105 protein-coding genes, 1 tRNA gene and 1 other RNA gene (1 of these 107 cut by a window edge) are annotated in these 113,365 nt (G+C 64.1%); 37 read left to right on the plus strand and 70 right to left on the minus strand.

The features are described from left to right. Window positions 1-104 precede the first annotated feature (104 nt). Entirely contained in the window at window positions 105-536 is a 432-nt protein-coding gene (locus AC0L3J_RS29490) for a carboxymuconolactone decarboxylase family protein (RefSeq protein WP_473349351.1), read from the plus strand. Here AC0L3J_RS29490 and AC0L3J_RS29495 read toward each other — a convergent pair. Both AC0L3J_RS29495 and AC0L3J_RS29500 read right to left on the minus strand, forming a co-directional pair. Further along, window positions 473-1,384, minus strand: coding sequence for a sigma-70 family RNA polymerase sigma factor (locus AC0L3J_RS29495; protein WP_473349352.1), 912 nt, complete (start codon window positions 1,382-1,384; stop codon window positions 473-475). The genes AC0L3J_RS29490 and AC0L3J_RS29495 overlap by 64 nt on opposite strands. A gap of 20 nt (window positions 1,385-1,404) precedes the next feature. Beyond that, a complete protein-coding gene (locus AC0L3J_RS29500; RefSeq protein WP_473349430.1) occupies window positions 1,405-1,713 on the minus strand; it encodes a hypothetical protein in 309 nt (102 codons plus the stop codon). Between the two features lie 197 nt (window positions 1,714-1,910). Here AC0L3J_RS29500 and AC0L3J_RS29505 point away from each other — a divergent pair, with 197 nt between their 5' ends. Beyond that, the gene (locus AC0L3J_RS29505; RefSeq protein ID WP_473349353.1) at window positions 1,911-3,317 is read left to right on the plus strand and encodes a DHA2 family efflux MFS transporter permease subunit; all 1,407 of its coding nucleotides are present in this window, start codon (window positions 1,911-1,913) and stop codon (window positions 3,315-3,317) included. A gap of 426 nt (window positions 3,318-3,743) precedes the next feature. Here the strand turns inward: AC0L3J_RS29505 and AC0L3J_RS29510 are convergent, their stop codons facing one another. Genes AC0L3J_RS29510 through AC0L3J_RS29530 form a run of 5 tightly spaced genes read right to left on the minus strand, consistent with a single transcriptional unit; the run spans window position 3,744 to window position 8,079 of the window. Next, entirely contained in the window at window positions 3,744-4,130 is a 387-nt protein-coding gene (locus AC0L3J_RS29510; protein WP_473293664.1) for a RidA family protein, read from the minus strand. A 1-nt stretch (window position 4,131) separates the two neighbouring features. Then, complete coding sequence (locus AC0L3J_RS29515) at window positions 4,132-5,184, minus strand: helix-turn-helix domain-containing protein (RefSeq protein ID WP_473349354.1); 1,053 nt, start codon at window positions 5,182-5,184, stop codon at window positions 4,132-4,134. Between the two features lie 4 nt (window positions 5,185-5,188). Further along, window positions 5,189-5,800, minus strand: a complete 612-nt coding sequence (gene nbaC, locus AC0L3J_RS29520) for a 3-hydroxyanthranilate 3,4-dioxygenase (RefSeq protein ID WP_473293662.1) — start codon at window positions 5,798-5,800, stop codon at window positions 5,189-5,191. Continuing rightward, the gene (locus AC0L3J_RS29525; RefSeq protein WP_473349355.1) at window positions 5,763-6,308 is read right to left on the minus strand and encodes a flavin reductase; all 546 of its coding nucleotides are present in this window, start codon (window positions 6,306-6,308) and stop codon (window positions 5,763-5,765) included. Before AC0L3J_RS29525 ends, nbaC begins: the two co-directional genes overlap by 38 nt. Window positions 6,309-6,312: 4 nt before the next feature. Further along, window positions 6,313-8,079 carry a 4-hydroxyphenylacetate 3-hydroxylase N-terminal domain-containing protein gene (locus tag AC0L3J_RS29530; RefSeq protein WP_473349356.1) on the minus strand — a complete coding sequence of 589 codons (1,767 nt, stop codon included), beginning with the start codon at window positions 8,077-8,079 and terminating at the stop codon, window positions 6,313-6,315. Between the two features lie 373 nt (window positions 8,080-8,452). Here AC0L3J_RS29530 and AC0L3J_RS29535 point away from each other — a divergent pair, with 373 nt between their 5' ends. Together AC0L3J_RS29535 and AC0L3J_RS29540 are read left to right on the plus strand one after the other, a co-directional pair. Next, a complete protein-coding gene (locus AC0L3J_RS29535; RefSeq protein WP_473349431.1) occupies window positions 8,453-8,842 on the plus strand; it encodes an FCD domain-containing protein in 390 nt (129 codons plus the stop codon). Window positions 8,843-8,938: 96 nt separating this feature from the next. Continuing rightward, entirely contained in the window at window positions 8,939-9,271 is a 333-nt protein-coding gene (locus AC0L3J_RS29540; protein WP_473349432.1) for a LysR family transcriptional regulator, read from the plus strand. Between the two features lie 460 nt (window positions 9,272-9,731). Here the strand turns inward: AC0L3J_RS29540 and AC0L3J_RS29545 are convergent. The 6 genes from AC0L3J_RS29545 to AC0L3J_RS29570 all read right to left on the minus strand — a co-directional run bounded on the left by AC0L3J_RS29545 (window position 9,732) and on the right by AC0L3J_RS29570 (window position 15,722). Next, a tRNA-Lys gene (locus tag AC0L3J_RS29545) sits at window positions 9,732-9,807 on the minus strand. 179 nt (window positions 9,808-9,986) lie between these two features. Beyond that, entirely contained in the window at window positions 9,987-10,610 is a 624-nt protein-coding gene (locus AC0L3J_RS29550) for a Spy/CpxP family protein refolding chaperone (protein ID WP_473349357.1), read from the minus strand. Window positions 10,611-10,805: 195 nt separating this feature from the next. Further along, complete coding sequence (locus AC0L3J_RS29555; protein WP_473288727.1) at window positions 10,806-11,810, minus strand: TRAP transporter substrate-binding protein; 1,005 nt, start codon at window positions 11,808-11,810, stop codon at window positions 10,806-10,808. Window positions 11,811-11,980: 170 nt separating this feature from the next. Beyond that, a complete protein-coding gene (locus AC0L3J_RS29560; RefSeq protein ID WP_027519477.1) occupies window positions 11,981-13,543 on the minus strand; it encodes a 2-isopropylmalate synthase in 1,563 nt (520 codons plus the stop codon). A 370-nt stretch (window positions 13,544-13,913) separates the two neighbouring features. Further along, window positions 13,914-15,155, minus strand: a complete 1,242-nt coding sequence (locus tag AC0L3J_RS29565; RefSeq protein WP_473349358.1) for a hypothetical protein — start codon at window positions 15,153-15,155, stop codon at window positions 13,914-13,916. A gap of 303 nt (window positions 15,156-15,458) precedes the next feature. Then, complete coding sequence (locus AC0L3J_RS29570) at window positions 15,459-15,722, minus strand: hypothetical protein (protein ID WP_247288140.1); 264 nt, start codon at window positions 15,720-15,722, stop codon at window positions 15,459-15,461. A gap of 281 nt (window positions 15,723-16,003) precedes the next feature. Between AC0L3J_RS29570 and AC0L3J_RS29575 the strand changes: the two genes are divergently transcribed. The 10 genes from AC0L3J_RS29575 to AC0L3J_RS29620 all read left to right on the plus strand — a co-directional run bounded on the left by AC0L3J_RS29575 (window position 16,004) and on the right by AC0L3J_RS29620 (window position 30,038). Beyond that, a complete protein-coding gene (locus AC0L3J_RS29575) occupies window positions 16,004-17,224 on the plus strand; it encodes an SMP-30/gluconolactonase/LRE family protein (RefSeq protein WP_473349359.1) in 1,221 nt (406 codons plus the stop codon). Window positions 17,225-17,422: 198 nt separating this feature from the next. Then, the gene (locus AC0L3J_RS29580) at window positions 17,423-18,607 is read left to right on the plus strand and encodes a hypothetical protein (RefSeq protein WP_473349360.1); all 1,185 of its coding nucleotides are present in this window, start codon (window positions 17,423-17,425) and stop codon (window positions 18,605-18,607) included. Window positions 18,608-18,619: 12 nt separating this feature from the next. Continuing rightward, entirely contained in the window at window positions 18,620-19,723 is a 1,104-nt protein-coding gene (locus tag AC0L3J_RS29585; RefSeq protein ID WP_473349361.1) for an NAD(P)/FAD-dependent oxidoreductase, read from the plus strand. Window positions 19,724-19,973: 250 nt separating this feature from the next. Continuing rightward, the gene (locus AC0L3J_RS29590) at window positions 19,974-21,215 is read left to right on the plus strand and encodes an ABC transporter substrate-binding protein (RefSeq protein WP_473349362.1); all 1,242 of its coding nucleotides are present in this window, start codon (window positions 19,974-19,976) and stop codon (window positions 21,213-21,215) included. A 101-nt stretch (window positions 21,216-21,316) separates the two neighbouring features. Beyond that, window positions 21,317-22,192 (plus strand): branched-chain amino acid ABC transporter permease, encoded by an 876-nt coding sequence (locus AC0L3J_RS29595; RefSeq protein ID WP_018457493.1) that lies wholly within the window; start codon window positions 21,317-21,319, stop codon window positions 22,190-22,192. A gap of 1 nt (window position 22,193) precedes the next feature. Next, window positions 22,194-23,120, plus strand: coding sequence for a branched-chain amino acid ABC transporter permease (locus AC0L3J_RS29600; RefSeq protein ID WP_027570853.1), 927 nt, complete (start codon window positions 22,194-22,196; stop codon window positions 23,118-23,120). Continuing rightward, window positions 23,120-24,601 carry an ATP-binding cassette domain-containing protein gene (locus AC0L3J_RS29605; RefSeq protein ID WP_473349363.1) on the plus strand — a complete coding sequence of 494 codons (1,482 nt, stop codon included), beginning with the start codon at window positions 23,120-23,122 and terminating at the stop codon, window positions 24,599-24,601. Before AC0L3J_RS29600 ends, AC0L3J_RS29605 begins: the two co-directional genes overlap by 1 nt. A 39-nt stretch (window positions 24,602-24,640) precedes the next feature. Beyond that, window positions 24,641-25,882, plus strand: a complete 1,242-nt coding sequence (locus tag AC0L3J_RS29610; protein ID WP_473349364.1) for an ABC transporter substrate-binding protein — start codon at window positions 24,641-24,643, stop codon at window positions 25,880-25,882. A gap of 174 nt (window positions 25,883-26,056) precedes the next feature. Continuing rightward, window positions 26,057-28,573 (plus strand): excinuclease ABC subunit UvrA, encoded by a 2,517-nt coding sequence (gene uvrA, locus AC0L3J_RS29615; protein ID WP_473349365.1) that lies wholly within the window; start codon window positions 26,057-26,059, stop codon window positions 28,571-28,573. 154 nt (window positions 28,574-28,727) lie between these two features. After that, a complete protein-coding gene (locus AC0L3J_RS29620; RefSeq protein ID WP_473349366.1) occupies window positions 28,728-30,038 on the plus strand; it encodes an ABC transporter substrate-binding protein in 1,311 nt (436 codons plus the stop codon). A gap of 190 nt (window positions 30,039-30,228) precedes the next feature. Here AC0L3J_RS29620 and AC0L3J_RS29625 read toward each other — a convergent pair whose 3' ends face one another. The 9 genes from AC0L3J_RS29625 to AC0L3J_RS29665 form a co-directional block, all read right to left on the minus strand. Further along, a complete protein-coding gene (locus AC0L3J_RS29625) occupies window positions 30,229-31,398 on the minus strand; it encodes a Gfo/Idh/MocA family protein (RefSeq protein WP_473349367.1) in 1,170 nt (389 codons plus the stop codon). Between the two features lie 49 nt (window positions 31,399-31,447). Then, a complete protein-coding gene (locus AC0L3J_RS29630; protein WP_473349368.1) occupies window positions 31,448-31,759 on the minus strand; it encodes a septal ring lytic transglycosylase RlpA family protein in 312 nt (103 codons plus the stop codon). Between the two features lie 103 nt (window positions 31,760-31,862). Continuing rightward, a complete protein-coding gene (locus AC0L3J_RS29635; RefSeq protein ID WP_473349369.1) occupies window positions 31,863-32,708 on the minus strand; it encodes a CmcJ/NvfI family oxidoreductase in 846 nt (281 codons plus the stop codon). A 325-nt stretch (window positions 32,709-33,033) separates the two neighbouring features. Then, window positions 33,034-33,972: an ABC transporter substrate-binding protein gene (locus tag AC0L3J_RS29640; protein ID WP_473349370.1), complete on the minus strand. Its 939-nt coding sequence runs from the start codon at window positions 33,970-33,972 to the stop codon at window positions 33,034-33,036. Continuing rightward, a complete protein-coding gene (locus tag AC0L3J_RS29645; protein ID WP_473349371.1) occupies window positions 33,969-35,069 on the minus strand; it encodes an LLM class flavin-dependent oxidoreductase in 1,101 nt (366 codons plus the stop codon). Before AC0L3J_RS29645 ends, AC0L3J_RS29640 begins: the two co-directional genes overlap by 4 nt. Before the next feature lie 29 nt (window positions 35,070-35,098). Continuing rightward, a complete protein-coding gene (locus AC0L3J_RS29650) occupies window positions 35,099-36,271 on the minus strand; it encodes an acyl-CoA dehydrogenase family protein (protein ID WP_473349372.1) in 1,173 nt (390 codons plus the stop codon). Beyond that, entirely contained in the window at window positions 36,265-37,065 is an 801-nt protein-coding gene (locus tag AC0L3J_RS29655) for an ABC transporter ATP-binding protein (RefSeq protein ID WP_473349373.1), read from the minus strand. The genes AC0L3J_RS29650 and AC0L3J_RS29655 overlap by 7 nt, the downstream gene beginning before the upstream one ends. Then, window positions 37,059-38,081: an ABC transporter permease gene (locus tag AC0L3J_RS29660; protein ID WP_473349374.1), complete on the minus strand. Its 1,023-nt coding sequence runs from the start codon at window positions 38,079-38,081 to the stop codon at window positions 37,059-37,061. Before AC0L3J_RS29660 ends, AC0L3J_RS29655 begins: the two co-directional genes overlap by 7 nt. Further along, window positions 38,059-39,162, minus strand: coding sequence for an ABC transporter substrate-binding protein (locus tag AC0L3J_RS29665; RefSeq protein ID WP_473349375.1), 1,104 nt, complete (start codon window positions 39,160-39,162; stop codon window positions 38,059-38,061). Before AC0L3J_RS29665 ends, AC0L3J_RS29660 begins: the two co-directional genes overlap by 23 nt. A 475-nt stretch (window positions 39,163-39,637) precedes the next feature. Between AC0L3J_RS29665 and AC0L3J_RS29670 the strand changes: the two genes are divergently transcribed. After that, complete coding sequence (locus AC0L3J_RS29670; RefSeq protein ID WP_473349376.1) at window positions 39,638-40,618, plus strand: ABC transporter substrate-binding protein; 981 nt, start codon at window positions 39,638-39,640, stop codon at window positions 40,616-40,618. A 380-nt stretch (window positions 40,619-40,998) separates the two neighbouring features. Beyond that, window positions 40,999-42,093 (plus strand): catalase family protein, encoded by a 1,095-nt coding sequence (locus AC0L3J_RS29675; protein WP_473349377.1) that lies wholly within the window; start codon window positions 40,999-41,001, stop codon window positions 42,091-42,093. Window positions 42,094-42,098: 5 nt separating this feature from the next. Here AC0L3J_RS29675 and AC0L3J_RS29680 read toward each other — a convergent pair whose 3' ends face one another. Further along, a complete protein-coding gene (locus tag AC0L3J_RS29680; RefSeq protein ID WP_473349378.1) occupies window positions 42,099-45,170 on the minus strand; it encodes an ATP-binding protein in 3,072 nt (1,023 codons plus the stop codon). Window positions 45,171-45,364: 194 nt separating this feature from the next. Here AC0L3J_RS29680 and AC0L3J_RS29685 point away from each other — a divergent pair, with 194 nt between their 5' ends. Then, window positions 45,365-45,544, plus strand: a complete 180-nt coding sequence (locus AC0L3J_RS29685; RefSeq protein ID WP_473349379.1) for a hypothetical protein — start codon at window positions 45,365-45,367, stop codon at window positions 45,542-45,544. A 204-nt stretch (window positions 45,545-45,748) separates the two neighbouring features. Here AC0L3J_RS29685 and AC0L3J_RS29690 read toward each other — a convergent pair whose 3' ends face one another. Further along, window positions 45,749-46,192 carry a hypothetical protein gene (locus tag AC0L3J_RS29690; RefSeq protein ID WP_473349380.1) on the minus strand — a complete coding sequence of 148 codons (444 nt, stop codon included), beginning with the start codon at window positions 46,190-46,192 and terminating at the stop codon, window positions 45,749-45,751. A gap of 333 nt (window positions 46,193-46,525) precedes the next feature. On the opposite strand from AC0L3J_RS29690, the gene glgC reads away from it, so the two are divergent. From glgC to AC0L3J_RS29705, 3 genes are read left to right on the plus strand one after another with little or no spacing between them, the layout of a single operon-like run. Further along, window positions 46,526-47,788: a glucose-1-phosphate adenylyltransferase gene (gene glgC / locus AC0L3J_RS29695; RefSeq protein ID WP_007613273.1), complete on the plus strand. Its 1,263-nt coding sequence runs from the start codon at window positions 46,526-46,528 to the stop codon at window positions 47,786-47,788. Then, on the plus strand, window positions 47,785-49,239 hold the full coding sequence (gene glgA / locus AC0L3J_RS29700; protein WP_473349381.1) for a glycogen synthase GlgA: 1,455 nt from the start codon (window positions 47,785-47,787) through the stop codon (window positions 49,237-49,239). The genes glgC and glgA overlap by 4 nt, the downstream gene beginning before the upstream one ends. Window positions 49,240-49,275: 36 nt before the next feature. Beyond that, a complete protein-coding gene (locus tag AC0L3J_RS29705; protein ID WP_007601071.1) occupies window positions 49,276-49,536 on the plus strand; it encodes a SemiSWEET transporter in 261 nt (86 codons plus the stop codon). Window positions 49,537-49,631: 95 nt separating this feature from the next. Here the strand turns inward: AC0L3J_RS29705 and AC0L3J_RS29710 are convergent, their stop codons facing one another. Further along, complete coding sequence (locus tag AC0L3J_RS29710; RefSeq protein WP_473349382.1) at window positions 49,632-50,426, minus strand: DODA-type extradiol aromatic ring-opening family dioxygenase; 795 nt, start codon at window positions 50,424-50,426, stop codon at window positions 49,632-49,634. A 156-nt stretch (window positions 50,427-50,582) separates the two neighbouring features. Between AC0L3J_RS29710 and AC0L3J_RS29715 the strand changes: the two genes are divergently transcribed. Further along, complete coding sequence (locus AC0L3J_RS29715) at window positions 50,583-50,762, plus strand: hypothetical protein (protein ID WP_027519499.1); 180 nt, start codon at window positions 50,583-50,585, stop codon at window positions 50,760-50,762. A gap of 17 nt (window positions 50,763-50,779) precedes the next feature. On the opposite strand, the gene AC0L3J_RS29720 is transcribed toward AC0L3J_RS29715, so the two are convergent. Together AC0L3J_RS29720 and AC0L3J_RS29725 are read right to left on the minus strand one after the other, a co-directional pair. Next, window positions 50,780-52,240 carry a carboxylesterase/lipase family protein gene (locus AC0L3J_RS29720; protein ID WP_473349383.1) on the minus strand — a complete coding sequence of 487 codons (1,461 nt, stop codon included), beginning with the start codon at window positions 52,238-52,240 and terminating at the stop codon, window positions 50,780-50,782. 80 nt (window positions 52,241-52,320) lie between these two features. Continuing rightward, window positions 52,321-52,497, minus strand: a complete 177-nt coding sequence (locus AC0L3J_RS29725) for a hypothetical protein (protein WP_245286308.1) — start codon at window positions 52,495-52,497, stop codon at window positions 52,321-52,323. 261 nt (window positions 52,498-52,758) lie between these two features. Between AC0L3J_RS29725 and AC0L3J_RS29730 the strand changes: the two genes are divergently transcribed. From AC0L3J_RS29730 to AC0L3J_RS29740, 3 genes are all read left to right on the plus strand, one after another. Continuing rightward, entirely contained in the window at window positions 52,759-55,449 is a 2,691-nt protein-coding gene (locus tag AC0L3J_RS29730) for a flavin-containing monooxygenase (RefSeq protein WP_473349384.1), read from the plus strand. Window positions 55,450-55,576: 127 nt separating this feature from the next. Continuing rightward, window positions 55,577-55,849 (plus strand): hypothetical protein, encoded by a 273-nt coding sequence (locus AC0L3J_RS29735; protein WP_473349385.1) that lies wholly within the window; start codon window positions 55,577-55,579, stop codon window positions 55,847-55,849. An 89-nt stretch (window positions 55,850-55,938) separates the two neighbouring features. Beyond that, window positions 55,939-56,244, plus strand: coding sequence for a hypothetical protein (locus tag AC0L3J_RS29740; protein WP_007601056.1), 306 nt, complete (start codon window positions 55,939-55,941; stop codon window positions 56,242-56,244). Between the two features lie 21 nt (window positions 56,245-56,265). Here the strand turns inward: AC0L3J_RS29740 and AC0L3J_RS29745 are convergent, their stop codons facing one another. The 9 genes from AC0L3J_RS29745 to AC0L3J_RS29785 all read right to left on the minus strand — a co-directional run bounded on the left by AC0L3J_RS29745 (window position 56,266) and on the right by AC0L3J_RS29785 (window position 66,483). After that, window positions 56,266-56,421 (minus strand): hypothetical protein, encoded by a 156-nt coding sequence (locus AC0L3J_RS29745; RefSeq protein WP_014493103.1) that lies wholly within the window; start codon window positions 56,419-56,421, stop codon window positions 56,266-56,268. A 113-nt stretch (window positions 56,422-56,534) separates the two neighbouring features. Next, window positions 56,535-57,050 carry a septal ring lytic transglycosylase RlpA family protein gene (locus AC0L3J_RS29750; RefSeq protein WP_473349386.1) on the minus strand — a complete coding sequence of 172 codons (516 nt, stop codon included), beginning with the start codon at window positions 57,048-57,050 and terminating at the stop codon, window positions 56,535-56,537. 94 nt (window positions 57,051-57,144) lie between these two features. Further along, a complete protein-coding gene (locus AC0L3J_RS29755; RefSeq protein ID WP_473349387.1) occupies window positions 57,145-57,369 on the minus strand; it encodes a hypothetical protein in 225 nt (74 codons plus the stop codon). 30 nt (window positions 57,370-57,399) lie between these two features. Continuing rightward, window positions 57,400-58,644 carry a DUF1501 domain-containing protein gene (locus tag AC0L3J_RS29760; protein ID WP_473349388.1) on the minus strand — a complete coding sequence of 415 codons (1,245 nt, stop codon included), beginning with the start codon at window positions 58,642-58,644 and terminating at the stop codon, window positions 57,400-57,402. Window positions 58,645-58,646: 2 nt separating this feature from the next. Continuing rightward, window positions 58,647-60,113, minus strand: coding sequence for a DUF1800 domain-containing protein (locus AC0L3J_RS29765; RefSeq protein ID WP_473349389.1), 1,467 nt, complete (start codon window positions 60,111-60,113; stop codon window positions 58,647-58,649). 165 nt (window positions 60,114-60,278) lie between these two features. Then, a complete protein-coding gene (locus tag AC0L3J_RS29770; RefSeq protein WP_473349390.1) occupies window positions 60,279-62,798 on the minus strand; it encodes a M56 family metallopeptidase in 2,520 nt (839 codons plus the stop codon). Then, a complete protein-coding gene (locus tag AC0L3J_RS29775) occupies window positions 62,795-63,187 on the minus strand; it encodes a BlaI/MecI/CopY family transcriptional regulator (protein ID WP_473349391.1) in 393 nt (130 codons plus the stop codon). Before AC0L3J_RS29775 ends, AC0L3J_RS29770 begins: the two co-directional genes overlap by 4 nt. 347 nt (window positions 63,188-63,534) lie before the next feature. Next, the gene (locus AC0L3J_RS29780) at window positions 63,535-65,187 is read right to left on the minus strand and encodes an NAD-dependent malic enzyme (RefSeq protein WP_473349392.1); all 1,653 of its coding nucleotides are present in this window, start codon (window positions 65,185-65,187) and stop codon (window positions 63,535-63,537) included. Between the two features lie 297 nt (window positions 65,188-65,484). Further along, complete coding sequence (locus AC0L3J_RS29785) at window positions 65,485-66,483, minus strand: tripartite tricarboxylate transporter substrate-binding protein (protein ID WP_473349393.1); 999 nt, start codon at window positions 66,481-66,483, stop codon at window positions 65,485-65,487. A gap of 311 nt (window positions 66,484-66,794) precedes the next feature. On the opposite strand from AC0L3J_RS29785, the gene AC0L3J_RS29790 reads away from it, so the two are divergent. Continuing rightward, a complete protein-coding gene (locus AC0L3J_RS29790; protein WP_473349394.1) occupies window positions 66,795-67,733 on the plus strand; it encodes a tetratricopeptide repeat protein in 939 nt (312 codons plus the stop codon). Window positions 67,734-67,896: 163 nt separating this feature from the next. On the opposite strand, the gene AC0L3J_RS29795 is transcribed toward AC0L3J_RS29790, so the two are convergent. The 9 genes from AC0L3J_RS29795 to AC0L3J_RS29835 form a co-directional block, all read right to left on the minus strand. Further along, window positions 67,897-70,227, minus strand: a complete 2,331-nt coding sequence (locus tag AC0L3J_RS29795; RefSeq protein ID WP_473349395.1) for a mechanosensitive ion channel domain-containing protein — start codon at window positions 70,225-70,227, stop codon at window positions 67,897-67,899. A gap of 1,056 nt (window positions 70,228-71,283) precedes the next feature. Next, window positions 71,284-72,234 (minus strand): polyphosphate kinase 2 family protein, encoded by a 951-nt coding sequence (locus tag AC0L3J_RS29800; RefSeq protein ID WP_473349396.1) that lies wholly within the window; start codon window positions 72,232-72,234, stop codon window positions 71,284-71,286. After that, complete coding sequence (locus AC0L3J_RS29805; protein WP_473349397.1) at window positions 72,194-73,213, minus strand: branched-chain amino acid ABC transporter permease; 1,020 nt, start codon at window positions 73,211-73,213, stop codon at window positions 72,194-72,196. Before AC0L3J_RS29805 ends, AC0L3J_RS29800 begins: the two co-directional genes overlap by 41 nt. Next, complete coding sequence (locus AC0L3J_RS29810) at window positions 73,210-74,091, minus strand: branched-chain amino acid ABC transporter permease (RefSeq protein ID WP_027519515.1); 882 nt, start codon at window positions 74,089-74,091, stop codon at window positions 73,210-73,212. The genes AC0L3J_RS29805 and AC0L3J_RS29810 overlap by 4 nt, the downstream gene beginning before the upstream one ends. A gap of 13 nt (window positions 74,092-74,104) precedes the next feature. Continuing rightward, entirely contained in the window at window positions 74,105-74,809 is a 705-nt protein-coding gene (locus AC0L3J_RS29815; RefSeq protein ID WP_473349398.1) for an ABC transporter ATP-binding protein, read from the minus strand. Continuing rightward, a complete protein-coding gene (locus tag AC0L3J_RS29820) occupies window positions 74,809-75,579 on the minus strand; it encodes an ABC transporter ATP-binding protein (protein ID WP_027519517.1) in 771 nt (256 codons plus the stop codon). Before AC0L3J_RS29820 ends, AC0L3J_RS29815 begins: the two co-directional genes overlap by 1 nt. 31 nt (window positions 75,580-75,610) lie before the next feature. Next, on the minus strand, window positions 75,611-76,933 hold the full coding sequence (locus AC0L3J_RS29825) for an ABC transporter substrate-binding protein (RefSeq protein WP_473349399.1): 1,323 nt from the start codon (window positions 76,931-76,933) through the stop codon (window positions 75,611-75,613). 95 nt (window positions 76,934-77,028) lie between these two features. Next, window positions 77,029-77,733, minus strand: a complete 705-nt coding sequence (locus AC0L3J_RS29830) for an NUDIX hydrolase (RefSeq protein WP_473349400.1) — start codon at window positions 77,731-77,733, stop codon at window positions 77,029-77,031. Window positions 77,734-77,762: 29 nt separating this feature from the next. Further along, window positions 77,763-78,788: an ABC transporter substrate-binding protein gene (locus tag AC0L3J_RS29835; RefSeq protein WP_473349401.1), complete on the minus strand. Its 1,026-nt coding sequence runs from the start codon at window positions 78,786-78,788 to the stop codon at window positions 77,763-77,765. A 137-nt stretch (window positions 78,789-78,925) separates the two neighbouring features. Here AC0L3J_RS29835 and AC0L3J_RS29840 point away from each other — a divergent pair, with 137 nt between their 5' ends. Then, window positions 78,926-79,375, plus strand: a complete 450-nt coding sequence (locus AC0L3J_RS29840) for a cupin domain-containing protein (protein WP_247288096.1) — start codon at window positions 78,926-78,928, stop codon at window positions 79,373-79,375. Between the two features lie 39 nt (window positions 79,376-79,414). On the opposite strand, the gene AC0L3J_RS29845 is transcribed toward AC0L3J_RS29840, so the two are convergent. Next, complete coding sequence (locus AC0L3J_RS29845) at window positions 79,415-80,200, minus strand: ABC transporter permease (protein WP_473349402.1); 786 nt, start codon at window positions 80,198-80,200, stop codon at window positions 79,415-79,417. Further along, window positions 80,200-81,018 (minus strand): ABC transporter ATP-binding protein, encoded by an 819-nt coding sequence (locus tag AC0L3J_RS29850; RefSeq protein WP_473349403.1) that lies wholly within the window; start codon window positions 81,016-81,018, stop codon window positions 80,200-80,202. Before AC0L3J_RS29850 ends, AC0L3J_RS29845 begins: the two co-directional genes overlap by 1 nt. A 131-nt stretch (window positions 81,019-81,149) precedes the next feature. On the opposite strand from AC0L3J_RS29850, the gene AC0L3J_RS29855 reads away from it, so the two are divergent. Together AC0L3J_RS29855 and AC0L3J_RS29860 are read left to right on the plus strand one after the other, a co-directional pair. After that, window positions 81,150-81,932, plus strand: coding sequence for an ATP-binding cassette domain-containing protein (locus AC0L3J_RS29855; protein ID WP_473349404.1), 783 nt, complete (start codon window positions 81,150-81,152; stop codon window positions 81,930-81,932). After that, window positions 81,929-83,488: a glycine betaine ABC transporter substrate-binding protein gene (locus tag AC0L3J_RS29860; protein WP_473349405.1), complete on the plus strand. Its 1,560-nt coding sequence runs from the start codon at window positions 81,929-81,931 to the stop codon at window positions 83,486-83,488. The genes AC0L3J_RS29855 and AC0L3J_RS29860 overlap by 4 nt, the downstream gene beginning before the upstream one ends. A 171-nt stretch (window positions 83,489-83,659) precedes the next feature. Here AC0L3J_RS29860 and AC0L3J_RS29865 read toward each other — a convergent pair whose 3' ends face one another. From AC0L3J_RS29865 to miaA, 11 genes are all read right to left on the minus strand, one after another. Further along, on the minus strand, window positions 83,660-85,372 hold the full coding sequence (locus tag AC0L3J_RS29865; protein ID WP_473349406.1) for a sulfatase-like hydrolase/transferase: 1,713 nt from the start codon (window positions 85,370-85,372) through the stop codon (window positions 83,660-83,662). A 233-nt stretch (window positions 85,373-85,605) separates the two neighbouring features. Then, window positions 85,606-85,896 carry a DUF1330 domain-containing protein gene (locus AC0L3J_RS29870; protein WP_473349407.1) on the minus strand — a complete coding sequence of 97 codons (291 nt, stop codon included), beginning with the start codon at window positions 85,894-85,896 and terminating at the stop codon, window positions 85,606-85,608. Window positions 85,897-85,958: 62 nt separating this feature from the next. After that, complete coding sequence (locus tag AC0L3J_RS29875; protein ID WP_473349408.1) at window positions 85,959-86,810, minus strand: SDR family oxidoreductase; 852 nt, start codon at window positions 86,808-86,810, stop codon at window positions 85,959-85,961. Between the two features lie 477 nt (window positions 86,811-87,287). After that, the gene (gene ilvC, locus AC0L3J_RS29880) at window positions 87,288-88,307 is read right to left on the minus strand and encodes a ketol-acid reductoisomerase (protein ID WP_456768492.1); all 1,020 of its coding nucleotides are present in this window, start codon (window positions 88,305-88,307) and stop codon (window positions 87,288-87,290) included. A 132-nt stretch (window positions 88,308-88,439) separates the two neighbouring features. Further along, window positions 88,440-89,042, minus strand: coding sequence for a LysE family translocator (locus tag AC0L3J_RS29885; RefSeq protein WP_456768491.1), 603 nt, complete (start codon window positions 89,040-89,042; stop codon window positions 88,440-88,442). 7 nt (window positions 89,043-89,049) lie between these two features. Continuing rightward, window positions 89,050-89,925: an EamA family transporter gene (locus AC0L3J_RS29890; protein ID WP_473349409.1), complete on the minus strand. Its 876-nt coding sequence runs from the start codon at window positions 89,923-89,925 to the stop codon at window positions 89,050-89,052. 69 nt (window positions 89,926-89,994) lie between these two features. Continuing rightward, window positions 89,995-90,684: a class I SAM-dependent methyltransferase gene (locus AC0L3J_RS29895; RefSeq protein ID WP_456768489.1), complete on the minus strand. Its 690-nt coding sequence runs from the start codon at window positions 90,682-90,684 to the stop codon at window positions 89,995-89,997. A gap of 3 nt (window positions 90,685-90,687) precedes the next feature. Continuing rightward, entirely contained in the window at window positions 90,688-91,230 is a 543-nt protein-coding gene (ilvN, locus tag AC0L3J_RS29900) for an acetolactate synthase small subunit (RefSeq protein WP_027519532.1), read from the minus strand. A gap of 22 nt (window positions 91,231-91,252) precedes the next feature. Beyond that, window positions 91,253-92,236 carry a threonine dehydratase gene (locus AC0L3J_RS29905; protein WP_473349410.1) on the minus strand — a complete coding sequence of 328 codons (984 nt, stop codon included), beginning with the start codon at window positions 92,234-92,236 and terminating at the stop codon, window positions 91,253-91,255. A 5-nt stretch (window positions 92,237-92,241) separates the two neighbouring features. Then, on the minus strand, window positions 92,242-94,017 hold the full coding sequence (locus AC0L3J_RS29910; RefSeq protein ID WP_007613345.1) for an acetolactate synthase 3 large subunit: 1,776 nt from the start codon (window positions 94,015-94,017) through the stop codon (window positions 92,242-92,244). A gap of 329 nt (window positions 94,018-94,346) precedes the next feature. Continuing rightward, window positions 94,347-95,303 (minus strand): tRNA (adenosine(37)-N6)-dimethylallyltransferase MiaA, encoded by a 957-nt coding sequence (gene miaA, locus AC0L3J_RS29915; RefSeq protein ID WP_473349411.1) that lies wholly within the window; start codon window positions 95,301-95,303, stop codon window positions 94,347-94,349. An 11-nt stretch (window positions 95,304-95,314) separates the two neighbouring features. Between miaA and serB the strand changes: the two genes are divergently transcribed. Beyond that, the gene (gene serB, locus AC0L3J_RS29920) at window positions 95,315-96,220 is read left to right on the plus strand and encodes a phosphoserine phosphatase SerB (protein WP_473349412.1); all 906 of its coding nucleotides are present in this window, start codon (window positions 95,315-95,317) and stop codon (window positions 96,218-96,220) included. 138 nt (window positions 96,221-96,358) lie between these two features. Here the strand turns inward: serB and AC0L3J_RS29925 are convergent, their stop codons facing one another. From AC0L3J_RS29925 to AC0L3J_RS29975, 11 genes are all read right to left on the minus strand, one after another. Beyond that, complete coding sequence (locus AC0L3J_RS29925) at window positions 96,359-97,855, minus strand: Do family serine endopeptidase (protein ID WP_473349413.1); 1,497 nt, start codon at window positions 97,853-97,855, stop codon at window positions 96,359-96,361. 144 nt (window positions 97,856-97,999) lie between these two features. Next, the gene (locus tag AC0L3J_RS29930) at window positions 98,000-98,206 is read right to left on the minus strand and encodes a DUF2065 domain-containing protein (protein WP_473349414.1); all 207 of its coding nucleotides are present in this window, start codon (window positions 98,204-98,206) and stop codon (window positions 98,000-98,002) included. Window positions 98,207-98,289: 83 nt separating this feature from the next. After that, complete coding sequence (gene hflC, locus AC0L3J_RS29935; RefSeq protein ID WP_473349415.1) at window positions 98,290-99,186, minus strand: protease modulator HflC; 897 nt, start codon at window positions 99,184-99,186, stop codon at window positions 98,290-98,292. After that, window positions 99,183-100,319 carry an FtsH protease activity modulator HflK gene (gene hflK / locus AC0L3J_RS29940; RefSeq protein WP_007600977.1) on the minus strand — a complete coding sequence of 379 codons (1,137 nt, stop codon included), beginning with the start codon at window positions 100,317-100,319 and terminating at the stop codon, window positions 99,183-99,185. Before hflK ends, hflC begins: the two co-directional genes overlap by 4 nt. 154 nt (window positions 100,320-100,473) lie before the next feature. Further along, on the minus strand, window positions 100,474-100,983 hold the full coding sequence (locus tag AC0L3J_RS29945; RefSeq protein WP_473349416.1) for a dihydrofolate reductase: 510 nt from the start codon (window positions 100,981-100,983) through the stop codon (window positions 100,474-100,476). Continuing rightward, window positions 100,983-101,468, minus strand: coding sequence for a GNAT family N-acetyltransferase (locus AC0L3J_RS29950; RefSeq protein ID WP_473349417.1), 486 nt, complete (start codon window positions 101,466-101,468; stop codon window positions 100,983-100,985). The genes AC0L3J_RS29945 and AC0L3J_RS29950 overlap by 1 nt, the downstream gene beginning before the upstream one ends. Before the next feature lie 5 nt (window positions 101,469-101,473). Beyond that, a complete protein-coding gene (locus AC0L3J_RS29955; protein ID WP_007613362.1) occupies window positions 101,474-102,268 on the minus strand; it encodes a thymidylate synthase in 795 nt (264 codons plus the stop codon). 226 nt (window positions 102,269-102,494) lie between these two features. Further along, window positions 102,495-104,060 (minus strand): tripartite tricarboxylate transporter permease, encoded by a 1,566-nt coding sequence (locus AC0L3J_RS29960; RefSeq protein WP_007600973.1) that lies wholly within the window; start codon window positions 104,058-104,060, stop codon window positions 102,495-102,497. 7 nt (window positions 104,061-104,067) lie between these two features. Then, a complete protein-coding gene (locus AC0L3J_RS29965) occupies window positions 104,068-104,829 on the minus strand; it encodes a tripartite tricarboxylate transporter TctB family protein (RefSeq protein ID WP_456768481.1) in 762 nt (253 codons plus the stop codon). A gap of 95 nt (window positions 104,830-104,924) precedes the next feature. Beyond that, on the minus strand, window positions 104,925-105,455 hold the full coding sequence (locus AC0L3J_RS29970) for a chromate transporter (protein WP_027519544.1): 531 nt from the start codon (window positions 105,453-105,455) through the stop codon (window positions 104,925-104,927). Continuing rightward, window positions 105,452-106,069 (minus strand): chromate transporter, encoded by a 618-nt coding sequence (locus AC0L3J_RS29975; protein WP_473349418.1) that lies wholly within the window; start codon window positions 106,067-106,069, stop codon window positions 105,452-105,454. The genes AC0L3J_RS29970 and AC0L3J_RS29975 overlap by 4 nt, the downstream gene beginning before the upstream one ends. Window positions 106,070-106,153: 84 nt before the next feature. Between AC0L3J_RS29975 and ssrA the strand changes: the two genes are divergently transcribed. From ssrA to feoB, 7 genes are all read left to right on the plus strand, one after another. Beyond that, window positions 106,154-106,520, plus strand: a transfer-messenger RNA (tmRNA) gene (gene ssrA / locus AC0L3J_RS29980). Between the two features lie 114 nt (window positions 106,521-106,634). Continuing rightward, complete coding sequence (locus AC0L3J_RS29985; RefSeq protein WP_473349419.1) at window positions 106,635-107,150, plus strand: SspB family protein; 516 nt, start codon at window positions 106,635-106,637, stop codon at window positions 107,148-107,150. An 87-nt stretch (window positions 107,151-107,237) separates the two neighbouring features. Then, window positions 107,238-108,710, plus strand: coding sequence for a class II fumarate hydratase (fumC, locus tag AC0L3J_RS29990; protein ID WP_473349420.1), 1,473 nt, complete (start codon window positions 107,238-107,240; stop codon window positions 108,708-108,710). 276 nt (window positions 108,711-108,986) lie between these two features. After that, window positions 108,987-109,175: a DUF4169 family protein gene (locus AC0L3J_RS29995; protein ID WP_027570789.1), complete on the plus strand. Its 189-nt coding sequence runs from the start codon at window positions 108,987-108,989 to the stop codon at window positions 109,173-109,175. Further along, window positions 109,172-109,426, plus strand: coding sequence for a ribbon-helix-helix domain-containing protein (locus AC0L3J_RS30000; RefSeq protein ID WP_007600962.1), 255 nt, complete (start codon window positions 109,172-109,174; stop codon window positions 109,424-109,426). The genes AC0L3J_RS29995 and AC0L3J_RS30000 overlap by 4 nt, the downstream gene beginning before the upstream one ends. 139 nt (window positions 109,427-109,565) lie before the next feature. Further along, window positions 109,566-109,841: a FeoA family protein gene (locus AC0L3J_RS30005; protein ID WP_007600961.1), complete on the plus strand. Its 276-nt coding sequence runs from the start codon at window positions 109,566-109,568 to the stop codon at window positions 109,839-109,841. A 20-nt stretch (window positions 109,842-109,861) separates the two neighbouring features. Continuing rightward, window positions 109,862-111,733 carry a ferrous iron transporter B gene (gene feoB, locus AC0L3J_RS30010; protein ID WP_473349421.1) on the plus strand — a complete coding sequence of 624 codons (1,872 nt, stop codon included), beginning with the start codon at window positions 109,862-109,864 and terminating at the stop codon, window positions 111,731-111,733. A 228-nt stretch (window positions 111,734-111,961) separates the two neighbouring features. Here the strand turns inward: feoB and AC0L3J_RS30015 are convergent, their stop codons facing one another. Beyond that, the gene (locus AC0L3J_RS30015) at window positions 111,962-113,137 is read right to left on the minus strand and encodes a GAF domain-containing sensor histidine kinase (RefSeq protein WP_473349422.1); all 1,176 of its coding nucleotides are present in this window, start codon (window positions 113,135-113,137) and stop codon (window positions 111,962-111,964) included. 145 nt (window positions 113,138-113,282) lie between these two features. On the opposite strand from AC0L3J_RS30015, the gene AC0L3J_RS30020 reads away from it, so the two are divergent. After that, a protein-coding gene (locus tag AC0L3J_RS30020; RefSeq protein WP_473349423.1) for a GNAT family N-acetyltransferase crosses the window boundary here: on the plus strand, window positions 113,283-113,365 show its beginning. It continues 415 nt past the right edge of the window; the window shows 83 of its 498 coding nt (coding positions 1-83); the start codon lies at window positions 113,283-113,285; the stop codon falls past the right edge of the window.

Raw genomic sequence — 113,365 nt, forward strand, 5'->3', positions numbered from 1 at the left:
GTGCACGTAGCCATCGAAATACCGACGAGACGAACTTCACAGCGCCGCTCGTCCGCACGTGGCCACGGGCTCACAGGTAGCTCATCAAGACACAGGGAGACCACATGACAACTCGCACCAGCCCTTTCGTCGCTGCGCCGCGACTCGTGCAGCAACTCATGGATTACGGCCGCACGCTCCTCGACAATGGCCTTGAACAGGACCTCGTTCGGCTCGTGGCGATCGGCACATCTCAAATCAACGGCTCTGCAGCCGGCCTTCAACTTTACTATTCGGAAGCCCGTAAGGAGGGACCGCTAGAGCCGCGGCTGGATCTCGTGATCGCTTGGCGTGACACGGATTTATTCACCGCGCGAGAGCGAGCCGCCCTCGGCTGGGCCGAAGCGCTGACCCGCGTTGCCGAAGCGCGAGTTTCGGATGAAGCCTATGACTTGTGTCTCAGCCTTGAGAGCGGCAGCTCGATCCGCTCGACTTATCCTGAAGTGAGTTCGTCGAGATCTCTATCCACCACGCACTCCGCACCATCGATAACATAGGCTGCGTGACGAAAATCCCTGATAGTGGCGAGCTTGCCGGCGGACCAGTTCAGCAGCATGAAATATTTCGCACGCCCGGCTGGCTCATTCGGATCGAACACCAGGATCGCGGGACGTCCCTCGACCTGCCCCGGCACCAGGTGCCAGTCGCTGACCTTCGAATAATTGCCGAAGTAGTTCGACACCTCGGCCTTGCCTTTCAGCCTGGTGCGGTTGACGAGCTCGAGCCTGACGTCGTCGGCGATCATGGCGCGGATCGCGTCGAAGTCGCGGGCATTGAAATGGCCGACATAGGCGTTGAGCCGCGTCCGATCGGCTTCCGACAGGCGCGGCTGCGGCACGTCGTCCGGCTCTCCGGCGAACTCACGCAGCTGCGTGCGTCCGCGATGCAGCGCGGCCTTCACCGCCGGCAGGCTGAAATCCATGATGTCGCAAACCTCGGCCAGCGAGCAGCCGAGCACGTCCATCAGGATCACGCTGGAGCGCTGCGTCACCGGCAGCCGCATGAAGGTGCGCAGGCTGGTCGCAGCGATCTGGCGGCTTTCCACATCATCGAGCCGGTCGGCAATCATCTCCACCTCCTCGGCCGAATGCAGCGCCTCCTGCCGGTTGCGGCGACGCAGGAAATCCAGCGCGGTGTTGTGCGCGATGCGGAACATCCAGCCCTCCGGATTGACGGTGGGCGTGACCGATTGCAGCGCTTCCATCGCCTTGATCAGCGCATCCTGCAGCACATCCTCGCCGTCGATGACCGAGCCGACCATGCGGGCGCAGTAGCGATGCAGCTTCGGCCGCATCCGCGCCAGCAGGGCCTCGACATCGACGGTGGCCAGGGGATCTGGCGCCATTACTCCTCCGCTAGGCCTGGTCAGGACTCGTCCAGCATACGATAGTTGCCGACGATCCTCACATCACGAACCAGCGGCGGCTCCGCGCAGCGGTCACGGATGCCGTCCTGGAACGCCTGAAACGCCTTGAGCTTCGCGATCGGGCTCGAGCCGTCCTCGGCCGCCGCCTCGACAAGATGGATAAAGGTGTCGTCCTCCAGCCGCAGCGTCAGATAGCGCACGCCGTCCGGCCCGGCCGCCTTCAATTCGGCAAATACGGCCGAAACCAGCTCGGCATTCCGGTCGGCCAGCTCCGGCCTGGCCTTGTACCTGATCAACGTCCTTCTCATCGCGCGCTCCTTGCTCATGTCGCGACCTGGTTCGCTTAAAATCGCGCAAATGGCCGCATCACCCCTAGGACGTTCGCCGGCCGGCGAAGGATGCGGCCCGGAACAAATTATTTTTGGGCGCATCCTTTGCCGCTCAGCCCTCGTCTAGCCCGCAGAACGCGCCGCGACAGGGCGGCGCGACACAGGGAGACAGAGCGATGCAGACCCCGACCAATCGCGCGGCGCAGAACTGGGTGCTCGGCGTCACCGCGCTGGCATCCTTCATGATGGCGCTGGATGCCATGATCGTCACGACGGCATTCGCGGCCATCCGCGCCGAATTCGGCAGCGCGGTCGAGACGCTGCAATGGACCGTCAACGCCTTCAACCTGACCTTCGCCGTGCTGCTCCTGACCGGCGCCGCGCTCGGCGACCGCTTCGGTCGCCGCCGCATGTTCGCCGCCGGGATCGCCCTGTTCGTCGTTGCATCGGCAGCCTGTGCGCTCGCAGGCAATGCCACCGCGCTGATCGCCGCCCGCGCGCTGCAGGGCGCCGGCGCCGCGCTGGTGATGCCGCTCGCAATGGCGATCCTGAGCGGCACGTTCGGCCGCGAGGAGCGCGCCCGCGCGCTCGGCATTTTCAGCAGCATCACCGGCTGCGCGCTGATCATCGGCCCCGCCATCGGCGGCTTCATCACCGAACATTTCGGCTGGCGCTGGGTGTTCTGGATCAACCTGCCGATCGGCCTGATCGCGATCGCCCTGGTGCTGGCACGGTTGCGCGAAAGCTTCGGTCCGGCCGCTACGTTGGACATCCCCGGACTGGCGCTGGTCGCGCTTGCGGCGCTGGCGTGGGTGTGGAGCCTGTTGCGCGGTAACGCTGTCGGGTGGGCGAGCGCCGAAATCATGGCCACGCTGATGTCGGGCCTGGTGTTCGCCGCCGGCTTCGTGCTCTGGGAATTGCGCGCGGCCGCGCCGATGGTGCCGATGCGGTTGTTTGCATCTCGCGCGCTTGCCTCCGGCATGTCCGCAAGCGTCCTGTTCTACGCCGCAATGTATGGGGTCGTGTTCCTGCTGCCGCAGTTCCTGCAGACCGCGCTGGGCTTCGACGCCTTCGGCGCCGGACTTCGCCTGCTGCCCTGGACAGCGACACTGTTCGTCACCGCCCCGATCGCTGGCGCGGTCGTCAACAGGTTCGGCGAGCGGCCGCTGGTGGTGACGGGATTGCTGATGCAGGCGATCGGCCTTGGCTGGATCGCGGAGATCGTCAGCCCCGCGGTTACCTACTCCGCTCTGGTCGCGCCGCTGGTGCTGGCCGGCGTCGGCGTCTCGATGGCGATGCCGGCAGCACAGAACGCCATCCTGAGCTCGGTCGCGGTGGCCGAAATGGGCAAGGCGTCCGGCATCTTCAACATGGGCCGCTTCCTCGGCGGCATGTTCGGCATCGCCGCCCTGGTGGCGAGCTTCTCGGCCCATGGCGGGGCCTACTCGGCCGGGCATTTCGAGCGCGGATTTGCCGCGGCGATGAGCCTTGCTGCAACGCTGTCGCTGGCCGGCGCGATTGCGGGGGTTTTCCTGCCGGCACGGCGACGGACTGCCGGCGCAGCCGCGCCGCAGGATGCGTGACGCGGACAACGCTGGAGTTTCGTTATCGGCCTGCGCCTTGTGCCGCCATCCTTCTTTCTGATCATGAAGCGCCGTTCTAAAATGAAAACGACATCTGGTGGAAGACATCGCAGTCCTCTGACATGCATTGCAACCCCGCAGGACACGTTTTCGCGTTCTCGCGGCGAAATTCGCCCGAGCTTTGCCTGGTCACGTCACCCTCAAATCCAAGAGGGCGCAGGGAAGGCCGGGTGCCGGCTGGCACCCGCGGTCCGCTGCGCGAAAAGCACACGCAGGAAAACCGCACAGCAGCATACAGGTGGTGCCAATCACTCGACCTTCCCTGCGCGATGGTCGGACGGCTTATGCCGTGCAGCATGGTCATGACTTCCTGCTAGGACGCGATGGAGAGATGTTGCAGCGGATCGTTAGTCCCGTAGGAACCGTTCAAATCTCGGCAACGCAATCGATCTCGAGCAGAAAGTCCTTTCGCGGTAGCCGCGCCTCAACCGTGGTGCGGGCCGGCCATCCGGACTGGTCGGAACCAAAGAATTCCTTGTAGATCTCATTCATCTCTTCGAAGTCGGCGCGCCGATCGAGATACACGTTGACCTTGGCGATCTTGTCGACGGAGCTGCCGGCATATTCGAGGGTCGCCTTGATGTGCTGCAGCGCGTAGCGCATCTGTTGAGCGAAGTCGCCCTGCGGGATTTTGACGTTCTCATCGTACCCCGGAAAGCCGGAGACGAAGATCAGATTTCCGACCTTGACCGCGTTCGAGTGCGGCGACTTCGATCTCGGAAGAGCGGGGTTGTTGATGATTGTACGTACCATTCTAATCTCCAGTTTTTGAAGGTTGCGGGCCGGCGCCGACTGTTGGGCCGGCCGAACCGCATTTCGGCTCCGCAACCTGCTGTCGAAAGATTTCAGGCGTCGTACCCCGATGGTGCTTGAAGAAGCGGACGAAGTGCGACGGATGGGAATATCCGAGACCGTATGCGATCTCCTTGATCGATCGCTTGCTGTAGAGCAGGAGCCTCGTCGCCTGCCCCAGTAAGGCGGTCTGGACGACTTCCCTGGCCGAGCGGCCAAGAGCCCGTCTGCATGCCGCGTTCAGGGCATAGGGCGTCGTCGACAGCCGGGAAGCGAAAGAGTCGACCGTAAGCGGGGCAGCAGGGGGATTGCCGGATCTACCGGCGATCTCGAGATCGGTCTCGAGGCATCCCCGGAAGCGGTCGAAGAGCTCGGCCGCATTCGCGGTGGAGCGGTTCTCCTGCTCGAGGCCTGCCGACGCCTGCGCGGTCGCCGCGTCAATTCCGAGAAGGCACGCACCGAAGAGGTGGCGCAGCATCTCGCGACCGTTTCCCCGACTGGTTCCGAAGGACTCGGCGATCAAAGCGACGAGCTTGCGCAGATTTTCGCCGCCCACGTCGTCGTTCAAGGTGACCAGACGCTGCGTGGTCAGCCGCAGCAGCGCAGCCTTTATCGAGCCGTCTTCGAGCGTCAGCCCTGCGAGGAAGTCCGGAGACATGCTGATGACGTAGCCGACGCTATCGGGCTCGTACGTGAATTGATGAACGGCGTTCGCCGGCGTAAAGATGCAGCACGGCCCGGTGGCGGTCCGTTCAACTCCGTCATGCTCGAAGACGCATCCCCCAGCGAACGTGATCGAGAATTGATGGAAGTCGGGATGCCGATGCAGGCCGATCCGCCAATTGTTGGGGATATTCCGGATCGCAAAGGGTTCGATATGAAAAAACCCGAAGCTCTCCGCCGTCCAATCCTCACCGTACAGATAGTAGGCCGGAACTTCGAGAGCCCGTCGGGAAGAACCGCGAGCGCCCGGAAATGCTTTCGAACGTGGTTCTATCATCGCCTCTGCAGCCATGGTGTCAGGCTTTCGCCCCGAGTTCCTTCGCCGGAAGTTTCTCGCCCACACGCCAGATGGTCGGGATCGTCCGGTCTGAATCCTGGACCCATTCTTGCCATGCCGATTGGACCTTGTTGAGATCCGTCTCGATATTTGTGATTAGGAATTCTCCCCGGAATGTCAGGTTTCCCTGCTCATCATACCACTCCAGTGCGTCGACCTCCCCCGGCTGGCGGTAGCGCTCGATCACGAGACCGATGCAGCCTTCCGGCCGCTGGGGCGAATGCCGGACGTGGGACGGTAGAAGATACATCTCACCCTCGCGCACCACGACTTCGGAGCGCACGCGCGTGACCGGATCGATCAGCTTGAGCGTCACGTCGCCGCGCAGCTGGATGAAGAGTTCTTCACCCGGATCGTCATGATAATCCGGGCGGTAATTCGGTCCGCCTACCATCATGACAAGCAGATTCTGCCAGCGCTGCTTCCAGAACTGGAGATTGCCAATCGGCGGCTTGAGGTTATGCCCATTGTCCTCGATCCATCGATCGAGGTTGATAGGCAGATCCTTCAAATTGCTCGGCACGATGTCCTCCCTAATTTCCATCAACGGGCGCGGTGCGGCGGACTCCATCGGCAGACCCACTCGGCCCGATAGGCTCCAGACCGTGATACTTGCGATTGAAATACATCAACGGCAACTGCTCCGACCTCGACTCCGCCGAATAGACACGCGCGAACATGATGTTGTGCGTGCCGAATTCCTTGATCTCGGCGATGCTACAGTCCAGTGTCGCCACGGCATTGTCAAAGACCGGCGCGCCGGTCTTCCGCGTCGACCAGCTGACCCTTCTGAAACGCGATTCCATGTCCTCGCCTACGTGGCCTGCGAAGGTCGCGGAAAGTTCGCCTTGATCCGCGTTCAGGAGGTTCACACACAGTACCAGGTTGGTTCTGAATGCCAGATTCGATCTGCTGTCCTTGTGCACGCAGACAAGCACGGTCGCAGGCTCGTCGGTGACCGAGCAGACGGCCGTGCAAGTGAACCCGCAACGACCACCTGGCCCGTCGGTCGTAACGACGGAGACCGCGGCGCCGAAGCGCGCCATTGCGGTGCGGAAGGTGTTGCGATCGACGTGCATGACGTCAACCGTTCAGCCGGTCGAGGATGCTGACATCCGAGTTGCTATGGTAGTCCGGAACGACCCAGCCATTCTCGTCGTAATCGTTCATGCAGGCGGTAGCCAGCGCTTCCATTTCGGCCAGCGCGCCAGAGCCCCGCGCCTGCATCAACGCCTGCATGCGGATGGCCTCATGGTTGCCGGCGTAATTCCGCTCGTAAAGTTCATGGCGGGAACCGAATTCGGATCCGACCGCATCCCAGAGCGCCTTCATGATCTTGATGCGCTCCTTATAGTCGATCCCGTTCGACCCGCGCGAGTAGCGGGCGAGATATGCATCGACCTCGGGATTCTTGAAGTCTCGCGGACTGGATGGCAGATAGATCAGGCCCGACGCGACGATCTGCTGGATGATGGAGCGGATCGCCGGATAGGCCTCGGTTGCGAAGATGCGGTAGGCCGAACCTGCCTTGACATTCGGCAAGTACGCGTCGCCATGCCACTTGTCCGGCACCGCCGACATCGCGTCGGTGAGCGACCAGAACAGATTCCGCCAACCGATGATCTCGCCCAGCTGAACCTGGACACCGCGAAATCCATCGGTCCCGCATGCGCGCAGCGCCTTCTGAAGAAGCCCGATGATAAAGTCGAGCTTGACCGACAGGCGCACGCAGCTCTGGAAGGTGAAGCCGTTGAGAAACCCGGACTGAGGGTAGAATTTCCGCAGCATATCGATGTCGCGGTGCACGAATACGTTCTCCCACGGGATGAACGCGTTGTCGAATATGAAGATGGCGTCGTTCTCGTCGAAACGGCTGGTCAGGGGATAGTCGAAGGGCGACCCGGTGGCCGCTGCCGCGAGTTCGTAGGAAGGCCGGCAGATCAACTTGATGCCGGGGGTCTCCATCCGGGCGATGAACATGACGGCCAGACTGTCGTCGGTGATCTCGGCCGCCATGTTCTGCCCGAGGAAATTGTAGTGCGTCAATGCCGAAGACGTAGCGACCACCTTCGCACCCGTTACGTAGATGCCGGCATCGGTCTCCTTCACGATGCGCACATAGACGTCCTTCACGTCGTCGGCCGCCTTGTTGCGGTCTATTGGGGGATTGACGAGCGTGTGGTTGATGAACGGAACGGCCTCCTGGGCGCGCGCATACCAAGCTCGCGCGTTATCGGCGAACTTACCGTAGAAGCCGGCATTCGCGCCCAGGGTATTGGTGAAGCTTGCCTTGTAGTCGGGGGTACGCCCCATCCAACCGTAGGTCTGGCGGGACCATGCAGCGATGGCGTCGCGCTGCGCGATGAGATCGCTGCTCGAACGGGCGTAGCGGAAGAAGCGATGCGTATATCCGCCCGAGCCCGTGTCGGTTTCTGTCGTGAGCACGGGCCGCGTTTCTGGATTGTGGAGCGCATCGTATAGCTTAGCGATCGAGGCGGCCGAATTACGGAATGCAGGGTGCTTGGTAACGTCCTTCACCCGCTCGCCATAGATGTAGATCTCCCGGCCGTCGCGAAGCGATTCCAGGTATTCGGCACCGGTGAACGGCCGCTTCTTGTCGGCGCGGATGTCTTCGGGATTGCTGGTCACGTGCTCTACTCCGGACAGATGGCGCAGCAGAACCGCTGCCTTCCGCTCATCATCCCGAAGGCCCGTCCCCAGGGCGACCGATTCGGATGGCCTTTCTGCGAAGTACGATAACCATCGGTGCGACCTCGCGCCGTCGTTCGAGAACCCAGGATCCCACGTTGGGGTGCAGCTCTTCTCGTGACCATGTCGGCGCCTCTCCATCGGCCTGCGTCGACCAATAGGATAATGGATCAGATGAGCCGCTCCGAGGGGGGCGTAACCTATATTGGAGAAACGATAGCCAATATTCTTTTTTTTGGCGTATGGGTGCCGTCGTAGAACTTGCTGCACGGCGCCTTCCGACCTACCAGCCGATTCTGTAGCACGATGCAATCGGTGAACGACACCTGAGGCTCGGCCCTGGCGACAACGGCCGCCATGGCAAACGCCGCGCAAAAGCTGGTACTTCTTGACCGCGAACTCCGCGCTAGGCGTCGCACTGGAAAGAGGAAAACCGGGCTGCCTCCGGCCGTGAAGCTGTGTACGCGGAGCTGCGCGCGGCTAGTACTTATTTGTCGCGATAGCCCGCATCGCGATAAACTTCCCTGCCGCCAACGACGGTCGAAAGCGCCTTTCCCCCGATGACGGCCGCAGCCAGGCGGACGGCGCCGCGGAGGCTGCCGAGGTTCTGGCGATGGAGAAGAGGCATCATGATTTTCACCGCGCCTTGATCGCATACTGCAAATCACCGCGGCTGCTTGAGATCGCCGGCCAACTCTATATCGAAACGCAGCGCTATCGGCTCCCGAGCCTAATCGGCCGCGTTGCCGAGAAGCATGTGCGCGACGTACCGAAAGAGCATAAGGAGATAATGGATGCCGCCCTCCGCCGGAGCGAAAGCGCGCTGGATCTCCTAGCCGCACATTATCGCAAGATGTCCGAGATCATTTCGACCTCAGCGGATTGGGGTGACGAAATAAACTAGCGGTAAGGCGCCTGCAGTGAGAGCCGCTAGCTGAGAAATTAAGCGTCGGCGCGCATGTCGGACCATCAGATCAAATCATCGACAACCTCCAAAGATATGGCTGCCTCTGCTCGGTCAGCCCACATCGGTCTGCATCACTTGCGATTGGCTGTCGCAGCTGCGGACTGTGGGAGCTTTCGGCAAGCAGCGGAATTGCTTTGTATGCGTCATTTTATGTTGAGCCGCTCAATCAGCCAGCTTGAACACCTATTCGGAGCGATATTGCTTGAGCGGTCAAGCGGAGGCGTTGTGCCTACACCTGGCGGAAGAAGCATCCTGCGAATATCGCGAATGATCCTCGAACAGGTCGACATGCTGGTCGCGACGGGAGGGTCCAGCGATCGCGGCGAAGCCGGACGACTCTCGATAGCAATGAAACAGCGCTCTTAAGCCAACATGATCCAGAAACGGACATAGAGGATATCTTGGCCGCCAAATTGGCATTGAGACAGCATGGCATCTAAAGCCTTGCGCCGCGCTGATGTTCGTCAACGGCCTACGTGATACCTGCGTCATGCTTCTCGATCGGGCTGGCTGCGACTAGCTGACGATCTGCGACATCACTGGACATTCATACCGAAGCGCGCAGACCATCGTGAAGCACTACCGCGCCCGCAATGCGGCTCGCGCCGATTCCGGTATCGACAGGCTTGAATCGCAAGTGCGGAAGGAAGGCATGAAGAGCTGAAACGCAGACCGGTGGGTCTCGCGCTCAACTGTGGATGAGCTTCGGTCCCAAATATCCGACTCGTCGCACGGCGTGCGACGTACGACCATTGAAAACGTCGCACGAGCCCCGGTTTGTTCTGCCTGAGAATTTAAAAAGCCCTCGCGGGCCAATATCTTAGGGTGGTGGGCGCACCAGGGCTCGAACCTGGGACCCGCTGATTAAGAGTCAGCTGCTCTACCAACTGAGCTATGCGCCCGAAAGGCGGTTAAAAGCCTTGCGAGGCCGGTCGTTTAGCAAAGCGATCCGGGTCTGGCAAGCGATGGCATGTAAGTTTTCCAAGGGTATGCCAAGGGTATGCCCACATCCCCCAAAAAAGCGAAAAGCCGCTGGATTCCAGCGGCTTCGCCGGGGTTGACCGGGGCAACCCTTGCAGGCTCAGAGCCGGCCCTCGCGGTCCCGGTCCGGGCCGCCGTCGCGGTCGAAACGGTCACGGTGGAAGTGGTCCATGCCGCGCTCCATCATGCGGTCCATGCCACGCTCCATGAAGTGGCGGCGCGGGCCGTCGTCGCCGCCGCCGAACGGGCCGCGGTGGCGGGTCAGCACGGCGAGGCGCCGCTTCTGGCCCTCATCCAGGGTCTTGTAGAGCGGATCGGAGGCATCGGCGATCTTCTTCAGGGCCGCCGACGTCGCCCCCATGTCCTCGGCGCGCTGGCGCAGGCGGGCGACCGGATCCTCCGGCCTGTCGGCGTCCTTATTGGCGTCCTTGCCGGCATCGCCGGGACCGGCATTCATCCGCGCATTGGCGCGATCGATGCGCAGCTTGGCGAAGTCGCGCACGGCGGCCTCGACCGGCGGCCACAGCTTTTCCTGGTCGGCGTTGAGCTTCAGCCCGGCATGGACGGCGGCGATCCGCGCGTCGACCATGGCGGCGCGGTCTTCCGGGTTCATGCGGATGTGGCGCATGTGCTCGTGCATCCACGGGCGATGATAATGGGCATAGACCGCGCCCGAGCCGGCGATGCTGAGCACGGCGATGGCGGCGATGGTGAACTTCCTCATGCGAACTCTCCTCTGGAAGGATGCCGTGAGGATGGGCGCAGCGCGGCTTACGCGCAACTTACAACTTGGACAGGGAGCGCCTTCTTTCGAAGATGTAACGCTCCTGAACCTTTATTCAGTCGCAATCGGAAATCATTCGCAACAAAAAGGGCTTCCGCGCCCGGCACGGAAGCCCCCATTCATCGTCCGTTCAAATCAGTTTGTCGTGCTCTTCGCTTCCTTCTGGAATTCGTCGATTAACGGTTGGCCGATGCGGCCTGCCGCTTCCTTGTAGACCGGCTCCATGGCCTTGCGCATCGCCTCGTCCTGCTCCGGCGTGAGCTTGATGATCTCGCTCTTGCCGCTCTTCCTGATCTCGGCGAGCGCGTCCTCGTTCTCCTTCTGCGACTGCGTATTGTTGAAGTCGGTCGCTTCCTTCATCGCCTTCGTCAGGGGGTCGCGGATGTCGGCCGGCAAATCGTCCCAGAACTTCTTGTTCACGATCACGACGTAGCCGATATAGCCGTGATTGCTCTCGGTGATGTACTTCTGCACCTCGTGCATCTTCTGGGTATAGATGTTCGACCAGGTGTTCTCCTGCCCGTCGACCACACCGGTCTGCAGCGCCTGGTAGACTTCGCCGAACGCCATCACCTGCGGCAGCGAGCCAAGCGCCTTGAACTGGGCCTGGAGCACGCGCGAGGACTGGATGCGGAACTTGACGCCCTGATAGTCGGCCGGCGTCACCAGCTTCTTGTTGGCGCTCATCTCCTTGAAGCCATTGTCCCAATAGGCAAGGCCGGTGATGCCCTTCGGTTCGAGCAGCTTGAGGAGCCTCGCGCCGAGCGGACCTTCCGTCACCTTCCGCAGCGTCTTCAGATCAGGGAGGATGTAGGGGAGATCGAATACCTCGAACTCACGGATGCCGAGCGGGCCGAACTTGGAGTTGGACGGCGCCAGCATCTGCACGCTGCCGAGCTGGAGCGCCTCGAGCTCTTCCTTGTCCTTGTAGAGCGTCGAGTTCGGATAGATCTCGACCTTGACCTTGCCGCCGGTGTACTTCTCGGCAAGCTCCTTGAATTTCTCCGACGCCTTGCCCTTCGGCGTGTCGGTGGCCACCACGTGGCTGAACTTGATGATGATGGGCGCTTGGGCCGATGCCGGCCCGGTCAAGCCAAGAGCCAGGACCGCGATGGACGCAGCGATCGCGAAGGTGCGCATAATCTCTCCCTGTTGTTGTTTGGGCCGCCCGGCGCACGGGTGGCCAATGCCGTTAGCACCAATACAGGTCGACATCACCAACTGCTATTGGCCGTTAGCAGGGCAGCCATTCATGGTGAACGCCGCAAGCACCGCCTCTCCCGCTTCCGGAAGAGGCGGTGGTCGCCACCTCAGCTCGCGGCGGCGGTCGTCACGGTGTCGCGCTGGCGCTTCATGACGATCTTGTTGAGTGCGCCGAGATAGGCCTTTGCCGAGGCCACCAGCGTATCCGGATCCGCCGCGCGCGCGGTCATCGCACGTCCCTCATGCGACAGCCGCACCGAGACTTCGGCCTGCGCGTCAGTGCCCTGAGTCACGGCGTGGACCTGGTACAGCTCGAGCTTGGCTTCGTGCGGCACCAAGCGCTTGATGCAGTTGAAAACCGCGTCGACCGGACCGTTGCCCTCGGCCTCCTCGATCTTGATTTGGCCGTCGACATCGAGCTTCATGGTCGCGCGCTGCGGGCCATGGGTGCCGGCGATCACGGTCAGCGAGGTCAGCTTGATGCGGTCGTGCGAAGCCGCCATCTCCTCGTCGACCAGCGCCTCGATGTCCTCGTCGTAGATGTCCTTCTTGCGGTCGGCCAGCGCCTTCATCCGCGTGAACGCATCTTCCAGCTGGTTCGGGCCGAGCTTGTAGCCCATCTCCTCCAGCTTGTGCACGAAGGCATGGCGGCCGGAATGCTTGCCCAGCACCAGCGAGGACTGCTTCAGGCCGACCATCTCGGGCCGCATGATCTCGTAGGTGGAAGCGTCCTTCAGCACGCCGTCCTGGTGAATGCCGCTCTCATGCGCGAACGCGTTACGACCGACGATGGCCTTGTTGTACTGCACCGGGAACGAGGTCGCCGCCGACACCACCTTCGAGGCGCGGGTCAGCTGCGTGGTGTCGATCTTGTTCCAGTAGGGGAATTTGTCGTTGCGCACGTTGATCGCCATCACGATCTCTTCCAGCGCGGCGTTGCCGGCGCGCTCGCCGATGCCGTTGATGGTGCACTCGACCTGGCGCGCGCCGCCGACGACGCCGGCCAGCGAATTCGCCACCGCCATGCCGAGATCGTTATGGCAGTGCACGGAGAACACCGCCTTGTCCGAGTTCGGCACGCGCTCGATCAGCGTCTTCATGAAGTGGGTGTATTCGTCGGGCGTGGTGTAGCCGACAGTGTCCGGAATGTTCACCGTGGTGGCGCCGGCCTTGATGACGGCTTCGACGATGCGGCACAGATAGTCCATCTCGCTGCGGGTGCCGTCCTCGGCCGACCATTCGACGTCGTCGATCTGGTTGCGGGCGCGCGCGACCATGGCAACCGAGGTCTCGAGCACCTGCTCCGGGGTCTTGTTCAGCTTCACGCGCATATGCAGCGGCGACGTCGCGATCACGGTGTGGACGCGGCCCCGCTTGGCAAATTTCACTGCCTCCGCGCAACGGTCGATGTCGGCGGGATGGGCGCGCGACAGACCGGCGATGACGGCGTTCTTGGAGCGGCGGGCGATCTCGCTGACCGCCTGGAAGTCGCCTTCCGAGGTAATGGGGAAGCCGGCCTCGATGACGTCGACGCCCATATCGTCCAGCATCTCGGCGACCTCGAGCTTCTCCTCGAAGGTCATGGTGGCGCCGGGGCACTGCTCGCCGTCGCGCAGGGTGGTGTCGAAAATGATGACGCGGTCCTTATCGGACTTGTTCACGGGGGCCATTTGAATTTCCTTTTGAGCTTTTGCGCCGTCAGTCTTCTAGGCGCTTGAGGTGTCCGGTGATCTCGACCAACCCCTGAGCGCCCAGGCGCATGGCGCCCAGCCGGCCCTCAGGGGCAAGTAAGAAGAAGCCCGCCAATCAGGAGGGTGGGCAGCAGCGCGGCCGGGATCGTGGCGGCGGCCAGAGCCACCTCCCCCGAAATCCCATCAATTTGGCCGCGAATCAGCATTGCCAGACCCTTTGAGCCCTCAATCCTCGGTCAAAACCGTTGACGGTTGGTTGCCGGGAGGCTCGATCTACCGTTTCTAGACGAGAAATGGCAGCAACCGCAACGCCAAAAGATGGACAGAAGGATTGACCTGGTTTCCCCGGCTATTGCCGGGGGGGCGGCACGAGGTCGAGCAACCGCTTGCGGACGCTCACTTCCAGAGGCGCGTTGCAGACCGGCCGATTGTAGAAGCCGCTGCTGCGACACAAGGTGGGCGTCGGACCGCGAAGGTCGCCGGCCTGGCAGGCAAGGCAAATTCGGAACGCCGCCGCCTCGAGCTGGAGCGAATAGTCGAGCGTCGATGCAGCCGGCTCGGACGGTTGGAAGAGCTGGCTGCCCTTGATGTTCTGGAACCAGGTGTCGATGTGGCCCTTCACCTTCGCAGGATTGGCGAGGTCGTCCATGTTGAAGCGACTGTCGAGCAGCCCGATCGAGGCGCGCGGCGTGCGCGCCGCTGAGTGACACGACAGGCAGGATGAGCGGATATTGTCGGCAGGTCCGTTGGCGCGCCCCATGAAGCCCATGGTGAGACGCTGGTCCCAGCCATAGGTGACGTTCCGCAAATCGGGATTGATCCAGCTCTCACGGATCGCGCCGTCGTAGACGCCGGGGTCGTTGCCCCATTGCAGCGATACCGGCACGAGATTGTCGAACAGGGCGTCGCCCTTTGCCGGGCCGCGCCAGACAAAGGTCCCGAACACCCATCCGGTGTCCAGCGACCGGCCGGTCTTCGCTGAATCCTTCACTGAAATATCGACCTGAAGCAGGCGCACCGAGCGGATCGTGCGGGTGCCGGGATCCTGACCGCCGGAGCCAGCGCCCAAATTGTCGATAAAGGCGTCGTATTCGGGTGCGCCCTGGAGGTAGGCAACTTCGTCGGGTGAGGCATCGGTGAACAGAAATTTGACGGAGACAGTGTCATTCGGAAATTTCATCGCGACCGGGAAAGACGGATTGCAAGGCTCGGCGAAGACCTCCCCGAAGACTGCTGCTCCCGGCCTGTTGTAGAAGCCGACCGCCCAGACCTGGGAACCTCGTGTGTTGGTCTTGGACAGATCGCCGGGATCGGGGCCGCGTTCCTTGGTCAGCCCCATCAACGGCTCGCGCCCGGAGTTTCCGTAGTCGAGCCATTGCGAGATCCACCAATGCTCCTGACCGGTGCCGACGAGCTTGCGGTCCACGATCTTGAAGGACGTCTTCGCGGTACTGAGCACGGCATTCATGTAGTCAGCCGGCTTGGTGCGAAAATCGACCGATTCCCAAGGCTGCGGATCATTGGGATTGGGGCGCACCGGCGGATAGTCTAGTCGCCACTTGGCGGCGGCAACCGTGCCATTCGCCTTCATTGTACTCGCCGAAAAGCTCTGACACTCATCGGCCTGGCACGACGAGCCCGCAATCATAGCCAGAACGACGACAACCCCTGCCGCTCTCATGACGGGCTCCTTTGCGCCTGCCGGTGAATCCAGTCGGACCACGATTAGGCGCATTGCCGCATCAGGTGTGTTAAATGGTTCACACAACCTTGGAGAATTGCACGAGCAAATCGCCGCATGTCGGGCGAGGTGGCAGTGCACACGCGCTTTCGCCGGCGGCCCATTTTGGGACCAAAGGTACAGACCGATTAGCCACTCAGCGAGACCGTCGAGCTACGCCGTGCGGCGAGCGCGAGCCCTGCTCTCCCAGCGGTTCAGCATCTGACCGAGCTCGCCGGTGGCGACCGGCGCAGCCTTGCCGGCGATCGCGATCTCGTTGGTATTGGCCGGTGCGTTGGCACTCAGCCAATCCGGCTCGCTGTACTCACGCCAGCGGCGCGCCTCGGCCCGCCTTTTGCGGGACACGTAGTCGCGGGTGAAATAGCCGGCCGCAAATGCAATCCCGAGCAGCAAAACCAGTACGACGACAGCGACCACAGTAAACTCCGACTTACGCCCCCAATGACGTTCTGCCAGCCTCGCGCAGGAGGTCAAGGCTTGACATGCTCCACAGCTTGGCAATGTCCCGAAGGCAGTTTCGGTAAACTCCGTCACGCCGGACGAATTTGTCGTTTCCATGTTCGATGTTGCAGCGCTTTTGCCGCCCCGATATCTCGCTGAGGATGCGTACCTCCCCCTCGCAACCGTCATAGGACCGGACTAACCTCTCCCTGCTCGGCCGGATCAACCGGCTAGCCGAACATGACCGGGAGGACGCGATGATACGCCAAAAGCAGCGTGACCATGATGCTGCGCTTTCACGACGAACGCTCGTTCAGGGGCTTGCGCTCGGCGCCGCCACTTTTGCCGGCGCCGGCTCCGCGCTGGCCCAGACCGGACCTGCCGCGCCGCCGACGACGATTACCACCCCGCCACGCGATTTCGGTCCCAACGGCGCGCCGACCACCTATTTCTGGGACCCCGACGTCATCGCGGTCGATCCGTCCTTCAACGATCTCGCGCAGCCCAACACGGCGATCAAGCGTCTCTATACGGGCCTGCTGTGGGCTGAAGGCCCGGCGTGGAGTGCACAGGGCCGCTATCTGCTGTGGAGCGACATTCCTAACAACAGGCAGATGCGCTGGAGCGAAGACGACGGTCGCGTCAGCGTGTTCCGCTCGCCGTCCAACAATTCCAACGGCAACTCGTTCGACTTCCAGGGCCGTCAACTCTCCTGCGAACATTTGACCCGGCGGGTGACGCGTTATGAACATGACGGCACCGCGACCGTGCTTTGCGACAATTACAACGGCAAGAAGCTGAACTCGCCGAACGACGTCGTCGCGCATCCTGACGGCAGCTACTGGTTCACCGATCCGCCCTATGGCGGCCAGCTCTACGAAGGTGAGCCCGACGCAGCGGGCGGTCCGAGCAACAGCAGTGGCAAGCTCAATCCGCGGATTGGACAGCCGGCCGGCTTCGCGCCGGGCAAGCGCGAGCTGCCGACCAATTGCTATCGCATCGATCCTAGCGGCCGTGTCGATCTCGTCGTCACCGAGGAGCAGGTGCCAGATCCAAACGGGCTGTGCTTCTCGCCGGACTTCAAGAAGCTCTACGTCGTCTCAACCGGCAAGGGACCCGGCGACACCGGGCCCGGCGGCAAGGGCGAGATTTTCGTGTTCGACGTCGGCGGCGACAACAAGCTCACCAACCACAAGCGGTTCAGCGAGTGCGTGATCGACGGTGTGAAGTGCGGGCCGGACGGTGTGCGCTGCGATGTCAACGGCAATGTCTGGGCCTCCAGCAATGCCGGCCGCGCCGTCGGCTATAGCGGCGTGACGACGTGGTCGCCGGACGGCAAGCTGCTCGGCCGCATCCGGCTGCCCGAAGTGTGCGGCAACATCTGCTTCGGCGGCCCCAAGCGCAACCGCCTGTTCATGGCCGCGAGCCAGTCGCTCTATGCGGTGTACACGGCCACGCAAGGCGCAGGCCCGGGCTAAGCCCGCGCGAGAGACCACAAGCACGGGCGTCGGCGTGGACCGCCGGCGCCCTCGGTTCCCTGATCGCAATCAAGCTACGCCCCGGGCAAATCTCCGCCATCAATCCAACCAAGATTGTATCGCGCGGAAGGGCCGCAGCGCGGTGCGAAGGCATGATGCTCTTCGTTCCCGCGCCCGAATTGAACGGGGAGTTGCGCGATGCGCCGTATGCCAAACGACACCATCATCGTCAGCGTTGGGGACCAGCAATTCGTGACTGAGTTCGGAGACCCGGCCCTGCCGAACGACGGCCGCGGCGGCAACGACAACATGATCGCAACGGTCGACGGGGGCAACGCGGTCCTGATATTCGTTGGTGACGACCAGACCCTAGAAGGACATTCTCACGGCGGAAGCGACCATCTCGCTGCGACCGTGACAGGCTTCGGCGATTACGTGTTCGTCGACGGCGACGCGCAGGCGATGTCCGGCCACGCCCGTGGCGGCAACGACGTGCTTCATGTCGATGCATCGACATCGATCTACGCGACCCTCGGTGCTTTTGGCGATGCCGAAACCGCCATGTCGGCCGACACGAGCGGCGGCAACGACGTCGTCATTGCATCGATGGGAAACAGATCGTCCGGCGCGTTCAGCGGAGACTCCGGCAGTTCCATGAGCGATCATGCACATGGCGGCAATGATATCCTCAGCGTGACCCAGGTCGGCAGTTACGGCGGCGCTTCGATATCGGGCGATGCCCTCGTCTCCATGAGCGGCGATGCGCGCGGCGGCAACGACATCCTCAGCTACACCGTCGGCGCCGCCGCCCATTCCGGGGGCGCGTCTCTGGTCGGAGACGCCGGCTACATGAGCGACGATAGTCGTGGCGGCAACGATATCCTGATCGCTACCGTCGACGGCAACCCGGACTCCACGTCCATCGTGCTCGTCGGGGATGCGTCGAACATGTCAGGCAATGCGCACGGCGGAGATGATATCCTCCTCGGCAGCAGCCGCGACGATCTGCTGTATGGCGACGCACAGACCTACGCCCCATTCACAGCCGGCTCGATCACGGGGGGCAAGGACATGCTGAATGGCGGTCGCGGAAATGACCAGCTCTGGGGCGGACCGAACAACGACAGATTCGTCTTCGACAAAAATTCCGGTCTGGACGTGATCAAAGATTTCGACCAGGGCAACAAGGCTGTCGGCAGCACGGCGCGCGAGCATGACGTAATCAACGTGCACGATAACGGCTACGCAGACTGGGCGGCGCTGAAAAGTCGGATCAGCGATGACAGCACAGGAAATGCGGTGATCCACCTGACGGCGACCGATACGATCACGCTGGAGGGGGTCCATACCGCGGATCTCCATCCAAAGGATTTCATGGTGTAAGAGAGAGCATCCATGCGCGTTGTGATCTGCGGCGGCGGCGTCATCGGCGCCTGCACCGCCTGGTTTCTTCGACGTCAGGGCATCGATGTCATCCTCGTGGAACGAACCGAGGTGGCGGCCGCAGCGTCAGGTAAGGCGGGGGGCTTCCTCGCGCACAACTGGTGCGAGGGCTCGCCGCTCGATGCGCTGACGCGACGAAGCTTTGCTCTCCATGCGCAACTGCCGGAAGAGATCGCAGGCGATTGGGGCTATCGCCCAATGACGGCTTATAGTGGCGTCGTTGCTGCCGATGGCCATCCGCGCCGGGATGCACCGTCCGCGCTCGGCTGGCTCAGCAACGGCGTCATCATCGCGCAGCGCATCGGCACGACGGAGACCACCGCGATCGTTCACCCCAAAAAATTCACCTCAGCCGTGATGAACGCAGCGCTCGTGCTAGGCGCCGAGCTTCGCACCGGCCAGGTGACCGGCATCATGCGCGATGCGAACGGCACGACCGCGACGGGCGTCGAGGTCGACGGCCGCATCGTCGAGGCGGACGCCGTCGTGATCGCGATGGGACCATGGTCGCTGCTCGCCGCGCAATGGATGAGCCTGCCCGCCGTCTACGGCCAGCGCAGCCCGAGCATCGTGTACGACACCGGCACGGATGTGCCGGCCGAGGCGCTGTTCCTGGAGGCTGAAGAGAATGGCAGTGCCGTGTCGATCGAGGTCTTTCCTCGCGCCGACGGCAGCACGCATATCACCGCTCTCTCCGACATCGCGCCGCTTCCGCTCGATCCGGCTGCCGTGACGCCGGACCACGACGCGATCGCGCGCCTGCAAACCATGTCCGAGCGGCTGTCGCCGCTGTTCCGCGCCGAGAGGATCATTGCGCGGCAGGCCTGCTTTCGTCCCGTGACACAGGACGGCCTGCCGCTGATCGGCAAGGTGCCGCAAAGTAAATATCTCTACGTTGCGACCGGGCACAATGTATGGGGCATCCTGAATGCGCCCGCCACGGGCGAGGCCATGGCGCAACTGATCGCGGAGGGTGCGACGCGCAGCGTCGACATCGCGCCATTCGATCCGGCCCGGCTCGCGCCGCTCGATCCATCGCTGCTGCGAGCGCGCTGAGCCGACGCGACGGCATCGCATTCAGCGATCGGGTTGCTGTGCGCCCGCGATAGCTGCGCATGCCTACCAACGGAATCTGCATGCCTGCGCGTGAAACGGGTCCGGCAGCTTTCCTGCCCGCTATTTGCGCAGCGCTAGACTTTAGTCCGTGCCTCACAATCCTGAACGCGGTTTCACTTGCCGAGAATGTCTCCGCCGGTATAGTCGCGGCATAATGGCTCATAAGAGGCCTGTTAAGGGAGAGAACAAGATGAAGAAACCGCTCTCTGTTGCGTTGCGAATAGCACTCGGTACCGCCGCAGCCGCTGTGTTGATGACCTCAGGCGCGGCACTTGCGGCCGATCCGATCAAGATCGGTGTGATCGCGGAAGCGCAGGCGATCGCCGGCGCCTCCATCCCCCAGGCGGCGCAGCTCGCCGCCGACGAGATCAACGCCAATGGCGGCGTCGACGGCCGCAAGATCGAGATCGTCTCTTACGACAATCACTCGTCCTCGGCAGATTCAGTGCGCGCTTTCCAGCGCGCGGTGAACGAGGACAAGGTCAACGCGGTCATCGCCAGCTACATCAGCGAAGTCGTGCTGGCACTTGAGCCCTGGGCCTCGCGGCTGAAGACGCCGTTCGTCACGCCCGGTGCCGCGTCCAACGAGATCAGCAAGAGCGTGCATGCCGACTACGAGAAGAACAAATACACCTTCCACGGCTATCTGACCTCCGCCGCGCTGGCGCTCTCGGTCTGCGACGGCGCCAAGGACCTGCTGGTCGACAAGATGCACATGAAGACCGCCGTCATCATGAGCGAGGACGCCGCCTGGACCAAGCCGCTCGACATCGGCTACGAGGAATGCCTGCCCAAGATCGGGCTGAAGGTGCTCGACCACATCCGCTTCTCGCCCGATACCACCGACTTCACGCCGATCTTCAACAAGATCGAGGGCGCCAAGCCCGACGTGATCATCACCGGCATCTCCCATGTCGGCGTGCAGCCGACGGTGCAGTGGAAGAACCAGCAGGTGCCGATCCCGATGTTCGGCATCGCCTCGCAGGCCACCAACGAGACCTTTGGCAAGGACACCAATCAGGCGGCGGAAGGCGTGCTCTACCAGGGCGTCTCCGGCCCAGGCGTCGCGGTGACGCCGAAATCGGTGCCGTTCGCCGAAGCCTTCAAGAAGAAGTTCGGCAATTATCCCTCCTATGCCGGCTACACCGCCTATGACGAGGTCTACTACATCGCCGACGCGGTGAAGCGCGCGGGCTCGACCGACGCCGACAAGCTGGTCGCCGCGCTTGAGACGACCGACTGGGAAGGCACGATCGGCCGCGTCCAGTTCTACGGCAAGGACGATCCGTTCACGCACTCGATCAAATACGGCAAGGGCCTGATCACCGGACTGATGCTGCAATGGCAGGGCGGCAAGCAGAGCGCGGTCTGGCCCAAGGAAGTCGCGAAGGTCGACATCAAGTTCCCGAGCTTCATCAAGCTCTCGAACTAGCAGGACACGCTCCCGGGACCAGCTCCCGGGAGCTTCCACATGCGGCTCCCGCACGTTGCCCCAGCAACATCGTCTCTCATCAATCAGATTGCCAATCCTAGATGCGTGCTTTCCAAATTCTGATCGATGGCTTTGCCATCAGCGCTCTCTATGCTCTCGGTGCCACCGGCTTCACGCTGATCTTCGGCGTGTCCGGCGTCCTCAACCTCTCCCACGGCGCTATCATGGTGGCTGCAGCGGTGGCGGCCTGGGCCGCCGCCAGCATCCTGAATGTCGGCACCTATGCCGGCGCGCTGATCGGGGTCGGTGTCGCCCTCCTCACCTCCTTTGCGACCTATTTCGCTGTGGTGAAGCCGATCCAGGACTCCCGGCGCATCCCGAATGAAGAGAAGGAGATCTTCGTCCTCACCGGCACGCTGCTATGGGGGATCATGATCCAGGAGGTGATCGCCTATTTATTCACCAACAACGCCAAGACCGTGCTGCCGATCGTCGAGGGCGTCGTCGAGATCCTCGGCGTACGCACGCCCAGGAACGAGATCTTTACCGCGATCGTGTGCTGCTTCGTCATCGCGCTGTTGTGGCTCCTGGTGAACCGCACCCGCACCGGCAAGGCGGTGCTGGCGGCCTCGATGAACCCGCGCGGCGTCACCCTGCTCGGCCTCGAGCTCACCAACATCTACGTCGTGGTGTGGGCGATCTACGGCATTCTCGCCGGCATCGCCGGCGTGCTGCTCGGAATGTTCCTCGGCGTCAGCTCCTACAGCGTCGGACCGCTGACCGCGAGCGCGTTCTCGATCGTCGTGCTCGGCGGCCTCGGCAGCGTCTCCGGCTCGCTGATCGCGGCCTTCGTGGTCGGCTATCTCGAAACGCTCACGGCTTATCTGGTCTCGCCGGCCTACCGCACCATTCCCGCGCTGCTGCTGCTCGTGTTCGTAATGTACATCCGGCCCCAGGGCCTTCTGGGGAGGCGCTGAGATGGCCAGCTTCTTTACGACCCGCCTGTTCTTCATCTCGCTCGCGCTGGTCGTCATCGCGGCGACGCTGCCGCTCTACGTCTCCGGCTACGTGCTCGGGCTTCTCACCGTCGCCTTCTATTTCGGCGTGTTCGCGATGGCGTGGGACCTGCTGTTCGGCTTCGCCGGCGAGGTCAATTTCGGGCCGACCTTCCTGATCGGGGTCGGCGCCTACACCGCCGGCATCCTGAATGCCCAGTTCGGCTGGTCGGTTTACGCTTGCATCGTGCTCGGCGCGCTCGCCTCCGTCATCGCCGGCCTCGTGCTTGCGCTGCCCGCGCTCCGGGTGCGCGGTCCGTATTTCGGCCTGACCACGCTGGTCGCGGTGCTGATGCTGCAGAATTTCATCGTGGTGTTTGCCGACCTGACTGGTGGCGAGATCGGGCTGACCATCCCCGACGTCATCTCCATCAATGCCGGCGTCAATTACTGGATCGCGCTCGGCTTCATGACGATCTCGGCGGCCATTCTCTATGGCCTGTCGCAATCGCCTATTGGCCTGGTGCTGCAAGCCAGCGGCCAGGATCCGGTGCAGGCCGGCGCGCTCGGCTTCAACATTGTCAAGCACAAGCTCGCCGCCTTCATCGTCAGCGCGTTCTTCTCAGGGTTATCAGGCGCGCTGCTGGTGTTCTATTTCGGTACCGCCTCGGTCGGCACCGTCGTCGACGTCGCGGTCGGCGTCAACGTGATCGTCTCCGCCGTGCTCGGCGGCCGGCGCACCGTGCTTGGCGCGGCGCTGGGCGCAATCTTCCTGATCGTCGCCGGCGAGTTCCTGCGCCCGACCGGCGAGCTTGCGACCTTCATCGTCTCCGCGGTCGCGCTGCTCGTCGTGCTGTTCTTCCCCGGCGGCTTCCTCGGAGCGGCCCTCTCGCGTGAGGCGCGCTCGTGATGGATATGCGATCTTCAAACCGGGCCGTGCTCGAAGTCCGCGGCCTGACCAAGCGCTTCGGCGGATTGACGGCGGTGAAGAACCTCGGCTTCGAGGTCAATAGCGGCGAGATTTTTGGCCTGATCGGGCCGAACGGCTCGGGCAAGTCGACCGCGATGAAGAGCGTGATGGGCATCGAGCGCCCGACATCAGGCGAAGTGATCTTCGAGGGCGAGGACGTCGCCGGCCTTCCCGCGCACAAGATCGCGCGCAAAGGCTTCGGCATGGTGTTCCAGCATTCGCGGCCGCTGAACCGGCAGACCGTGCTGGAGAACATCATGGTCGCGCTGCTGCCGGACAGCCTGTTCATGCTGTTTCCGGACAAGGCGCTGGTCGAGCGCGCCAAATGGATCGCCGACCGCGTCGGGCTCGGCAACGTGATGAACCGCCGCCCGCCGACGTTGCCCTTCGCCGACCTGCGCCGGCTCGAGCTCGCCAAGGCGATCGCGCGCGATCCGAAGGTGGTGCTGGTGGACGAGCCCTTTGCCGGGTTGACTCGGGCCGAGGTCGAAATCTTCTCCGACCTGATCCGCAGCTTTCGCGATGAAGGCCGCGCGGTGATGCTGGTCGACCACAACGTCAAGAGCGTCGCGGCGCTGGTCGACCGCGTGCTCGCGATGTATCTCGGCGAGGAGATCGTCACCGGCAAGGCCGAGGACGTCATGAAGAACGAGACGGTGCGGCGGGTCTATCTCGGCGGCGCCATCGAGACCCATGCGCGGCCCGAGACCAGCTTCAAGGACAAGGTGCCGCTGCTCCAGGTCGAGAATGTCAGCGTGTTCTACGGCAAGGCGCAGGCGCTGGAGAACGTCTCGATCCACGTCCACGAGGGCGAATTCGTCTCGATCGTCGGCCTCAACGGCGCCGGCAAGACCACCTTGTTCAACACCATCTCCGGCTTCCTGCCCTATACCGGCGAGATCGTGCGCAACGGCGAGAAGCTGCGCGGCACGAGCCCAGCGAAAATCGCCCGCAGCGGCCTCGTGCAGTGCCCCGAATCGCGCGAGCTGTTCGGCGAAATGTCGGTACGCGAAAACCTCGATCTCGGCGGGCAACATCTCGCCGACGACAAGCGCGCGGCACAGCTCGCCTGGCTGTTCGAGCTGTTCCCGATCCTGAAAGAGCGCCAGGGCCAGATGGCCCAAACGCTCTCCGGCGGCGAGCAGCAGATGCTTGCGATCGGCCGCGCGCTGATGATGCAGCCGCAGATCCTGATCCTGGACGAGCCGACGCTGGGCCTCGCCCCCGTCATCCTCGAACTCCTGTCCAAGGCCCTCACGAGGCTGCGGCAGACGACGTCGATCACGGTGCTGCTCGGCGAGCAGAACGTGACCTTCGCGCTACCGCATGCCGACCGCGTCTATGTGCTCGAACATGCAAGGATCGTCTGGGAGGGCGATCCCGGCCGCTTCGCCGCGGAGGCTGGCGCCGATTTTCTGTAAGTCAGCAACATCAACAAAAACAAGCAAAGGGAAACGACCATGCGACCATCGCCAAATTTGAGCAGCAGCTTTCTCCTCGCCTCCGCGCTGGCGCTGTGCCTTGCCGCTCCCGCCTACGCGCAGTCGAACGACCCGATCAAGATCGGCGTCATCGCCGAGGTGCAGTCGATCGCGGGGGCCGCGACGCCCGGCGGCGCGCAGATCGCCGCCGACGAAATCAACGCCAAGGGTGGCATTCTCGGCCGCAAGATCGAGATCGTGACCTACGACAACAAGAGCTCTTCTGCGGACTCGGTGCGTGCGTTCCAGCGCGCGGTGAGCGAGGACAAGGTCTCCGCCGTGATCGCAAGCTATATCAGCGAGGTCGTTCTCGCGCTCGAGCCCTGGGCGGCGCGACTGAAGATGCCGCTGATCACCCCCGGCGCCGCGTCGAACGAGATCACCAAGGCGATCCATAACGACTACGAGAAGAACAAGTACACCTTCCACGGCTATCTGACTTCGGCCGCGCAAGCCCAGCTCGTCTGCGACGCCGCCAAGGATCTGCTGGTCGACAAGCTGAAGTTCAAGACGGTCGCGATCATGAGCGAGGACGCCGCCTGGACCAAGCCGCTCGACGTCGGCTACGAGGCCTGTCTTCCGAAAGCGGGCCTCAAGGTCGTCGAGCACGTGCGGTTCTCGCCTGACACCACCGACTTCACGCCGATCTTCAACAATATCGAGGCCAAGAAGCCGGACGTGATCGTGACCGGCATCTCGCATGTCGGCGTGCAGCCGACGGTGCAGTGGAAGAACCAGCAGGTGCCGGTCCCGATGTTCGGCATCAGCGCGCAGGCGCTGAGCCCGACCTTCTGGAAGGACACCAATGGCGCCGCGGACGGCGTCCCGTCACTGGCGGTCGCGACGCCCGATGTCGCCGTGACCTCCAAGACGAAACCGTTCGCGGCCGCCTTCAAGGCCAAATTCGGCGCGCCGCCGGCCTATACCGGCTACACCGCCTATGACGAGGTCTACTTCATCACGGAGGCGATCAAGCGCGCGGGCTCGACCGATCCCGACAAGATGGTCACTGAACTCGAAAAGACCGACTACGAGGGCACGATCGGCCGCATCCAATTCTACGGCAAGGATGACGAGTTCACCCACGGCATCAAGTCGGGTCCGACGACCGTATCCGGTCTGGTCTTCCAGTGGCAGGACTCCAAGCAGGTCGTGGTCTGGCCCGAGAAGATCGCCGAGGGCAAGCTGAAGTTTCCGAGCTTCGTGAAGCTGTCGCAGTAATAGGCCGGACTGGGCACCGGGCCCCGTCCCGAGCGCCCCATCACCCTTGCAAGGCCCGTCGCATCCACCGCGGCGGGCCTTCGCTTTGTGCAGAACGCAACCGGTATGCTGGCATCGGTGGACCCATCCTGCGATCCTGCCGTTAACCTCCCATGCGTGGGCCGGAGCAGCCAGATGGACGACCGACTAAGACGACCCGATGGCCTGATGCAGGACGACGGCTTCGTTCGCGTGCGCGGCGCGCGTGAGCACAACCTCAGGAACGTCGACGTCAGCATTCCGCGCAATGCCCTCGTCGTGTTCACCGGCGTGTCGGGCTCCGGAAAGTCCTCGCTCGCCTTTGGGACGATCTACGCCGAGGCGCAACGGCGATATCTGGAATCGGTGTCGCCTTACGCGCGGCGCCTCTTCCACCAGATGCAGATCCCTGAGGTCGACGACATCGAAGGCCTGCCGCCCGCCGTAGCGCTCCAGCAGCAGCGCGGCGCGCCGACGACGCGGTCGTCCGTCGGCAGCGTGACGACCATCTCGAACCTGCTCAGGATGCTCTATTCCCGTGCCGGCGATTACCCGCGCGGACAAAAGATGCTCTATGCGGAGTCGTTCTCGCCGAACACGCCGGAAGGCGCCTGCCCGACCTGCCACGGTATCGGCCGGATGCTCGACGTCACCGAAAAATCCATGGTGCCCGACGACACCAAGACGATCCGCGAGCGCGCAGTCGCGGCCTGGCCGAGTGCCTGGCAGGGGCAGAACCTTCGGGACATCCTGACGACGCTGGGTTACGACGTGGACAAGCCCTGGCGTGAGCTGCCCAGGAAGGACCGCGACTGGATCCTGTTCACGGAGGAGCAGCCGACCGTTCCGGTCTATGCCGGTTACACTGCGGCAGAAGTCAAACGAGCCCTCCGCCGCAAGGAGGAGCCGAGCTATCAAGGCACGTTCACCGGCGCCAAGCGCTACGTGATGCAGACCTATGCCAAGTCCGAGAGTGCGATGATGAAGCGCCGCGTCGCGCAATTCATGATCACCCAGGACTGCCCGACCTGCCACGGCACGCGATTGAAGCCGGAGGCGCTCAAGGTCAAGTTCGCCGGCCTTGATATCGCCGAGATGTCGCACCTGCCGCTCAAGCAGCTGCAGGAGGTGATGAAGCCATTCGCAAAGGCTTCGACGGTCGGCGCACCGGAGAAGACCATCGTCGCCAGGCGGATCTGCGAGGATCTGTCCGCGCGATTGGCCGTCCTGCTCGACCTCGGCCTCGGCTATCTCGCTTGCGAACGCAGCACGCCGACGCTGTCGCCGGGCGAGTTGCAGCGGCTACGACTTGCGACACAGGTCCGCTCCAATTTGTTCGGCGTCGTCTATGTACTCGACGAGCCATCCGCAGGCCTGCATCCCGCCGACACCGAGGCGCTCCTGCGGGCGCTGGACCGGCTGAAACACGCGGGCAATTCGATCTTCGTGGTCGAGCACGAGATCGAGGTGATCAGGCATGCCGACTGGCTGGTGGATGTCGGGCCTGATGCCGGCGAAGGCGGCGGGAAAATCCTCTATAGCGGGCGCCCCGCAGGGCTCGGGCAGGTCGCGCAATCGCGAACCGCCCATTATCTCGCGCATCCACGAAAGCCGCTGCCCACGGTCCACCGCGAGCCGAAGGGCCACCTGAATATCCGGGGGGTGACCCGAAACAATCTTCGGGGGCTCGACGTCGATATTCCGCTGGGGGTTCTCGCCAGCGTGACCGGCGTGTCGGGCTCCGGCAAATCGAGCCTGATCAGCCAATTCCTCGTCGATGCCGTGGCGGAGCATCTCGGCCATGCACGGGCCGCGGACGCGGACGACGACAGCCTGGCAGCACCCGCGGTCGAGACATTGGGTGGCAAGATCGTCGCCGGCCTCGATCAGGTCGATCGCCTCGTGGTGGTCGATCAGAAGCCGATCGGCCGTACGCCGCGATCCAACCTTGCGACCTATACCGGTCTGTTCGACCACGTCCGGAAGCTGTTCGCCGCGACGCCGCAGGCAAAGTCCCGCCGCTACGATGCCGGGCGCTTTTCCTTCAATGTCGCGAAAGGCCGATGCAGCACCTGCGAAGGCGAGGGATTTGTCTGCGTCGAGCTTCTGTTCCTGCCTAGCGTCTATGCGCCCTGCCCGACCTGCAAGGGCGCGCGCTACAATGACAAGACGCTGGAGGTGAAGATCCGCGGAAAATCCATCGCGGATGTGCTGGCGATGCGCGTCGACGAGGCCTTCGAATTCTTCCGCGAAGATCCAACACTCAACCGGTCGCTATCGGTCGTCCGCGAGGTCGGCCTCGGCTATATCCGTCTCGGTCAGTCCGCGACCGAACTGTCGGGTGGCGAAGCCCAGCGCATCAAGCTCGCGACCGAGCTCATGCGGCCGCAACGCGGTCACACGCTCTATGTCCTGGACGAGCCGACCACCGGTCTTCATCCCAGGGATGTCGAGCGACTGATCGCCCAGCTCGAGCGCATCGTGGATGCCGGCAACAGCGTGGTCGTGGTCGAGCATGACATGGATGTCGTCTCTCACAGCGACTGGATCATCGACCTCGGTCCCGGCGCCGGCGATGAAGGCGGCCGCATTGTTGCGTCAGGGACACCGCGCGAGGTGGCCAAGGCCGGCGGGAAGACCGCCGGCTATCTCGCCCGTCGCTTGAAACAATAGCGCGGGTCTCGTCGCCGCCCATTTCGCAATTGCGTTCTGCGCTGCGGAGCCAGACCCCGACTTTCGCCATGTTGACTTTCCGCCACCCCGCTCCCCATACTTCAAAGAAGAATAACAAGACCAAATCATAAGACGATTTTTGAGGGAGGATAGGATGCCGACTTCACGCAGGCAGCTGCTGAAGAGCTCGGCGGCTGCCGCCGCCGCACTCAGCTTCGATTGGACACGGGCTCAGGCGCAAGCCGAGAATTTACGCATCGGCCTGATCTACGACCTCACCGGCCCGTTCGCCGCCGGCGGCTCGGTCGCCTCCTCGGTCGGCGCGCAGATCGCCATCGACCTCGTCAACGAAAAGGGCGGCATCGGCGGCAAGACCAAGATCGTGCCGGTCGCGGCGGACTCGCAGAGCAAGGCCGACGTCGCCATCAACGAGGCCGAGCGGCTGATCAGCCAGGAAAAGATCGACATCATCAACGGCGTCTATTCCAGCGCGCACGCGGTGCCGATGGCGGCGAAGGTCGAGCAGCAGAAGAAGATCCTCTGGATCACGACTGCGGTCTCGACGGCCGTGTTCAAGGACAAGAACCTGCAATATGTGTTTCGCGCGCAGATCCATTCCGATCAGTACGGCCAGGCGTTCGCGGGCTTCGTCGCCGAGCACGCGCAGGGCAAGCTCGGCATGGACCCGAAGGACGTCAAGGTTGCGCTGATCCACGAGGACGGCCCTTATGGCGTCGGCGTCGCCGCGGCCGACGAGGCCTATGCCAAGCAGGCGGGCATCCAGGTGGTGATGCGCGAAGGCTATTCGGCGTCCGCGCCCGATCTGTCGGTGCTTGTGACCAAGCTCAAGCGCGCCAAGGTCGATGTGATCTCGCATGCCGGCTACAACCCCGACATCACCCTGTTCCTGCGTCAGGCCCGCGAGAGCGGCCTGCGCTTCAAGATGCTGTTCGGCGCGGGCGCCGGCTATAGCCAGCTCGACAAGCTGCGCGCGACCTTCGGCCCCGACATCGACAATTTCTGCAACATCGATCCGGTGCCGGCGCAACTGCTCGATGCCGCGAAGCTTGCGCCTGGAATCGGCGATCTGACCAAGACCATGGTTTCGCGCTACCAGGCCAAGACCAGCGCCACCGACGTGCCGCCGCACTGCTCGATGGGATTCAACCAGACCTGGATCCTGCTCAACAACGTGCTGCCGGTCGCCAAGGAGAAGTACGGCAGCTTCGAGCCGGAAGCCATTCGTAAGGCCGCGCTCGACGTCGACATTCCCGCCGGCGGCACCATTCAGGGCTATGGCGTGAAATTCTTCCCGCCGGGCACGCCGCTCTCCGGCCAGAACGAGCGATCGACCCCGGTGGTGATGCAGAATGCCGGCGAGCACATCTCGGTGGTGTGGCCGACCAACATCCGGACGCAAGACCCGGTGTTTCCGCTGCCGAAGGGATCCACTTACGGGACGTAGGCGCCGCAAGGGAACTGCGCTCCCTCGCCCCGCTCTTCGCGGGGAGAGGGTTGGGGTGAGGGGCTGCCTCCCCGGAGACGGTGACAGTTGGACTCGCGGAGAGCCCCCCTCACCCGGATTGCATCTTCGATGCAATCCGACCTCTCCCCGCAAGCGGGGCGAGGTGACATCGCGGCGCTGCCGACGACCCCTACAACACCACCCGGCGTCCCTCCTCCGCCGCCCAATAGCCTGCGTAGTTCACCTTGATCGTCTCATACGCCAGCGCGAGGTCCGACAGCGGCTGCCGTCCCGTCGCGGCGCATTCCATGAAGTCCTGGATCTCCTGGAGATAGCCGCGCGTCCACTCCTCTTCGAGGCAGACATATTGCCAGCCGGTTTTGCGGTCCACCTTCTCGGTGATGTAGACGGAGGCGAGCTTCTCCTCGGAGGTCTGGTAGCTCATCAGATGATTGTTCGGCGTGATGTTGGCGAACAGCGAGCCGCCTGACGTGTAGGTCTCGATCAGATTACGGACGCCGCCCATGATCATGTCGCCGGAGAACACGGTGGCCTTGGTGCCGTCCGAAAACGTCGCGGTCAGCGTGCCCCAATCCTCGACGTCAACAGGCTTGGCCTTGATGTAGCTGCGCTCCTCCGGCTTGAGGACGGCGGTGACGTTGCCGACATCGCCGCTGACGCTGGCGACGCGGATGGTCTCGCCGCGCGCCTTGGCCTCGACCTGTTTGAGATACAGCACGGCGGAGAGCGGATGGCAGCCCATCCGGATCAGCGAGCCGCCGCCGGTCATCGCCCATTGCGCGGCATGGGCCGCGTGCGAGCCGGAATGGCTCTCCTCGCCCTTCATGAACAGGATTTTGTCTTTGGTCGCTCTGAGAATCTCCGCGGTCTTGGTCACCGCGGGCGCGTAGATCCAGTCCTCGGCATACATGAAGAGCTTTCCTGTGCGCTCGATCGCGGCACGCGTGGCGTCCATCTCCTCCAGCACGCGCTCATACATCAGCGCCTTCGGCACATGCTTGCCGATCGGCTGCCGGTCGCCGTCGCGGCCGAAATAGCCGGCGAACGGCTTTTCGCAGATCACGTGCTTACCGGCCTGCATGGCGGCGACGATCATTTCGGCATGCAGACTGGGCGGCGTGCAAATGTCGATGACGTCGAGCTCGCGGTCCGCAATCAGCTCGGCGAAGCCGCGATAGACCCGCGGGATCTGGTGGCGATTTGCAAATCCGACGACGTGGTCGCCGCGCGCAGCGACGGCCGCGACCTCGACATCCACGCCGTAGACGCGCCGGAACGCATACATATGCAGCTCCGACACGAAGCCGCAGCCCACGAGTCCCACCTTGATCCTGGCCATAGCGCCCCCTGACCCATGCTTTGGGCAGCACTATAGCGCGCTGGCAGGTCTATTCCACCGACACCCGCACCACGCCGGCACTCATCATGCCCAGCGCCTTGGCGGCCGGCACCGAGAGATCGACGATCCGGCCGCGGATGAAGGGGCCGCGATCGTTGACCCGGCATTGAATCGAGCGGCTGCCGTACGACACCCTCAGCACGCTTCCGAAGGGGCGCGTCCGGTGCGCGCAGGTCAGCTCGCCTTTTCCGGCTTTTCCGTATCCGTAATAGGAGGCAAGCCCGCTTTCGGCCTGGGCAAAGGAAACTGCAGAAAGCGAAAAAGTGGCAAGGCAAGATAACAGCGTGGTCTGCGCTCGCACGGCACCGCTCCGGGTTGGCCCTGCCCCGCGCAGCAACGTTTGTTGGTTCCCGTGGGTTCCTCAGCCGCCGCCGGGCCGCGCCCGGCGGTGCCATCACACATTGTTACTGTTTGTGGAACACCAGCGTGCGGACTTCGATGCTTTCGCGCGGCGCCGCATCCGCCGGCGTGGTCGGATCGACGAAAGCCGTATGGGGCCCGAAGCGCGTGCGGCCATCGGTTACGGAGTCGTAGCACTTCAGCAGCAGCGCCTCGTCCGCTGTCATCTCCGGGAAATAGAACCAGCGATGGTTCGGATTGTATTTCACCGAATAGATCTCGCCGCGGCGGTTGGGATAGATCAGATCCGAGGCGACGAGATCGTCGGGCGTCACCGTCGTGCCGTCAGCCATCGCCAGCGGCGAGTCGCGCAAGGGACCGCGGATCGGCCGCCACAAATTGATCACCTGGACACGTCCCTTCAGCAACTCCTCGGCCTCATCGGGCAGATGTTCGCGCACGCGGTTGGCGCCGGAGATGGCGGTCTGGTCGACATGGACGCGCGTTGCCGGCTGACGCGGTCCGCCGTCGCGAATATCCGCCGCACCCTCGACACGCCGGCGCACGGTATGATCGAAGATGACGACGCGGTCGGCCTTCAGCGTTGCGCGCAGGAAAGCCTCGACAGCGGGATAGTAGACCGCCCTCACCTCGTCGTCGTTGCTGAAGTCCTTGACCTGGGTCGGATGCCGCACCAGCGCAAAGCCTTCGCGGTCGAGCGAGAAATTTTGTGCGATCAGTCGCCCATCGAAGATCGGGACCTGATGCGGCTCCGGCAACGACGTGCTCTTGGGCTCGCCAGGCGGCGGATCGAAGGCATAGGTGCGCGGCTTGCCCGAAACCGGCGCGAGATAGTTGAGTTCGGCGGTGACGAAGGGAAGCGATTCGATTTTTGTTTCTTGCAGGCCCATGGCCGGTCTCCCGATGTGGTCGTCTGTATGATTTTTGCCGGGAGGGTGCGCGGCGCAAGGGAGTTGTTGCAAATAGCAATGCGGGTGTTGTTGGCGCAGCGAAACGCAGAAGGAATGTTTCGACGATGGCGCCGCGTACGCCACTTCCCCTCTCCCCTTGCGGGAGAAGGTGGCGCGAAGCGCCGGATGAGGGGTTCTATCGGCTCGCTTCAATGCGAGAGAGCTACTCGCGGAGAGAACCCCTCACCCGTCTCGCCGCTACGCCGCGAGCCACCCTCTCCCGCAAGGGGAGAGAGGTGAGCGTCGCGTCCGGGACACGAGAGGCCTACAACCCCGCCTTCGCAATCGCATCCGAGAACGAGCGATCCACGATCTCGGCTGCATCGAGCTTCTGCTTGATCAGGCCCCAGCGGAAATAAAGATCAATCGTGCTCTGCTCGTCAGCCACCACGCCGTCATCGATCGGCGCGATCCGGATCTTTGCGCGCGACAGCCAGTTCTGCGGCACGGCTGTCGGGATGCTCATCAGCCTGCCCCAGGTCGCGGCATAGCTGTCGATATTGTTCAACGACCACGCCCGCGCCGCGGTAAGGCGCCGGATGAAGTCGGTCAGCTCCGCGCGCTTGTCGCGGATGGCATCGGGCCGCGCCACCTGAAAGCTCAGCCCCGGTGTCAGGCCCTCCGAGGTGATGACACGGCGCGACTTGAACAGCACCTCCTCCTGGCTGACATAGGGCTCCCAGGTCGACCACGCGTCGACGGAGCCTTGCGTGTAGGCGATCTTGGCATCGGACGGCGCCAGGAACGCAATCTGCACGTCAGCCGCAGCCCAACCGTTCTTCTCAAGCGCCGCGAGAATCAGTTGATGCCCGATCGAGCCACGGCCGGTCGCGATCTTCTTGCCGCGCAGATCCGCAAAGCTCCTGATCGGAGAATTCTCGGGCACGAGCATGGCAAGCCCCTCGCGGGTCTGCCGGATCGCGGCGATCGCCTTCACCGGCGCGCCTGAGGCGGCGGCGAAGGTGAAGGGTGCGTCTCCAACGAGCCCGGTCTCGATCGCGCCAGCGCTGAGCGCTTCCAGCAGCGGCGCGGCCGCGGGAAATTCCTTCCACTCGATCTTGTAGGGGACGTCTTTCAGCACGCCGGCGGCTTGCATCACGGCCTGCGAATTGCCCTTCTGGTCGCCGACGCGGAGGGTGGTTTGCGCCGCCGCCAGCTCGAACGAGCCGAACAGCAGCGCACCGGCTAGCATCAGGCGGATCATTCCGCCGCCTCGCCGCGAACGGCCTGGCGCTTGGCGATCAACTCGCGCGTCAGCGGGATCAGCTCGCGGCCGTATTCGATGGCGTCGATCAGGGGATCGAAGCCGCGGATCAGGAAGTGGCTGACGCCGAGGTCGTAATAATCGCCGAAGACCTCGGCGACCTGCTCGGGCGTACCGACCAGCGCGGTGGTGTTGCTGTTGGCGCCGGTGAGCTTTGCGATCTCGGTCCACAGCCGCTTGTCGATGCGGCTGCCCTGGTCGGCGATCGAGAGCAGGCGCCGCGCGCCGGCGGTGGCATGGCCGTCGGCGGGCTTGCGATAGCCGGTCTTGTCCTGGAGCGCGGTGGCGCGCGCAAGAATCTCTTCCGCTTTTTCCCAGGCCTGCTTCTCGGTCGGGGCGATGATCGGCCGCACCGAGAGGCTGAAGCGTGGCGTCGGACGGCCCTGCCTGACGGCCGCATTGTGAACGCGCGCGGTGACGTCGCGCACCTGGGCATAGGATTCGCCCCACAGCGCAAAAGTGTCGGCATGCTTGCCCGCGACGTCGATCGCCGCGTCGGAGCCACCACCGACGAAGGTGTAGATGCCGGCCTTCTGCAGCGGCTTCACCTGCGAAAAACCGTTCTCGACGTTGTAGTACTTGCCGCTGTAGTTGAACGGCTTCTCGCTGGTCCATTCCAGCTTCACCACGTCGAGAAACTCGCTGGTGCGGGCGTAACGCTCGTCCTTGTCGTCCAGCGTATTGCCGTCCTGCCTGAGCTCGGCTGCATTGCCGCCGGTGATGACGTGCAGCGAGACGCGGCCTCCATAGAGTTGGTCAAGCGTCGCAAGCTGCCGCGCGAGCAGCGTCGGCGCGGTAAAGCCCGGACGCTGCGCGATCATCACTTTCAACGACTTGGTGATTGTCAGCACATGCTGCGCGACCTGAAGCGCATCCGGCGTGGTCGAATGGAACGCCAGCAGCGCGCGGTCGAAACCCGCGAACTCATGCGCCTTCGCGACCGTCTCGATATAAACCGGATCGAGCACCGAACCCTGACGTACGATGGTCTCGGAGGCATTACTGTTGGCGATAAAGCCGATGAACTCGATCGACATGATGTTCTCCCTGAATGTTTGGCGGCAGGCTAGAGGCCCAATGCGGCACGGCCGAGGCCGGTGCGCGTAGAATCGTCCTGCGGCGTGTGCACGCGACCGCAGAGGACGTCGCGATAGTGCCGCTCCAGCGGATTGGCGCGGGACAGGCCGTGATTGCCGGTCAGCGACAAGGCATCCTCAACCGCGGCGACGGCGTTGTTGGTCACGGTCAACTTGATGACGTTGGACTCGGCCGCGGAAAGCGCGACACCGTCATCGAAATCACCGGCGAAGGATGCGATCAGCCGCGCATTGACAATGAGTCGCGTCTCGATCCCGCCAAGGATCTCCTGCGCGCGCGGCAAGGTCGCAAGCGGCGCGCCCAGGCTGGCCGGGACGCGCTGCTTCAGGAACCCGAGCAGCCAGTCGCGTGCAGCCCGCGCAACGCCGTCATAGATCGCGGCGACGAAAATCGTGTGGACGGTCGCCTGCGCGACATCAGGTGTGCGCCAGTCCGCCGGCTTGCGCACATCGATCTCGGCATCGAGAGGAATCACGACGTCGTCGAAGATGACGTCGTGGCTGCCGCTGGCGCGCAGGCCGAGATGATCCCAGGTCTCGACGATGCGCGTGCCCGGCAGGCCCGCCGGCACCAGGAACTGTCCGACGCGCGGCTCGGCTTCGTCCGTCCGCGCCCAGACCAGATACCATTTCAGGATCGGCGATCCCGTCGAATAGATCTTGTGCCCCGAGAGCCGCCAGCCGGTCTCGGTCCGGCGTGCAATGGTCGCGGGCAGGCCGCCGCGCGCAGGCGAGCCCAGTTCGGGCTCGACGCGGAGCGCGTTGACGAGCGCGAGGCCCTCGACGCTCTCGCGCGCAAGCTTGCGCGACAGCCGCGCCGGCCAGGTCGGGCTCCGTGCCATCACCAGATGGTTGATGTAGTGCATCGACAGCACCAGCGCGGTCGACGGATCGGCCTTGCCGATGATGCCGAGGACGCGTGCGGCGTAGCGTGCGCCCGCCCCGGCGCCGCCATGGGCGGCAGGCACTGTCAGCGACAGCAGACCCGCCTCGGACAGATCGCGAAAATTCTCGAACGGGAAGCTTCCGGTGCGATCGTGTTCGGCCGCGCGGGCGGCAAAAGCCTCGGCCAGCGCCTCGGCACGTGCGATGTAGTCGGGCTCGTGATGCGCCGCGCGCCCCTTGGCGATCGAAGTTACCATGTGGCGTCCAATCCGAGCAGGCCAAGAATCTGGCGGCGCAAATCGGCCAGATACGGATCACCGCGATGGCGCGGATAGGGCCGATCGACACGGATGTCGGCCTTCACGCGCGCCGGGCGGTCGCTGAACACGATGACGCGGTTGGCGAGCACCAGCGCCTCCTCGGCGTCATGCGTCACCAGCAGCGTGGTAAAGCCCTTGCGCTGCCACAGCGAGACCAGCTCGGCCTGCATGGTGATGCGGGTCAACGAATCGAGCTTGCCCAGCGGCTCGTCGAGGACGAGGATCTTGGGATCGTTGACCAGCGCGCGGGCCAATGCGACGCGCTGCGCCATGCCGCCCGAGAGCTGGTGCGGATAGGCATTGCGGAAGGACGATAGCCCGACGAGATCGAGCGCGGCATCGACGCGGTGACGCTGGCTCTTCAAGATGCCTTGCGCCTCCAGCCCGAGCGCGACGTTGTCCCAGACTGTGCGCCAAGGAAACAAGGTGGGATCCTGGAATACGACGACTCGCGACGGGTGCGGTCGCGTGATGCGCGCCTCGTCCTCGCGCAGCGTTCCGGACCTGGGCTTGTCGAGGCCTGCGACGAGGCGCAGCAGCGTGGACTTGCCGCAGCCGGAGGGACCGAGCAGCGCAACGAATTCGCCCGGCTCGACGGAGATGCTGACGTCGCTGAGCACCGGCAGCTCGGCGCCGTCGATGTCGAAGGCGTGGCTGACCTGCTCGATGTCGAGCGCGGCGCCCGCGGCCGGGTGAGCGTCGATTTCAGCCAGTGCAGTTGCGGCTACCATTTCACGGTCCCTTTCTGCCAGACCAGCAGGCGATCGCGGATCGCAAACAGCAGCGTGATCGCGCCGGAGCAGAGCAATGACATCACGATCAGCGCCGCATACATGTTGGCGTAGGCGGCCCAGCCCTGCGCCCATTGCAGGTACCAGCCGAGGCCGGCCTTGACGCCGATCATCTCGGCGACGACAAGCACGGCAAAGGATGAGCCGAGCCCCATGAACAGGCCGACGAAAACGTGCGGCAAGGCCGCGGGGATTGCGACCTTCAACACCAGGAAGGACGGCTTTGCCCCCAGCGTCCGCGCGACGTCGTAATAGGCGTTACTCACACTCGCGACACCCGACCAGGTCAGCACGGTGACCGGGAAGCCGGTTGCCAGCGCGATCAAAAAGGTCGATGCGCTCCAGCTCGACGGGAACGTGAAGAAGGCGATCGGCAGCCAGGCGGTCGCCGGCAGCGGGCCGATGAAGCGCAGCACCGGGTGCACCCAATAGCCGACCGCGCGCGACCAGCCGATCGAGACGCCGGTCAGGAAGCCGACCGTCGCGCCGATTAGATAACCGCCGAGCTGGAGCTTGACCGAGGCGAACACGCTGTCGAGCAGTTTTGGCAGATCGTCGGTGTAGACCTCGATGATCGACTGCGGCGGCGGGAAGAACGGCAATGGCAGCCAGGCGAATTTCGCCGTCGCGACTTCCCACAGGGTCAGGACAACGCCGAGCACGACGAGCCACGGCGCGCGCTGGCGCAAGGCCCGGCCCGCCGAGCCGAGGTAATCGGCGCCGACAGTCCCGAACAGCGCGATCGCCGCGACGACAAGCGCGGCAATGCCGAGCGAATGGGTCCGCGACCAGTCGCCGACGTCCTCCCACCACAGGCAGGACAGGCCGAAGGCAATCCACGCCACGCTGGCGAGAATGCCGGCACCGGAGTCCCGGACCCAGCTCGTCAGCCACGGTGCGCGCGAGAGGCGCGGCGCGCCGGAGGCAAGGCCGTCAGACAGCGAATACGTCGACATAGATGCGCTCCGCAAATCTGGCCGTGTCGGTGCTCTGCTTGAACACCTGCACACTCTTGAGATCGTCGGCATAGGCCTTGAGCTCGCGCTTTAGCACTTCGCCGACGGGGTGATGATGATGGGTGTGGTAGCGCACCATGCCCTCGATATCCGCGAGTGACGCCGTCTTCGGCGCGTAAGGCTGGAACGATTTGGCTGTCACGGACGGGTTCTGCGCGGTGAACATCGCGGCATCGAGCAGCGCCTGCGTCAGGGCGCGCGCCACCTGCGGCTCCTCGCGCACGAGGCTGCCGCGCAGGCCGAGGATGCAGCAGCTCTTGTCGCGATATTCGCCATCGAGATTGGAGGCGACCTCCTTGTACTGGCTGTCCTTGAGCCAAAGATAACCCAGCGGGTCGGATGACAGGAAGGCCTGCACCTCGCCCTTCTCGACGGCGACATTGAGAAGGTTGCCGGGATAGGCGCGCCAGTCGACATCCTTGTTCGGATCGATACCGAGCTTGGCGAGCTGAATGGAGAAGAAATTCTTGTCGGGGCCGCCGAGATCGCCGACCGCAACGATCTTGCCCTTGAGATCGGCGAGCTTGCTCACGCTGGAATCGGCGCGCGTCAGCACCCGCATGCAGCCGCCATGGGTGCCGGCGGCAATCTTGACGTCAAAGCCCTGCTCCAACGGCTTCAGCCAGCGCAACGCCATGCCGAGCCCGGCATCGCTCTTGCCGGTCGCGATGGCCTCGAGCAGCTGGTCGGTCGAACCGGAATAGTTGATGAGTTCGATGTCGAGATTATGCTTCTGGAAGAAGCCGTGCTCGATGGCGACCGGCACCGGGGCGAGACAGACCGCGCCGGCGTTCCAGGACAGCTTGAGCTTGCGCGGCGCGCCGGTGAGCGCGGGCACATCCGACGCCGTCCGGCACAGCGGAAACTCCGAGAGATCGACGCCGGGCGCGATGGCCCGCGGCGCAAAGGCCTGTGCCGCACCGAAGGCACCGAGCGGCGCTGCGAATGCCGCAGCTAATCCCGCCTGGAGCAAATGGCGCCGGTCGAGCCTCGATCCGTCGCGCTTGTCGTCGTCGTTCATCCGTCTGCACTCCTGCGCTGGCACGGCTCCGCCATCGGCACAACGGCTTGCGTTGCGCCTGTTCCGTGCGGAGCTGCGTCGAGAGAAACTCTTTTCGCCGGCGCCTGCTCGGTGCCTTGATGCGATGCGCAAATCATGCGGCGCGTTCGCCGTATCGTCAATGAAATGGAATTTCGAATGTGGCACGAAGCGAAGTCATTCTCTCCATCTGTGCGTGCGAGGACGATGAAAGGATTTCCGCCGATGCATCGGTTGGCGGAGACCGGCGCGACTCCCTCTGCTGCTTCATTTTTGCGCAGCATCAGTGGCGCATACCGCACGTTCTCGAAATCAGTGTTTCGCTGAAATGTCCTTGCTGGTCGCGCGCGCAATACGGTTAGCCATTTCATTGACCGCGCATCGCGCGACCATAGACTTGATCGTCTCGCTGCATCGTTCGCTCACGCGTCGTGGGCAAAGCAACAAGACAGGCCACATGAGCATCAACTCCCTCGATCATTCCATCACGCGCCGGCTCGCGGCATCGCTGCTTGCCGCCGCCATCACCCTGTCGACGGCCGCCGCGTCGTTCGCGGCCGACGCAATCGTGCTGCGCGTCGGCGACCAGAAGGGCGGTAACCGTTCGCTGCTCGAGATCTCGGGCTACGCCAAGGATCTGCCCTACAAGATCGAGTGGTCGGAATTCCCCGCGGCAGCTCCAATCCTGGAGGCGCTCAACGCCGGCGCGCTCGACGTCGGCTACACCGGCGACCTCTCGTTCCTTTCCGTCTACGCGGCCGGCGCGCCGATCAAGGCGATCGGCGGCACCAGGTCGGATGCGAAGACACAAGCCATTCTCGTGCGCCAGGATTCGCCGATCAAATCGGCCGCCGACCTCAAGGGAAAACGCCTCGCCGGCACGCGCGGCGGCTGGGGCCAATTCCTGATCGACGCCACGCTGGAGAAGGCTCAGATCAGGCTGGAGGACGCGACCTTCGCGCCGCTCGGGCCGGTCGACGCCAAGATCGCGCTGGTCGCGGGCTCGATCGACGCCTGGGCGGTGTGGGAGCCCTACGTCTCGTTCGCGACGCTCAAGGACAAGGCCCGCGTGATCGCCAACGGTGAGGGCCTGACGCCGACCATCACCTTCATCGTCGCCTCCGACAACGCCATCGCCACCAAGCGCGCGGCTGTGCAGGACCTCGTGCAGCGGCTGAACAAGGCGCGGCTGTGGTCGCTGGATCATCTCGGCGAATATGCCAAGAGCACGTCCGAGCTGACCAAGCTGCCGGAGGACGTGCTGCTCTCGGCCTACACCGCGCAACGCACCAGCCCGATTCCGATCGACGAGAGCGTCGTGAAGGAGGTGCAGGAAGCCTCCGACCGCTCGACACGCTACGGCATCCTGCCGAAGAAGCTCGACGTCAGCAAAGCCGTCGACCGCAGCTTCACCGCTGCGGCCGCGGGATCGAACTAGGCGGAGGCGCCGGGATGCGCGCGCTGCGCCTCAAGGCGGGCCCGCTGCATCTCGCCGCGATCGTGCTCGCGCATTTTGCCTGCATGAGCCTGATCGTGTGGCTATCGCTTTAGACGCAGGCCGGAGCCCCCGCCCGCCGGCCCGGCCTTAAGGAAAACATCAGGACAACATAAGGAGCCCATAAGGACTTACGAGACGCCGCTGGCTAGCATCGACCGTGTGATCGCGTCGGTAACAGGATGCCTCATCCCACGGCTTGTCCAGGCAATCACAACTCGCTCTCGGGTTGCCGATCCCGACTGGACGGGCTTACAGTGATCCGCCCTGCGGCCGTCGACGCTCGCGATGGGAAGGCGACCTTCGGGCTGGAGATCAGCGCCATGTCAGCCGATCAGTATCTTCGTTACGATCCGTCCGTCGAACACATCCGGCCGGAGGAAGCGGCGGCCGTCGAGGAGATCGTTGCCTCGATTTCGCGAACGAGCGATCGCACTTTTCGCAAAGACAAGCACGGGACCCGGCAGCAGCACGCCAAGGGCGCCGGCTATCTCCGGGGCGAACTGATCGTCTACGAGAATTTGCAGGATCATCTGCGCCAGGGCCTGTTCAAGCAGGCTGGCCACTTCCCGATCATCGTCCGCCTCTCCACCGCCTTCAACAGGAGCGATCGCATCCGTTCGCCGCGGGGGTTTGCCATCAAGGTCCTGGGTGTGACCGGGCCCAAGGCGCTCGGCGACGACGATACGACGAACCAGGATCTCCTGCTCGTCAATCACGCCAGCTATTTTGCGGATGCGATGGCCTATATGCGCGCACAGCACCAGGTCGAGCGCAACCTGTTCCTGCCTGATCTGGCGTACGGACTCATAGGCTTTTTGGCGCGCGTCCTGGTCGCCGCATCGGACAGAACGGGCATTCCGATCCCGATCGTCTTGAAAGCGCTCGGTGATGCCGGCAGCAACATCCTCGGAGAAACCTTTCACACGGAGGGAGCATTGCGGTTTGGCGATTATATCGCAAGGCTTCGCCTGGTGCCGATCTCGGCCTCGGTTCGCCAACTCACCGGCCAGCCCTGTCACGATTCCGATGATGCCGTGCTGAACAGCGTTGTTGCCTTCTTCAAGGACAATGCAGCCGAGTACGAACTGTCTGCCCAGCTCTGCACCGACCTGCAGCGAACGCCGATCGAAGATGCCTCGATCGACTGGCCCGAAGACGTCGCGCCGCCGCAAGCACTCGGCAAGATCACGCTTCCGCGCCAGACCGCCGACAGCCCCGCGCGGCGCGTCTATTCCGACGAGGTGCTTTCGTTTGATCCATGGCGATGTCTCGCCGCGCATCAGCCGCTCGGCTCGATCATGCGATTGCGCAGGGATGCCTACCGTGCCTCCCGCACGCTGCGGCAGCAGCAAAATCAATTCAGGGTCAAGCAACAGCCCAGCGAACCGCGACAGATCGCGGACCTGCCGGATTGAGCCGATCACCGTCCCGCACTATCGGGCCCGGTGTCGTGGGCTGCTTCGAAAAATGACGCCGACCGCAGCGGATCGCCGGGATCAAGCGTCTCTGCTAGCGATGCGATCACCCGGCTGGAGCGGTCCCGCCACTTGGCAGCCCTTTGCACCTGTCCGAGGCCCTCATAGACCACCGCTGTCGTGCGATAAACCCGCCAGGCGGCGTGCGGCAATCTGGCATGGCGGACGATCGAAATGGCCGCCGACAAATGCCCGCCGGCGAGTTGCGCATCCTGCTTCAGGATCGCAATTCTCGCCATGGCCTCGTAGCACAGGGCGAGAAACGGCCGGTCGGGTGCCGCGCTCGTCACCTCATGAAACTGGCTGGCCGAGCTCTGCGCGCGGTCCAGATCGCCGATCGCGATCCAATAATCGCAGCAAGTCAGCAGATAATGCGGGATGACCAGCGACTCCATCGGCACCCGGTCGACCTCCATCCGCCGCTCCATCGCATCGAGATGCTGCCGCGCCCGAGGCAGGTCGCCCATCCTGACATAAGCTCGCGCCAGCAGGTTCCTGCCAACGAAGAAGGTGAACGGATTGGCCTCGATCATCGGGCCGAGCGCATCCTCCGCGCGCCGTGACGCGCTGCCATATTCCTCCGCCTCGGAATACAGCCATCCAATCGTGAGATGACACAGCGCGACGGCCTGCGGATTTGCATTCCGCTCCGAGATAGCCAACGCGGAGACGACGTTTCGTTGCGCGCGTCCCCATTCACCGAGATAAATCTGGGCAAAGGCCTCGACCGATTCATAGAGCACGAACAGATAGACGTCACCGACCAGGCGGGCGAGCTCCTTTCCCCTGGTCGTCGCATCGCAGCAGGCCGGATAATTCGCGCGCAGGAACTCCAGCACCATCTCCATCGAGCAGCGTCGCAGCCGCATGCTCAGATCCTGCTCTCCGGTGATCAGTGCTGATGCACGCTCGGCAAGGTCTGCATTCTCGCGATCCCAGCCGCGGAGCATCAGCTTCAAATTGGCGACGTTGCCCTGGACCAGAGCGCTGAACGCCGCGTCGTCGATCGCCCGGCTCTTGACAAGAGCCTGTTCCGCAACAGGCAGGCTCTGCCGGCGATCGACGTAAAGACAAAATCTGCTGAGATCGACCAGCGCGTTCACCTCTTCGCGCACGTGCCCGTTCTCCGCCGCGTGGGCGACGACTGCGCTGAGATCCTGCAGCGAATTCAGGAAATCTCCACTGGCCCGCCAGGCCCAGGCGCGCTGAAGCAGCAACTTCAGACGTGTCGTCACCCGAAACTCCGGCGGCAGATGCGGCACCAGTTCCAAAGCGCGGGACAGGTAATTGGCGGCCTCGCGTGTGCTGAACCTTCGCGCCGAGCCCTCGGCCGCCGCGCCCAGATAATGCATCGCTTTCGGGAAATCGCGGCCCAGTTCGAAATGGCGCGCGACAACGGCGGCGAACTCCACAGCCTGCGGCCCATAGCCCTGCTCGAGCCCCGCCCCAAGCAGCGCATGGGTTTTCGCGCAGCGCGCCGGCGCGAGCCGCTGGTAGAGGATCTCCTGGTAAAGTGCGTGCTGAAACGCATAGCGACCGGAGACGCCTCCGTTCGGCCACTCGGTCATGCCGGCAGCGACGATGACGCGATCAGTCCGCGCCAGGTCCTCGCAGATCTGCTCGACATCCAGCACGGGACGGTCCAGCGCCCCGGCGATATGGAGGGCGGAAAACTCCGCTCCCGCCGCACTGGCGACCTCGAGCAGGCAGCGCTCGTCCACGGTGAGGTGATCGATCTGCTGCTTGATCATTCCTTCCAGATCGCGCGGCATGCTGTCATGCGAGGCCGCGTCTTCGCTGACCAGCCGCCAGCCCAATTCGTGCTCGACCAGCGCGCCCTGCGCCACGAGGTGATCGAGCAGAGACGACACGAACAGAGGATGCCCGCCGGTTCGCGCGAATATGCGCTCGACCAGCTCGCTGGCGAAATCGGCCGAGTTGAAGCGCAGGGACAGATAGCGTTCCACGTCGATGCCGGTCAGTCGATCGAGCGCGAGCTCAGTGGCGTGTCCGTGAATCCGCAAGTCCTGGTGAACGGCACGGATAGGATGTCCGCCGACGGCGACTTCCATCGGCCGATAGGTGGCCAGCACGAGGATGGAAGCCCTCCGATCCCGCCGCGCAAGCCGGGAGAGCACATCCACGGTGGCAAAGTCGCTCCAATGCAGATCTTCCAGGATGATCACCCATGGTCGCGTGACGGCGAGATGTTCCATGAGATCGGCGAATTCGCGCAGCATGCGCTCCCGGGTTGCGCCAAAGACCTCGTGCTGGAATGCGGCCCGGTCTGCTTCGCCGAGGAAACCGGGCATTTGCGCGAGCCAGGTCGGCGCGTGCTCGCGGATCGAAGTCAGCAGCGATGCTCCATCGGTGCGACGGCAGCACTCGTTCAGCGCTCCGATCAGCGGAAGAAAGGCCTCATGGGTGCCGAACAACTCGTTGCAGCTACAGTGCAGCACGCCCAGTCCCTGCTGGTTCATCCTGTCGAGCGTCATCTGCAAGAGAGTGGTCTTGCCGATCCCGGCCTCGCCGGTGATGAAGACGACCTGACGCTGTCCGGTACGAGCGAGTTGCAACGCCTTGTCCAGCGTATCGAGTGCCCCAGTGCGCCCGACCCTCCAGTGCCGGCGTCGATCGACAGCCTGCTCCGTGGCGGGCGCCGCCTCCTGTTCGGGCGTTCGATCGATCGCAGGCAATTCGACGGTCGCGACCGCCGCAATGAAGCGATAGCCGCGTCGCGTGACCGTCTCGATGTAATTGGGGGACTGCCTGTCGTCGCCGAGCACCGAGCGTAGCGCGTTCACGGCAACGGCGAGGCTCGACTCGCTGACGTGCAGATCGGACCAGACCGCGTCGAGCAACTCTTCCTTGGTGACGAGCTCTCCGGGCCGACCGACAAGATGGCAAAGAACCTCGAACGGCTTCGGCGCCAGCGCGATCCGCTCCCCGCCTCGCCACAATAGCGCGTTGGCACGGTCGAGGCGGAATTCACCAAAGGCAAGCGCGTCTGTACGCACGGCTCCGACCCCCGGATGCTCCCCCACCTTAAGGGAAAGCTCAGCCAAATGTAAGGACACGATAAAGACCTGCGCCCTGCGCCGGCACTAGCATTGGCCTCAGAGACGCCGGCAAGGCGTCGGACGGCCTTTTCATCACGCTGTCATTTCAGTCGACAGGCAGTCGATGCCTGAATTTTGGCAAGGAGTTGGCCATGAGCATTTTAAGACATTTGGCGATCCCGCCTCTCGCTTTTGCCATTCGCCATTACGACGTCAGGGCCATATTGGGCCTCACCGTCCTCAGCCGCATCTTCCTCGTCGCCATCTACCTTGCGAGCGGCGGCCCGGGCCTGTCCGAGTTCGATCTCGCCAACACCATCGCGCTGCCATGAGCTCGGGACCGCTCGAATGGTGCATCGAGATCGCGATCATCGTCGCGATCTGCATCGGAATTGTCGTGGGCGGGCATGGCCGGCTCGTCGTGCCGCATCACCGGGTTCAACGCGCGCAAGCCGATCGGGCCGCTTGCGTCCAGCGGCCCTCAAACCTCTTCAGCGTCGTCGCCCTGCGGCGAGCCGGTCCGCCCGTTTGATCGGTTACCAATAGGCGCGGTGATAGTGCCGGTAATACGGCCGGTAATAGCCGTAACGAGGGCCGAAATACGGGCGGTAAGGCCGATAGTAGCGCGGATAAGCATAGGCCGGACCATAGCCGTAATAGGCCGGCGCATAACCATAGCCATAGCCGTAGCCCGGCCCTGGGTATCCGTAGCCGCCATAATACGGTCCGCCGCCGTAGTAGCCATAGCCGTAAGGCGCGCTGCTGGCGATGGCGCTGCCGATGATCGCGCCGGCTGCGAGCCCGCCAATACCCCATCCAAAACCTCGGCCGCGCCAATGCACCTGCGTGACATCGTCGCCGACGGTGGCCTTCATGGTTGCGACATTGGTGGGCAGCGGAGCCGCCGCCGCCTGCTGAATTCCCCCCGCCATCACCGCAGCGGCGAGCGAACCGGCAACTGCCGTTTTCCAGACCCTCATCGTCTTACTCCTTTCTGACGTTTGGCTTGGACATGGATCGCAGCGCCATCATCGGGCATCCTGGCGCGAGGTCAAAGCCTCGCGTTTGCGTGCACCGCACAAGACACATGCCTCCATTCTGATCAACCGGTACCCGACGGGCTCGACAACCTCGCCGCGTGTGACACCGGCAGGACGGTGCCTGGGGCACGATCACCGCGGCAAAGCATTAAGCTTCCGGCGCATTCGCAACCAACAACCACCTTCCCGATTTACTATTCGTGCCGTTACTATCGGTTCCAATGTGCGCGGCCGGGAGGCTTCTCGCGAGCGCCAGAGTTGTGGGAGAATGACATGAGTGCCGCGAGACCCGAGCCGCTTGCCCGCCAGGCGCTGGCGTTCGTCCTGGCCGGCGGACGCGGCAGCCGGCTGCTGGAGCTGACCGACCGGCGCGCCAAGCCCGCGGTCTATTTCGGCGGAAAATCCCGCATCATCGATTTCGCGCTGTCGAACGCGGTGAACTCGGGCATCCGTCGCATCGCAGTCGCCACCCAGTACAAGGCGCACAGCCTGATCCGGCATCTTCAGATGGGTTGGAACTTCTTCCGTCCCGAGCGCAACGAGAGCTTCGACATCCTGCCGGCGAGCCAGCGCGTCTCCGAAAACATGTGGTATGTCGGCACGGCCGATGCGGTCTACCAGAACATCGACATCATCGAATCCCACGCCTGCCGCTTCATCGTGGTTCTCGCCGGCGACCATATCTATAAAATGGATTACGAGGTGATGCTGCGCCAGCATGTCGACAGCGGCGCCGATGTCACCGTCGGCTGCCTGGAGATGCCGCGGCAGGAATCTTCCGGCTTCGGCATCATGCATATCGACGAGAACGGCTGGATCAAAGAGTTCCTGGAAAAGCCGAAAGATCCGCCGCCGATGCCGGGCAAGCCGGACGTCTCGCTCGCCAGCATGGGCATTTACGTGTTCGACGCGAAATTCCTGTTCGAGGAGCTCAAGCGCGACGCCGAGGATCCGAACTCCAACCACGATTTTGGCAAGGACATCATCCCCTATCTCGTAAAGAACGGCCGCGCCATGGCGCACCAGTACTCGACCTCCTGCGTCCGCTCCGGCAGCGACCCCCGCGCCTATTGGCGCGATGTCGGCACGGTCGACGCCTATTGGGCCGCCAATATCGACCTCACCGACGTGGTCCCCGAGCTCGATTTGTTCGACAGCGCCTGGCCGATCTGGTCCTATTCGGAGATCACACCTCCGGCAAAATTCGTCCACGACGAGGAGAGCCGGCGCGGCCAGGCCGTGAGCTCGCTGGTCTCGGGCGGCTGCATCATTTCCGGCGCCTCGCTGCGGCGCTCGCTGCTGTTCACCGGCGTGCGCGTCAACTCCTACGCCAACGTCGAGAACGCCGTGATCATGCCCTACGTCAATGTCGGCCGCGGCGCGCGCCTGAAGAACGTCGTGATCGATCGCGGCGTCGAGATCCCGGAAGGGCTCGTCGTCGGCGAAGATCCCGAGCTGGACGCAAGACGCTTCCGCACCACCGAGCAGGGCATTTCGCTCATCACCCAGCCGATGCTCGACAGGCTCAATACATGACGCCTGTTCGCGTCCTCGCGGTCGCCTCTGAAGTCTATCCCATCGTCAAGACCGGCGGCCTCGCCGATGTCGCGGGCGCGCTGCCGATCGCGCTGAAGGCGCATGGCGTCGAGATGCGCACCTTGATGCCGGGCTATCCCGATGTGATGCGCGTGCTGGGGGGAGCCGACGAAATCCGGCGCTGGCCGGATTATTTCGGCGGACCCGGCCGTCTGCTCGCCGCCTCGCATGACGGCCTCGATCTGTTCGTGCTCGACGTGCCGCATCTCTACGCACGGCCCGGCAACCCCTATGTGACCGCCGAAGGCGTCGACTGGGCGGACAATGGCGTGCGGTTCGCCGCGCTCTCGCGCATCGCGGCCGATATCGGCCACGGCCTCGTGCCCGCCTTCGTGCCCGATGTGGTGCATGCCCACGACTGGCAGGCCGGGCTCGCGCCAGCCTATCTGCACTACGACAACCGGCCGCGGCCGGCCACCGTGATGACCATCCACAACATGGCCTATCAGGGCAAGTTCGCGCCCGAGCTGATCGGTTCGATTGGCCTGCCGTGGCGCGCCTACGGCGTCAACGACCTCGAATATTTCGGCGGCATCAGTTTTTTGAAGGCGGGCCTGCAATTCGCCGATCGCATCACCACGGTGTCGCCGACCTATGCGCAGGAGATCCAGACCGACGAGGGCGGCATGGGGTTCGGCGGCTTGCTTCGCGCCCGCGCGAACGTGCTGAGCGGAATCCTCAACGGCATCGATGTATCTGTTTGGAATCCGCAAGAAGATGCGCACATCGCTTACCGCTTCGGCGCGGAGGACCTCACGTACCGGGCGGCGAACAAGGCGGTGCTGCAGCAACAGTTCAATCTGGATTCCTCGGACGAAGCGCCACTGCTCGGCGTCATCAGCCGCCTGTCCTGGCAGAAGGGGCTCGATCTCCTGCTCGAAGCCATTCCGACCATTTTGCGCGAAGGCATGCAGCTCGCGCTGCTCGGCAGCGGCGACCGCGATCTGCAGGATCGCTATCAGGCCGTTGCGCGCGCGAACCCCGGCCGCATCGGAGTCGTGATCGGCTATGACGAGATCATGGCCCATCTGATCCAGGCCGGCTCGGACGCGCTCATCGTGCCATCACGGTTCGAGCCATGCGGCCTGACCCAGCTCTGCGCGCTGCGCTACGGCGCCGTGCCCATCGTCTCCCGGGTCGGCGGCCTCGAGGATACCATCGTCGATATTGGCGAGGCCGATAAATCGGACCACGATGCCACCGGCTTCAAGTTCGCACCCGTCACTGCGGATGCCCTCGCCGGCACGCTGCGCAAGGCCAACATCGCCTTTCACGACAAGCTGACCTGGCGCCGGCTGCAACTTAGCGGCCTTGCGACCGACGTGTCCTGGCGCAACCGCGCCGGTGACTATGCCGCGCTCTATCGCAGCCTCATGACCGCGCGCGCCTGAGGCCCGACATCGTCGAATCAATGCTATAGAGCCGCCATGGACCCGTTCTTGATCAAGCTGATCGGCTTTGCCGCCGCAACCTGCACCACCGTGGCCTACGCGCCGCAAGCCATCAAAGTGTGGAAGACCCGCTCCACCGGCGATATCTCGCTCGGCATGTTCCTGGTCATGGTGCTGGGGCTGGCGCTCTGGCTCGTCTACGGCCTGCTGTCGGGCGATGCGCCCCTCGTCGCCGCAAACGCCATCACCATCGTACTCGCCGGCGGCATCCTGTTCATGAAGCTGAAATACGGGTGAGCTCAGAGCTGCGTAGGGCGGATTAGCCGAAGGCGTAATCCGCCGCGTTCATTGCAGCCGATGGTGGATTACGCTTCGCTAATCCACCCTACGATTCATCCGAACACATACGACGCCATCGCGACATTCGCGACCTCGTCGACGAACACGCGCTGGCCCGCGTCGCTGCCGGCGGCGCCGGCGGCCACCATCAGCGGCAGCAGATGATCCTCGCGCGGATGGGCCAGGCGCGCGCTCGGTGCGTTCTCCCAGTCAACCAGCATCGCGTTGCGGCGCGCCGCGTCCTTGTGGCTGATCGCCTCGTTCAGATACGCCTCGAAATCATACGAGACCGGCTTCGATTCTGCGCGGCCGAACCCGCGCATGTTGTGATAGGTGAGCCCGCTGCCGACGATCAGAATGCCTTCGTCCCGCAGCGAGGCAATCGCCTGCCCAACCTTGATGTGCTCGGCCGGATCGTAGCTCGATCTCAGCGACAGCAGCACGATCGGCATGTCGGCGTGCGGATACATCAGCCCGAGCGGCACGAAGGTGCCGTGATCGAAGCCCTGGTTGGGATCCTCCCGGCAATCGACGCCCGCGCGAATGAGCAGCGCCTTCACCTCCGCGGCGAGCTCGGGCCGCCCCGGCGCCGGATATTTGAGGTGATAGGTGTGCTCGGGGAAACCGTGATAGTCGTACACCATCGGCGGATGCGCCGAGGTCGACACGGTGAAGGCATCTGCCTCCCAATGTCCTGTGATGACGAGCACGGCCTTGGGCTTCTCCGGCAAGAGCTGCGGCAGCCGGCCGAACGCCTCGGCGGTCTTCGCATATTGCACCCGCCTGTCTTCCATGAACGGCCAGGGACCGCCGCCATGCGACAGAAAGAAGGTCGGAAATCGCACCATGGGCGAAGGCTCGTTTCATTGGCAATGCGCGTGCGAGCTGCCCGCGCGATCGGCCGCGAGCATAGGCAAACCCGTATGGTTAGCAAGACGTTAACGATTTTCCGCCCAGAATCCCCGGCGTAGCCGAAGGAGTCGGCCAGCAGCCAGGGACGTGAAATGAAGAAGTTTGCGTTGGGGGACGTCGTCAACAGTGACAAGGGCCGCCGCGGCGTCGTTCGCGCCGCCTACAGGTCGAAGGAAGGCCAGCAGTTCTACGCGGTCGAGAAAGACGGCGCGATGGATTATCTGGAGGAAGACCGGCTAAGCCCGGCGCCGCGCGTCGAGCTCGCGGCTTAGATTCAACTCATCCTGCTCTAACGCCCGAACCGGTCCAGGCGCTCCGACCATGGGTCGTCTCCGCTCGCGATGCGATCGTTCGTGATCAGCAGCAGGCGATCGCTGCCTGCGGCCGCATCCCAACGCGGCAGGTCCGCACCGTTGGGATCGCCGTTCTTGGCAAAATTGATCCAATAGGCGCGCATGCGATTTGCGACCTCGCGATCGGCTCGTGACAAGATGCCTGCACCGGGCATGCCTTCCACGCCGAAGACGAACTGCAATTCCCGCCCGTGACCGCCCTCGGCGTTTGCGCGCCGTGCCTCCGGCACATAGGCAAAGCGATAGCGAAAGGTCGGCGCACCGCTGGCGGCATGCAGGCGCGCCAGCAGTCTCACTGGCTCGGAGAAGACCTTGTCGGTGTAGAATCTGGCCGCGCGGCCGGAGGGTCTGGCGAGATCGGGATAGAGCTCGCGCAGCTCATCGCTGGTGGCGCCTGACGACGCCAGCTCGTCCCGGATATCCAGCTCGCCGTCGAAACCGGTCTCGTCGTCGTTCGAGCCGATGATCAAGGGAATGCGGCTCTCATGTCCGGCTGCGAAGCCCGCGGCGACGTCCTCGCTCACCAGACGTCCATCGATTGTCGGCGCGAAGCTCCTCGGCGATTTTTCCAGCAGATGTTTTTCAGCGGCAAGCAGACGTCGCGGCTCGGCTGCGCGCAGATCGGCCTGTCGCCCCAGCGCCGCTACGAATTGCCGGCCCACCATCTCGGCCTCTTGTGCCGAACGCAGCCGCGCACGGCCAGGGATCGATTGCAGAATGGCTTTCTGGAACAGATCGCGCAATTGTTCAGACAGCATCAGCAGCGCGATCGAGGTCGCGCCTGCGCCGCTGCCGAACAAGGTGACGTTGGTGGGATCGCCGCCGAACGCCGCGATGTTGTCGTGCACCCAATGCAGCGCCGCGATCTGGTCCATCAGGCCGTAATTGCCGGAGCCGCCTTCCGACAGCGCGGGATCGCTGAGCCAGCCGAGCGCGCCGAGGCGAAAATTCACGGTCACCACGATGAGGCCGGCTTGCGCGAGCCTGGCACCATCGAACAGCGGATCGTTCGCGGTGCCGCTGACGAAAGCGCCGTCGTGGATGAACATCATCACCGGCAAGGGGCCGTCGACCCCGAACGGCCGGAACACGGTCAGTGTCAGGCAATCCTCGCTCGATCCCGGCAGCGAGGGCTGAAGACACGGCGCGCCATAGGCATAGGCGGTGCGCATCTCCGAACTCTCGGGCGCGGCCTGCGGCGGACGCCAGCGCAGCGGCCCGATAGGCGCGGCCGCATAGGCCAGCCCCTTGAACGAGGCTACTTCGCCTTCGACGGCGCCGAGCATCTGCCCTTCGCGCGTCAGCGCAAATGGAAACTGGCCGACCGGCTGGGCCATGACCGGGCCGGCGCAACAGAGGACGAGAGACGTCGCAAAAAGCGCGAACACGGACCGCATCTTCGGAGCATCTCGATGCGCGGAAGGATTTGAGCAGGTTATGTCCGTGGCCCACTGCGAGGCAAGCGGCGTGGCCGCGTCTAGCTCCGCTTGGCGGCAAGCTCCGCCAGTGCGTGGCGTGCGATGATGCCGAGCTCACCGAGCGTGGTGTGACCGGACCTCGCCGCCTCGATCAGCCGCTCGGCGATGAACCTGCGGCTGTCGTGATCGCCGCCGTGCGGCAGTTGGCGGCACGTCTCCTCCAGGACAACGTCCATGTTCGCTTTGGTCCGCTCACTCAACTCTGTCATGACGCCCTGAGAACGCGTGGCTTGTAGCCGCAAGCATACACAGACGGATCGTACATGATTAGCCCGGGTAATCACGGCCATTGTGCATCGCGATGCGTGCATTGAAGCAACGTTCGCGCAGCCACGATGACGCCGCAAACGGCCACCGAAGATTGCACTTGTTCTGATGACAAGCCGAACCTGCAGCGATAGCCTGCCGGCAAAACAAAATACACGGGAGGAAATGCCATGCCTGATGCAATGGTTGCTGCGCGTGCCTCTGACACGGGGCGCGGAACCAGCCAGCAGGTCGATGTTGCCGTGGTCGGTGCCGGATTTGCCGGCCTCTATCTTCTGCATCGGCTGCGCAAGGCCGGCCTGACGGCGGTCGGCCTCGAAGAAGCCGGCGACGTCGGCGGCACCTGGTACTGGAACCGATATCCCGGCGCGCGCTGCGATATCCAGACCATCGATTACAGCTACACCTTCGATCCCGACCTCGAGACCGCCTGGACCTGGTCGGAGAAATACGCGACCCAGCCGGAGATCCTGCGCTATCTCGGCTTCGTCGCCGACCGCTACGATCTCAGGCGCGACATCCGCTTCAAGACCAAGGTCACGGAAGCGAAATGGGACGAGGCGATCGAGCGCTGGCAGCTCACCACCGACAATGGCGCACCGGTCTCCTGCCGCCATTACATCATGGCCACCGGCTGCCTCTCGGCGCCGAAGCCGCCGGAGATCGACGGCGTCAAGGACTTCAAGGGCGAGGTCTATTTCACCGGACGCTGGCCGCATGACGGCGTCAATCTCGCCGGAAAACGCGTCGCGGTGATCGGCACGGGATCGTCGGCCATTCAATCGATCCCGCTGATCGCCGAGCAGGCCGCCCACTTGACCGTGTTCCAGCGCACGCCGAATTTCGCATTGCCGGCGCACAACGGCCCTGCGCCTTCCGATCGCATGAGCCTGCTGCAAGGCGATCGCGCGGCCTATCGCGAGCAGGCGCGCCAGTCGATGGCCGGCGTGCCCTATCCGCAGCAGACGGTCGTGAGCTGGCAATTAAGCGATGCCGAGCGTCGTGAGCGGTTCGAACGCGCCTGGGCGGCCGGCGACCTCGTCCACATTCTGACGCAACTCTGGGCCGACCAGGCGGTGGACATCGACGGCAACAAGATCGTCCAGGACCTGATCCGCGAGAAGATCCGCGCCGCCGTCAAAGACCCCGAGACCGCCGCGGCGCTGATGCCGGACGATCATCCGTTCGGCGCCAAGCGGCCCTGCCTCGATACCAATTATTACGCGACCTACAACCGGCCGAACGTCACGCTGGTCAATCTGCGTCAGGAGCCGATCAAGGCGATCACCGCAAGCGGCATCACGACGTCGAGGCGCAGCGTCGACGTCGACGTGATCGTGTTCGCGACCGGCTTCGACGCCATGACCGGCGCGATCCGCGCCGTGCATCCGATCACCGGACGTGGCGGCAGATCGCTCACCGATGTCTGGGCGCAGGGGCCGCAGACCTATCTCGGGCTCACCGTCGAAGGCTTCCCAAATTTCTTCATGATCACCGGGCCCGGCAGCCCGTCGGTGCTGTCGAACATGGCGGTGTCGATCGAGCAGCATGTCGACTGGGTTGTCGACCGTCTCGCAGCATTGCGCGACGCCGGCTTCACCACGATCGAGCCGACCGAGACGGCGCAGGCCGGCTGGAACAGGCACATGGCCGACTGCTCGATGGTGACGCTGCACCGGCTCGCCAACACCTGGTATACGGGCGCCAACGTGCCCGGCAAGGTGCAGGGCCTGATGCCTTATACCGGCGGTGTCGGTCCCTATCGCAGCATCTGCGACGAGGTCGTCAGCCGCGGCATGCTCGGCTTCAAGCTGACGGGTCCCAACGTCGCCGCACAATGCAATGACGGCGAGGTGGTGCGCCTGCAGCCCGATGTGCGGCTGGTGCTCAACCTGCTGGCGTCGCTCAACCTGCCGCCGATCGAGTCGATGGGCGCGCAAGGCGCCTGCGCCTTCGTCAATGAGTTCAACAAGGGCCGTCCCGCTGGACGGCCGATCGGCGAGATCGTCGACGGCACGCTGCCCGGCGCCGACGGTCCCTTGCCTTATCGAGTCTACAAGCCGGCAACATCAGGGCCGCATCCGGTCGTGGTCTATTTCCACGGCGGTGGCTGGGTGCTCGGCGACGAGCAGTCGGACGAGCCGTTCTGCCGCGACATGGTGCGGCGGACCGGCATGATGCTCGTCAGCGTCGGCTATCGTCATGCGCCCGAGCATCGTTTCCCGACTGCGGCCGAAGACGGCTATGCGGCGACGCGCTGGATCGCCGAGCACGCCGCCGAGCTCGGCGGCAGGCCGGGCCCGGTGCTGGTCGCGGGCTGGAGTGCCGGCGGCAACATCGCCGCCGTCACCTGCCAGCTTGCACGCGATCGCGGCGGCCCTGAGATCGCGGGCCAGCTCTTGATCTGCCCGGTCACCGACTGCACTTTCGACCGCCCCTCCTACAACGACAATGCGACCGGCTATTTCCTGACCCGTTCGCTGATGTACTGGTTCTGGGACCTCTATTGCTCGCCGGCCGACCGCACCGATCCGCGCGCCTCGCCGCTCCGCGGCAAGGTCGCAGGCCTGCCGCCGGCCTTCGTCGTCACCTGCGAGTTCGATCCGCTGCGTGACGAAGGCATCGCCTATGCCGAGGCCATGGCCGCCGCCGGCGTCCCGGTCGAGCAACTCAAGGCGCGCGGCCATTTCCATTCGTCCTTCACGATGGTGGACGTGATCATCACCGGCGCGCCGGGCCGGGTGCAGATGGCCGAGGCCTTGCGGCGCTTTGCCGGGCTTCCGCCCGAAGTTGGTCGCGGCGATGAGACCAGCCACGGCCGCACCGATCCGGGACATAGGATCGCGGCGGCAGCGAGCTGAAGGAATAATTGCGGGGAACAATTTCCCGGTCTTCGCGTTTGGTGCTGTGGCATTGAGATGCAGTAATGGGTGTGGGCCCCGGTACGCACGATCGTGTGCCGGGGTTCTTTTTGCGTGAGGCGGGACGATGGGGGACGTGGCTGGGGATTCAAAGGTCGATTTTGGTGTCCTGGCGGTGCTGCATAAATGGCCATCGCTTGCGAACCAGCGGCGGTCGGACCGAGCGTCCTACCAGGTGATCGAAGGCACGCTCGACGAATGCATCTCCGCGTTCATGGCGAAGCCGGCGGCGACCAGGCATCTCTATGAGATTCGCACGATCGCACAACCGCCGCTGGTCACCGACATTCTCTCGCCCGAGCACATCACCGAGCTGGCGCGGCTGCGCGAATTTCTCTGATCCTCGCAGAAAGCACCGGCTGAGCGCAGGAACCTTCTTCCGGTTTTTCCCGTTGATGGTGATCGGAAGCGAAGGCGTGAGTGCCTCAGATGCTTGAAGCCGGCGTGCCAGCCCCGGTCGTGCCCTATGGCGCAGACCAGACCCTGTTCGTGGTGATCGATCGCCTCGACAAGGCGACCGAAATCCGTGTCGAGCGGAGCGATCTCGATGCCACGATCGGCGAGCTCGTCGCCGGCTGCTTCAACGACCCCGTCAAGGTCATCTCATTCAACACGCTCGAGCACTGGATGAAGGATATCTCGACCGACGTCGCCGGCGAGATCCGGGCGCGCTGTGACATCGATGGCGTGACGCTGCCCGACTATCTCAGCGACTTCGTCGAGAGCCACAGCTGAGCGCGCGTGGGATAATGAGAATCAGGCGCGCCGGTACTTGCCGGCGATGACCTCGATCTCGCGGCGGCGTTCGCCCGCGAAGGTCAGGAGCTTTTCGATCGTCAATGTATCCGTGATCCGTTTGGCCAGCCGCTCGGCGCGTGCGGCCTGATCTTCGAGATACTGGATCGTATTCAAACGCCACCTCCCAAGAGCTTCGATCTGGAGTCCCGAATGATTGGGTATCCATGGTGGCTTGAGGCGGCTAACAGCCGGTTAAGCACGGCGCTACGGATCGATGCAGCTGCAAATTATTGCACCACGTCGAGCCGGACATTGGTGACACCCTTGTCGACCATGCCGAGCGCCTCGGCCGCGGAGGGAGAGATGTCGACCACGCGTCCGCGAACATATGGCCCGCGATCGTTGATCCTGACGGTCACGAAGCGGCCGGACGAAACGTCAGTGACGCGCAGCTTGGTGCCGAACGGCAGGCTGGGATGGGCCGCGGTCAACTCGTTCTTGTCGAACCTCTCGCCGCTCGCCGTCTCCGTGTCCGAATAGAAGCTGGCGACGCCATGCGAGACGCTTTGCTTTGCATCACCATCGGGGACGCGCGCCCGGCTGATCGGACGCGGATGCAGCGCCGCCACCCTGTGCGGTCGTTCGACAGCGGCTTGGCGGTGGGTGCCGAGATCGGCCTTCTGGCGGCCGATCGGCGACTGCGCACACGCCGCAAGCGACGCCGCGCCGATGATGGCAAGCAGTATCCGGCACAGGCTTGCCGGCGAAATCCGGGCAGTTTCGGCACGTGCAAATCGAGACATGATGCGCCCTCCGAACGACCCCGAGTTTCGGTGGGCAATGAGGGCAGAACCTTGTCGGAACGAAAGCACGCCTGAGGCCGCAGCCGTTTCAGGTTTAGCTGTGGCGATTCCACCACACTGGCTTGTCCTGAATCGAGACAGACTCGTCGGAGAGGCCTGATACGACGCGCCAGATCATCGGGCGTGTCTCCGGAGGAACCTCGCCAGGCTCGGCGTCGCCCTTCAAGAGCCGCGCGAGCTCGCGCCGATAGAGCCGCCGCCAGCCGGCTTTCAGGCCGGCGAGAAAGTCGAGCTCCCGTTGTGTCAGCGTGCACATCATGAACAGGGTCCGTTTGCGAAAGCCGCGCCGTCAGCCGACGAGGCCTCCCATCGGTTTGACGTCGGCGCTGCCCGGGAAGACGGCTTCTGCGAGCACCTTCTCCTCGACACGCAGGTGATCCCGCAGCAGGCCCTTCAACACCGCGCGCAAATCCGTGGTCGGCTTGAGATCGCGATCCTCGAAGAGCTGCGCCGGCTTCAGGCCCGGCCAGTCCGCGATGACGCGGCCACCGTTGAGCCCGCCGCCGATCAGGAAGGCGACCGTGCCCGTGCCGTGGTCGGTACCCTGCGTCCCGTTGATGCGCGCGGTTCGCCCGAACTCGGTGACAACAGCCACGACTGTTTCGCGCCACGCTTCGCCCATGTTGCTCTCGATTGCGGCAAAGGCGCCATCGAGTGCGCCGAGCAGATTGTAGAGCTGGCCCGAGGCCGCGCCCTCGGCGATGTGTGTATCCCAGCCGACGAAGCCCATGGCGCCGACACGCGGACCGTCGGGCTGGGCGAGATAGCGCGCGGCGGTGCCGGCGGCTTCGGCGAAGTAGGCGCGGACGCGCGCGATGCCGGGCGGCGCCAAGGTCGGATCGTCGGACATCGGATCGCCCGCGCCCGGTGCCCCGCCGAGCGAGGCGAGCCTCATGCGGGCCTGGAGCACGCTCGCGAGCTTCGGATCGGTGTGCTGGTAGAGATCGAGCAGGCGGTTCTGGGTGTCCTCGCTCGCCGGCAACAATCGCTGCGGCACCCAGGTCATCACAGGCGCCGAACCGCGCACCACCAGCGGCGTCACGGAGCCGATGCCGAGCGCGCGGCTGCCGCGCGGGTCGACACGCCCGCCGGATTCCAGCGCGAGCAGCGCGCGGTTGAGCCATCCCGAGCTGGTCACGCCCGGCTTGACGAGCCCGCTTTCCAGTACGTCCTGGCCGTCGAAATGCGAACGCTCGCGGTAGGGCGTCGCGGTGGCATGGATGATTGCAGCCTTGCCGCTCTTGTAGAGCCGGTGCAGATTCGGCATCGCCGGATTGAGCGCGAAGAAGGCATCGAGTGGCAGCGCGGGCGGCTTGCCGTCCAGCGCACGATCGCCGCGCAAGGAAATCCAGTCGGGATCGCCGACCGGCGCAACCGCGCCAAGCCCGTCGAGCGCGCCGCGCAGCACGATGACCAGCAGTCGCGGATCGCGCCCTTCGGCGCGCGCGACCCGCGGCATCTGGCTCCACGCGAACAGCGCGCCGGACCCGACCAGAAGCTCGCGCCGCGTGGGCAAATGATTGACGACGCCCATGCTCACCTCCTCTGAAAATCCGCCGACATGAACAAGAGCGCCAAGGCCTGCTGCCGGCTCTCGGCACGGCCGACCGCCTGCTTCACCTCGGGCGCGATCTCGGATCCGAACACGTCCTCGATGATCGCTTGAGGATCGGCCGTGGCCGCCACGCTCTCGGCAAAATTGTTGGCGATGTCGAGCCGCCGGCCGACGCCGTCGATCCAGCTCGCCTCGTCGTCCGGATAGCCCTTGGGCGCGGACGGACGCCACAGCGCCTCGCCGAGCAGCTCCAGGCCGCCGGTGAAGCGGACCGGATCAACCGTCGTGATCCCGGTCGCGCGCACCATGCCAACGCCCCACTCGCTGGGACGCTTGAGTTTCGACGGCGGCTCGCGCCAGGCTTCGTCGGACGACACCATCGCGATCGCGACTTGCTTGAGATCGCCCTCGGTGTCGCGAAAAGTCTTCGCCATCTGCTCGATCAGCACAGGCGGCGGCTCGTCGGCGACGAAGTGCCGGGCGAGCTTGGTCGCGACATGGGTCGCGGTCGCGGGATGCGTGGCGAGATCGCGCAGCACCGCACGGCCCTGCTCGACATCTTCCTGTTCGTAGCGCTTGCCGAGCACGGTCTGCCCGCCGGGCTCGTGCAGCCGCGGATTGAAGGTGAATTCGCCACCGTGCTCGGGATTGTCGCCGGGCGGCACCAGCGTCCATCCCGTCAGCACATTGGCGAAGCTGATGACGTCGTCCTGAGTGTAGCCGGTCCGCACACCGAGCGTATGCAGCTCCATGATCTCGCGCGCGATGTTCTCGTTGAGGCCGCGGCTGCGGTTGATGCCGGCGATCGAGTTGGCGCCCATCGAGCCGAGATTGTCGAGATAGAACAGCATCGCCGGGTGGCCCTCGACGGCCAACAGGAGATCGACGAAGCGGCCGAGCGCATTGGCGCGAACGGCCTCGCGCTCATAGGCGCCGGACATGCTCCGGATCTTGTTGGCCGAGACGCAGAAATGGTTAGACCAGAACCACACCAGCCGCTCGGCAAAGCCGATGTCTGCGGAAAGCGCAGCTTCCGTGCGTACCTTGGCTTCCTGCAAATAGATCGGACGTCCGGGATCGGGAATGGCGTCGGCCGCCTGCTTCGCCGCCATCTCGGCGGCGTCCTTCTCTCCCTGACCTTGCGCTTGGCCCTGCCCTTGCGTCTGGTCTTCCGACATGGTCGGCGTCGCCGCCACCTGCTGCTTTTTTGCCTGCTGCTGCGCCTGCTTGGCGCGCGCGGCGCGCCGCGCATTGGCGTCGGCCACGGTGCGATAGGCCTTTGCGCTGGAAGGAAGGCTGGCGACGGCGTTCAGGACGAGCGGGCGGTCGAGCTCGGCGATCAGCGCGCCGCGCGGGTCGGTCCCGACAGCCGCAATCGATCCCGGGCGCGGCCCCATCCCGAAGCGATGAAGCGCCAGCACAGAATTGGCCTTTGCAGAACTGCTCATGGCGAATGCCCAATTCTTCGAGCCTGCCGACGGTGCCCGCGCAGGCTACGAACTGTAATGCTACGGATCGTAGCATTCACGGCGAGAGCCGGCAAGCGGAGATTGAGAGAGCGCCGTCAACAACTCGGGAGCCGCCGGTCCTGCAGATCAGCGGCGGCAATCGTCCTAAAAATTCGGCCCGAGCGCGATTTTCGTGATCGTTCCGTTTCTGACGCCGATGCGCCATTCCGCCGAACCGTTGGCGAACTGGGCAACATAGATATCGCTGTCGAGCGCGGTGACGCCGCGGAAGGAGACCGCGCGCAGCGCACCCAGCCGCGTCAGAATCGCCTGATCGAACGGAAGCTGCGCGCGTGTGATGTCGGCGACCTCAGACGTCATCCGTTCGTAATCCGGCTGTCCCCTGCCGACGCCCTCGATGTAGCTGCGCAGCATCTCCTCGCCATTGGCGATCGGAACGGCGCGCCGCGCTGCGCGACCAGGACGCGCGCCGAGGTTTGAGGCCTCGACATTGTGGAAGCGCGTTTGCCGACCTGGCACCAGGATCTCCATGCACCGTCCCGACTTGTCGGCAATCACCCACGGATTGTTCACGGTGGTGGTGGAAGCCCAGGTCATGTTGGGCCTGACGACGCTCTGCGTCTTGCGATTGCCGTCGGCATCGAGATTGAAGATTTGGATGTCGTCGCCCATCTCGTTATAGACCATGATCCTGATCGGCGAGGTGCCGGCGTGGCCGCGCACGTTCGCCTCCTCCGCGCAAGGCACGATGCCACCGAGCTCGTCGTTGCCGTCGGCTCGGAAGATCACATCGCCGGCCTTGCCATCGGGCTCGAGCAGCAGGCGGAATTCGGCCGTGCCGTTCTCGAACTTCGCGCCATAGATGTCGTATCCGCCGGGGCCGACGCCACGGAAGAAGATCGATTCCAACCCGCCGAGCGCAACGAACGTCGCGTGCATTTCATTGAGCTGCCGGTGGATCTTGGCGGCGAGCGCCACGCTCATGCGCTCGTAGTTCGGCGTGCCGGCGCGCAGATCTTCGATCCCGCGCAAGATCATCTCCTTGCCGCCGACCGCCGGGACCTGCTCCCTGAAGCGATCGGGCACTTCGCCAAGGCGACGCGCGAAATCCGCTTCGACCGCCTGAGCCACCGCCGCATCGACGCGGGCCGCAAGACGCGCGCCGAAAACCGCACTCTGTAGCAACACGCGCGAGACCCTCGACTGCTCGTCGCGCAGGAAGATCACGAGATGGTCGCCGCGGAAGGAGAAGGCATCAGTGCCCTCGGCGAGGATTTGCGTCGTGCCCTGCCCGGTTTCCTGCAACCAGAGACGGTCCCCATCGCGGCGCACGGTGAGCACGCGGTTCGGCGCAATCCTGTACCAGCCGACATATTGATCGAGCGAGACAGGTTCGGTCGCAGGCGTCGGCATCTCGGCGACACGCACCGCGCGCACGTCGCGGTCGTTCATGCGCAGCATCAGTTCGGCGGAGCGACGTTCCGCATCGAGCGGGAACGTGATCTCGCCGGATGAAGCCATATAGGACGCGGTGCCGTCGCTGCCGACCGTCAGGCGTAGCCGGCGCTGCCCGGTGAGCTGGCCGTAGAGATCATCACCTTCGCGGAAGATGGCGAACACCGAGGCCGGGCCCATCGCGTAAAAGTTGACGAAGGGGCGGTAATGCTGAGCCGGCACCTCTCCACTATCCGCGGCGAGCGGCGCAGGCTCCGGGGTGCGATAGGCGATCATGCCGGCGGACACGATCACGGCGGGAACGACCGCGGCCGCGATCCACGCCCGCTTGCGCCAGCCGACCGCGACGGGCATCGCGGCGGTCGCGATGATGCGCTCGACGCGGGCGCGCACGGTCGAGGCCCGCGCCATCGCGAGCTCGAGCGGCCGCGGGTTTACCGTGCTTGCGAAATCAAGCAGGATTTCCGCGTAGGACAGCCGGTCGTCGATCACCTCGATGGCCTCGGCGTCACTGATGATCTCGGCAAGCTCGGCAAGACGCGCGAGCTGCCACCAGGAGAACGGGCTGAACCAGAACACCGCGCGATTGAGGGAGGCGAGCAGGAGAACATGGAAATCGCGGTTGGCGACATGCGCGCCCTCATGCGCGAGCACCGCGAGGCGCTTCTTGGCATCCCAGCCGGCAAATTGCGGCGGCACCAGAATGGTCGAGCCAAACGTGACGGGACCGCCGACGTCGCGGCTGACGCGCACATCGGCGTCGACCAAGTGCGGACCGTTGATCGGCCTTGCCGCGCGCGCGAGGCGCCAGGTCAGATAGAGGCCGATGGCCAGCCGCAGCAGCAACAGGCCGGCGACGCCGGCATGGACGATTGTGGCGACGAGCCACCAATTGATCGAGACGCCGCTCTGCACCGGCGCAACAATCGCCGCGCCGGGCGCGATCGGCTGCATGGGCTGCGGCATCTCAAACATCGAAATATCGGCAGGCAGGACATCAGCCGGCACCGATACCGGCAATGGCAGCCGGGTGATCGTGACCGTCGGCCAATGCATCACCAAGGGCATCGCCAGCGATGCCAGCAGCACGACGACCCACGCCGTCATGTGGACGTGCGGATTGCGCACGCGAAACAGGTTGAGACCGAACCAGACGACGCCTCCCAGCACAAGGGAGCGCAGCGCCGCCTCCGCCAGAGTTGCGATCATTCTTTCTTCACTCCCCTCGCCTTCTTCGCCTTGGCGACCTGGTCGGCCAGTGTGCGCAGCTGCTGCTGGTCGAGCATTGCATTGTCGACCATGCCGACGAGCACCTCCTCCATCGAGCCGTTGCAGAACCAGTCGACGATGCGCTGCACCGCCTTGGCCGCAACCCGCGCGCGCTCTTCGGCTGCGTGGTAGACATAAGTACGTCCGTCCACCGTATGCCGAGCATAGCCCTTTTCTTCCAGCCGGCGCAGCACCGTCCGGACGGTCGATTCCTTCAGCCGACGCGACAGCTTTTCGCGCACAATTTCGGCCGTGACAGGACCATGGGCCCAAACCAGTTGCATGACCTCGTGCTCGAGGTCGCCCAGGTCGGGCAAACGATCGTCCATTGGCGGCTTACCTTGGTTTCGCATTTTTCTTGTAGCGCTACAGAGCGTCGCATATACGCCCGCGCCGCGCAACGGGGTTTCTACCTGAAATGGTATCGCGTGCTGACCGAACCGGGGAAATAACGTTTCGCAAGTCGGATCGACTTTCGATCGGGCTAGCAGACTGCCCTGCCCCTCACCCGGATTGCGCCGGACGATGCTTCGCATCGCCGGGAGCAATCCGACCTCTCCCCGCAGAAGAGCGGGGAGAGGTTAGGGAGGCAACCTCTCTCACTCCCTCGCCCCGTTCTTACGGGGAGAGGGTGGGGTGAGGGGCAGCCTCCCAGATTCAGATCGAATTGTAAGCCTCAGTACTGCGGCTCGTACATCTGCGACTGAACCAGTCCCTTCACGTCGTTGGGCGCGGGTCCGTCCGCAAGCCCGCGCTGAAAAGCGACATCGGCAACGGCGGCGGCGATGCGGACCGAGACCTCGCGGATGCGCGGCAGCGCCGGGTAGAGGCTGCCTTGCGCGAGATCGTCCTTGCCGACGCAATTGGCGAGCGTATGGGCGGCCGCCATGAACATCTCGTCCGTCACCAGCCGCGAGCGGCTGGCGATGACGCCGAGGCCGACGCCCGGGAAGATGTAGGAGTTGTTGCCCTGGCGCGGCACGAAGGTACGGCCGTTGAGCTTGACCGGGTCATACGGGCTGCCGCAGGCAAACAGCGCACGACCCCCGGTGTAGCGGTAGGCGTCCTCTGCCGAACATTCTGCCTTCGAGGTCGGATTGGAGAGCGCGAACACGATCGGCTGCTCGTTGAGCTCGGCCATCGCTTTGAGCACCTCGGGCGTGAAGGCGCCGCCGACCGCGGCCACGCCGATGATCGCCGTCGGTTTCAGCGTCCTGATCGCGGTGAGGAAGTCGGCGATCGGCGCCTGGTCGGCATGGGCATAACGGAGCTTGTGACCGGACAGGCCTTCGCGGCCGCCGACGACGAGGCCGCGGGAATCCACCAGCCAATTGCGCCGAAGCGCCTCGGCCTCGGAGGCACCTTCCGCCATCATCGCGGACGTCACGAGATCGGCGATGCCGGTCGCGGCCTCGCCCGCGCCGAGGAACAGGATGCGCTGGTCCCTCAGCTTGCCGCCGTTGACGCGCAGCGCCGAAAACAGGCCGGCGAGCGCCACCGCAGCCGTGCCCTGGATGTCGTCGTTGAAGACGCAGGCCTCATCGCGGTATTTGTGCAGCAGCTTGAACGCCGAGTGGTTGGCGAAATCCTCGAACTGGATCAGCACACCGGGAAAGGTCTTTCGCGCGGCGACCATGAACTCGTCGACGAAGCTGTCATAGGCCTCGCCCGTGAGCCGCCGCTCGCGCAAGCCGAGATAATACGGGTCTTTCAGGAGCTCTTCGTTGTTGGTGCCGACGTCGAGCACGATCGGCAGGCACGTTTCCGGATGCACGCCGGCGCAGGCCGAATAGAGCGACAGTTTACCGACCGGAATGCCCATGCCGTTGGCGCCGAGATCGCCGAGGCCGAGGATGCGCTCGCCATCGGTGACGACGATCAGCTTGGCCGGATAGGGCCAGTTCTTCAGGATCTCGCCGATCTGGCCGCGATCGCGCGAGGAGATGAACATGCCGCGTGGCCGCTGGAAAATCAGGCCGTATTTCTGGCAGGCGAGCCCGACCGTCGGCGTGTAGATGATCGGCTGGATCTCGTCGATATTGTCGACGACGACGCGGAAGAACAGCGCCTCGTTGCGGTCGTGCAAGGCATTCAGCGCGACGTATTTTTCGAGATCGGTCGGCAGCGTGCGCAGATTGACGAGCACCCGCTCGACCTGGGTCTCCATCGTCAGCACGCAAGGCGGAAGCAAGCCGCGCAGGCCGAGCGCATCGCGCTCCTTCGCGGTGAAGGCGGTGCCCTTGTTGAGCAGGGGATCGCGCAGCAGCGCCATGCCGTGCACGGAATCGGACGATGTCGAATGGGCGCTGACCCGAGCAGGTCTATTCACGAATTCCCCCAGGGAGTTTCTTATTGAAGGGCGGGCATTGTCGGCCAGCGCTCACCCGAGATCAAGGACGCAGAAGCCTGCGGCAAGCATCGTGATCCCGCACCGCAGCGAGGTTTTCGCGACAGACGGCCGTCGTGCGCGAAAGGTTAACGCCGCAACGGTGGTCGTTCTCCTCATGGTGAGGAGCGCGGAACGCGCGTCTCGAACCATGAAGGCCCCGCTCTCGCCCGCGGCGCATCCTTCGAGACGGTCGCTGCGCGGGCTGCTCAGGATGAGGCAGTGGTATGGGCGACAGCGCTACTCCGCCTTGATGTCGGCGGCCTTCACGATCGGCCACCATTTCTCGATCTCGGACTTCTGGAAGGCTCCGAGCGCTGCGGGCGTTTGCTGATCGGGCGGAGGAATCTCCTGCCCCAATTCGCCAAATCGCTGCTTGACGGAAGCGTCGGCAAGCACGGCGACGATGGCCGCGTTGAGCTTCGTGACGATCTCCTTCGGCGTGTTTTTCGGTGCCCAGATGCCGTGCCAGTAGGAGATGTAGAGACCGGGCAGCCCCGCCTCGTCGACCGTCGGGATATCGGGCGCGGAGGCGAGCCGCGTCGGGGACGTCACCGCGAACGCCTTGATCGCACCGTTCTTGTAGTGCGGCAGCGAGTTCGAGGCCTGGTCGAACATGATGTCGATCTGCCCGGCCACGAGGTCGATCATGGCGGGCCCCGCGCCGCGATAGGGCACGAACTGGAAGTCGGTGCCGGTTCTCTCCTTGAAGAAGACACCGGCGACGTGCGCTCCCGTGCCGGCGCCGGCGGTACCGGCAGTCACCTTGCCGGGATTGGCCTTCAGCCACGCGATCATCTCCTTCAGAGTGTTGGCCTCGAGCGACTTCCGGCCGACGATGAGCTGCGTGCCCATCGCGATCGTCGCGACCGGTTCGAAATCGGCGATCACATCGTATGGCAGCTTGAAGATCGCGCCGTTGAGCACATGCGTGCCCCAATGTCCGATCGTGATCGTGGTGCCATCAGGCGTTGCGCGCGCGACGCGGGCGCCGGCGATGCTGCCGGAGGCGCCCGCCACGTTTTCAACCACGATCGTCGCGTGCAATTCGGCGGCGATGCGTTCGGACAGGATGCGCGCCAGCGTGTCGGTCGGACCGCCCGCCGCGAACGGCACCACGAGGGTGATCGGCCGCGACGGAAACGGCTGGGCGTTTGCCGGTGTGGCCCACGCCGCACATCCGAGCAACGCACACATGACGGTCACATGACCGCGCAGTCCAGCCCACCGCCCCCGCATCAGTCTCTCCCACCCTTTTTGCCGCCCGCATATTGTCAACGGGCTGGAGCCGGAGTGAACGCTGCCGAACGGATGGAGGCAAGCCGGAAATGATGCCGGACCGCTCAGGATATGTACTCATAAACTCGCGCTGCACTTCGTGTGAGGTCCGCTCTGCCTCCGATACCGGCCGTGTTGGCGCACCTCACCCTAGGTCCGAGTTGGGCCAAAATGCGAAGAGCTCAACCTGATCAAATCTGGTCCGCTATGCATCGCTTAGCCCTTCTCGCTTGACGATTGTTTAACCGCAATCAGCATTGCAGTTGCATTGTTTGAAAATCTCTATTGCCGATTGCGTTGACTTCGGGCAAGAGCGATTTCTCGGCCCGGAAAAGCAGATGAAAATAGGCTTGGCACAGAGGCGGATGGTGAGCGGGATTGCCTTCCTGTCCGTGCTCTGGTCTTTCTGTTCTGCGGCAATTGCGTCTGACGCCCAGACCTACCAGACGGCTGCTGCCGTTGCCGTAAGCAAGCTGGACTTTGAGCGAGCCATTCAAATCTACTCCAAAGGGCTCGAACAGCAATTCAGTCTCGAGGACCGGGCGGAGCTGCTGCGGATGAGGGGTGTAACCGCTCAGCTGGCAAAAAGATGGGATCAAGCCGAAGCCGATTTCACGGCGGCCGTCGAAATGGTCGGCTCTACCGACCCGCGCGCTTATATGGCCCGCGGCTTTTTCTATCACCACCAAGGTCGGTTTGAGCTTGCGCTGGCCGACTACACCGCCGGGGCGAAGCTGTTCCCGGATAACGGGGCTTTCCCCAATGGCCAGGGGCTGGCGCTTACGGAACAGGGCAAGTTCAAGGAAGCAATCAATCGGTTTGACGAGGCAATAAGACTTGATCCGACGTCGGGCGTCTTCATGTTTGGACGGGCCGAGGCCTACAATCGTTCGGACCAACCGCAAACCGCGCTGGACGATTACGACAAGGCGCTGGCACTCGGGTATCTTACGCAAGACGATATCTATCGACTTCGCGTGGGCGTCGGAGGCGCACATCTCAAACTGAAGAATGAGAAGGCCGCGATCGAAAGCTTGAATAAGGCTGTCGAACTCAGCCCCAACTCCACTACGGCCCTGAGGTATCGAGGACTAGCCTATGAACGGGCAGGCGAGCTTGATCGTGCGTATCGCGACTACGAGGCCGTCTTAAAACTGAAGCCTGGCGACGAATTCGCCGTGAAACGGCTGCAGAGACTCCGCTCGAAGTAGGGATCAACGGTCGCCTGATCTACAGCCGTTACCTCGGATATAGCTGCTCGAGTAGCCTCGGAAACTGAAGGCGTCAGGACCGCTCTGGGTCACGAGCCGCCGATCACACGCAAGGTGGGAGACTTCCGCTTCGGATTGGTAAGCCGACGTTTATGGGCACGCCCTATCCTGCCGCTCGCCTTGGCGTCAGATGAGCGGCGCTATCGGCCGGCGGCGCGATGTGCATCAGGATGGTCTGGGTGGCGGATGCAACCTCGATGCCGTTGTGCTGGAAACGCTGCTTCATGCGGCGGTTGAATTCACGCTGCACCGGCCAGCGGCCGGCCTCGGTGCAACGGATCTGGCCGACGATCGACACCATGGCGCCGTCGACCTTGTCGATGCCCCAGAGCTCGAGATCGCCGCGGATCAGGCTGCGGAATTCGACCTCGCGGCGCATCTCGTCGACGATATCCTTGAGGATCTGGCCGGCGCGGTCGGTATCCTCCTTGTAGGCGACGTTGACGCTGACGGACGCATTGCCGGCGCCACGGCTGGCATTGGTGATGGTGGTGACCGCGCTGAACGGCACGATGTGCACGGCACCGTCGCCGGCGCGAAGCCTGATCGTGCGGATCGAGACGTTCTCGACCACGCCCGATAGCCCCGACACGCTGACGCTGTCGCCGACCTGGACGGTGTTCTCCAGCAGCAGGAACAGCCCGGTGATGAGATCCTGCACCAGCTTCTGCGAGCCGAAGCCGATGGCGATGCCGACGATGCCGGCGCCCGCCAGCAGCGGCGCGACGTTGACGCCGATCTCGCTGAGCGCCGTGAGGCCGACGACGGTGGCGATCACGCACAGCAAGGCCGTCCGCAGCATCGGCTGAAAGGTCCGCAGCCGCGCGGCGCGGGCATAGTGCCCGTCGCGCGACAGCGTATTGATCTGGCGGTCCAGCAGCGCGTTGCTGGCTTCCCAGATCGCCGCTGCAATGAATACGGCAAGTCCGATCGTCACCACCGCCGAGATCAGCCGGCTGCCGATCTGGCCGCCATAGAACCAGACGACGGCGTCGACGCCCCAGACTTCGAGCACGGCCACCAGGCCGATGAAGGCGATCACGCCGGATACGATCTTGCGCAGCAGCGGCAGGTAGCGGTTGGCGCGGATCTCGAGGCCCGGAAAGCGCTGGAGTATCTCCGGCTTGATGCGGAAGCCGCGGTCGATCAGGCCCAGCGTCAGCATGATGGCAACGCGCGTGATCAGCGCCACCGCGATGGTGCCGACGAAATATTGCAGCAGCAATGAATAGCCGTTGCGGATGTTCAGCGCCCACACCGCCCACAGCGCCAGGTCGAGCGCGATGGCAAGATAGTGCCAGCCGCCCGCGATGCGGTTGCGCAGACCCGCCGCGATCCCCTGCCGGTCGGCCGGCGCGCGGATGGCTTCGGCGACCTGGCGGCGGCATTGCAGGATGATGACGACGATGAAGAGATGCACGACCAGCATCACCATGCGCAGGAGCGCGGCATAGCCGCCGCGATGCAGGCCGAGCAGCAGCGCCACATTGGCAAAGGCGATGCCGGAGACGCCGACACCGACGATACGGCGCGCCCAGATCTCGATATAGGCGGCGGTTTCGGCCCTGACCGGAAACAAGCCGAACGGTCCCGCCAGCACACGGACCACACAGATGAGCCCGCGCGAGAACGCATAGGCGTTGACGACAGCGAGGATCACGAGGCGGACGGTGGTGGGCTCGCCGATCTCGGTGCCGAGCAGCGCCGTGGCGATCCCGACAAAGACCAACACGGGTAGCAGCTCGAGCAGGAAGCGTCCCAGCACGAGGGGCAGCCGCAGCATGATTTGCCAGGCCCGCGCCAGGCTGTGGCGGCGCCTGTGCAGTTCAGGCGCGGGGGTGACATCGGCGACCGATGACGGCGGATCGGCAATGGGCAACACCTGCACCGGCAGGCGCGCCGTTTGCGGCATGCGCCCTTCCAGGAACACGACGGGGCGCCGGATCAGACGGAACATCAGCCATTCGGCGCAGAAAGCGGAGCCGAAGACCAAGGCGAGCTTCCAGGCGATCTCGATCAGGAGATTGTAGGCCGCGGGGTCGTTCGCGGTCCGCACGATCCAGTAATAGAACGCCGGAAAGTGCGTGAGCGTCCTGGCCATATCGGCAACGTCTCGCGAAATTTCGCCGATTTCCTCGGACACGGTGAGCATGAGCTGCGCACCGAGGCCGTCGGCCGCCAGCGGGATCGGCGATTTTGGCTCGGGCGCGGGCTGCTGTGCACCAGACGCATTGGCGATCGCGCGCAGCGTGTCGATCATCTGCCCGCGCTTCTTGTCGTCCTGCAGCGTCTCCAGCGCGCGCTTGGCCTCATCGGGCGACAACGCGGCAGCGCTATTCGCCGCCGGTGCGGGCGGCGCGGCGCTGACGCTGGAGAGAGACGAAATCGCGATCAAGAGCGCGGCGAGAAGCGCGGAGGCAAGCTTATGCGACACGAGGGATTCCCTGGGAAAAATGAACGCGACGGCGACGTCGGGACCGTCACCGCCGAAGCACATGCATCATGTCGGATCGACGCTATTCGCCCGGGCGCTGTGTCGGAAGTTGGCCAATGAGGCGACATTCTCTTGGCATTTGCCGCGGTGCAGGAAACGGGAACCGCGGTCTCAAGCCGGGACGTGCAGCGATTGAATGCGGCACGCGGCTGGAAGCTCGGCTGCGGCCATCCTTCGAGACGCCCGCCTGCGGCGGCCCCTCAGGATGAGGGATGAGTATGCGGCAGCGTTTCAAGGCAGATGGCGCAGCTGAGCCTCATCCTGAGGAGCCGCGGAACGCGGCGTCTCGAAGGACGAGGCGCTCGCTCAGGCGCCGCTGAGACGTCATCTGCGATCACCCTGATATGCGATCGCCCTGCGTCATTCCGGGAGTCGGCCCGGAATGACGCGATGAGGAGGAGGAGAGAAGCACGATGTCAAAAGCGCGGCGGCCTTGTCACGGCCATCCGACATGATCGCTGTGATGCAATCGATGTGATGCAGAATACAGCGCCGGGCAGGTAGGGGCTATGCCACACTGATGCAGCCCTCTAAACCTTGGCCCGGCGTGCCGTTCGCGGTTCTGCCGCTATGCGATAGTCCGAACGAGCTCCATCGCACTTAACGCGGCTGGATCTGCGGAGGTGGTGTCATAGACCTCCCCTTGCTCTTGATGTGGACGTTGCGCGTCGCTTGTTTGCGACCATTGCGATGGTCCTCCCGTGACGCAGGACTGTCAAGCAAGATCGACGGCGCGCAAATCACATTTGAGAACGCGTTCCATCTCACCGCGACGGATTCGCTGCAGCGAAATACGGGAAGTAGGTGAATTACGAGACTGCCCTTCCTGCAAATGTGGACAGCTTCTGCTACGGGCGGCGGCGCCGGTCCTGAGGAATTTGGGGATGATGACATCATACCCCTGTTTTGCCCGACGGATCAAGCGATTTCGTTAAATCAGCAATGAATCCGCAAGCCTCGCGCTGACCTTCAAGTCATTGATTTCGTTATTCCCGGCTACTGTGCATGGGGTTGTTTTCGCGTTTTTTGTTTCTTGCCCGCCTTCTCCTCCTTCTCCAGCGCCTTGCGCACCTCGTCGAATTCGCCCAGCGAAGCCTTGTCGGCGCGGGGGAAGCGCAGATCGAGCTGTTCGAGCGCCGCGACGATGGCCGAGCCGATCACCACGCGGGCGAACCATTTGTGATCGGCCGGCACGACATACCACGGTGCATGCGGCGTCGCCGTGTGCCGGACGATGTCCTGATAGACCGCCTGATAGCGCGGCCACAGCGCGCGCTCCTTGATGTCGTCCATGGAGAACTTCCACTGCTTGGACGGATCCTCCAGCCGGTCGAGGAAGCGCTCGCGCTGCTCGTCCTTGGACAGATTGAGGAAGAATTTCAGCACCACGGTGCCGTTGCGCGAGAGGTAGCGCTCCCAGGCGGCGATGTCCTCGAACCGCTCCTTCCAGATGCTCTTGGTGACGACCTTTGGCGGCAGCTTCTCCTTGGCGAGTATCTCCGGGTGCACGCGCGTCACCAGACATTCCTCGTAGTGGGAGCGGTTGAAGATGCCGATATGGCCCCGCTCCGGCAGCGCGACCGCATGGCGCCAGAGGAAATCGTGATCGAGCTCCTTGCTGCTCGGCGCCTTGAAGGCACTGACTGCGCAGCCCTGCGGATTGATGCCCTCGAAGATCGCCTTGATCGCAGAATCCTTGCCGCCGGCGTCCATCGCCTGGAACACGATCAGCACCGACCAGCGGTCCTGGGCGTAGAGCTTCTCCTGAAACGCGATCAGCCGCTTCTTGTTGGCCTCGAGAATGTCCTGCGCCTTCTCCTTGTCGAGATCGCCCTTCTCGTCGGTCTTGTGGTCCTTGAGGTGAAACTTGCCCGAACCATCGTAGCGGAATGGCGTGATGTAGCGGTCAAGCTCCTGGGCGAGCGATTTGGACGACTTCTTGCTCATGAGCGCGGGGCACCTTGCGTTGCGGCTTTAATCGGTCGAGCAAGCTACCAAGGATGCCCTTCGGAAGGAATATGATGAAAAGCACGAGCAGCACGCCGTAGACGAGATTGTCCCAGCCGACCGCCTTGGTGCCAAAGCCGATGCGCAGGGTCTCGGCCAGCATAATCGTGATGACGGCGCCGAAGGTCGGGCCGAGCGAGACGAACAGGCCGCCGACGATGGCCGCGAACACCATCTGCAGCGACACCGCGATGCCGCTGACCGTGTCGGGCGTAATGAACATCTGGTACTGGCAGTAGATCGCGCCGGCCAAGGCCGTCATCAGCGCGCTGAGCAGCGTGATCTTCAGCTTCTCCGCGGTGACGTCGACACCGGCGGCAGCCGCGGCGTCCTCGTCCTCCGAGATCGCCTCCAGCGCATAGCGCGCCATGCTGCGATCGACCCAGTGCCAGACCACGATGCCGAACAGCCAGACCCCGAGCGCGATCAGGTACCAGGTGATCTTGTCGTCGAATTGCAGCGACCAGAGCTTGTTGCCCGCGGCCCGGTTCGGCGTGTAGCCGAGCGAGCCGCCGGTGTAGTCGCGCGTCGCCGTGATGACCTGGAGCACGATCCCGGAGAGCGCGAGCGTCACCAGCACGAAATAGTGCCCGGTGATGCGGAAGCGGAAACAGGGGTAGCCGACGATCAGCGCCAGCGCGCCGGCGGCGATCATTCCGATAGGGATGCCGATCCAGGGCGACCATCCCAGGTGATTCCAGAGTAGCGCGGTGACATAGGCGCCTATTCCCATGAACCCTCCATGGCCGAGCGAGACCAGGCCGAACCGCCCCATCATCGACCATGACGTATAGGCGAACGACCAGATCAGGATCAGCACCAGGATGTGCAGATGATAGGGATCGCGATAGACGAAAGGCAGCGCGACCAGTGCCGCCAATCCCGTCGCCCAAGCTGCAAGCCGTCCCCGCCCCATCATCGGCGCCTCGCGAGCAGGCCCGCGGGCCGGATGAACATCATGACGATAAAGAAAGCGAAGGCGAGCACATAGCCCCATTCGAGATCGGAGAACAGGCCGCCGAGCGAGATGATCTCGGCGAACACGAAGGCCGCGATGAAGCCGCCGATGAAATTGCCCAAGCCCCCGAGCACGCAGATCAGGAAGGTGATCGGCCCGAACGACAGGCCGACGAACGGATGCACGTCATATTGCAGCACCAGCAGGCACGCTGCGAGCCCGGCCAGTCCCCCGCCGATCGCGGAGGTGATGAGATAGATCCGCTTGGTGTCGACGCCCATCAGCGCCATGATCTGCCGGTCCTGCGAGATCGCGCGGATCGCGGTGCCGGTGAAGGTCCGCGTCATGAACAGATAGACGGCGACCATGCCGACCAGCGCAGCCAGGAAGGACAGAAGTCGTGCGTAGCTGAAATTCATGTCGCCGAAGGCGAGCACCGGCAGGCGGATGCCGAGGTTGCGGAAGTCGATGCCGAAGGCGACCGTGGCAAAGCTCTGCAGCACGAACAGCACCCCGCCGGTCGCCAGCAACTGGTTGATCGGCGGCGCAGTGAGCAGCGGCGCGATCACGAGGTAATGCAGCGCCGCGCCGAGCAAGGCGACCAGCAGGATGGTGAGCGGCGCGGCGAGGAAATAGCTGATGCCGTAATACTGCACCAGGAAATACATGGCGTACATGCCGATCATCACCAGCTCTGCGTAGCAGATCCAGGTCACGTCGATGACGCCGAAGATCAAATTGAGCCCGAGCGCGAGCAGCGCCAGCACGCCGCCGAGCAGGATGCCGTTGATCACGGCCTCCAGCAGGTAGATGTCGAAAATGTCCAGAAACGCTTGCATGCCCGCATCAACCTCACACGCCGAGATAAGCTTCCTTGACCGTGTCGCTCGCCAGCATCTCGGCCGAGGTGCCTGAGGACCTGATCGAGCCCGCTTCGATCAGATAGGCGCGATCGACCACTTTCAGCACCTGCTGCACATTCTGCTCGACGATCAGCACGGTCAGCCCGCTGGCGCGGATCCGCTTCACCAGCTCGAACACCTGCTGCACCACGACCGGCGCGAGCCCCGCCGACGGCTCGTCGAGCAGCAGCAGCTTTGGATTCGACATCAGCGCGCGGCCGATCGCGCACATCTGCTGCTCGCCGCCGGACATGGTGCCGGCCATCTGGTGGCGGCGCTCCTTCAGGCGCGGAAACAGCTCGAACACCACGTCCAGCCGCTCGGCATAGTGGCCGCGCGCCTCCTGCATGAAGGCACCCATCTTGAGATTGTCGTCGACCGAGAGCTGCGGAAACAGCCGCCGGTTCTCCGGCACATGCGCGATCCCGAGGCTGACGATCTTGTGCGGCGGCGTGGCCACGACATCGACGGCTTCCATTCTGATCGAGCCACGCGAGGGGCGGATCAACCCGGAGATGACGCGCATCAGGGTGGTCTTGCCGGCCCCGTTCGGCCCGATGACGCCGACAGCCTCGCCCGCCTTCACGTCGAGATCGACGTCGAACAGTGCCTGGAAGGTGCCATAGCCGGCATTGACGCCGCGGAGCTCAAGCATCACTGCACCCCCGCGCGGCGGCGCGCTGCGGCGGCCGCGGCCTGCGTGGTCTCGGCATCGGTGCCGAGATAGACCTCGATGACACGGGGATCGCCGGCAACGGCACTCGGCAATCCTTCCGAGATCTTCTCGCCGTGATCGAGCACCATGACGCGATCGACGACGCGCATCAGCACACCCATGATGTGCTCGACCCAGATGATGGTGATGCCGAGCTCGTCGCGGATGTTGCGCAGCATGTCGGCCGCCTGCCCCATCTCGGCCTCGTCGAGGCCGCCGAGGCTCTCATCGGCAAGCAGAAGTTTTGGCGCGGTGGCGAGCGCTTTCGCCAGTTCGAGCTTTTTCAGGCCGGCTGCGCCGAGGCCATCGACACTGGCATGCCGATCGGTCGGCAAGCCGACCATCGCCAGCGATCGTTCGGCCGCCTCCTCGGCCCTGGCACGGCTGTGGCGGCCCTGGCCGTAAAATCCGGCGAGCGCGACGTTCTCGAAGATCGTCAGGCGACGGAATGGCCGCGGGATCTGGAAGGTGCGGCCGATGCCGCTGTTGATGATCCGGTGCGGCGGAAGGCCTGCGATCTCGGAGCCGTCGAACAGGATCGAACCGGACGTCGGCGCCAGCGTGCCCGAGAGCATATTGAAGATCGTGCTCTTGCCCGAGCCGTTGGGGCCGATCAGGCCGAGGATCTCGCCCTGGCCGACCTTGAACGACACATTGTTGACGGCGGTGAAGCCGCCAAACCGCTTCACCAGCCCGCTGACTTCCAGCACCGTCCCGCTCTCCTCTCTGCGCGCATTTGCGCTACTGGTTGCTGTAGGTGGTGCCCTTCGGCAACGGCAGCACGGCCTCGCGCTGCGCCTGGCTCTTGGGCCACACCACGGAGGACTTGTCGTCGATGTACTGGATCACGACCGGGAACGAGCGCTCGTTCTGCCCGGCCATCGGCGTGCCCTCGCCGTAAAATTTGACGCCGAAGCCGAGCATGGTGCCCCCTTCGGGAATATCAGTGTCGAGCGCAGCCTTGCGCAGCGCATCCGGATCGACCCCGCCATATTTCTTGATTGCGCGCGGCAGCACGTCATTCATGAACACATAAGTGTTGGACGCGCCGATGCCGACATGCGCCGAGCGGATGGCGACGCCGGGCCGGATCTTGTCGAACTCCTCGCCGACCATCTTGATCACGGGCGGGAGCTTGGGATCCATGGTCTTCTGGTTGGCAAGCCAGATCGAAATGGGGTCGGTGTTGAAGATGTAGGTGGCGTCCGCCCCCATGCCTTCCTTCAGTTTTTCATAGACCCCGTAACCCGCGCCGTGTCCCATCAGCGCGCCGAACTTCAGCCCCTGCTCGCGCGCCTGACGCAGCAAAAGCGTGATATCAGGGTTGTAGCCGGTGTGGAAAATGACGTCGGGCTTGGCGCGCTTCAGCTTGGTCACCAGCGCGGAGAGGTCAGGCGCGGTGGCCGAATAGCCTTCCTTCATCACGACGTTGAAGCCCGCCTTCTTCGCGCCGGCCTCGTTGCCCCTGGACACGTCGACGCCATAGGCGCCGTCTTCGTGAATGATGGCGACGCGCAGATCCTTCGGCTCCTTGTCGAACTTGGCCTTGGCGTTCTGCGCGATGAAATCCATCGTCATCATGCCGAACTGGTCGCCGCTGGCCTGCGGGCGGAAGACGTATTTGTAACCCTTCTCGTTGAACACGGCCGACGAGATGCAGGTCGTCATCCACATGAACTTCTTGAGCTGCTCGACACGGGCCGCGACCGGCACGCATTGTGCCGAGGAGAAGAAGCCGAGCACCATGTCGACCTTTTCCTGCTCGAGCAGGCGGACGGATTCGTTGATCGCGATGTCGGGCTTGCTCTGCGCATCGGCATAGACCGTTTCGATCTTGTAACCCTCGACGCCGGTCTTGGCGAAATGGTCGAGAACGATCTTTGCGCCGATATAACCGAGCTCAGAGCCGCCGCCGGCGAGAGGCCCGGTCAAATCGAAAACGACGCCGATCTTGATCTTCTTGTCTTTGCCTTGATCTTGAGCCTGGGCGGACAGCACCAAGCCCGTCGCTGATATCGCGACCAACAGCCCACGTACCAAACGGGCAGCCATGCGCACGCGCATCAAAACCTCCCTGGCCGATTGTGCATTGCATTCTTTTTGGTTTTGTATTTTTGCCCATCACATGGGCTGGGCGCAGCGATGTCAAGCCTCGCGCATCAGCGCGACGCGAACTGCTGCTCGACGAAGGCCGTGACAAATCGCGGCATGGACGGCGTGAGATCGCTCATCCCGCGCACGAGATGGATCGCCGAGAGCTCCGGCTCGGCCTCGCCCGCCAGATTGGCTTCGATCCTCGCACGCGCCACGTCACCCGGCATGTCCAGGTTGATAATTTGCAACATCGCAATCGTTGGGCCGGTGACGACGCAGTGCCAGTCCGGTTCGACCCGATAGTCGGCCGCGGTGAGGCCGGTCTCTTCCTCGAGTTCGCGGATCACGCTGCCGGGAATGTCGAGCGTGTCGCCCCTGACGTCGTCGAGATCGGGCGTGCCCGACGGGAAATAGATCCGGCCCGCATTGGCGGTGTGCTGCGCCATCTCGCCCATCACGAATGCACCGTCGGAGGTGCGCAGCGCGCCCATGCCAAAGCCGTTGAACACGGCCTTGTCGGGAAAGCCCCAGTCGCGCCAGGCGAGGAAGCTCGCGAAATCGGTCTCGAAATAGGTCGCGGCGAGATGGCCATCGGTAAACACGGCATCCCGCCCGAGCAGGACGCGACCGTTCCAGATCTTTGGCCGCTCGCGCTGCTTCTCGGCGAAATGCACCGCGATCTCGTCACGCCGCTCCTCCGCGAACGGCCAGATGATCGGCCGCACGGCAAGATCAAGCGTCGTGACGCGATGGATTGTCAGTGACGTCATGACGCTTGGTTACCGAGCCTTCGCGTCAGTTATTTGGCGGTGCCCGTGGTCTTCTTGGCCTGCTCGACATATTTGTTGGTGAAAGTCTTGCTGACGTCGATCTTGGCGTTCGCCACGTCGGGCGAGCCGACGCTGAACACCGCGAGCACGGCGTCCGCGCCCTTCGGGTCCATCTTGCCGGTTTCGGAGAACATCGGGATCGTGTTCTTCAGCGCCGCAAGATAGAGATCCTTGTTCTTGCCGACCGTCTCCTCCGGCATCTTTGCCATGATCTCCTCGGGCGAGTGCGAGTGGATCCAGGCGAGCGTGCCCAGGATCGCGTTGGTGAGCGCCTGCGTCTCCTTCTCGTGGCCGGCCACCCAAGCCGCGGTCGAGTACAGCGCGCCGCCCGGATATTCGCCGCCGAACGTCTCGAGCGTATCCTTTTGCGTACGGGTGTCCGAGAGGATGCGCAGATCCTTGTGGCTGCCCTGGAGCACGGTCACGGAGGGATCGAGCATTACGGCCGCGTCGATCTGGCCCTGCTCCATGGCGGCGACCGCAGTGGCGCCGAGGCCGACGCCGATCACGGCGGTGCTGGCGGGATCGACGCCATTCTTCTTCAGCATATACTTCAGGAAGAAGTCCGTGGAGGAGCCGGGCGCGCTGACGCCGACCTTCTTGCCGGCGAGATCCTTGATCGACTTGATCTCGTTGGTGTGCGAGGGCGAGACCACCAGCACGAGGCCGGGATAGCGGTCATAGACGACGAACGCCTGAAGCTCCTGCTTCTTGGCTGCGAGGTTGACGCAATGGTCGAAATAGCCGGAGACCACGTCGGCGCTGCCGCCGAGCACGGCCTTGAGCGCGTCCGAGCCGCCCTTGAGGTCCACGAGCTCGACGTTGAGGCCGGCCTTGTCGTATTCGCCGAGCTGCTTTGCCAGCACCGTCGGCAAATAGCACAGGCAGGAGCCGCCGCCGATCGCGATGGTGACCTTGCTTTGCGCCGCGGCAAGACCGGTGGTGAGCGTCAGCGCGAGCAGCGCGCCCGCGAGCCTGGCTATCGTGTTCTTCATTGGTTTCCTCCGTTCGGCTGGCGGCACCATAGAGCAGCCGGGCTGGCTTGAGAAGCAGGACCGAAGGCGCTGGCCATCGGCCTTTCGGCGCAATAGCATGAGCCCACAAGAACAATTCTTGATGGGGAGGATCATCCATGAATCGCCTTGCAATCGGACTGTCGATCGCCACTGCTTTTGCCGCCGGATGCGGCGCAACCCACCTGCTGCGGCCGGCGCTGGCCGCGGAGAACATCACGCCTCAGATCATCCACACCGGCGAGATGGAGGGCGACGCGCTCGGGAACGCCAACGCCGTCGGCTTCCGTTCCAAGATGTTCGCGAGCGCCGACGGCGCCACCATCTCGATCCAGGTCGGCAACGTGCCCAAGCACATGCATCCCAACACCAACGAGATCCAGTACATTTTAGAGGGCACCGGCACGATCTGGTTCGGCGACAAGGAAGTCACCGTGAAGCCGGGCGACCTCGTCATCATCCCGAAGGGAACGCCGCATGGCGGCACCAAGCCGATCAGCGGACAGGTCAAGGCGATCGCAATCAAGACGCCGCCGCAGGCCCCCGACGACACCAAGTTGCTGGACTGATCGATCCCGGGCTCGCGCGGCGCGCGGGCCCCTTGCGGCCTAGCCGCGTCCGTCCACGGTCGGACGCCAGACCAGCAGTCTCCGCTCCACCAACGTCACGCCAAAGTCGATCAGGATGACGAAGGCCGACAGCACGAACATGCCGGCGAACACGCCGGCGACATCGAACACGCCCTCGGCCTGCTGAATGAGATAGCCGAGCCCCGCCGCCGATCCCAGATATTCGCCGACGACCGCACCGACCACGGCAAAGCCCACCGACGTGTGCAGCGAGGAGAACATCCACGACAGCGCCGAGGGCCAATAGACGTGCTGCATCAGCTGCCGCTCGCTCATGCCGAGCATGCGGCCGTTGTCGAGCACGGTGCGGCTGACCTCCTTGACGCCCTGATAGACGTTGAAGAACACGATGAAGAACACCAGCGTCACGCCGAGCGCGACCTTGGACCAGATGCCCAGCCCAAGCCACAGCGCGAAGATCGGTGCCAGCACCACCCGCGGCAGTGCGTTGACCATCTTGACGTAGGGATCGAACACCGCGGCGACCAGCGGCTGGCGCGCGAACCAGAAGCCGATCAGCACGCCGCCGGCCGATCCGATCACGAAGGCCAGGATCGATTCTGTTAGCGTGATGCCGAGATGCTTCCAGATCACACCGGACGAGAACCATTTGACGATCTGGGCGAAGACATCGACCGGATTGGAGAAGAAGAACGGCGGCAGCAGGATCTTGCCGAACACGGGTACGGTCGAGAGCAATTGCCACAGCGCGAGGCAGACCACGGCGACCAGCACTTGCAGCGAGAGCAGCGTCACGCGCGACATCAGACCGCCTCCGCCGCTTGCGTGGATTGCGCGTAGCCCTTCATGACCTCGTCCTTGAGCACGCCCCAGATCTCGCGATGAAGCGCATGGAATTCCTTGTCCAGCCGTACTTCAAAAATGTCGCGCGGGCGCGGCAGGCTCACGCGCCAGTCGCCGATGATGCGGGAGGACGGCCCCGCCGACATGATCACGACGCGGTCGGCGAGCGCGATCGCCTCTTCCAGATCATGGGTGACGAACAGCACGGCCTTGCGGTCGGCGTTCCAGAGGTCGAGCAGCAGGTTGCCCATCACCTGCCGGGTCTGTGCATCCAGCGGCCCGAACGGCTCGTCCATCAGCAGGATCTTCGGATCGCGGATCAGCACCTGCGCCAGCGCCACGCGCTTGCGCTGGCCGCCCGAGAGCATGTGCGGATAGCGATTGGCGAAGGCGCCCAGGCCGACCGAGGTCAGCCATGTCTGCGCCCGCGGCAGCGCCTCGCTGCGCGGCGTGCCGCTGACTTCGAGCCCGATTGCGACGTTGTCGAGCGCGGTCTTCCAGGGGAACAGCGCATCGGCCTGGAACAGATAGCCGGCATCCCGGTTCAGCCCGGCGAGCGGCTGGTCGAATATTTTGACGCTCCCGGCAGCCGGTTTCAGCAGCCCGGCCGCGACGTTGAGCAGCGTCGATTTCCCGCAGCCGGTCGGGCCGACGATGGCGACGAACTCGCCCTGCGCCACCGTCAGATGCGCCTTCTCCACCGCCGTATAGACCCGCCCGTCCCCCAGCTGGAACGCGACCTTGGCATCTTCCAGCGCCACTGCCGTAGGCGTTATCATGTGTTCCCTCCGAACTTGGCCCGATGCCTTAGCCGCTCGCGCGACCAAGTTCAATCAAGCCGCCAAGCGTGGTACGCATGGGCCTTCCCCCCTCCCTCCCACGGGCGGGTTAGCGTAGTGAGCCCCGCCCGATGCCATCCAGGCCGATGATTGGCTATGCCCACGTCACCAAGAGCTTCGGCGCGCTCAAGGCCGTGGACGATGTGTCACTCGACATCGCGGAAGGCGAGTTTGTGGCCGTCGTCGGCGGCTCGGGTTCGGGCAAGACGACGCTGCTGCGGCTCGCCAACCGCCTGATCGAGGCGGATGGCGGCACGATCACGGTCGAGGGCGACGACGTCCAGTCCGTCGATCCGGTCGCGCTGCGGCGCCGCATCGGCTATGTCTTCCAGAGCGGCGGGCTGTTCCCGCATCTGAGCGTCGCGGACAACATCGGGATCACGCCAAAACTGCTCGGCGTCCCGGCGGCGGGTATCGCAACGCGGGTCGATGAGTTGCTCGAGCTCGTGCAGCTCGACTTGGCCGCGCATCGCGAGCGGCTGCCGGATGCGCTCTCGGGCGGCCAGCGCCAGCGCGTCGGCGTGGCACGCGCGCTTGCGGCACGGCCCCGCATCGTGCTGATGGACGAGCCATTCGGCGCCCTCGATCCCCTCACCCGCGATGCGCTCGGCGACGATTTTCGCGAGCTGCACCGCAAGCTCGGCCTGACCACCGTGATGATCACCCACGACATGACGGAAGCGATCCTGCTCGCCGACCGCATCGCGGTGATGCGCAGCGGGAAGCTGCTGGCGCAGGGCACGCCAATCGAGCTCTCGAAAAGCAGCGACGCTTACGTGCTGGAGCTGCTGCGGACGCCGCGACGCCAAGTCGAGCGATTGAATGCGCGGCTGCCACAGGGCGGGACGGCATGAGCCTTTTCACCGATCCGCGCTGGGGCGAGGCGCTGGCGCATTTGCCCGACTATCTCGGCAACCACGTCCGGGTGAGTCTCGCCGCACTTGCGCTCGGCCTGATGGTCAGCCTGCCGCTGGCGATCCTGACCCGCAACCGCCCCACGCCGCGCGCCGTGCTGCTCGCGCTCGCCAGCATCGTGCAAACGGTGCCCGGGCTGGCGCTGCTCGCGCTGTTCTATCCGCTCCTGCTGCTCGCGGCCTCGGTGACGCTGGCCTGGTTCGGCGTCTCCTTCTCCGCTTTCGGCTTTCTGCCGGCGATGCTGGCGCTGGCGCTCTATTCGATGCTGCCGGTGCTGCGTAATGGCATCACCGGCCTCAACGGCATCGATCCGGCGCTGATCGAGGCTGCCAAAGGCGTCGGAATGACCGCACCGCAGTCGTTGATGATGGTCGAACTGCCGCTGGCTCTCCCGGTGATGATGGCTGGCATCCGTACCGCCGCGGTGTGGGTGATCGGCACCGCGACGCTGTCGACCCCGATCGGGCAGACCAGCCTCGGCAATTACATCTTTGCCGGGCTGCAGACCCAGAATTGGGTGTTCGTGCTGTTCGGCTGCTTTGCCTCGGCCCTGCTGGCGCTTGCCGTCGATCAACTGCTCGGCCTGATCGAGAGCGGCCTGCGCCGGCGCAGCCGCGTGCGTACGGCGCTTGGCGCGGGCGGGATCGCCGCACTGGTCGCCGCAACATTGGTGCCGACTATGGGGCGCTCGTCGCAGAGCTATGTCGTCGGCGCCAAGACATTTGCCGAGCAATATGTGCTGTCGGCGCTGATGCGGGACCGGCTGCAGGCGGCCGGTCTTTCCGCCGTCGCACGATCCGGTCTCGGCTCGAGCGTGATCTTCGAGGCGTTGAAGGCAGGCGATATCGATCTCTATGTCGATTATTCCGGCACACTCTGGGCCAATCAGCTTCACCGCACGGACATCAAACCGCGCGCGAAGCTGCTGGCGGAGCTGCAGACGACACTTGCGAAGGAGAACATCACCCTGCTCGGCGAGCTCGGTTTCGAGAATGCCTATGCGCTGGTGATCCCGAAGAAGCGCGCCGAGGCGCTTGGCATCCGCACCATCGCCGATCTCGCCGCGCATGCTTCGACCCTGTCGATCGCCGGCGACTATGAGTTCTTCTCGCGACCCGAATGGGCGGCGCTGCAAAAGGCCTATGGCCTCTCGTTCCGCGCCCAGCGCCAGATGCAGCCGGACTTCATGTATGCGGCCGTCGCCAGCGGCGAGGTCGATGTCATCGCGGGCTACACCAGCGACGGGCTGATCGCAAAATACGATCTCGTTGCGCTTGACGATCCCAGGCACGCGATCCCGCCCTACGACGCCATCCTGCTGCTGGCCCCGAAACGGGCCGGCGACGAGCGGCTGCAGGCCGCGCTGAAACCGCTGCTCGGCAAGATCGACATCGCGACCATGCGCGAAGCCAATTTACGCGCCGCCGGCAATGATGCGAATTCGTCGCCGGATGCGGTGGCGAGGTGGTTGTGGGAGAAGGTGGGTGGGCGGTAGGCCGTACCATTCATTCGATGTCGTCCTGGCGAAGGCCAGGACCCATTACCCCACGAGGCAATTGACGAAGTCCGATAGCCCACCACGCTTACGCTGGGACCAATACATTTTGCCAACGATAAATCACGCGGTATGGGTCCTGGCCTTCGCCAGGACGACGTTGGGGAGATGCTACAGCCCCCTGATCATCCCTGCATTGATCAGCAGCCGGTTCAGCCGGCTCGCTTCAGCACCGTCCTTGCAGCCGTAGAAGATGCCCTTGCAGCGGAGCATGATCTCCTTCTGCTCGGCGAAGGACGGATCGAGCGGAATGCCGGCGGCTTCCTGGATGACCAGCGGCAGATACGGACCATCGACCGTGTCCATCACAGCCTCGCTCTTCACCGGCTCGAAATTGACGGCGTCGATCGCGTAATAGGTCGCGTAGAGGCGCGGATCGTAGGCGTCGAGCTTTTTGCCGATTGCACCCTCGTCGAGCCCGGGCTCGAGGATACCAGGCGCGAATTCCGGCTGGTGGTCTCCGTAGCGCACGATCAGGAAGGGCTCGCCGGGAAATGTCTTCTTCAGGCCCGCGAGGAAAGCCTTGTACTGCTGGGCGCTCATCGCCTGCCGGCGCAGATATTCGTCGATGGACGGCACATTGCCCGGGGCGCGCCAGTTCGGCAGCAGATCCGGGCGGAAGCGCGTCTCCCACGGAAAATGATTGGCGCCGAGGTAAATGAAGGCGAACAGCGGCTTGTTTGGCGTTCGCTCACCCATCAGCCGGAGCGCCTTGTCGTAGAAGAAACTATCCGGCTCGACGTCCTTGGCGCCGAGATCCTTGGAGTCGAGGAAGCGTTCGATGCCGGTCGTCATCTGAAAGCTGCGCGCGGCCATGAAGCCGCCATTGGCGGGGTAGAGCGACATCGTGTCGTAGCCGCAGCGGCGCAGCGCCAGCGGCAGGCCGCGCTCGACACGGCCTGTTGCGATGCGCGTCACGAAATAGGCGAAGCGGCCGAATGAGCGCGACGACAACCCCGCGAGCACATTGTATTCGGTGAACCAGCTCGGCCCGCCATTGCTCTCGGCCAGAAACGCGCGCTCCTTGCCGTCCCAGGATTTGAAATGGCTGCCGTAGCCGGCCGGCACCTTGATGCCCTGCGCGGCGCGGATGTCGAAACTCGATTCATCATGGACCATGATGATGTTCGGCCGCCGGCCGGCGGGATGGCAGGCATCGACCAGCGGCATGTTGAGCCGTTCGTTGGTCGAAGCGGCCGACTCCATGAAGCCGTATTGCGCGAAGTCGGAGACCGCGCTGACGCCCGAGCGGAAGAACTTCGAGAGATAGCCGTCGTCGTAATAACCGCGCCAGGCCTCGTCCGGATGATAGAGCGAATAGCCGACCAGCGCGGCGAGGCAGGCGAGCTTGCAGGCGAGTGCCGGTAGCCTACGGATGCGGAAAGGGTCGAGCCACCACAGCGCATACATCAGCGGCAGCGTGACGAGGCCGGCTCCGATCACCGACCAGCGCAAATTCGGGAAGATCGTGAACAGGAACGCGACCGTGTCGCGGTCGATCATCATCAGGTCGATGAAGTTGACCGTCATCTGCACGACGTCGTGCTTCAGCCGCGACAGCAGCACCAGCACCACGACCATGGTCAGCGACAGCGCACCCGAGAGCGCCGGCCGCCGCAGCAGCGCGATCCAGAAGAAATTGAGGATGCCCCAGGCCAGCACGAAGGAGAGCCGTGCGCCGAAATCCGTCTCGGTCTCGTACATCAGGACGAGCGCAGCGAAATGCGGCGCCGCAACCGCGAGCAGCCGCCAGATACCGAGCGCGGCGACGCTCGCCAGTACGGCGGTCGTGGCAGAAGGACCTGGATTGGGCGCGGACGCCATCGACGACACGCAACTGCTGGTCCGGCACGGTGATGCCGAGCCGGCTGACCGGGCCTGCGGCGTTCGGCGCAGCCGGAAGGCCTGCACCGTGTCATAAAACTGTAATTGAACGGTCACGGACAAGCAACGCGTGTCGCGATCCGACCTTCGCTTAATGTTAGCGGAAGCCGATCGGCCTCCGCGCCCAATTCGTCCCGCCAGAGCAATCCCGCAGTGCCGAACCGACTTGCCGTCTAGTCGAGGCCCTCGACGCTGACCAGGCGGGCAGAACTGCAAGCGTCTCGGACCGCTTTGAGTCCCTGGTAGGTCGCGCCCGTGTAGAACGCCTCCCAGGCTGCCACGGATGGGAATTCCAGCAGAACGATCCTGCGGGGCTGCCAGTCCCCCTCGTAGACCTTGTGGGCGCCCCCTCGCGCCAGATATCTGGCTCCAGCGGCCTCCAGGGCGGGCTTCACGCCCAACATGAAGCTTTGGTACTGCTGAAAATCCCTGATCTCGACGTCCAAAATCACATAAGCCGGCATCTCAAGACGCTCCCACGATCGGAAATCGATCATCCGTCTGGCAATGGTCTCACCTCGGAGGCTCAGCCCTGCGGCAGCAGCCCGAGCCGCTTGGCGATGATACGGTCGACCACACGCTTGGGCAGCGCGGCCGTCATCACATGTCGCATCCGATCCGGCGTGATCTGGTAGCGAACCTTGGGCCTTTCGGCGGTGAGCGCCTCGAAAACGACCTCGGCGATCCGCTCGGCCGGCAGCCCAGTCTCGCCGAGCTTCATCATGAACGCCATGACCTTGTTCAGCGCCGGGAGATAAGGCGAGTTCTGGTAGACCGAGAGATCGATCTGCTCGGCCTTGCCCCAGATCGGCGTCTTGACTGCGCCGGGGGCGACGATGATGACGTCGATGCCGAACAGCATCAACTCGCGGCGCAAGCTCTCCGACAGGCCTTCGATGGCGTGCTTGGAGGTGCTGTAAGGCGCCAACAACGGATTGCCGTTCTTGCCTGCGACCGAGCTGATCATCACGATCCGGCCCTTCGGCCCCTTCAGCGACGGATCGGCGCCGAGTAGCGGTCCAAAGGCCTGCGTCGCGATGACCGGGCCAATGACGTTGATCTCCATCTGCCGGCGGAAGTCGTCGGCCGACAGTTCGAGCACGGGGCCGGCGACCGCGACGCCGGCGTTGTTGACGAGACCGGCCAGCGTCTCGTCGCCCAGCGCCTCGCGGACTTTTCGCGCAGCCGCCAGGACCGCCGCCTCGTCGGTGACATCGAACAGCAGCGGCGTGAAGTTCGCACCGAACTCACCCGTGAGCCGGTCCGCATCGGCCTGCTTGCGGACACTACCGAAAACACGATAGCCGCGCCCGATCAGAAATTTGGCAATGGCCCAGCCAATGCCGGTGGACGCGCCGGTGACGACGACGGATCGCATGGTCTTTTCCCCCGAAGAGCTCCCGCGATCATGCAGTGGAAAGCTGCCGCGGCGCAATGCCGTCCACCGCTCAAGGAGACGCCGCCGATGTCAGTTCTTAAGTTGAAGCGAGGCGCGAACGTCGCGACGTGAGATCGATTGCACCATGAAGATATGGATGAAGAGCCGAATCTTTGACTCTGAAGACGCTCGGCTTTTGAGGATCGGGAGCTTCTGAGAAATTCCGAAAAACAACGCGAGACCAAGAATGTGGTTTAAGCGTCAGTTCTTCGTGCTCAGGGAGCACTTTAGCTCGCGAAGAATTTGAATGAAGCAGCAATGCTTCGCGCGAGACGAAAAGAGCGAGACCGCTGGTTGCGATCTCGCTCGAATATAGCCGCGAAAGATTTAAGAATTGGTTTGGCGAGCGAAGCTTGTGTTTTCGCTCGCGTGCCCGGATGCGGCGTAACCGATACGCCGCATCTGAACGGCCGCGACTTAGTTCTTCGACTTGTCGACCAGCGCGCCCTTCTTGATCCAGGGCATCATGTCGCGCAGCTTGGCGCCGACTTCCTCGATCGGGTGCTCGGCGAGCTTGGCGCGGGTCGCCTTGAACGAGGTCTGGTTGACCTTGTTCTCGAGCATCCAGTCGCGGGCGAACTTGCCGGACTGGATGTCGTTGAGCACGCGCTTCATCTCGGCCTTGGTCTCGGCGGTGACGATGCGCGGACCGGTGACGTACTCGCCGTACTCGGCGGTGTTGGAGATCGAGTAGTTCATGTTGGCGATGCCGCCTTCATAGATCAGGTCGACGATCAGCTTCACCTCGTGCAGGCACTCGAAATAGGCCATCTCCGGGGCGTAGCCGGCTTCGACCAGGGTCTCGTAGCCGCCCTTGATCAGCTCGACCAGGCCGCCGCAGAGCACCACCTGCTCGCCGAACAGGTCGGTCTCGCACTCTTCCTTGAAGGTGGTCTCGATGATGCCGGCACGGCCGCCGCCGACGGCGGAGGCGTAGGACAGGCCGAGGTCGTGGGCGTTGCCCGAGACGTCCTTGGCGATCGCGATCAGGCAGGGCACGCCGCCGCCGCGCTGGTATTCGGAACGAACGGTGTGGCCGGGGCCCTTCGGCGCGATCATCAGCACGTCGAGATCGGCGCGCGGGTCGAGCAGGTTGAAGTGGACGTTGAGACCGTGCGCGAAGACGAGCGCTGCGCCCTTCTTCATGTTGTCGTGCAGGTGCTCGCGGTAGATGTCGCCCTGGAGCTCGTCCGGGGTCAGCATCATGACGAGGTCGGCCCATTTGGCGGCCTCGGCGACTTCCATCACCTTGAAGCCGGCAGCTTCCGCCTTCTTGGCCGAGGCCGAACCCTTGCGAAGCGCAATCGCCACGTCCTTGACGCCGGAATCCTTCAGGTTCAGCGCATGGGCGTGGCCCTGGCTGCCATAGCCGACGATGACGACCTTCTTGCCCTTGATCAGGTTCAGGTCGGCGTCGCGATCATAATAAACACGCATGGTCGTTTCCTCGTTCAGGGCCAGAATCGGCCAAAGGTCAGTGTCCGAAGGGCGAAATTTGCAGATTTCGGGGGCTGTCTAGAGCATTTTGGCCCCTTAAGGAAACCCGTTTCTGCATGGAAATCCGCGACATCATGCATCCATGAAAACGGGGTAGAGGGAGGCGAGCAGCAGGATTGCCATCACGATGTTGAAGGCCCGGACCAGGCGCTCGGACGTCAGCACCGGCCGTAGTGCAGTGCCGAACAGGACCCAGACCACGGTCGAGACCGCGCCGACGAGGAGACTGACCAAGGTCTGGATTGCGATATTGACGGGGAATTGGGCAATCGCCGCGTAGGCGGTGATTGTGCCGATCACGATCACCCAGCCCTTGGCGTTGATCCACTGGAACATTGCCGCGCCCCAGAAAGTCATCGGGCCGCGGCCGGTCTCACCATCAGGCGTGGTCGGGCCGGACAAGGCAATCACGGCGGCGAGATAAATCAGATAGGCCGCGCCGGCATATTTCAGGATGGTCTGGAGGATCGGATAGGCCAGGAACACTGTGCCGAGCCCGAGACCCACGGCGGCGATCATGAAAGCAAAACCGATGACGATGCCGGCGATGTGGGGGATGGTGCGCCGGAAGCCGTAGGTCAGGCCCGACGCCAGCAGCATGATGTTGTTCGGCCCGGGCGTGAAGTACATCACCACCATGAAGGCGAGGAAGGCATAGAAGAGCGAATAGGCCATAGTCACCTCACGCGATCTTCGGCAGGATTTGCGGACGCTTCGCCAGCACCATCACCGCGATACCGCCGATCACGGTGAGCATGCCGGCGAGGCGCAGCGGGCCGAACCGCTCCCCGAACACGATGCTGGACGCGGCCGAGCCGACGAACGGCACCAGCAGCGCGAATGGCACCACTTGCGCGGTGGGATAGTCACGCAGCAGCCGGCCCCACAGCCAATAGGCGATGCTGGTGGAGATGCCGCCGATCAACAGCATGCAAATGAGGCCGGTGAGCGACATGTGGATCAACGACTGCCAGGTCGGCGTCGGTCCGTTGACGACCAGCGTGAGCGCGAACAGCGGCACCGCGGTGGCGAGGCACAACCAGGCGAACAGATCGAACATCGGCACGCCGCGGGCCCCGCGCAGCAGGATATTGCCGACCGCAAAGCTGACCGGCGCGATCATCAGCACGGCGAAGGCACCGATGCTGAAATCATAGCCGACCGTGCCGCAGATCATCAAAAGACCGATTGCTGCGATGACGATACCAAGCGTCTGCACTGGCGTCGGCCGCTCACCGAATGCGATCGCGGCAAAGCCGATCGTGAACAGCGCCTGGCTCTGCACGACGACGCTGGTCAGGCCCACCGGCACGCCGTGGGCGATGCCATAGGCCTGGCTCAGAAACTGGCCGAGAAAGAGCGTGAAGCTGATCGCGATCAGGAGCGACCATGCGACCTTCGGCTTGCGAATGAACAGGCACGGGACCGCGGCAATGGTGAAGCGCATCGCCGTCATCAGCTCCGGCGAAAATTCGTCGAGCGCGATCCGGCTCGCCACGAAGGCAAGCCCCCAGATGATCGCCACCAGGATGGCGATGAGGATGTCGGCCGGCTTCATTGTCGTTCCCGGTTCTGCCCTGTCGTGCAGCCCTGTTTGTTGTTCTGGTCGAGCCTTGCTCGCCGGCCGTTACGTGGAAGAATTAGGTTTCCGCAGCAGATAGGTGCCGTGCATCGGGGCGTGGTAATCGGCCGAGACCAGCGTGAAGCCGACGTCGGTCAGCATCCGCTCCATGACCCAGCCAAAAGTGGAATATTCGTCGCGCATGTGAGTGACGACGCTTTCACGCGGAACATCGTGGTTCTTGATCTCGAAGTCGGCCCATTGCTCGACGTCGCGCTCGAGCGCATCGGGCATCGACGCGTAGACGATGTCGCGCAAATAGAAGGTGGCGCCGGGCTTGAGCGCGCGATAGATCCGCGACATCGCCACCGCCTTCCAGAAATCCGGCAGATGGTGCAGCGTGAACTCGCTGACGATCAGGTCATAGGATTCCGGCCGGTAGGCGAAGCTGAGCAGGCCGGCGGACTGCGTGCGGACGGGCGCCTTGCGGTCGCGCGCGTAGATCTCGGCGAGCGCCAGCATCGCGGGCGAGATGTCGATGGCGTCGACTTCGGCGCCCATCAGCGCGGCCTCGGTCGCGAGCACGCCGTTGCCGCAACCGATGTCGGCGATGCGCCAGCCGCGCTGGACGCCGAGCATCTTCAGGGCGGCGCGCGCCCGTAGATCGGCATCGTCATGACTGTCGTAGATCGAGGCCACTGCAGGCCCGATCCCCATCCGGTTCCGCTCGTTGTAATACCAGTCGCGCGCCAGCATGGCTCACATTCCTTCAGGCCCGCGGCCAATCGCGGCAACACCGGTGCGCGACACTTCGACGAGGCCGAGCGGACGCATCAGGTCGATAAACTGGTTGATCTTGTCGGTATTGCCTGTGATCTCGAACACAAAGCTCTCGGTGGTGGCGTCGATCACGCGGGCACGGAACGCGTCCGCCAGCCGCAGCGCCTCGACGCGATGCTCGCCCTCTCCGCGCACCTTGACCATTGCAAGCTCGCGCTCGATCGAGCGTTTCGTCAGCGTCATGTCGACGACGCGATACACAGGGATCATGCGGTCGAGCTGATGCTTGATCTGCTCGATCACCATCGGCGTGCCCGTGGTGACGATGGTGATGCGCGAGAGATGCTTCTGGCTCTCGGTCTCCGAGACCGTGAGGCTCTCGATGTTGTAGCCGCGCCCCGAGAACAGGCCGATGACGCGCGCGAGCACGCCGGGCTCGTTCTGCACGAGCACCGAAAGCGTGTGCGTCTCGTTCGGATCGTGGCGTTCCTCGATGAAATAGGCGGATGCGGGCTGGTTCATTGTCGTCCCCTTCATTCTCTCGTCACGCCGTCGCCCGATGAGCGACCGGCGCATCCGTCCCGACCCAACCGCGGAACAGATCGAAATCGATATTGCCGCCGGACAGCACGAGACCGACGCGCTTGCCCTGTAATTTGGTCTTTTCCTGAAGCGCTGCGGCGAGCGCGGCGGCGCCGGCGCCTTCGGCGAGATTATGCGTGTCAGTCCAGAGCGCACGGATCGCGAGCGCGATCTCATCGTCCGTCACCTGGACGATACGCGAGGCACCCTTGAGGATGACCGCGAGCGCTTCCGGATCGGGAATCCGCGTCGCCATGCCGTCCGCGAGCGTGTTGCTAGTCTCGGTGGTCACGACGCGGCCCGCCGCGAACGACAGCGCGTAGGACGGCGCCTCGGTCGATTGCACGCCGACGACCTCGGTCTTCAGGCCGAGCAGATCGCGCGCCATGATGCAGCCGCAGATTCCCGAGCCCTGCCCGATCGGCACATAGAGGATGTCGAGATCGGGCGCGGCCCGGAGCAATTCGCGCGCATAGGTCGCCACGCCCAGCACCAGGTCCGTATGGAACGACGGCACCATGTGCAGCCCGGCGAACTGCGCGTGGCGCCCGGCTTCCTCGCGTGCGGCCTGAAAGTCCTCGCCGTGCTCAACGAGTTCGGCGCCAAACGCCTTCATCGCGCGGTTCTTCTCGACCGAATTGCCGCGCGGCACATAGATCACGGCAGGCACGCCATGGCGGCTCGCCGCAAAGGCGAGGCTCTGGCCATGATTGCCGCGCGTCGCCGAGATGATGCCCGGAATGTTCGGCCGTTCGCGCTTCAGCCGATCGAGATAGACCAACCCGCCGCGCACCTTGAAGGCGCCCGTCGGCGTATGATTCTCGTGCTTGACCACGATCTGCGTGCCGAGCCGCTGGCTCAGCAGCGGCCAGGCGTGCGCCGGCGTCGGCGGCACCGCCTGCCCCACGATCGCATGCGCGCGTTCGAGCTCGTTCAGGTCGAACATCACGCTCACACCAGCGCCTTGCCGCCAGCGAACGCCTTTGCGGTGGCTTCGTCGTTCGCCTGCTCCGGCAACAGCATCTCGTTATGCGCCTTGCCGGAGGGGATCATCGGGAAGCAGTTTTCCAGCGACGCGACGCGGCAGTCGAACAGCACCGGGCGCTTGACCGAGATCATCTCCTGGATGGCGCCGTCGAGATCGCCGGGCTTGTGCACCTGGAAGCCGACGCCGCCATAGGCTTCCGCGAGCTTGACGAAGTCCGGCATCGCCTCCGAGTAGGAGTGCGACAGCCGGTTGCCGTGGAGCAGTTGCTGCCATTGCCGCACCATGCCCATGTACTGGTTGTTCAGGATGAATATCTTGATCGGCAGCTCGTACTGCACCGCCGTCGACATCTCCTGCATCGTCATCTGCACCGAGGCATCGCCCGCGATGTCGATGACGAGGCTGTCGGGATGGGCGACCTGCACGCCCACCGCCGCCGGCAGGCCGTAGCCCATGGTGCCGAGACCGCCCGAGGTCATCCAGCGATGCGGCTCCTCGAAGCCGTAGAACTGCGCGGCCCACATCTGATGCTGGCCGACCTCGGTGGTGATGTAGGTGTCCTTGCCGCGCGTCGCCTCGAACAGGCTCTGGATCGCGTGCTGCGGCAGGATGACGTCGTTGCTCTTCCTGTAATAGAGCGAGTTGCGGGCCCGCCACTGCGCGATCTGCTGCCACCACGCCTTGATGTCGGGCTTCTTCGCCTCCGCCTTGAACACCTGGAGAATGTCGCCGAGGATGTTGCCGCAGTCGCCGATGATCGGCACGTCAACGCGGATGTTCTTGTTGATCGAGGACGGGTCGATGTCGATGTGGATCTTCTTCGAGCCCGGCGAGAACGCATCGACGCGGCCGGTGATGCGGTCGTCGAAGCGCGCGCCGACGCACAGCATGACGTCGCAATCATGCATGGTCATGTTGGCTTCGTAGGTGCCGTGCATGCCGAGCATGCCGAGCCAGCTCTTGCCCGACGCGGGATATGCGCCGAGGCCCATCAGCGTGGAGGTGATCGGAAAGCCGGTGACCTCGACCAGCTCGCGCAGCAGCCTGGTGGCTTCAGGACCGGAATTGATCACGCCGCCGCCGCTGTAGATCACGGGGCGCTTGGCGCCTGCGAGCAGCGCCACGGCCTTGCGGATCTGCGTCGCATCGCCCTTCACCCGCGGCGCGTAGGAGCGGTGCACGTCGGACTTGCGCGGCGGATGATAGGTGCCGGTCGCGAACTGCACGTCCTTGGGCACGTCGACGAGCACCGGGCCCGGTCGACCCGTGGTCGCAACGTAAAACGCCTCGTGCAGCACCTTTGCGAGATCGTTGACGTCGCGCACCAGCCAATTGTGTTTGGTGCAGGGGCGCGTGATGCCGACGGTGTCGCATTCCTGGAACGCGTCGTTGCCGATCAGATGCGTCGGCACCTGGCCGGAGATGCAGACCAGCGGGATCGAGTCCATCAGCGCGTCGGTGAGCGGCGTCACCATGTTGGTGGCGCCGGGACCGGAGGTCACCAGTGCAACACCCGGCCTGCCGGTCGAACGCGCATAGCCCTCGGCGGCGTGGCCCGCACCCTGCTCGTGGCGGACCAGGATGTGCTGGACCTCGCTCTGCTGGAAGATCTCGTCGTAAATCGGGAGCACTGCGCCGCCGGGGTAGCCGAAAATGTCGGTCACGCCATGATCGATGAGCGCGCGGACGATCATCGCGGCGCCGGTCATCTGGTTCGGATCGTGGCTCTTGTCGCTCATTGGCTTGCTCCGGATGCGCTGTTGTCAGCGGCTTCGTTCGTGTCGGGTTTTCGGAAATAAAAAAGGCCCCGAAGAGGGCCCATGCACACCGCCTGTCATGTGGATGGCAGCTAGCCACCCCCGGCGGTGTGCCTGGGTACGACGGCGATAAGGAGTTTGGTAATAATATTACGCATGGCGGCGGCTCGGCTTCCCAAAGATTGCGCGAAACATAACGACCGGCGCCCCGATGTCAAGGCAATGCGGCCGTTCCCGCGCGATTTGGCAGTGTAGCGGTGTTCCCGGGGTTGGGCGAGAGGTAAATTCGGCGACCGAGGCACAAAAGCGTGTCAGCCGGGGTCCCGTGCTTCGTTCACGATCGCGGCCAGCCGGCCCCTCGTGTCCTCCGGCTTCAGCCACTCGAACTCGGGCAATTGGTGCCGGAACCAGGTGAACTGCCGTTTGGCGTAGTGGCGGGTGTCGGCGCGGCCGATGGAAGCCGCCTGCTCCAGGCTGAGCTCACCGCGCAGATGCCGGATTAGCGCCGGCACGCCATGAGCCTTCATCGCCGGCAGCAGCGGATCGAGGTCTCGGGCGGCGAGACGCTCGACCTCCTCCAGCGCGCCGGCCTCCAACATGACATCGAAGCGGGCGTCGATACGCGCATAGAGCTCGTCGCGCTCGGGCGCGAGGAACACGGCGCGAAAACTGTCCTTCGGCAGCAGCGGCGGCTGGCCCTCATGGTGCCAGTCCAGCAGCGAACGGCCGGTGGCTTCGACCACTTCGAGCGCGCGCGCAATGCGCGTGCGATCACGCAGGTTCAATCGCTCGGCGGCTCGCGGATCGGAGGCTGCGAGTTCCGCATGCAGCGCCTCAACGCCGTTCCGCTCCAGCCGCGACCGAACGTCCTCGCGCACCTCGACAGGGATCGGCGGCACCACGGAAAGGCCCGCCGTCAGCGCCTTGAAGTACAGCCCGGTCCCGCCGATGAAGATCGGCAGGCGGTCCTCCGCTTTCGCCTCTTCGAGCGCCTTGGCCGCGTCGCCCACCCAGGCGCCGGCCGAAAAATTCACGGCCGCATCGACATGCCCGTACAGGCGATGGGGCACCCGCGCCTCGTCGCCATCCGTGGGGCGCGCGGTGATGATGCGGAGGTCGCGGTAGACCTGCATCGAATCGGCATTGATCACGACCCCGTTCGCAGCGAGCGCAAGCTCGAGCGCCAGCGCCGACTTGCCGCTGGCGGTCGGGCCTGCGATAAGCACCGCCTTGCCAACATGCCTTCTGCCGACTTGCCCCTCGCTCACGAAAACCTCAAATGTCCCTCGTTGCCACGCTGATCTGCAACCCGAATAACCCCGCGCTCGACTCGACCATCGTCGACGGCGCCCGCGCCGTGCTGCCTCAGGCAACTCCCGCGCACTGGCTGTTCGACGGGGTGGCAGTCGATATCCCCTTCGGTGCCGACAGTAACCTCGAAGGCGACCGTCACGCCATCGAGCAGCGACTCCGCGAGATACGAGGCGACCTGCCCATCGACATCGTCGTGCAGCCAGTCGGCTTCCGGCGCAAGAAGCTTTTTCTCGCCGACATGGATTCCACCATGATCGGCCAGGAGTGCATCGACGAGCTCGCCGATTTCGTCGGGGTGAAGGCCCATGTGGCAGCCATCACCGAGCGCGCGATGCGCGGCGAGGTCGAGTTCGAGCCGGCGCTGCGCGAGCGCGTCGCGCTGCTCAAGGACCTCCCTGCCAGTGCCGTCGACGAGGTGCTGGCCAAGCGCATTACGCTGACGCCGGGTGGCCGCGAACTGGTCGCGACCATGCGCGCCCATGGCGCCTATGCCTGCCTCGTCTCCGGCGGCTTCACGCTGTTCACCAGCGCGGTCGCCACAAGGATCGGTTTCCAGGAGAACCGCGCCAACGAGCTCGTCGTCCGCGACGGCAAGTTCACCGGCGAGGTGAAGGAGCCGATCTTGGGGCGCGCGGCAAAGCTCGCGACGCTGGTGGATCTGATGGAGTCGTTCGATCTCGACGACGTCGACTCGCTGGCGGTCGGCGACGGCGCCAATGATCTCGCGATGATCCAGGCGGCGGGCCTGGGCGTGGCGTATCATGCGAAGCCTGCAGTGGCCGCCGCTGCGGCAGCCCGGATCGATCATGGCGATCTCACTGCGCTGCTGTATGCGCAGGGGTATCGACGTGAGGAGTTCGTGGAGGCGTAGCCTCCTCTCCGCTGTCATCACCCGCGAAAGCGGGTGATCCAGTATTCCAGAGACAGGGCGAGGATAAGGAAAAGCCGCGGCGTACTGGATGCCCCGCTTTCGCGGAGCATGACGGGGAATGTGTGGCTGCTCGTGCGCCTATTGCACGCTCAGCGCAACAAACCGCAGCTCGCCGTCGGCGTTCGAGACCAGCAGCAGCACCGACTTCTTGCCGTCCTTCTTGAGCTGGTCGACCCGCTTCTGGATGTCGGCGCCGCTGGAGACGCTCTCCTGCGCCACCTCGACGATGACGTCGCCGGCGGAGAGGCGCTTCTCGGCGGCATCCGAATTGGAGTCGACATTGGTGACGACCACGCCCTTGACGGTGTCCTTGATCTTGTAGCGCGTACGCAGATCCTTGCTCAGCGCCGCGAGATCGAGGCCGAGCGCCTTCTGTGTCACGGTCTTTTCAGGCGCGGGCTCGTCGGTCTTCACTGCGGCCTGCACCTTGTCGGGATCCTGCAGCCGGCCGAGCGTGACCTTCTTGGTCTCCTCCTGGCTCTTGCGGATGATGACGACATCGACCTCCTTGCCGACCGCCGTGTCGGCGACCACGCGAGAGAGATCCTTCGGGTCCTTGACGTCCTTGCCGTCGAACTTGACGACGACGTCGCCGGGCTCGATGCCGGCCGGTTTGGCCGGGCCCTTGTCGTCGACGCCGGCAACCAGCGCGCCGCGCGGCGGCTTGATGTTGAGGCTCTCGGCGATCTCGTCGGTGACGCTCTGGATGCGCACGCCCAGCCAGCCGCGGCGCAATTCGCCGAACTGGCGGAGCTGGTCGACGACACCCGCCACCGTCTTCGACGGTACGGCAAAGCCGATGCCGATCGAGCCCCCGGAGGGCGAGATGATCAGCGTGTTGACGCCGATGACGTCGCCATCGAGGTTGAACAGCGGACCGCCGGAATTGCCGCGGTTGATGGAGGCGTCGGTCTGAATGTAGCTGTCGTAGGGACCTGAGGAGATGTCACGGTTCTTCGCCGAGACGATACCGGCCGTCACGGTGCCGCCGAGGCTGAAAGGATTGCCGATCGCGACGACCCAATCGCCGAGGCGCAGCTTGTCGGAATCGCCGAACTTCACCGACACCAGCGGCTTCGGCGGCTTGAACTTCAGCACGGCGAGGTCGGTCTTCTTGTCGACGCCGACCAGGTCGGCCTTGATCTTGGTGCCGTCGTTGAGGATGACGTTGATCTCGTCGGCGTCCGCGATGACGTGGTTGTTGGTGACGACGACGCCTGATGTGTCGATAATGAAGCCGCTTCCGAGCGAGTTGGTCTTGCGCGGCGCCGGGCTATTCTCTCCGCCCTTGCTGCCGCCGCCGGGACCCTTCCGATTCTTGAAGAAGTCGTCGAAGAACTCCTCGAAGGGCGAGCCGGGCGGCAGTTGCGGCATGGCATTGCCGCCGCCGCCCTTGGCTTCGACGGTCTGCGAGGTCGAGATGTTGACGACCGCGTCGATCACCTTCTCGGCGACGTCGGCGATGCCATCCGGTCCGCGCGCAGAGGCCGGTGTGCCGAATGCGCTGAAAGCGCCAACGGCGAGCGCGGCCAGCCCTAAGCGCAAACGGGTCGGGGCAATAGTGGCAGCGGTCATTGTGATCTCCAGGAAACAAGGATTCGAGGTCAAGACTGCGCTCGAACGGGGGGACGGCGCAAGCGCGGACCTTAACGGGCCTCAAGACCCGGATAATAAGGCGAAAACCGGTCCCTCGCCTTCACTTTGGCGTTGGTGCGACGGCTAAATTGGACGTCGCATAACCCAGATCAGGACCAGGCCGGCCACGGCCGAACCGATGCCGACCGCCCGCAGAATGTTGTCCGGCGTGGCCATCGCGCTTTTCATGGCCTTGCGCATCCAGGCCGGGCTTGCCGCGAACATCAAGCCTTCCAGCACGAACAGGATGCCCAAACCGATGAGGAAGTCGGTGAACGCAATGGACCTCATCGGATTGGAACCTCCCGTTGTGCTGTTCTTGTCTGGACGAAGGGCGGCCAGACTTGCCGCCCGACTTGCCGCCCTTGTCTCACTTACGGCTTCGCTGGCGTCGTGGTCGCCGTCTTGCCGGACGGGTTACCAAAGAACCGGAAGAAATCCGAGTCCGGCCGCAGCAGGAAGCGGGTGTCGTTCGCGCGCAGCCCGGTTTCATAGGCCGCCATCGAGCGGTAGAAGGCGAAGAAATCCGCATCCTTGCCGTAGGCTTCGGCGAACAGACGGTTGCGCTCGGCATCGCCGACGCCGCGCGTCTGCTCGGCCAGCGACCTTGCATCCGCCTCGATCACGGTCGCCTCGCGGTCGGCCTTGGAGCGGATCTCCTGGGCCTTCTGGCCGCCCTGCGCGCGGAACTCGGCGGCTTCGCGCTCGCGTTCCGTCTTCATGCGCTGATAGACCGCCTGGCTGTTCTGCTCGGGCAGATCGGCACGGCGGATCCGGACGTCGACGACCTGGATGCCGTAGCCGTCCGCCTCGTGGTCGAGCTGATCGCGGATGCGCTGCATCAGCTTCTCGCGGTCGTCCCGGACCACGTTGATGAAGGTCACCTCGCCGAGCACGCGGCGCAGCGCTGCGTTCAAGAGCGTGGTGAGCTGGATATTGGCGGCCTGGATCGAGCCGATGCTCTGATAGAAGCGGAGCGCGTCCTTGATGCGGTAACGCGCGAAGGCGTCGACCACGAGCCGCTTCTGGTCGGACGCGATCGCTTCCTGCGACGGGTTCTCCAGATCGAGGATGCGCTTGTCGATGTTGATCACCGAATTCCACGGCGCCTTGAAGTGCAGGCCGGGATCGGTGACGACGTCGACGGGCCTGCCGAATTGCAGCACGATGGTCTGCTCGGTCTGCGCCACCGTGAACAGGGACATGTAGCCCACGATCACGACGAGCAGGAGGCCGAGCAGCGTGACGATGCCTGTGACCGGAGATCTCATCGGTTGCCTCCAGTCGTCTGCTGGCCGGTTGCAGGCGGCCGCTTGGCTGTCAATTCGCTGAGCGGCAGATAAGGCACGACGCCCTGGCCCGACTGGCCGCCGTCATAGATCAGCTTTTCCGAGCCGCCGAGCACGCGCTCCATCGTCTCCAGATAAATCCGTTCACGCGTCACGTCGGGCGCCTTCTTGTATTCCTCGTAAACCTTCAAGAAGCGCGAGCTCTGGCCCTTGGCCTCGGCGACCGTCTGCTCCCTGTAGCCTTCGGCGGCCTGCATGATCTGCGCCGCACGTCCGCGTGCCTGCGGCACGACCTGGTTGGCATAGGTCTGCGCCTCGTTCTGCAACTGCTCGAGGTTGGCGCGCGCTGCCTGGACGTCGCGGAAGGCGTCGATCACCTGCGCCGGCGGATCGACCTTCTGCATCTGCACCTGGCTGATCTGAATGCCGGCGCCGTAGCTGTCCAGGGTCTTCTGGATCAGTTCCTGCACGCCCTGTTCGGTGACGTTGCGCGCGCCGGTCAGGATCGGCTGGATCTGCGAGCGGCCGATCACCTCGCGCATCGCGCTCTCGGCGACCGCCTTCACGGTGCCTTCGGGATTCTGGATGTTGAAGAGGAAATCGCCGACGCCGTTGGGCTTGATGCGCCAGAGCACCGTGAAGTCGACGTCGACGATGTTCTCGTCGCCGGTCAGCATCAGGCTCTCTTCCGGCACGTCACGAATGGAGCGGCCGCGCCGCGCCGGATCGTCGATCAGCGTCATGCCGATGGAGATGGTGGACACGCGCAATGCCTTTGGCAGCAGCACGGTCTCGATCGGATAGGGCAGATGGTAGTTCAGGCCGGGCTCCACGGTGCGGACATGCTTGCCGAAGCGCAGCACGACGCCGAGCTCTTCGGACTGCACGCGGAAGAAGCCCGACAGCAGCCAGAACGCGACGATGAGCAGCACGATCAGCGTGATGCCGATGCCGGAGAAATAGCCACCCGGCATGATCTGCTGGAGGCGATCCTGGCCGCGCCGCAGAAGGTCTTCCAGATCCGGCGGCCTTGGCCCGACCGGTTGCGGGCCGTTGCCCCATGGTCCCTTCGGACCCGAGCCCCATGGGCCACCGCCCTGATTCTTCCACGGCATTCGACGCTCTCCTCGGCAGGGTGAAATTGCCCCCCGCCCGCTTTGTCCGGTCCGGCTTTATAGGGGACAGGCAGGTCCCTTACAACGCAGCCATCGCCGCCCTCCGAGCTAAGCTCGGGGGCAGAAAAGTCAATGTTAACATTGGCAAATGCGGTTAATGGCCCGCCCGCCGACGATATGTCACATAGGAGTAGTCGGCGCTGTCGTTGGGACCGGCGGGATGACGGATGCGCTCAACCTCATCCCACTCGGCCCTGTCGATGCCGAAATGCGTGTCGCCCTCGGGGCGGGCATGCACTTCCGTGATTTCGAGGCGATCGGCGCGATCGAGCCATTGCCGGAAGATTTCGGCACCGCCGATCACGGCGATCTCGGCGACCGAACGCCGCAGGGCATCGCCGCGCGCGATGGCGTCTGCGGCGGCAGTCGATGTCGTGACGATGGCGCCGATGGCGCGATAATCCGCGTCGCGCGTGACGACGATGTTGGTGCGGCCCGGAAGCGGCCGGGGCAGGGATTCGAAGGTCCTGCGGCCCATGATCACGGGCTTGCCGATCGTGAGCGCCTTGAAGCGCGCCATGTCGGATTTCATTCGCCATGGCATCGCGTTGCCGGCGCCGATGACGCCGTTCTCCGCGATCGCCACGACGAAGACGATCTCCATCAGGACGCGCTCCCGGCAAGCCGCGTCAGCGCAGGCCCGGTGACGCGGCACAGCGTCCAGTCGTCCAGCATGACGGCGCCGAGCGATTTGTAGAACGCGATCGACGGCGCGTTCCAGTCAAGCACCGCCCATTGCAGCCGCGACCAGCCGTTCTCGACGCATTCCCTGGCAAGGTGCACGAGCAGAGCCTTGCCGAGGCCCCTGCCCCGGTGTGACGGCCGCACATACAAATCTTCGAGATAGATGCCGTGGCGGCCGCTGAACGTCGAGAAATTCGCAAACCACACCGCGAAGCCGACCGGCTCGCCGTTCCACTCGGCGAGAGCGCAATGGAGTTGCGGTCGCTTGCCGAACAGCGCGTCGGCGATGTCAGCCTCGGTCGCCTCGACCTCGTGCGAAAGCTTTTCGTACTCGGCGAGCTCGCGGATGAAAGCAAGAACCAGCCCGGCTTCGCCGGGACGCACACGGCGGATGTTGAGCGACATCGACGTCAGACCGCGACTGCCGCCTTGATGTGCGGATGCGGATCGTAGCCGACGAGCTCAAAGTCCTCGTAACGGAAGGAGAAGATGTCCTTCACGTCGGGGTTGATCCGCATCACCGGCAGCGCGCGCGGCGCGCGCGTGAGCTGGAGCTTCGCCTGCTCCAGATGGTTGGAATAGAGATGGGTGTCACCGAACGAGTGCACGAAGTCGCCGGGCTTCAAGCCCGTGACCTGCGCCACCATCATGGTGAGCAGCGCGTAGGAGGCGATGTTGAAGGGCACCCCGAGGAACACGTCGGCCGAACGCTGATAGAGCTGGCACGACAGCTTGCCGTTGGCGACGTAGAACTGGAACAGGCAGTGGCACGGCGGCAGCGCCATCTTGTCGACCTCGGCGGGATTCCAGGCCGAGACGATCAGGCGGCGCGAGTCCGGATTGCGCTTGATCATGTCGATGACGTTCGCGATCTGATCGATACTGCGTCCGTCCGGCGCGGGCCAGGAGCGCCACTGATGGCCGTAGACGGGGCCGAGATCGCCATTGGCGTCGGCCCACTCGTCCCAGATGGTGACGCCGTTGTCGCGCAGATATTTGATGTTGGTATCGCCCTTCAGGAACCACAACAGCTCGTGCACGATCGCCTTCAGCGGCAGGCGCTTGGTGGTCAGCATCGGAAAACCGGCGGACAGGTTGAAGCGCATCTGATGGCCGAACACCGACAGCGTGCCGGTGCCGGTCCGGTCGGTCTTTTCGGCGCCGTCTGAAAGAATCCGCTCGAGCAGGTCCTGATACTGGTGCATGTGCGTGAGCCTTTGGGGAGGCGGCGAATTTAGCGGCCGCCCCCACGCTGCGACAGCGGCGATTCGCCATCCATACGCATTATACCCGAAAAAGTGAGTGTTCCCGGTGCAAACGACAAGGGGCGGAACTCGGCGTCACGCGCCTCGTCTATCAGATTGATCCTGCTGGCCAACTTGCCGGCTCGGGTTCGATCCACGGCGCGCCCGACGCTGGGCGGGTCGCCCCCTAGTTTTCGGATTCCGTGAACACCTCGTCGCGCTTGGCACGCAAGGCGGGCAACACCGTGAGCACCAGGAGGAAAGCGGCGATCGCGAGCAGCACGGCCGACAGCGGACGCGTCAGGAACACGCTCCAGTCGCCGCGCGAGATCAGCAGCGCGCGGCGCAGGTTCTCTTCCATCAGCGGTCCGAGCACCATGCCGAGCAGCAGCGGCGCCGGCTCGAAATCGTGCTTGATCAGCCAGTAGCCGACCAGACCGAACACGCCTGCGAGAATGACGTCGACCGGCGCGTTGTTCACCGAGTAGATGCCGATCGCGCAGAAGATCACGATCGATGGGAACATCAGCCGGTAGGGGACGCGCAACAGCCGCACCCAGATTCCGACCAGCGGCAGGTTGATGATGATCAGCATCAGATTGCCGATCCACATCGAGGCGATCATGCCCCAGACCAGCTCCGGCTGCTTCTGCATCACTTGCGGACCCGGCACGATGCCGTGGATGGTCATCGCGCCCACCATCAGCGCCATCACGGCGTTGGGTGGGATGCCGAGTGTCAGCAGCGGGATGAAGGAGGTCTGCGCCGCGGCATTATTGGCGCTTTCCGGCGCCGCCACACCCTCGATCGCACCGCGGCCGAACCGCGACGGGTTCTTGGCGATCTTCTTCTCGAGCGTGTAGGACGCAAAGGATGCGATGACAGCGCCGCCGCCCGGCAGGATGCCGAGGATCGAGCCGAGCACAGTGCCGCGCAGGATCGCAGGCGCCGAGTCGATCAGGTCTTTCCTGGTCGGCATCAGGCCTGTGATCTTCTGCTGCACCAGGTCGCGATTCATCTCGGCGCCGGCGTCGAGATTGCGGATGATCTCGGCGAAGCCGAACACGCCCATCGCCACCGTCGCGAAGCCGAGACCGTCGGCAAGCTCCGGAATGTTGAAAGCCATGCGCGAGGCGCCGGTCTCGATGTCGGAGCCGACCATCGACAGCATCAGGCCGAATACGATCATCGCGATCGCCTTCAGCACCGAGCCCTTGGCCAGCACCACCGCGAAGATCAGGCCGAGCACCATCAGCGAGAAATATTCGGCCGGACCGAACGCCAGCGCGAGCTTGGTCAGCGGCGCGCCGAGCACGGCAATGAGCACGGTCGCGACGCAGCCGGCGAAGAACGAGCCGATCGCCGCGATCGCCAGCGCCGGGCCGGCACGGCCCTGCTTCGCCATCTGGTGACCATCGATGGCCGTGACGACCGAGGTCGCCTCACCGGGAATGTTGACCAGGATCGAGGTGGTCGAGCCGCCATACTGGGCGCCGTAATAGATGCCGGCGAGCATGATCAGCGCGCCGACCGGCGGCAATCCGAACGTGATCGGCAGGAGCATCGCCACGGTTGCGACGGTGCCGATACCGGGCAGCACGCCAACCAGCGTGCCGACCAATGCGCCAATCAGGCACATGAGAATGTTGATCGAGATCGGCAGCGACAGACCGTAGAGCCACCAGGGTGACCACCAGGAGATCTGAAACACCACACCGAAACCAAGGCCCAGATTGTGGAAGAGATCGAACATCACACCCTCACTGAACCAGGAAGCGCGGGAACATCGGCATCGGCAGCCCCAGCACATAGGGGAAGAGCAGCGCGCAACCGAGCGTCAGGCAGGCGCCGACGATGATCGCTTCGACCCAGCGCGTTTCATGCGTGCCCATCGCCGAGATCAGGAAGCTCGTGAACGCCGTCACCACCACGCCAAGTGGACGAATCGCCAGGGCGAAGAAGACGATCGAGATCATCACGAAGAGCGGCCCGCGCCAGGCATAGTGCGCCATCGCCGGCCCGTCGGTCAGCAGTCCCGTCAACGCAATGCCGGCGCCAAGTGCAACCAGGAGCCCGCCAAACATCCGCGGCGCCGTGCCGGCGCCGAAGGAGAAGCCCCGCATGCCCTGCAAATCGCTGGAGGCCCACAGTGCGAACAAGGCGAGCGCCATCAGCACGATTCCGCCGACATAGTCCTGCGCCGACCTGATCGTCATGAAGAACGTGAGAATCGCCACCGCAAAGACCGGATAGGAATAGATCAGCGCCAGCAGCACATCGGATGACGCCTTCTTGGTGTCACCGCCGACCGCCCCGAGCAACGCGCCGGGCGCCCCCGCGAGCAGCGCCGTAGCATGGCTGATCACCACGGCGGCCGGCCCGCGTCCCGCGCCCCAGCCAAAGATCGTCCCGAACGACCAGATGAATTCGAAAATCTGCGGCGCTATGGCCAGCAGACAAAAACTGATCACCACCGAGGTGTTTCGGTTGGCTGTCGCCGAGTGGCCCATCGTATCGGCCATGCATGTCTCCTCCGCGACCCGTAAGCCACGAGCAATGTTGTTCTAATCGGCTGGAAATCGATGCCCCCGCCCGGATCCCTGCCTAGCCATTTTCATTACACAATGCCAGCAAAACCCAACAAGCCCCCGACCAGCAAAATCCATAGTGGATTGATGCGCGAGACGGATGCGACCACTGCAACCGTCGCGGTCAGAAGCAGCGCAGCAAGCGTACGATCGGTCGACTCGGCGAGGATCAGGGCGCTCGCCGCCATCAAGCCGATCGAGAGCGGAACCAGTGCAGCCTGGATCAGCCCGGGCCAGCGCGATTGGCTCGGCCGATTGAGGAGCCGGCTGACATAATAGGCAAGCAGCGCGGTGGGCAGGCACATGGCCAAGGTCGCCGCCAGGGCGCCGGGGATGCCGGCGACGGCATAGCCGATTAACGTGACGATAAGGACGTTCGGACCTGGTGAGAGCTGCGCGATCGCATAGGCGTCGGCGAACTGCTTGTCGGTCATCCAGTGATGCACATCGACCGCGATGCGGTGCATCTCGGGCACGGCCGCCGCGGCGCCGCCGACTGCGAACAGCGACATCAGACCGAAGGTCGAGATCAGCGCCCAGATCGGGTTCTCCGCGTTCATGCTGCTACCTTCCGCCGCATCAGGGAGGTGGCGCCGATACTGACGGGGATCGCGACCAAGAGCACCGCCTGGAGCGGCAGGCGAAGGACGCCGATGGCGAGGAAGACGCCCAGCATCAGGATGAGCGCGACGGCGTCCAGCCGCTTGAGCAGCGGCGTCATCATCCGAAAGACCACCGCGATCAAGAGGCCGACGGCCGCACAGGAGATGCCCGCGAGAATGCGGCGCAGCACCTCCACATCGCCGAACCGGGCATAGACGATCGCGAGCACCGTCATGATCAGCGTGGGCGGCAGCAACAGCCCCGCAAAGGCGGCAATGCCGCCGGCGATCCCGCGCAGCCGCGCGCCGAACACCATCGACAGATTGACGATGTTGGGCCCGGGCAGGAAATGGCAGAGCGCAAATGTCTCGTTGAACTCGTCCGCCGTCATCCAGCGGTGCTGCTCGACGATGGCCTGCCGGGCGAACACCAAAACCCCGCCGAAGCCCGCCAGCGACATCCGGGCGAAGGCCAGGAACAGCGCGAGCAAGCCCGGCGGAACGGCGCTGGTGGCGGGACGGTCCGGCTCTTGAACTGGTTGTTGGGCGGCCGGTGCGGAATCCTCGGACATGTCAGGAGCTTAGAACGCCGGCCGGCGCGCGGCCAAGCCTGCCGGGAACCTATCCCAAGGGAACCTCGGAATGGTCGCTCGAAACACCTGTTATTTGAAACCTTTGCCCCCTATATTGGGAGTGCCGGTTCGCCGGCTATGGAAATAAACGGTCGTCGCAATAAACCATTCGGACCCGGGGGCGGTACCCGGCGCCTCCACCAAAGCCCACCAGTGGGCTAGCCCTGAAAGCGGGCTTTGGCGGGGGCGAAATAGGATCGACGAGGGCGTAAAGGGCGTTCTTTTTCTCGGTATTGTTCCGCCGTTATCGGGCTATGCAATAGTTGCCAACGACAACTTTGCTCCGGTTGCTCAGGCTGCGTAACGCAGTTTGAAAGACCATTCTGAAGTCCTAACGGGTTAAGCTCCGTTAGGCGGGGTTCGGAGGCACCTGGCAACAGAAGCCTCCACTTACCTCTTATTTCCTACCCCGCGGGGACTCCTGTTGACCCGTCAGGCGCGGTACTATTGCGGCTTGGCGAGTCGGGCCGGCAGGGCCCAGCTCCTGGAATGCAACAGGACCACCATGGCGACCGATCATATCCGATACGATGTGCTGGCCCGCGACGCGCTGCGCGGCGTGTTGCGCAAGGTGCTGACCGACGCCGCGTCCCAGGGACTGCCCGGCGAGCATCATTTCTTCATCACCTTCGTGTCGAAGGCCGACGGCGTGAAATTGTCGTCGCGGCTGCTGGCCCAGTATCCGGAAGAGATGACGATCATCCTGCAGCACCAGTTCTGGGATCTGACCGTGCTTGAGGACCGCTTCGAGGTCGGCCTGTCCTTCGGGGGCATTCCGGAGCGGCTGATCGTGCCATTCAGCGCCATCAAGAGCTTCCTCGATCCGTCCGTGAAATTCGGCCTCCAGTTCGACACCTCCGATGTCGCCGACGTTTCGGCCGAGACATTGCCGGCCGCTCCCGCCCCATCCGCGGTCGCGGTGCCCGCTGCCACTGAACCGGCGGAAGGCACTGAGGAGCCGGCGGCTCCGAACCAGGGCGGCGCCGAAGTCGTGCGATTGGATCGTTTCCGCAAGAAATGATCTAGATCGGACTGGCGCCCGTCGCAGGCGGCCAAACTCCCTATATAGAGGCACATGAAGAGGCCGCGTGGCATTTCGCGCGGCGGAATGGATGTGCTCATGGCCAAAACTTCCCTCTCGAAGAGTTCCCGCTCGACGGCTGCCCGCTCGAAGACCGACCGTTCCTTGCGCCCGGCGACCCGCACCGAGACCGACAGCTTCGGCCCCATCGAGGTCCTCGCCGATCGCTATTGGGGGGCGCAGACCGAACGCTCGCGCCAGAATTTTCGCATCGGCATCGATCGCATGCCGATCGCGCTCGTGCATGCGCTCGGCATCGTCAAGCTCGCCGCGGCGCAGACCAACCAGGAGCTCGGCCTGCTCGACCGGCGCCGCGCCAATGCCATCATCCGCGCCGCGCGCGAGGTGATCGAGGGCAAGCTGGACGATCATTTTCCGCTGGTGGTGTGGCAGACCGGCTCGGGCACCCAGAGCAACATGAATCTCAACGAGGTCATCGCCAATCGCGCCAATGAGCTCCTCGGCGGCGAGCTCGGCGCCAAGAAGCCGGTCCATCCCAACGATCACGTCAACATGAGCCAGTCGTCGAACGACTCGTTCCCGACCGCGATGCACATCGCGGCGGCAAGCCGCATCACCGCCGATCTCGTCCCTGCCCTCGGCGAATTGCTGCGCGCGCTGCGCAAGAAGGAGAAGGAGTTCGCAAAGATCGTCAAGATCGGCCGCACCCACACCCAGGACGCGACGCCGCTGACACTCGGCCAGGAATTTTCCGGCTATGCCGCCCAGATCGAAAGCGGCATCGCCCGGCTTAAGGTCGCGGTGAAGGAGCTCTATCCGCTGGCGCAGGGCGGCACCGCCGTCGGCACCGGGCTCAATTCGAAGCCGCGCTTTGCAAAACTGTTCGCAAAGCACGTTGCCGGGATTACCAAGCTGCCCTTCACCAGCGCCGCCAACAAATTCGAGGCGCTGGCCTCGAACGACGCCTATGTGCTGGCGCACGGCGCCATCAACTCGGTCGCGACAGGCCTGTTCAAGATCGCCAACGACATCCGCCTGCTCGGATCGGGCCCGCGATCGGGCCTCGGCGAACTGATGCTGCCGGAGAACGAGCCGGGCTCCTCGATCATGCCGGGCAAGGTCAATCCGACGCAGTGCGAGGCGATGACGATGGTGTGCTGCCAGGTGTTCGGCAATCACACCGCGATCACGGTCGCCGGCAGCCAGGGCCATTTCGAGCTCAACGTCTACAAGCCCGTGCTGGCCTACAACATGCTGCACTCGATCCGGCTGATGGCGGACGCCGCGCGCTCCTTCACCGAGCATTGCGTCAGCGGCATCCGCGCCGACGAGAAGCGCATCAAGGAACTGATGCAGCGTTCGCTGATGCTGGTGACGGCGCTCGCCCCCAAGATCGGCTACGACAACGCGGCCAAGGTGGCCAAGACGGCGCATGCCAACGGCACCACCCTGAAGGAAGAGGCGCTGCGGCTCGGCTTCGTCTCGGCGGACGAGTTCGACCGTCTGGTGCGCCCCGAGAAGATGACCAGCCCGGGATAAATTCCGAATTCCGATAGCCATCCGTAATGATACGGAGCCCCAAGCTCCATTAAATGTAGGGCTTAACGGACGGGATTTGATTACCGTCAATGTCGCGGCGGGGTTGCGTGTTACGCAGCCCCTCCGTCCCCACGGGGCGGAATTCATCGTTTGATGGCCCAAGGGTCGATTGACGAGGACAAGCGAATGGCGATCAAATCTCATTGGGCGCAGTGCGGCGCACAGTTTCTGAATGTTTCATCCTGCCCACGGAGGATCGGATGATGGAGACGCGACATGGGGAACGTCATCAACCTGAATCGTTTCCGGAAGCGCGCCGAGCGGCAAGCCACGGCGAAGCAGGCGGACGCCAACCGAACGAAGTTCGGCCGCACGAAGGCGGAGCGGTCGGCGGAGGAGACGCGCGCGGACCAGGCGAAGGCGCACCTGGACCAGCACCAGATCGATCGCGAGGAGCAGCCATGAAGTCGCCCGTCGTGAAACGGTCGATCGTCGTCGCCGGCCACAAGACCAGCGTCAGCCTGGAAGAGGCGTTCTGGAACGGCATGAAGGAGATCTCGGGCCTGCGCAACATGACGCTGTCCGAGCTGGTCGGCGAGATCGACGGCAACCGCCAGCAGGGCAATCTGTCCTCGGCGATCCGCCTGTTCGTGCTCGACTACTTCAAGAGCCGCGCCATGGCCGCCATCCAGGCGGAAAAGGTCCCGGCCCAGTAGCCGTCTTGGCGCCGATCCTGACGCCGATCTTGGCGCCAATCGCCTTCGTCACGAAGCTGGCACTTTAAAATCACTCTAAGGTGCAGTTTCAGCGACCGAGCGCGCTTGACCTCGATGCCCTGCGTTGAAAATACAGGGCATGACCGACATCCATGATACGCGTCCGCAGATGCCGCTGGGCCTGGCCCAGCGCGGCTATACCGGCGTCATCCAGCACCTTTCCCCCAAGGACGCAGGCTCGGCGCTCTCGGACATCGAGCTCGAGAGCCGGCTGATCGAGCTCGGCTTCGTCGAGGGCGCCCGGGTCGAGGTCCTGCACGAGGGGCTGGTCGGCCGCGACCCGATCGCCGTGCGGGTCGACAGCATCACCATCGCGGTCCGCCGTCGCGAAGCCATGGCCATTATCGTCGCCTGAAGCGACCGGACCCCAACTCCATGGAATTGCCCCTACTTCATCTGGCCCTGGTGGGCACGCCAAACAGCGGCAAGACCTCGCTGTTCAATGCGCTGACCGGCAGCCGGCAGAAGGTCGCGAACTATCCCGGCGTCACCGTCGAGCGCAAGGAAGGCTTCTTCGTCACGCCCATGGGACGCCAGGTCTCCGTGGTCGACCTGCCCGGCACCTATTCGCTGCGCGGCCGCAGCCCGGACGAGGAGATCACCCGCGACTTCGTGCTCGGCAAGGCTTCCGGCGAGACCCTGCCCGACCTCGTGCTGTGCGTGGCGGATTCGACCAATCTGCGCCTGACCATCCGCCTGCTGCTGGAGCTCAAGCGCACCGGCCGGCCGATGATCCTCGTGCTCAACATGTTCGACATCGCGACCCGCCGCGGCATCACTGTCGACGTCGAGCGGCTCGCCAAGGAGCTCGGCGTGCCCGTGGTCACCTCGATCGCGGTGCGCAAGGGCGGCACGGCCGACCTGCTGTCGCTGACCGACGAGATTTCGGCAAAGCTCGCCGCCGAGCCGGGCGAGAACAATTGGCGGGCGCTCAGCGTGGCCGATCTGCGCGCCACCCAGCGCGAAGCCGACCGCATCATCGCCGATTGCGTCAGCCTGCCCAGCCGGCCCGACACCTGGACCGCGCGGATCGACGCGATCGTGCTGCATCCCGTCGGCGGGCTGATCGTGCTCGCGGCTATCCTGTTCGTGATGTTCCAGGCGGTGTTCGCCTGGGCGCAGCCGCTGATGGAGCTGCTCAACTCGGGTTTCGATTCGCTCGGCGAGTTCGTGCATGCCACCCTGCCCGCCGGCCTGCTGCTGAGCTTCCTGCAGAACGGCGTGATATCAGGCGTCGGCAGCGTGATCGTGTTCCTGCCGCAGATCATCATCATCTTCCTATTCATCCTGCTGCTGGAAGATTTCGGCTACATGGCGCGCGCCGCGTTCCTGATGGACCGCATCATGGGCGGCGCCGGGCTGCACGGCCGCGCGTTCATCCCGCTGCTGTCGAGCTTTGCCTGCGCCATCCCCGGCATTATGGCCACACGCGTAATCGACAACAAGCGCGACCGGCTGACCACGATCCTGATCGCGCCGCTGATGACCTGTTCGGCGCGCATTCCCGTCTACACGCTGATCATCTCCGCCTTCATTCCGGCAAAAGACGTCTGGGGCTTCATCAACCTCCAGGGCCTCGTGATGTTCGGCCTCTATGCCGTCGGCATCGCCAGCGCGCTTGCCGTCTCGTTCCTTATCAAATTCTTCATGCTGCGCGACTATGCGCCGGCGCCGTTCATGCTGGAGCTGCCGGACTACAAGATGCCGCGGCTGAAATCGATCGCGATCGGCGTCTACACGCGGGCCAAGATGTTCCTGCACCGCGCCGGCACCACGATCTTCTCGATGATGGTGCTGATCTGGTTCCTGGCCTCGTTCCCGCAGCCACCCGCGGGCGCCACCGAACCGGCGATCGACTTCAGCCTGGCCGCGATCATCGGCAAGGCGCTCGAGCCGCTGCTGGCGCCGGTCGGCTTCAACTGGCAGATCGCGGTCGCGCTGATCCCGGGCATGGCGGCGCGCGAGGTCGCGGTCGCAGCACTCGGCACCGTCTATGCGATCGAAGGCGGCAAGGAAGCGGCCGAGCAGATCGGCCAGGTGCTGGCGACGAAATGGTCGCTCGCGACCGCGCTGTCGATGCTGGCCTGGTACATCTTCGCCCCGCAATGCGCATCCACGCTGGCCGTGATCCGGCGCGAGACCGGAAGCTGGACCTGGATGGCCGTCACCTTCTTCTACATGCTGGTGCTGGCCTACGCCGCGAGCCTTCTGACCTACAATGTCGCGGTCGCGTTCGGGGCGGGGTAGCCCCTCTAAAAATTAAAAAGCGCGAAAACAACCCCATGCACAGTAGACGGGGGTTGTGAAATCAATGGCTTACGCGTGTGCTAAAATCAGCTGACCGTCGCTGGCCAGAACCAACGCCGGCACACAAGGCCGGTTGCGCCGTCGGGCAAAACAGGCGCATGATGGTAGTGTCAGAGAATTGGCGAGACGCTCGGTGACGGCAAGATACCGGAGGCCTGGCACGCCTTCTCAGCCGCTGGCCTGTGTTGCCGGGAACGACGCAGTGAACACCGTTTCATCCCGCATCGACGACGCGACGATCAGCCCGCCATGGGCGCGCGCGATCTCCTGGGCGATGTACAGTCCGAGCCCAAGCCCCTTCTGGTTCGGCAGAACGTCGCCGCGATCGAACGCCGTGAAAAGGCGCGGGATCGTATCAGCCGGAATTGGCGCGCCTTTGTTGGCAACGCTGAGATCAAAGCCAGCGCCGGTCGTCTGCGCCAGCACCCTGATCGGCTTGTCGGCCGCGCCATAGGAAATCGCGTTGCCGAGAAGATTGGACAGCATCTGCCCTATGCGGTCGGCGTCAATTTTCACAGGTCCCGGAACGTTGACGACCGTTTCGATGACGCGATCCGGATGCACGTTCTCGAACTCCGCGACAATCTGCCTGATGACAGGCTCGAGCGGCTGTTCTCTCAACTTGAGCTGCATGCCGGCGCCGAGCCGCGCGCGGGCGAAGTCCATGACATTGTCGATCAGGCCCGCCATCCGGGCCACGCTTCCCTGCAGCAGGTTGATCCAGTTCTTGCCCTCGTCATCGACCTTCTTGTTCAGAAGCCGCAGCCCGCCCTGGATCGAGGCGAGAGGGTTTCTGAGGTCGTGACCGAGCACGGCAATGAACTGCTCGCGCAGTTCAGCATTGCGTTGTTCCAGCGCGAGCCTGTTCTCGATCAATTCGACGCGCTCGGCCGCGTCGAGGTGAGACGCGATCAGCTCCGCAAAAAGCTTGAACATGCCGATGATCTCGGGAGTCCGAAGCTTGCGCGGCTTCGGATCGATCGCGCAAAGAGTTCCAAAGAATGAACCGTCGGGAAGAATGATCGGCACGGAGATGTAGCTTTGGAGGCCATATTGCGCGGGCGTGTGATGCGTACAGTACGCGGCGTCTTCGCTGACATTCTCGATGACAACCGCCTCGCGGCTCTGCCGGATCTCGTGGCAGATCGTGGTCTCGACCTTGAGCTCGTCACCGGGCTTCAGCCCGAACGCAAGTTCGTCACGCGAGGCACAGGTGATCCACCTGTCCTCGGTGACGCGGGCAACGGCCGTAAACCCCATTCCGGTGGTCCGGCTGACCACGTCCAGGATGGTCGAGACCGCAGCGATCCCGCTGACCTTGGCTATGTCGCGCTCGAAATCCATTGCCACTCCGCGTCGGAACATTCGCCTCGGGCCGGCCGCCCCCAACTTAAAGCGCGTCCTTGCAACGGTGAAAAGCACTGCCAGCCCAGTTATTCCGCGTCAATGTTACTCGACGTCTCGCCTTGGAAACGGCTATCTGGTCCCAATGGAACATTTCAGCACGGTTAGGCTCAGCGCCGAGAGGCTTCGTGAGGATCACCTCGCTGACCTCGTTGCGTTGCACCTCGA

It is taken from the genome of Bradyrhizobium sp. Kon37 (assembly GCF_055807535.1).

Excerpts from the sequence above, each read along its gene's own strand:
- AC0L3J_RS29490 (WP_473349351.1), top strand. The coding sequence starts at position 105 with ATGACAACTCGCACCAGCCCTTTCGTCGCTGCGCCGCGACTCGTGCAG.
- AC0L3J_RS29495 (WP_473349352.1), bottom strand. The coding sequence starts at position 1,384 with ATGGCGCCAGATCCCCTGGCCACCGTCGATGTCGAGGCCCTGCTGGCG.
- AC0L3J_RS29500 (WP_473349430.1), bottom strand. The coding sequence starts at position 1,713 with ATGAGAAGGACGTTGATCAGGTACAAGGCCAGGCCGGAGCTGGCCGAC.
- AC0L3J_RS29505 (WP_473349353.1), top strand. The coding sequence starts at position 1,911 with ATGCAGACCCCGACCAATCGCGCGGCGCAGAACTGGGTGCTCGGCGTC.
- AC0L3J_RS29510 (WP_473293664.1), bottom strand. The coding sequence starts at position 4,130 with ATGGTACGTACAATCATCAACAACCCCGCTCTTCCGAGATCGAAGTCG.
- AC0L3J_RS29515 (WP_473349354.1), bottom strand. The coding sequence starts at position 5,184 with ATGGCTGCAGAGGCGATGATAGAACCACGTTCGAAAGCATTTCCGGGC.
- nbaC (WP_473293662.1), bottom strand. The coding sequence starts at position 5,800 with ATGGAGTCCGCCGCACCGCGCCCGTTGATGGAAATTAGGGAGGACATC.
- AC0L3J_RS29525 (WP_473349355.1), bottom strand. The coding sequence starts at position 6,308 with ATGCACGTCGATCGCAACACCTTCCGCACCGCAATGGCGCGCTTCGGC.
- AC0L3J_RS29530 (WP_473349356.1), bottom strand. The coding sequence starts at position 8,079 with ATGGAGAGGCGCCGACATGGTCACGAGAAGAGCTGCACCCCAACGTGG.
- AC0L3J_RS29540 (WP_473349432.1), top strand. The coding sequence starts at position 8,939 with ATGGCTGCCTCTGCTCGGTCAGCCCACATCGGTCTGCATCACTTGCGA.
- AC0L3J_RS29550 (WP_473349357.1), bottom strand. The coding sequence starts at position 10,610 with ATGAGGAAGTTCACCATCGCCGCCATCGCCGTGCTCAGCATCGCCGGC.
- AC0L3J_RS29555 (WP_473288727.1), bottom strand. The coding sequence starts at position 11,810 with ATGCGCACCTTCGCGATCGCTGCGTCCATCGCGGTCCTGGCTCTTGGC.
- AC0L3J_RS29560 (WP_027519477.1), bottom strand. The coding sequence starts at position 13,543 with ATGGCCCCCGTGAACAAGTCCGATAAGGACCGCGTCATCATTTTCGAC.
- AC0L3J_RS29565 (WP_473349358.1), bottom strand. The coding sequence starts at position 15,155 with ATGAAGGCGAATGGCACGGTTGCCGCCGCCAAGTGGCGACTAGACTAT.
- AC0L3J_RS29575 (WP_473349359.1), top strand. The coding sequence starts at position 16,004 with ATGATACGCCAAAAGCAGCGTGACCATGATGCTGCGCTTTCACGACGA.
- AC0L3J_RS29580 (WP_473349360.1), top strand. The coding sequence starts at position 17,423 with ATGCGCCGTATGCCAAACGACACCATCATCGTCAGCGTTGGGGACCAG.
- AC0L3J_RS29585 (WP_473349361.1), top strand. The coding sequence starts at position 18,620 with ATGCGCGTTGTGATCTGCGGCGGCGGCGTCATCGGCGCCTGCACCGCC.
- AC0L3J_RS29590 (WP_473349362.1), top strand. The coding sequence starts at position 19,974 with ATGAAGAAACCGCTCTCTGTTGCGTTGCGAATAGCACTCGGTACCGCC.
- AC0L3J_RS29595 (WP_018457493.1), top strand. The coding sequence starts at position 21,317 with ATGCGTGCTTTCCAAATTCTGATCGATGGCTTTGCCATCAGCGCTCTC.
- AC0L3J_RS29600 (WP_027570853.1), top strand. The coding sequence starts at position 22,194 with ATGGCCAGCTTCTTTACGACCCGCCTGTTCTTCATCTCGCTCGCGCTG.
- AC0L3J_RS29605 (WP_473349363.1), top strand. The coding sequence starts at position 23,120 with ATGGATATGCGATCTTCAAACCGGGCCGTGCTCGAAGTCCGCGGCCTG.
- AC0L3J_RS29610 (WP_473349364.1), top strand. The coding sequence starts at position 24,641 with ATGCGACCATCGCCAAATTTGAGCAGCAGCTTTCTCCTCGCCTCCGCG.
- uvrA (WP_473349365.1), top strand. The coding sequence starts at position 26,057 with ATGGACGACCGACTAAGACGACCCGATGGCCTGATGCAGGACGACGGC.
- AC0L3J_RS29620 (WP_473349366.1), top strand. The coding sequence starts at position 28,728 with ATGCCGACTTCACGCAGGCAGCTGCTGAAGAGCTCGGCGGCTGCCGCC.
- AC0L3J_RS29625 (WP_473349367.1), bottom strand. The coding sequence starts at position 31,398 with ATGGCCAGGATCAAGGTGGGACTCGTGGGCTGCGGCTTCGTGTCGGAG.
- AC0L3J_RS29635 (WP_473349369.1), bottom strand. The coding sequence starts at position 32,708 with ATGGGCCTGCAAGAAACAAAAATCGAATCGCTTCCCTTCGTCACCGCC.
- AC0L3J_RS29640 (WP_473349370.1), bottom strand. The coding sequence starts at position 33,972 with ATGATCCGCCTGATGCTAGCCGGTGCGCTGCTGTTCGGCTCGTTCGAG.
- AC0L3J_RS29645 (WP_473349371.1), bottom strand. The coding sequence starts at position 35,069 with ATGTCGATCGAGTTCATCGGCTTTATCGCCAACAGTAATGCCTCCGAG.
- AC0L3J_RS29650 (WP_473349372.1), bottom strand. The coding sequence starts at position 36,271 with ATGGTAACTTCGATCGCCAAGGGGCGCGCGGCGCATCACGAGCCCGAC.
- AC0L3J_RS29655 (WP_473349373.1), bottom strand. The coding sequence starts at position 37,065 with ATGGTAGCCGCAACTGCACTGGCTGAAATCGACGCTCACCCGGCCGCG.
- AC0L3J_RS29660 (WP_473349374.1), bottom strand. The coding sequence starts at position 38,081 with ATGTCGACGTATTCGCTGTCTGACGGCCTTGCCTCCGGCGCGCCGCGC.
- AC0L3J_RS29665 (WP_473349375.1), bottom strand. The coding sequence starts at position 39,162 with ATGAACGACGACGACAAGCGCGACGGATCGAGGCTCGACCGGCGCCAT.
- AC0L3J_RS29670 (WP_473349376.1), top strand. The coding sequence starts at position 39,638 with ATGAGCATCAACTCCCTCGATCATTCCATCACGCGCCGGCTCGCGGCA.
- AC0L3J_RS29675 (WP_473349377.1), top strand. The coding sequence starts at position 40,999 with ATGTCAGCCGATCAGTATCTTCGTTACGATCCGTCCGTCGAACACATC.
- AC0L3J_RS29685 (WP_473349379.1), top strand. The coding sequence starts at position 45,365 with ATGAGCATTTTAAGACATTTGGCGATCCCGCCTCTCGCTTTTGCCATT.
- AC0L3J_RS29690 (WP_473349380.1), bottom strand. The coding sequence starts at position 46,192 with ATGAGGGTCTGGAAAACGGCAGTTGCCGGTTCGCTCGCCGCTGCGGTG.
- glgC (WP_007613273.1), top strand. The coding sequence starts at position 46,526 with ATGAGTGCCGCGAGACCCGAGCCGCTTGCCCGCCAGGCGCTGGCGTTC.
- glgA (WP_473349381.1), top strand. The coding sequence starts at position 47,785 with ATGACGCCTGTTCGCGTCCTCGCGGTCGCCTCTGAAGTCTATCCCATC.
- AC0L3J_RS29705 (WP_007601071.1), top strand. The coding sequence starts at position 49,276 with ATGGACCCGTTCTTGATCAAGCTGATCGGCTTTGCCGCCGCAACCTGC.
- AC0L3J_RS29710 (WP_473349382.1), bottom strand. The coding sequence starts at position 50,426 with ATGGTGCGATTTCCGACCTTCTTTCTGTCGCATGGCGGCGGTCCCTGG.
- AC0L3J_RS29715 (WP_027519499.1), top strand. The coding sequence starts at position 50,583 with ATGAAGAAGTTTGCGTTGGGGGACGTCGTCAACAGTGACAAGGGCCGC.
- AC0L3J_RS29720 (WP_473349383.1), bottom strand. The coding sequence starts at position 52,240 with ATGCGGTCCGTGTTCGCGCTTTTTGCGACGTCTCTCGTCCTCTGTTGC.
- AC0L3J_RS29725 (WP_245286308.1), bottom strand. The coding sequence starts at position 52,497 with ATGGACGTTGTCCTGGAGGAGACGTGCCGCCAACTGCCGCACGGCGGC.
- AC0L3J_RS29730 (WP_473349384.1), top strand. The coding sequence starts at position 52,759 with ATGCCTGATGCAATGGTTGCTGCGCGTGCCTCTGACACGGGGCGCGGA.
- AC0L3J_RS29735 (WP_473349385.1), top strand. The coding sequence starts at position 55,577 with ATGGGGGACGTGGCTGGGGATTCAAAGGTCGATTTTGGTGTCCTGGCG.
- AC0L3J_RS29740 (WP_007601056.1), top strand. The coding sequence starts at position 55,939 with ATGCTTGAAGCCGGCGTGCCAGCCCCGGTCGTGCCCTATGGCGCAGAC.
- AC0L3J_RS29750 (WP_473349386.1), bottom strand. The coding sequence starts at position 57,050 with ATGTCTCGATTTGCACGTGCCGAAACTGCCCGGATTTCGCCGGCAAGC.
- AC0L3J_RS29755 (WP_473349387.1), bottom strand. The coding sequence starts at position 57,369 with ATGATGTGCACGCTGACACAACGGGAGCTCGACTTTCTCGCCGGCCTG.
- AC0L3J_RS29760 (WP_473349388.1), bottom strand. The coding sequence starts at position 58,644 with ATGGGCGTCGTCAATCATTTGCCCACGCGGCGCGAGCTTCTGGTCGGG.
- AC0L3J_RS29765 (WP_473349389.1), bottom strand. The coding sequence starts at position 60,113 with ATGAGCAGTTCTGCAAAGGCCAATTCTGTGCTGGCGCTTCATCGCTTC.
- AC0L3J_RS29770 (WP_473349390.1), bottom strand. The coding sequence starts at position 62,798 with ATGATCGCAACTCTGGCGGAGGCGGCGCTGCGCTCCCTTGTGCTGGGA.
- AC0L3J_RS29775 (WP_473349391.1), bottom strand. The coding sequence starts at position 63,187 with ATGGACGATCGTTTGCCCGACCTGGGCGACCTCGAGCACGAGGTCATG.
- AC0L3J_RS29785 (WP_473349393.1), bottom strand. The coding sequence starts at position 66,483 with ATGCGGGGGCGGTGGGCTGGACTGCGCGGTCATGTGACCGTCATGTGT.
- AC0L3J_RS29800 (WP_473349396.1), bottom strand. The coding sequence starts at position 72,234 with ATGAGCAAGAAGTCGTCCAAATCGCTCGCCCAGGAGCTTGACCGCTAC.
- AC0L3J_RS29805 (WP_473349397.1), bottom strand. The coding sequence starts at position 73,213 with ATGATGGGGCGGGGACGGCTTGCAGCTTGGGCGACGGGATTGGCGGCA.
- AC0L3J_RS29810 (WP_027519515.1), bottom strand. The coding sequence starts at position 74,091 with ATGCAAGCGTTTCTGGACATTTTCGACATCTACCTGCTGGAGGCCGTG.
- AC0L3J_RS29815 (WP_473349398.1), bottom strand. The coding sequence starts at position 74,809 with ATGCTTGAGCTCCGCGGCGTCAATGCCGGCTATGGCACCTTCCAGGCA.
- AC0L3J_RS29825 (WP_473349399.1), bottom strand. The coding sequence starts at position 76,933 with ATGCGCGTGCGCATGGCTGCCCGTTTGGTACGTGGGCTGTTGGTCGCG.
- AC0L3J_RS29830 (WP_473349400.1), bottom strand. The coding sequence starts at position 77,733 with ATGACGTCACTGACAATCCATCGCGTCACGACGCTTGATCTTGCCGTG.
- AC0L3J_RS29835 (WP_473349401.1), bottom strand. The coding sequence starts at position 78,788 with ATGAAGAACACGATAGCCAGGCTCGCGGGCGCGCTGCTCGCGCTGACG.
- AC0L3J_RS29840 (WP_247288096.1), top strand. The coding sequence starts at position 78,926 with ATGAATCGCCTTGCAATCGGACTGTCGATCGCCACTGCTTTTGCCGCC.
- AC0L3J_RS29845 (WP_473349402.1), bottom strand. The coding sequence starts at position 80,200 with ATGTCGCGCGTGACGCTGCTCTCGCTGCAAGTGCTGGTCGCCGTGGTC.
- AC0L3J_RS29850 (WP_473349403.1), bottom strand. The coding sequence starts at position 81,018 with ATGATAACGCCTACGGCAGTGGCGCTGGAAGATGCCAAGGTCGCGTTC.
- AC0L3J_RS29855 (WP_473349404.1), top strand. The coding sequence starts at position 81,150 with ATGCCATCCAGGCCGATGATTGGCTATGCCCACGTCACCAAGAGCTTC.
- AC0L3J_RS29860 (WP_473349405.1), top strand. The coding sequence starts at position 81,929 with ATGAGCCTTTTCACCGATCCGCGCTGGGGCGAGGCGCTGGCGCATTTG.
- AC0L3J_RS29865 (WP_473349406.1), bottom strand. The coding sequence starts at position 85,372 with ATGGCGTCCGCGCCCAATCCAGGTCCTTCTGCCACGACCGCCGTACTG.
- AC0L3J_RS29870 (WP_473349407.1), bottom strand. The coding sequence starts at position 85,896 with ATGCCGGCTTATGTGATTTTGGACGTCGAGATCAGGGATTTTCAGCAG.
- AC0L3J_RS29875 (WP_473349408.1), bottom strand. The coding sequence starts at position 86,810 with ATGCGATCCGTCGTCGTCACCGGCGCGTCCACCGGCATTGGCTGGGCC.
- ilvC (WP_456768492.1), bottom strand. The coding sequence starts at position 88,307 with ATGCGTGTTTATTATGATCGCGACGCCGACCTGAACCTGATCAAGGGC.
- AC0L3J_RS29885 (WP_456768491.1), bottom strand. The coding sequence starts at position 89,042 with ATGGCCTATTCGCTCTTCTATGCCTTCCTCGCCTTCATGGTGGTGATG.
- AC0L3J_RS29890 (WP_473349409.1), bottom strand. The coding sequence starts at position 89,925 with ATGAAGCCGGCCGACATCCTCATCGCCATCCTGGTGGCGATCATCTGG.
- AC0L3J_RS29895 (WP_456768489.1), bottom strand. The coding sequence starts at position 90,684 with ATGCTGGCGCGCGACTGGTATTACAACGAGCGGAACCGGATGGGGATC.
- ilvN (WP_027519532.1), bottom strand. The coding sequence starts at position 91,230 with ATGAACCAGCCCGCATCCGCCTATTTCATCGAGGAACGCCACGATCCG.
- AC0L3J_RS29905 (WP_473349410.1), bottom strand. The coding sequence starts at position 92,236 with ATGTTCGACCTGAACGAGCTCGAACGCGCGCATGCGATCGTGGGGCAG.
- AC0L3J_RS29910 (WP_007613345.1), bottom strand. The coding sequence starts at position 94,017 with ATGAGCGACAAGAGCCACGATCCGAACCAGATGACCGGCGCCGCGATG.
- serB (WP_473349412.1), top strand. The coding sequence starts at position 95,315 with ATGTCCCTCGTTGCCACGCTGATCTGCAACCCGAATAACCCCGCGCTC.
- AC0L3J_RS29925 (WP_473349413.1), bottom strand. The coding sequence starts at position 97,855 with ATGACCGCTGCCACTATTGCCCCGACCCGTTTGCGCTTAGGGCTGGCC.
- AC0L3J_RS29930 (WP_473349414.1), bottom strand. The coding sequence starts at position 98,206 with ATGAGGTCCATTGCGTTCACCGACTTCCTCATCGGTTTGGGCATCCTG.
- hflC (WP_473349415.1), bottom strand. The coding sequence starts at position 99,186 with ATGAGATCTCCGGTCACAGGCATCGTCACGCTGCTCGGCCTCCTGCTC.
- hflK (WP_007600977.1), bottom strand. The coding sequence starts at position 100,319 with ATGCCGTGGAAGAATCAGGGCGGTGGCCCATGGGGCTCGGGTCCGAAG.
- AC0L3J_RS29945 (WP_473349416.1), bottom strand. The coding sequence starts at position 100,983 with ATGGAGATCGTCTTCGTCGTGGCGATCGCGGAGAACGGCGTCATCGGC.
- AC0L3J_RS29950 (WP_473349417.1), bottom strand. The coding sequence starts at position 101,468 with ATGTCGCTCAACATCCGCCGTGTGCGTCCCGGCGAAGCCGGGCTGGTT.
- AC0L3J_RS29955 (WP_007613362.1), bottom strand. The coding sequence starts at position 102,268 with ATGCACCAGTATCAGGACCTGCTCGAGCGGATTCTTTCAGACGGCGCC.
- AC0L3J_RS29960 (WP_007600973.1), bottom strand. The coding sequence starts at position 104,060 with ATGTTCGATCTCTTCCACAATCTGGGCCTTGGTTTCGGTGTGGTGTTT.
- AC0L3J_RS29965 (WP_456768481.1), bottom strand. The coding sequence starts at position 104,829 with ATGGCCGATACGATGGGCCACTCGGCGACAGCCAACCGAAACACCTCG.
- AC0L3J_RS29970 (WP_027519544.1), bottom strand. The coding sequence starts at position 105,455 with ATGAACGCGGAGAACCCGATCTGGGCGCTGATCTCGACCTTCGGTCTG.
- AC0L3J_RS29975 (WP_473349418.1), bottom strand. The coding sequence starts at position 106,069 with ATGTCCGAGGATTCCGCACCGGCCGCCCAACAACCAGTTCAAGAGCCG.
- AC0L3J_RS29985 (WP_473349419.1), top strand. The coding sequence starts at position 106,635 with ATGGCGACCGATCATATCCGATACGATGTGCTGGCCCGCGACGCGCTG.
- fumC (WP_473349420.1), top strand. The coding sequence starts at position 107,238 with ATGGATGTGCTCATGGCCAAAACTTCCCTCTCGAAGAGTTCCCGCTCG.
- AC0L3J_RS29995 (WP_027570789.1), top strand. The coding sequence starts at position 108,987 with ATGGGGAACGTCATCAACCTGAATCGTTTCCGGAAGCGCGCCGAGCGG.
- AC0L3J_RS30000 (WP_007600962.1), top strand. The coding sequence starts at position 109,172 with ATGAAGTCGCCCGTCGTGAAACGGTCGATCGTCGTCGCCGGCCACAAG.
- AC0L3J_RS30005 (WP_007600961.1), top strand. The coding sequence starts at position 109,566 with ATGACCGACATCCATGATACGCGTCCGCAGATGCCGCTGGGCCTGGCC.
- feoB (WP_473349421.1), top strand. The coding sequence starts at position 109,862 with ATGGAATTGCCCCTACTTCATCTGGCCCTGGTGGGCACGCCAAACAGC.
- AC0L3J_RS30015 (WP_473349422.1), bottom strand. The coding sequence starts at position 113,137 with ATGGATTTCGAGCGCGACATAGCCAAGGTCAGCGGGATCGCTGCGGTC.